Here is a 115,343-nt window from a genome sequence, read left to right as displayed (position 1 = left end):
TGAGACAATCGAAGAGGTATGGGAATACATAGAGCGGTTCCACGAAACGCGGGAAGATCTTCCTTATGAAATCGATGGGATCGTCATTAAAGTCAATGAATTTTCATTACAAGATGAACTAGGTTTCACAGTCAAAGCGCCACGCTGGGCGACAGCTTATAAGTTTCCGCCGGAAGAAGAGCAGACGAAATTGCTCGATATCGATTGGACAGTTGGACGGACTGGAGTATTGACACCTACAGCAATTATGGAACCCGTACGTTTAGCTGGCACAACTGTTAGCCGTGCAAGCCTGCATAATAGTGATTATATTGAGAAAAAAGATATTCGCTTGAATGATACGATCTTAGTTTATAAAGCGGGAGATATTATTCCTGAAGTTGCTCGGGTGATTTTAGAAAAGCGTCCAGAAGATAGTCAATCCTATCCTGTTCCAACTCATTGTCCAATTTGTGAGAGTGAACTGGTTCATCTGGATGAAGAAGTAGCGCTGCGCTGCATCAATCCAAAATGTCCAGCGCAGATCAAAGAAGGATTAAGTCACTTTGTTTCTCGCAACGCGATGAATATTGACGGATTGGGTCCGCGCGTATTGGCGCAAATGTTTGATAAGGGCTTGGTCTCAGACGTTGCTGATCTTTACAGTCTAGAAAAAGAACAATTATTGACTTTAGATAAAATCAAGGATAAATCAGCCGAAAACATTTTGAATGCTATCGATGCTAGTCGTGAAAATTCAGTGGAACGCTTGATTTTTGGTTTAGGGATCAGACATGTCGGTGCGAAAGCGGCTGGGATTTTAGCCGAACATTTTGGGGATCTAGCCACTATTAGTCAAGCGACCAAAGAAGAAATCGTCAATCTAAATACGATCGGTGAAACAATTGCGGATAGTGTGGTGACTTATTTTGAGAACGAGGAAGTCCACGAATTGATGCAAGAACTAGCAGATCGCGGAGTGAATTTAACCTATAAAGGAATTCGCGCGAGTCAATTAGCAGAAGTGGAGTCACCGTTTAAAGATAAAACAATCGTTTTGACCGGTAAATTGATCGATTATAATCGCGAAGAAGCAAAAGAAAAAATTCAAAATCTCGGCGGAAAAGTCACCGGAAGTGTTTCTAAAAAAACGGATCTAGTGATTGCTGGAGAAGATGCCGGCAGCAAGCTTACAAAAGCAGAAAGTCTGGGTATCGAAGTATGGAATGAACGGCAAATGATCGATGCAATTGAAGAAAGTTACTCAAATTAACATTTTTTTTAGAAGATGATTGACGCTAGCGTTAACGAACGGGTATTATAAAAAGCGTCGTGCTAGACAAAATTACGTTTTTCTGATTATTTTTTTGAATTGTACAATTTTTCAAAAAATTTCAAGAAAAAAACGTGAATCCTAATAAAGATATGATAGAATGATTTAAAATTGACGAAAGAAAGAGGGATATTATGGCAATCAATGAAGAACAAGTCAAACATGTAGCAAAACTTGCGAAACTTTCTTTTTCAGATGATGAATTGGCCGGCTTTACCGATCAATTAGGGAAAATAATCGATATGGTTGAACAATTAGAAGCGGTAGATACGGAAGGTGTTCCATTTACTTCTAATGTTTCAGCATTAATCAATGTTATGCGCGAAGACGTAGCTGCACCTGGCTGGTCACGTGATGAATTGATGGAAAATGTACCGGAAAGTGAAGATGGTTTCATTAAAGTTCCGGCAATCATCGACAATGGAGAGGCTGGTGCGTAATGGAAAAATTATATGATAAATCGATTGAAGAATTACACAGTCTGCTTGTTTCAAAAGAAATCACAGCAACTGATCTAACAAGCGAAACGTATGCTCGTATCAAAGAAACAGAAAAAGATATCGATGCATTTATTACTTTGAATGAAGAAAAAGCAATGGATTTAGCTAAAGCAATCGATGCTAAAGGGATCACTGAAGAAAATGCGATGGCGGGTATTCCAATCGGAATCAAAGACAATATCGTGACAAAAGGGATCTTAACTACAGCTGCTTCTAAAATCTTATCAAATTTCAATCCAATCTATGACGCGACTGTCATGGAAAAAGTGTATGGTTCAGACTTGATTCCAGTCGGTAAACTAAACATGGATGAATTTGCAATGGGTAGTTCAAGCGAAACTTCTTATTTCAAAAATACGAAAAACGCTTGGGATCAAACAAAAGTTCCCGGTGGTTCTTCAGGTGGTTCAGCTGCCGCAGTTGCAGCCGGTGAAGTTCCTGTTTCACTAGGTAGCGATACAGGTGGTAGTATCCGTCAACCAGCAGCGTTCAATGGAATCGTTGGTTTGAAACCGACTTATGGCCGAGTGTCACGTTTTGGTTTGATTGCTTTTGCATCATCTCTAGATCAAATCGGTCCATTTACTCGTACAGTTAAAGATAATGCCTTAGCATTGAATGCTATCAGTGGGTATGACCCTAAAGATGGTACTTCGGCAAATACAGCTGTCCCTGATTTTGCAGCTGGTTTAACTGGAGATATCAAAGGTATGAAGATTGCCTTGCCAAAAGAATTTATGGCTGAAGGAATTGAACCAGGCGTAAAAGCGGCTATCGTAAAAGCAGTTGAAACATTCAAAGCATTAGGTGCAACTGTTGAAGAAGTTAGTTTACCACATTCTAAATACGGAGTAGAAGTTTACTACATTATCGCGTCATCTGAAGCTAGTTCAAACTTACAACGTTTTGATGGTATTCGTTATGGCTTCCGTTCAGAAGACGTTCAAAACTTAGAAGATGTTTATGTAAATACTCGTACAGAAGGTTTTGGCGATGAAGTAAAACGTCGTATTATGTTAGGAACATTTTCATTATCAGCAGGCTACTACGATGCGTACTTCAAAAAAGCTGGACAAGTCCGTACGTTGATCAAACAGGACTTTGATAAAGTCTTTGCTGATTATGATTTGATCATTGGCCCAACTTCACCAACCGTTGCATTTGGAATCGGTGAAAATATCGATGATCCAATCACAATGTACTTAAATGATATCTTGACGATTCCAGTAAACTTAGCTGGGCTTCCAGGGATGTCTGTACCGGCTGGTTTTTCAGAAGGACTTCCTGTCGGATTACAAATCATCGGTAAACATTTCGATGAATCAACAATGTATAAAGCAGCTTATGCTTTTGAACAAGCAACTGATTTCCATAAACAAAAACCAGTGATTTTAGGGGGAGACAAATAATGAATTTAGAGACAGTTATTGGGCTTGAAGTCCATGTAGAATTAAAAACAAACTCTAAAATCTTCTCACCAGCGCCCGCTCACTTTGGTGCGGAAGCCAATACAAATACAAATATTATTGACTGGGGCTATCCAGGTGTTTTACCAGTTATGAATAAAACAGCTATCGAATTTGGAATGCGTGCAGCACTTGCGTTGAACTGTGAAATCTCTAAAGATATGCACTTTGACCGTAAAAACTATTTTTATCCAGATAATCCCAAAGCATACCAAATCTCTCAATTCGACGAACCAATCGGTCATGATGGCTGGATCGAAATCGATGTAAATGGTAAGAAGAAAAAAATCCGGATCGAACGTGTCCATCTTGAAGAAGATGCAGGTAAAAACATGCATGGAATCGGCGGCTATTCTTATGTCGATTTAAACCGTCAAGGTACGCCATTGATCGAGATCGTTTCAGAAGCAGATATGCGTTCTCCAGAAGAAGCAAATGCTTATCTTGAAGCATTACGTTCAATTATCCAATTTACAGGCGTCAGCGATGTAAAAATGGAAGAAGGTTCAATGCGTTGTGATGCCAATATTTCTTTACGTCCTTACGGTCAAGAAGAATTTGGAACAAAAACCGAATTGAAAAACTTGAACTCAATCAGCTTTGTTAAAAAAGGTTTGACCTTTGAAGTTCAACGTCAGACAAAAGTCTTACTTTCAGGCGGTACGATCCAACAAGAAACACGTCGTTACGATGAAGGAACAAACAAAACAATCTTGATGCGTGTCAAAGAAGGCTCTAGTGATTACCGTTACTTCCCAGAGCCAGATATTCCACGTTTTGAAATTGCTGATTCATGGATCGAAGAAGTCCGCGAATCATTACCCGAATTACCAGCAGCACGTCGCGAACGTTATGTGAATGATTTAGGATTACCTGAATATGATTCAATGGTCTTAACATTGAGTCGTGAAATGTCAGATTTCTTTGAAGAAACATTAAAAGAAGGAGCTGACGCAAAACAAGCTTCTAACTGGTTGATGGGTGAAGTCTCTGCCTACTTGAACAGCGAAAAACTTGAATTAGCTGAAACAAAATTAACACCGAACAATTTAGCCGGAATGATCAAATTGATCGCTGATGGAACAATCAGTTCTAAAATTGCGAAAAAAGTCTTCCGTGAATTGATCTTAAATGGTGGCGATGCGAAACAAGTCGTTGAAGCAAAAGGCTTGGTTCAATTATCAGATCCAGCACAACTTTTACCAATGATCAATGAAGTACTTGATAACAATGAACAATCTGTTGAAGACTTTAAAAATGGTAAAGACCGTGCCGTTGGTTTCTTGGTTGGTCAAATCATGAAAGCAACTAAAGGAAAAGCCAATCCAGGTGTTGTGAACAAATTGTTGCAAGAAGAATTAGCTAAACGCTAGAAAGAAATCAATAGTAGCTATTGTTATTTCCCGTCGTATTTTAGTAAAATAATCTATGACGGGAATTTCTATTGTTTTCGGTAAATGTAAATTCTATAACAGCAAGGAGTTCGATTATGAAAAAAGCACGACTGATTTATAATCCAGTATCTGGAAAAGAAATCATGCGTAACAATTTAGCAGATATTCTAATTGCTATCGAAAAAGCAGGCTATGAAGCTAGTGCCTTTGCTACGACTCCAGTGCCTGATTCAGCAAAAACAGAAGCTACTCGAGCTGCAAAGGCAGGTTTTGATTTGATCGTTGCTGCAGGCGGAGATGGTACGATCAACGAAGTAGTCAATGGCATCGCCGGATTAGAACATCGCCCTAAAATGGCGATCATCCCAGCAGGAACGACTAATGATTACGCGCGAGCTTTAAAGATCCCTCGTAATAATGTAAAAGCTGCAGCCGAAGTTATTCAAAAACAACAAACTGTTAAAATGGATATCGGTAAAGCAGCAGATACATACTTTATCAATATTGCAGCTGGCGGATCATTAACTGAGTTGACGTATGACGTACCTTCAGAACTAAAAAGTGTTTTCGGGTATTTAGCTTACTTGGTCAAAGGTGCAGAGATGCTGCCGCGGATCAAGCCTACTAAAATGCGATTGGTTTATGAGGGAGGAGAATATGAAGGTAACGCTTCGATGTTTTTCCTAGGATTAACGAATTCAATCGGGGGTTTTGAAACGATTGCCCCGGATGCAAAATTAGATGATGGGAAATTTTCTTTGATCATTGTCAAGACGGCAAACTTATTTGAAATCGTTCGTTTGATCACGTTGGTATTAAATGGCGGGAAACATGTCAATGATTCAAAAGTTTTGTATGTCAAAACAAGTTTCCTAAAGGCTAGTTTAGTAGATACGGATAAAAAAATGATGATCAATTTGGATGGAGAATATGGTGGCGATGCACCAATGCATTTTGAAAATCTTCATCAGCATATTGAATTTTATGCCAATACGGATGAAATCAAAGAATCAGCTATCATTGGCGAAAATGAAATCGAAGAACGCGAAGCAGGAATTGAACTTGTCAAAGAATTTGAAAAAATCAAAGACGAAGATTCTGAAGAGTAAAAATAAAACGTTTCTGCCCGAGGTAGAAACGTTTTTGTTTTGAAAGAGATTTATAAAAGTCTTAAATGTGAAAAGCTAGTATTATCTTGCTTTTTCAACTAGAATTCATTAGAATGTATAAATCAGCCTTGAAGGAGAATATAATGACCACAGTAGAAAAAAATAAAACCTATACCGTAACGATCGATGATTTGTCATATGAAGGAATGGGTGTCGCTCATATCGATGGTTACCCGCTTTTTGTAGAAAATGCCCTTCCTAACGAAGAAGTTTCGATCAAAGCAGTCAAAGTCGGAAAAAAATTCGGTTATGGAAAAGTCGTAGAACGATTCAATGCAAATCCAGAACGCCAAGAAGTCAAAGATCTGGACTTGTTGAGAAGTGGGATCGCGCCGTTAAGTCATATGACATATGACTATCAATTACGTTTCAAACAAGAGCAAATTGAAAAAGTTTTGAAATCAATTGCTAAATTACCTGAATTATCAGTAGCAGAAACTTTAGGAATGGAACATCCATTCGCATACCGAAATAAAGCGCAAATCCCTGTTCAAAAAGTAAACGACAAATTAACTACTGGGTTTTATCGTAAAAATTCACATGTATTGCTACCAATCGAAAATTATTTGATCCAAGATCCTAAGATTGATCAAGCAATTCTTGCAGTGCGTGATATTTTACAACGTTTCAATGTTAAGGCATATAATGAACGTGAAAATACTGGTTTTATCCGTCACATCGTCATTCGCCGTGGTCATTACAGTCATGAAATGATGGTCATCTTAGTCACTCGTGCAGAACGTTTCTTTAAGGGAATCGATATTGCTGAAGCAATCCACGCTGAATTGCCAGAAGTGGTTTCAGTGATTCAAAATATCAATCCTGAGAAGACAAATGTCATTATGGGACGCGAAGAAAAAGTATTATACGGAAAAGCCACGATCGATGATACTTTACTAGGTAAAACGTACCGAATTTCTTCAAAATCGTTCTATCAAGTAAATACCCAACAAACTGAAGTATTGTATCAAACAGCAATTGATTTTGCTGATTTGAAAGCTGATGATGTGGTCGTGGATGCCTATTGTGGAATCGGAACGATCGGATTATCTTTAGCAGATAAAGTGGAACATGTTTATGGAATGGAAATCGTTCCCCAAGCGATCGAAGATGCGAAAGCAAATGCTGAAACAAATGGGATCAAAAACGCCAATTATGAAATTGGTAAAGCTGAAAAAATCATGTCTCGTTGGGCTCGTGAGGGTATCAAACCGACAGTCGTTTTTGTGGATCCACCACGTAAAGGTTTGGATGAAAAATTCATCGAAGCATCAGCTGCGGTTAATCCAGACAAAATCATTTATATCTCATGCAATCCGGCAACATTAGCTCGCGATCTTAGAAGATATGAAGATTTAGGTTACCATGCGGTAAAAGTTCAGCCAGTCGATCTATTCCCGCAAACTCACCATGTAGAATCAGTGACTCTACTTGTAAAGGCGGTGTAAAAAATGAATCAAAAAGAAAAAATGTTAGAACTAATCAAAAAGAAACAAGGCGGCGGACGTTCAGAAAAAATGGAGACGCCTAAAAATGACCGTAAAAATATGCGTAAAGGTCCAAAAATTTATAATAAGTAATAAAGGAGCGATCTTCGATTGGGAAATATCTGGATGCAACGAATGATGAAATATTATCAAAAGTATGCGGAATTGATGCGCGGTCGCTACGGCCGATTTGACCAAATCAATAAAGCGTTGGTGATTTTTTGGGTAGTGATGCTGATTGTTGATCGCTGGATTCCTTTCTATATTGGTAATATTTTAGCTATCATAGCTTTTGGTTTGATCCTGTATCGTTTTTGTTCAAAACGAATCTATCCGCGGAGTAATGAAAATCAGAAATTTATTCGACTGATTGAACGAACAAAAGATTTTCTAAAGGGCAAAAAAGGAACGTATCGTTACTTCAAATGTCCAGAATGTAAACAAAAAATGCGTGCACCAAAAGGTAGAGGGAAAATAAAAGTTACTTGTAAAAATTGCCAGACGCAGTTTGTCAAAAAAGTCTAGTTTTTAAAACTAGGCTTTTTCTGCTATTCTTACTATGAGAAGGTGAAATGATGGAACTAATTATTGTTAGACATGGCGAAAGTGAAGCAAATTTTGAAAATTATTGGACTGGTTGGCTAGATGTCGATTTAACTGAAAAAGGAATCGAACAAGCTCGTTTGGCTGGTAGAAAAATAAAGAATAGCGGATTAACCATCGATATTGCTTTTGAATCTGTCTTGAAACGATCGATTAAAACGGCTGAAACTATTTTATATGAAGCAGATGCAGCTTTTGTTCCTGAATACAAGACGTGGCGTTTGAATGAGCGACATTATGGAGCTCTAGTCGGAAAAAATAAAGACCAAATGGCAAAAGAATTTGGCGCTGCTCAAGTAAAAAAATGGCGCCGCGATTTTGATGAAGTTCCGCCATTAACAGTGGACAATCATTTTGATCGTCGGTACGATCAATTAGATCCGCGATTGATTTCAAAAGGGGAGAGCTTACATATGACCTCACAAAGAGTAATTCCCTTATGGCAAGATCAAATTGCGCCGAATCTGTTGGATCATAAAACGGTTTTAGTATGCGGGCACGGAAATAGTTTACGAGCATTGGTTCAATTTTTAGAGATGATCCCGACTGACCAAGTCGATCAAATCGACATTCCCAATGCAGCGCCAGTGATCTATACGTTCAATGAACGGTTAGAAATTATCAAAAAAGAAATTTTATAAAATTATTATGTTAACTTAGAAGGGTAGACAATGAATTTTATTTGGGATTTTGATGGCACATTGTATGATACATATCCGATCATGATGCAGTCATTGATGAAAACATTCAAAGATTTTAAGATCGAAAAAGACGAAAAAATGGTGTATCGCAAGATCAAAGAAGAATCGATCCGCCAAATGATCATCGATTGGCAATTACCAGTGCCGGATTTTGATCGTGAATACCATGATTATGAAGCGAAACAAAATAAAGACTCTTTTCCATTTGCTGAAACGAGAAAAATGTTGGAAGAATTACAAGCGATGGGTGGTCGACATTTTATTTTGACACATCGGACAGTCGAATCAACTTGGAATTTATTGAAAAGAGATGGGCTAGAAGATTTGATCGTTGATATTATTGGAAGTGATTCGAATTTTCCGAGAAAACCTGATCCAACGGCATTAAATTATTTGATTGAAACCTATCAAATGGACCGAGATCAAACCGTGATGATCGGAGATCGCGAACTGGATATTGATGCGGGAAATAATGCACATGTGGCTACGTGTTTCATTGATTTAGATCATTTTGATCAAGCCATCAACGCGACATATTTCATCAATAATTTAAAAGAAATGGTACAAATTTTTTCATCAGAAAGCTATAATTAGTCTAAGGAGGTGCGAAATGGAATTACAACGTGATCAAGAAGTCGTGGAATCATTTAATTATGGATTGCCACCAAAAGATCAAGAAGTAAAACAAAAGTTGCAGATTAATTTCAGTCCATTAGATGCTGTAGATCCAGGGTATCCAGCTGAAAATAGTATTATGGGTGTAAGGATTGAATTCGTCCTTCCGTTTGAAAATTTTATTATCGGCGGCGTGTTTTCTCAAGTCGTTCATGTGATCAACCGTCAAGTAAGACGGCAAAACGATTTGACAGAAGCTGAAGCCAACGAAATGATTGCGCCATTATTACGTTTGATCGAACGGATGGTTTATGAAGTAACCGAGATTGCTTTGGATCAACCAGGTATTAAAATTAATTTTTCATCAAATACGATTTAAATAATAACTAGTTTGATTGCTGCTTATGTGATTTAGGCACAATTCAAACTGGTTTTTTTATTGTTTAACAGAAAATTTTTATGAAAGTAAACAAAAATTAAGACAAATTAAATAATCTACGTTATACTTTTTGAGTCACTAAAATTGAGAAATCGCGCAACTGGATTTTAGGGTGGTTCACTGAAGAGTGTTCACCGGGAACCTTTACTTCCTTTGACAGACTTGTCATTATTAGGAATTATTTTTAGGAGGAATACTATGACAACTCTGTTCACTGTATTGGTGATTTTAGTATTCGTTGCATTGCTAGTTGCTTTTTATCAAATGCAAAAGAAACATGTAAAATTTTCTACTCGTGTTTTTGCGGGGTTAGGTGCCGGAATTATTTTTGGCGGGATTTTACAATTGCTTTTAGGGAACGATAACAAAGTAATTACTCAAGCGATGGAATGGATCGGGATCGTCGGTAATGGTTATATTTCATTATTACAAATGTTGGTTATGCCTTTAGTCTTTATTTCTATTGTTGGTGCATTCACTAAGATGAAAACAAGTAATAAACTTGGGAAAATCAGTGCCAATGTCTTAGGTACATTATTAGCTACTACAGCAATCGCTGCTTTGATTGGGATTGCAATGGTAATGATTTTCAATCTTGATGGCGCAACCTTCACTAAAGGAGCTGCAGAAACTGCTCGGATTAAAGAATTAGCGGATCGCCAAGAAATGGTCCAAAATTTCTCGATTCCGCAACAAATTTTGTCGTTCATCCCAACGAACGTATTCGCTGACTTTGCAGGAACGCGCTCGACAAGTACGATCGGAGTGGTGATTTTTGCTGCGTTTGTCGGAATTGCCTTTCTTGGTGTACGACGTAAAGCGCCGAAAGAAGCGACGTTTTTTGCGGATTTGATCGAAAGTCTTTATAAAATCATTATGCGTATTGTCACACTAGTTTTACGTTTGACGCCTTATGGTGTGTTGGCATTGATGACGAATGTCTTAGCAACGAGTGATTTTGAAGCAATTGTCAATTTAGGTAAATTTATTTTAGCTTCTTATAGTGCATTGATCGTAGTACTGATCGTTCACGCATTGATTTTAGCTGGCGTCAAAGTCAATCCATTCACATTTTTCAAAAAAGCTTTCCCAGCATTGAGTTTTGCGTTTACTTCACGTTCGAGTGCAGGGACATTGCCGATGAATATCGAAACACAAACGAAAGCGTTAGGTGTCGATGAAGCGACAGCAAACTTTGCTGGAAGTTTTGGGATTTCAATTGGTCAAAATGGTTGTGCCGGTGTTTATCCAGCGATGTTGGCAACGATTGTTGCACCAACAGTTGGTGTAAATGTCTTTGATTTGAAATTTATCGTGATGTTAGTTGCCATCGTTACGATCAGTTCATTTGGTGTTGCGGGCGTCGGCGGCGGCGCAACGTTTGCTTCATTGATCGTACTGGGTGCTATGAACTTGCCAGTCGCTATTGTTGGGTTGGTTATCTCAGTTGAACCATTGATCGATATGGCACGTACGGCTGTCAATGTAAGTGGTAGTATGGTTGCGGGTGTAGTTACTAGCGAACGCATTCATGAATTAGATCGTGATATTTTGCAAGATGAAAATGCATCGATCGAAGCAAATTCATAATTTTTAACAGACTTGGCTAGCGCGACCAAGTCTTTTTTTATATACTGTGAGAAGAATCGAAGCCAATTGTTAGTTAATAGAAAATAAATTAGTGATGATAGCGTTTGGATTAGATTATCAGAGTGAATATTTAGGAGTGAGATCAAATGTTTAATGAACAAGTAAAAGTGATTTTATATGCAGATGATGTAAAAAAAGCGAGTGAATTTTGGCAAAGCTTAGGGTTTGTTGAAATCAGTTTTGAAGAGCTTGATGGATCACAAGTTGCGGAAGTAGCAATGAGTCAAAATAGTACGACTCATTTGGTGATTTATGATCGGGCCTTCGTAGAAAAAAATGATGATGAAGTAACTGAGCCTGCTCCCGCCTTGATTTTCGGCAGTGATGATGTATTTGCTTTATACAAAAAATTACAAACAGTCGAAGTCCAATTAGGGGATTTGGCTCAAATCGGCGAAGAATATGTATTTAACTTTGTGGATTTAGATGGCAACTATTTTGTTGTATCTGGCAATTAATTAGCACCTTTGAGCGAAAGGAGCGGGTAAGTATGGAACAAGTTTTTGTAATCGGAGATATTCATGGTGAGTATGATCTGTTTCAAACAATGTTAGAGAACTTTCAACCTGAAACGCAACAATTGATTTTGATCGGTGATTTAAATGATCGAGGGCCTAAGAGTAAGGACTGCTGGTTATTAGCAATGGAATTGGTAAAAAAATACCAAGCGATCTATTTACGAGGTAACCATGAACAATACTTTTTAGAATTTATGGCAGCTCCAGAAGATTGGTATCCAAGCTATCTTCACAATGGCGGAAAAGAAACGATCGAGAGTTTGTTGCATAAAGGAGCAACAGAGGAATATTCACCAACCGAAATCGCAATGTTGATTCGCAGTCGCTACAAAGAAATGCTTCAGTTTCTCGAAGTGTTGCCTTTTTATTGCGAATGGGGAAAATACTTATTCGTTCACGCCGGTGTAGATTTAAGTAAAGCATGGATAGAAACTGCTGAATCTGACTTCTTATGGATCCGTGAACCTTTCCACCAAGGAAAAAATAATACAGGAAAAATAATTGTCTTCGGGCATACGATCACACCAATGCTTTATGGGGATATGCAAACAACCGCTTTATGGCAATCAGATGGAAAAATCGGGATTGATGGTGGAGCGGTGTTTGGCGGAAGTCTTCATGGTGTAGTTTTTAATCAGACAGGAATCGTTGAGGATTATGAACTTTCAAATGCTGATCATCCTTGGCAGCCTGATTTTTAAGCTAAAGTGAGATTCGTTGGGATCTCACTTTTTTTACAAATGATCTTTTTAAAATAAAAGGAGGTAAGAATGTCTCAGACAGTAAAAGGGCATCTGGCAGCGAGTCTAACCGTATTGATTTGGGCCTTGACCTTTATTTCAACCAAAATCTTATTAACAAATTTTCTACCGATCGAAATTTTATTTATTCGCTTTTTGATGGGCTTTTTTGTTTTAGCACTTGTTTCCAGAAAACGCATCCGTTTCAATGGGTGGCAAGAAGAAAAATACTTTCTTTTTGCGGGTTTATTTGGCGTATTCCTATATTACTATTTAGAGAATGTGGCGTTAACCTACACACTAGCAATGAATGTCGGAATCATTGGCTCTGTCAGTCCATTCGTTACGGCTTTGATTAGTCGTTTCGTATTAAAAGAAGGAACAATTCCAAGAGTCTTTGTTTTAGGCTTTATTTGCTCGATGGCCGGTGTTGCATTAATTAGTTTTTCGGGAACTTTGAACGTTAATCCAATCGGTGATGGGTTAGCCTTATTAGCGACTGTCTGTTGGGCCGCTTATTCACTGATTTTAAATAAAATCGGTCACTTTGGTTACAATCAATTTTTTGCAACCCAAAAGATTTTTTTATACGGATTATTGTTTATGGTTCCAGTAGTGTTCTTTTCGGTTGATTCGCTGAATCTCTCGAGGCTTTGGGTTCCAGAAAATCTTTTGAACTTGATTTTTTTAGGTGTCGGAGCCTCAGCTATTTGCTTTGTGACTTGGGGGTTTTCAGTCAAGACTTTAGGAGCGGTTCGTGCAGCTGTTTATATTTATACAATCCCTATGCTCACGACACTTGCATCTGTCTTGATTTTAAAAGAACCTTTGCACGTAAAGAGTATTTTAGGAATTTTACTGACTTTGACCGGTTTATTTTTATCTGAATTGCCTAATTTTTTGCATCAAAGGAAATTTTCGCGTTGAAGCAGAAACCTTTACTTGATTGAAAGTAAAGGTTTTTTACTTTTCTAAGAGAAGCAATCTATTAGAAAATATGATAAAATAGGTAAGATTTTGGATGAAATGAGGAAATGAAATGGCAGAAAGCTTAAATCAAGAAATCATTCAACTGCTGAACAAAGAATTGTCAGCTTATCGACCACAGCAAATCAATGTGGCATTGAAATTATTATCTGAAGGCAATACTGTTCCATTTATCGCACGTTATCGTAAAGAAATGACAGGCAGTTTGGATGAAGTTCAACTTCGTGAAATCGAAGAACGTTATAACTATTTAGAGAACTTAGAAAAACGCAAACAAGAAGTGTTACGTTTAATTGATGAACAAGGAAAATTAACTGAAGACTTGGCGAAAAAGATCCAAGGAGCGTTTAAAGTTCAAAAAGTAGAGGATCTATATCGTCCATATAAACAAAAACGACGGACGAAAGCAACGATTGCCAAAGAGAACGGCTTAGAACCTCTAGCTGAGTATTTATTGAGCTTTCCTCAATCAGGTGACGTTTTTGCTAAGGCTGCTGAGTTTATCAGTGAAGAAGTAACAACAGCGGAAGCTGCTTTACAAGGCGCCCATGAGATCATTGCTGAACAAATTAGTGATAATCCTGATTATCGAACATGGATCCGCAACTACACGAAGAAAAATGGGGTTTATCAAAGCAAAGTCAAAGATGCAGCAAAAGATGAAAAAGAAGTCTATGAAATGTATTACGATTTTGCAGAACCAATCAATAAAATGGTTTCTCATCGTGTATTAGCCTCTAATCGCGGAGAAAAAGAAGAAATCTTAAAAGTTTCGATTGTTATTGAAGAAGACAGAATCGCTGATTATTTAGAGCGTCAATTAGTTACCAATAATCGTTCGATTACGGTTGAATTTATTCGCGAAGCCTATAAAGATAGCTATAAACGCTTTATTGGTCCAGCAATCGAACGTGAGATCCGAAATGAATTGACTGAAAATGCAGATGAACAAGCAATCAATATTTTTGGCGAAAATCTTCGTAATTTATTATTGCAATCACCGTTGAAGGGCAAAGTTGTTTTGGGATTTGACCCAGCCTATCGGACAGGTTGTAAATTAGCAGTGGTTGATGAGACTGGAAAAGTCTTAGCAATCGAAGTGATCTATCCGCATAAACCAGCAGCTCAAGCCAAACGCCAAGCAGCCGGCCCCGCGTTACAAGCATTGATCAAGAAACATGGAGTCCAAATGATTGCCATCGGGAATGGTACAGCCAGCCGTGAATCAGAATTATTTGTGGCTGAACAGCTGAAACAAGTTGAACAAGAAGTCTTTTACGTAATTGTCAATGAAGCGGGAGCTTCGGTTTATTCAGCCAGTGATATTGCGCGAACAGAATTTCCTGATTTACATGTCGAGGAACGCAGTGCTGTAAGTATCGCTCGGCGTCTGCAAGACCCATTAGCTGAATTGGTTAAGATCGATCCTAAAGCAGTGGGTGTCGGTCAATATCAACACGATGTCTCACAAAGACGTTTATCAGAACGTTTAGATTTCGTTGTTGAAACAGCGGTCAACCAAGTCGGTGTCAATGTGAATACTGCAAGTCCGCAGTTACTACAATATGTTTCAGGCTTAAATAAAACTACTGCTCAAAATATCGTGAACTATCGGGAAGAAAATGGTGCGTTCACTTCGCGGCCACAATTGAAAAAAGTTCCCCGCTTAGGACCAAAAGCTTACGAACAAGCCATTGGTTTCTTGCGAATTCCTGATGCAAAAAATATTTTAGATAATACAGCGATCCATCCGGAAAGTTATACTAGTGCGAAAGAAATTTTAGCGTTGGCTAATGTAGATTTAAAAGCGCTAGGTTCTGATGAAGCGACAGCGAAAATCAATGAACTGCAAGTCAGTGACTTGCAAGCGCAATTTGAAATCGGGAAAGAAACGATTAAAGATATGTTGCAAGCATTGGTACAGCCAGGACGAGACATGCGGGATGAAATGCCAGCACCATTACTTCGTCAAGATGTTTTATCGATGGAAGATTTAAAATCTGGGATGGAATTGCAAGGCACCGTTCGTAATGTGATCGATTTTGGGGCTTTCGTAGATATTGGTGTGAAACAAGATGGTTTAGTCCATATCTCTAAGTTAAGTAAAAATTATGTCAAACATCCAACCGATGTCATTTCTGTCGGTGATGTTGTGACTGTTTGGGTCGAGGCTGTCGATGTGAAAAAAGGACGTATCAGCTTAACGATGATCCAAAGTGAGAAAAATGACTAATCAAGAATTACAGGCTTTGGTTGAAAAGATTTCGCGAGAATCTTTTCACCAGCCATTTTGTCATCAAGCAAGTTTTAATTCGCGATTAAAAACGACGGGTGGTCGTTATCATCTGTCCAGCCATGATTTAGATTTTAATCAATTGGTCTATGAAAAATACGGCGAGCCAGAATTGATCAGGGTGATCAAACATGAGTTGTGTCATTACCATTTGCATATCACAGGTCGAGGCTATCAACATAAAGATAGGGAATTTAAACAGTTGCTCAAGTTAGTAGGCGGTTCTCGTTTTACACCGCCGCTTAGTACGTCACTTTATCAAGTGTATCGTTGCCAAACGTGTCAGCAAGAAATCAAACGTCGACGTAAAATCAATACCGCCCGCTATGTTTGCGGAAGTTGTCAAGGAAGACTGAAATTTTTGAAGACAATTGAAATGTAGAAGAATCCAGTCTCAGCTGGAGGATAAAAGATTGCTATTTTTGTATTTTTATATGATAATGTGAACCGCAATCAATTTTGTACATATAAGGAAGAGGATTAGATGAATAAAAAAGATATGCTTTATCATTTTGTCGGAATCAAAGGATCAGGGATGAGTTCTCTAGCATTGGTCTTACATGAAAAAGGATTCAATGTACAAGGTTCTGACGTTGAAAATTATTTCTTCACTCAACGCGATTTAGAAAAAGCCGGCATTACTATTTTGCCATTTAGTAAAGACAATATTAAAGAAGGTATGACGATCATTCAAGGAAATGCGTTTCCAGATACACATGAAGAAATCGCTCGTGCCAAAGAATTAGGCCTAGAAATCATTCGTTATCATGATTTTATCGGCAAATTTATTCAACCATATACAAGCATTGCTGTAACTGGTTCTCATGGGAAAACAAGTACGACAGGTTTATTAGCGCACGTTTTAAATGGCTTAGCTCCAACAAGTTATTTGATCGGTGATGGTACAGGCCATGGTGTTCCAGATGCCAAATTCTTTGCTTTTGAAGCCTGTGAATACCAACGTCACTTTTTAGCTTATTCACCTGATTATTCAATCATGACAAATATCGATTTTGATCATCCTGATTATTTCAAGAGTATCGACGATGTTTTCGATGCTTTCCAAACGTTGGCATCTCAAGTCAAAAAAGGTATTTTTGCCTATGGTGACGATGAATACTTGCGTAAATTAAAAGCAGATGTTCCAATCTACTACTATGGTTTGTCTGCAAATGATGATATTCAAGCCCGCAACATCGTTCGTACAACCAATGGATCTGCTTTTGATGTTTATCATAATGAAAAATTCATTGGTCGTTTTGCAGTTCCGTCATTTGGCAAACACAATATCTTAAATGCTTTGTCAGTGATTGCAGTAGCGTACTTTGAAGAGTTAGATATGGATCAAGTCCGTGAAGAAATGTTGACTTTCTCTGGTGTCAAACGTCGTTTTAGTGAAAAAACGGTCGCTGATATGACGATCGTGGATGACTATGCGCACCATCCAGCAGAAATCAAAGCGACGATTGATGCCGCTCGTCAAAAATATCCTGAAAAAGAATTGATCGCTGTCTTCCAACCACATACGTTCACTCGTACGATCGCCTTGATGGATGATTTTGCTGAAGCGTTGGATCGTGCAGATAAAGTTTATCTTTGTGATATTTTCTCATCTGCTCGCGAAACAGCTGGCGATGTAAAAATTGAAGATTTAGGCGCGAAGATCCAAAAAGGCGGCCAAGTCATCAAAGAAGAAAACATGTCTCCATTATTGGATCATGAAAATGCTGTTGTTATCTTTATGGGTGCCGGCGATGTTCAAAAATTTGAACGTGCGTATGAAGATTTATTAAGTAATACGACTCGTAACGTATTATAATTGCAGATGATACTTTTAAAAGACTCGATGAAATCATCGAGTCTTTTTTAATGAAAAATGAAGATTACTTTAGAAAAATTAAAACTTCAAAAGACCCACGCTTGTGTTTTTAACACTTTCTGCTAAAATAATCAGTAGTATAACTAATATACGGAGGGAATAAATTTGTATAACATGAAGTCTCGGAAAATTGGAAAAACGATTGATGAAATCGAGGAAGGTGACTCGTTATCGTTAACAGAATCCATTGAAGACAATCAGATTCTTTTGTATTTAGGATTAACGAATGATGCCAATCCTTTATATATCCAACACGATTACGCTAAAGACACCGAATATGAACAACCACTTGTGCCATCAGTGATGTTGATGGGGATCATTACAAGTGCGATTTCAAAACATTTACCAGGACCGGGTTCCCACGTTGTGAATTTTTCGATCAATTTTATTGATCCTGTTTTTCATTATGAAACATTGACCTTTAAATTCGAAGTGATCAAAGTTGATAAAATGAAAGATGTTGTTACCATTTCTGTTGAAGCTATCGAATCTACAGATAATGAAGAGAAACGTATCTTAGATGCAGTTGTTATGGTGAAACCACCGCAGCCCCATCCAATAGGAGATGATATAAATGAATAATCAAGAAACACAAGTATATGGTTTGAACCGTTTTTATGGAAAAATTTATGCTTTTTTAGCTTTAGGAATAGGTATCAGTGCTGTGATCTCCTATATGGCTTTAGGACCATGGATTTATCAAGTATCAAATTTTATCAATCATTTTCCTTTAGGCTTTTGGGGATTATGGATCGCTGAAATGGCTTTGGTTATTTTCTTAAGTGTAAAAGCTCAAAAAAATCCAACACTGGCTATCGGCGGATTTGTTGTTTATTCAGCGCTTAATGGTTTGACGTTAGCAGTAACGTTAGCCATGTATGATCTAGGGACAGTTACGCAAGCCTTTGTAACAGCTGCCGCAACTTTCTTAGTGATGTCATTGATCGGTTCGTTTACCAAACGTGATCTATCAGGAATCGGTCGTGCGGGTCTAAGTTGTTTATTTGGGATCATCATTGCCATGCTGTTAAATGTTTTTGTTTTACAAAGTAGTGCGGTTGATTTCTTTATTTCGATTTTGATGGTAGTCATCATGTCTGGTATCACTGCCTATGACAATCAAATGATCAGAAAAATCTATGTCAGTTCAAATGGTCAAGCTGGAAATGGTACCGCGGTATTTATGGCCTTGAAACTTTACTTAGATTTCATCAATTTGTTCATTTCATTCTTAAGAATTTTTGGTAATACTAAATAGAGGCGATCGATCGCCTCTATTTTTTTGCCTTATTTTTCAAGAATAACTGAATAGAGCAGTTTCAATCTTTTCTTTTCAAGTGATACTTTGTTAAAATAAAACGTGGAGATTTAGACAAACGAAAAGTTAAAATAGATGCCTTAAATTAGGAATGAGACTAGGAGTAGAAATTATGAATGAAAATAAATTATTACTGGTTGACGGAAATAGCGTGGCCTTCCGTGCTTTTTTTGCGTTACACAATTCTTTGGAGCGGTTCAAAAATCAAAATGGCTTACATACAAATGCCATTTATGCGTTTAATAATATGTTCGAAAATGTCATGGACCGTGAGCAGCCCTCGCACGTTTTAGTTGCTTTTGATGCAGGCAAAACAACTTTTCGAACAGAAATGTATTCAGATTATAAAGGTGGTCGTTCAAAAACACCGGGAGAATTCCGAGAACAAATGCCTTATTTACGAGAGTTATTAGTAGGTTTAGGCGTTAAACATTACGAGCTGGAAAATTATGAAGCTGATGATATTATTGGAACATTGGCTCATCGCGCAGAAGCTCAAGGTTTTGATGTGGTCGTTTTATCAGGAGATCGAGATTTAACTCAGTTAGCCACTGATAAAGTGAAAGTCGATATCACAGTCAAAGGTGTTAGTGAAATCGAATCTTATACACCAGCACATGTGGCTGAAAAGTATGATGGATTAACACCAAACCAGATCATTGACATGAAAGGTTTAGCAGGGGATACTTCGGATAATTATCCTGGTGTGACAAAAGTCGGCGAAAAAACAGCAATTAAATTATTGAAACAATTCGGAACTGTCGAAGGTGTTTACGAAAACATCGATGAACTAAAGAAAAGTAAAATGAAAGAAAACTTGATCAACGATAAAGAACAGGCATTTCTTTCCAAGGAATTGGCGACAATCGCAGTAGATGCACCAGTCGAGATCTCAATCGATGAATTAGCTTACCATGGAAAAGATTTAGATAAATTGTTTCCTTTCTATAAGGAAATGGATTTCAAAGGTTTTCTTAGCAAACTGAATGTGGAAGAAGAAGTCGAACTAGAAGATATCGTCTTTGAGGTAGTCAATGAGTTTGATACATCAATGTTTGAACCAGATGCAGCTCTATATGTAGAGATGTTAGAAGATAATTATCATCTTTCAGATATCGTAGCTGTCGCTTGGGGAACTAAAGAAAAAATTTATGTGACGGATGAATTGGCTTTATTTGAAAATGCAGCCTTTAAAAAATGGTTGGAGCAGTCTAATGGTAAAAAAGTCTATGATGCCAAACGGACATATGTGGCGCTGAATCGTTACATTGGTAAAACAGAAGGGATTAATTTTGATGTTTTACTAGCAGCCTATCTATTAGATACAAATGACAACAGCAATGATATTGCAGGAGTCTCTCAATACTATGGTTATACAGAAATCCAAACAGATGAACAAGTATACGGTAAAGGAGCTAAAAAAGGCTTACCCGAAGATCCAGAACTTTTTTATGGTCATTTAGCCCGTAAAATCAAAGCAATCCAGTTCCTGAGTGAAAAGTTGGAAAAAGAATTAGAAGAGAAACAACAAGACAAATTATTTTATCAAATGGAATTGCCGCTTTCACGGATTTTAGCTGAAATGGAGATTGCGGGGATTACAGTCGATGCTCAACGTTTACAAGGAATGCGGGGAGAATTTTCAAAACGTCTTCAAGAGATCGAACAACGAATCTATCAAGAAGCTGGAGAAGAATTCAATATCAATTCACCGAAACAATTAGGTGTGATCTTATTTGAAAAAATGAATCTTCCAGTAATCAAAAAAACAAAAACAGGTTATTCGACAGCAGTGGATGTCTTAGAGCAATTAAAAGAACAAGCACCAATTGTTGAGCATATTTTAGATTATCGTCAATTAGCAAAAATTCAATCTACTTATGTTGAAGGCTTGTTGAAAGTGATTCAAGGAGACAACAAGATCCATACGCGCTATATCCAAACTCTAACTCAAACCGGCCGTTTGAGTTCAGTAGATCCTAACTTGCAAAATATTCCGATTCGTTTAGAAGAAGGACGCAAGATCCGTCAAGCCTTTGTACCGAGAGAAAAAAATTGGTTGATTTATTCATCGGACTATTCGCAAATTGAATTGAGAGTATTGGCGCATATTTCAGGCGATGAACATTTAAAGCAAGCTTTCCGTGACGGAATAGATATCCATACAAGTACGGCGATGCGGGTCTTCAACGTTTCTGAAGCTGAGGTGACACCTAATATGCGGCGCAATGCTAAAGCGGTAAATTTCGGGATCGTTTATGGGATCTCTGATTATGGCTTGTCGCAAAATTTAGGAATCACACGTAAAGCGGCACAAGAATACATCGATACGTATTTTGAAAACTATCCGGATGTAAAACGTTATATGGAAGAAAGTGTCAGAGAAGCCAAAGATAAAGGCTATGCAGCCACACTGTATAATCGTCGTCGTTATTTACCCGATATCAATTCACGAAACTTCAATGTAAGGTCATTTGCTGAACGGACGGCTATTAACACACCAATCCAAGGTAGTGCGGCCGATATATTGAAATTGGCGATGATCGAAATGGCCAAACGACTAAAAGAATCTGATTTACAAGCAACGATGTTGTTACAAGTTCACGATGAGCTAGTATTTGAAGTTCCTGAAAGTGAATTAGAAGCATTGGATCAATTAGTAAAAGATGTCATGGAGAATACGGTACAATTAGATGTGCCATTGTTAACCGATAGTAATTGGGGCGAAACGTGGTACGAAGCGAAATAGAAAAAAGCTGGAAGAGATTCCAGCTTCTTTTATACCGTTTCAAAGCAACTAGTTTAAATAAATTTCCAGTCGGTTTTACGAATGACTATTTTTAGATAGAATGGGACGTGTAGAGAATGCCAGAATTACCTGAAGTGGAAACAGTAAGAAGAGGATTGGTTTCATTAGTAACAGGCAAAACGACCGCGAAAGTCGATGTTTATTGGCCGCGGATCATTGAATTTCCCGAAGTAGAAACTTTCAATCGTCAATTAGTTGGCGAAACGATCGAAACAGTAACGCGAAGAGGAAAATATTTGATTTTTGAATTTACTCACTATGAGATGGTCTCCCATTTGAGAATGGAAGGGAAATATGAATTTTTCAAAGAGGCAACGCCGCTAGACAAACACAGCCATGTTCGTTTTATTTTTACAGATGGGACAGAATTGATCTATCATGATGTTCGAAAATTCGGTAGAATGGCGTTATTACAAAAAGGAACTGCAAAAGAGTATAAAGGATTGTCACAGCTAGGACCTGAGCCGACTGAGGAAGACTTTGAGTTAAATCAATTCGCAAAGAACTTAGGGAAAGCGAAGACAATGATCAAACCGCTATTACTAAATCAAAAAATCGTTGCTGGGCTAGGCAATATTTATGTCGATGAAGTATTATGGCTAGCTAAAATCCACCCAGAACGTCCAGCAAATACATTGAAACCCAAGGAAGTTGCCGAATTACGCGAAGCGATTATTGAAGTCATCGCAAAAGCTAAAGAAGCTGGCGGGACAACGATTCGTACGTATTTAAACGCTTTGGGCGAAGCAGGTCATTTCCAACAGGAATTACATGTTTATGGACAAACAGGTACGCCTTGCCCCCGCTGTGGGACACCGATCATTAAAATCAAAGTAGCTCAACGCGGTACCCATCTTTGTCCGCATTGTCAAAAATTAAACGAGTCGAAAGGATAGAAAGCGATGAGTTTTGTACTAGGAATCACCGGCGGAATCGCAAGCGGAAAGTCGACTGTAGTAAAAATTTTTGCCGAAAGACAATTTCCAATCGTTGATGGTGATCTGATCGCTCGAAAAGTTGTTGAACCTAAGACACCGGGGTTAGCAGCTTTGATCGATACATTTGGTCCAGCAATTTTGCAAGCTGACGGCCGATTAGATCGAAAAAAATTAGGCGATCTCGTTTTTCACGATGAACAAAAACGCCAACAATTAAATCACGTACTGGATCCCTTTATACGTAAAGAAATCACACAACAAACAATGGCTGCTAAGTCACTCAGCAATTTAGTGATCGTAGATATTCCTTTATTGTATGAAGGCCGTTATGAAGAGTTGATGGATGCGGTAGCCGTTGTTTATGTTACTCCCGAATATCAGTTGGAACGTTTGATGAAACGCAATTTACTATCACAATCAGATGCACAAAAACGGATCGACAGTCAGATGTCATTGGAAATGAAAAAGAAAAAAGCAGAGATTATTTTTGATAATTGCGGCTCTCTCGAATATTTGAGAAAACAAGTTATCGATTGGCTGATCAAAAATCAATTTGTTTCTTAAAGAATTAAGCGTCGTAGCAGTACGACGCTTTTTTTAGTCGCTTTGTTATGGTAAACTCTTGTTATATAAACGAATAACTAGAAGTAGCAAAAGGTTATTTGTGGAATAAAAAATGAATGAACAAATCAATTTTCACAAATTAAAGTGAATTTATAAATAGTCAAGAAAGTGTGGGGGAGAATATGCGTTGTCCAAAATGCAATCATAATAATTCTCGAGTGATCGATAGCCGGCAAACGGACGATGGACGTGCGATCCGTCGTCGTAGAGAATGCGAAAATTGTGGATTTCGTTTCACAACTTTTGAACGAATCGAAGTCGTTCCTTTATTAGTAGTAAAACGCAATGGTGATCGTGAAGAGTTCAGCCGTGATAAAATTTTACGCGGACTTATTCGTTCAGCGGAAAAACGCCCAGTTGCGATGGAGCAGATGGAACAAATCGTTGATCATGTTGAAAATCGTGTACGCAGCATGGGAGAAAATGAAATGCCAACGAGTAAAATCGGAGAATTTGTTATGGAAGATTTGATGAGTGTTGATGAGATTGCCTATATCCGCTTTGCAAGTGTTTATCGACAATTCAAAGATATGTCCGTCTTTTTGAAAGAATTACAAGAAATTGTTGATAAAGCAAAATCAACAGATAATGACTAGGAGGCTTTTTTGTGGCAGAAGAATTAAAACCTAGCACCTTTTACACTGTTTATGGTGAGCCACAGCTCGATGAAAGCAAGCGTGATGCCTTAGTGTATTTATACCAACCGATTATCGGTAGTGTTGCATTAAGTGTTTATTTTACAATGAAAAGTGATATTGATGCAGAAGGGATGAGCGCTAGTTTTATGCACGCTGATCTTTTATCCGCAATCGATACTGGGTTGATGCACTTTTTAAAAGCACGAGAACACTTAGAAGGTATCGGGTTATTAGAAACGTATCAAAAGGAAGACCCGGAATTAGGGATGCAATTACTTTATGCTTTGCGTGCGCCATTAACGCCGGAAAAATTTTTCCAAGATCCTTTAATGTCTTATTTATTGATGGATAAAATCGGCAAACGTCGCTATGGGCGTTTAGTTGAACGTTTCAAACCTAAAATGATCGATAGGTCTGAAGCCCAAAATATTACTAAACGCTTTCGAGAAGTCTATCGTTTAGATGAACAAGCCTTTGCTAGCCAGAGTGAGATCCTAGAACAAACACAAGATGATTTTACAGAAAAAAGTGATTTTGACTGGTCGCTTTTCAGTCAACAATTGCGCCGGTTCAATTTGATTTTAACGATTGAAGAACGAGAAAAACTACAAACTTTTCAAACACTTTATGGTTTGAACGAACTTGACTTAGCTGAATATGTAGCTAAAGCAAGTGCGGGTGAAAAAAATGGCCTGAACTTTAATTACTTACGTCAATTGATGAACAAAGAAAAACGGCCGAATGTTGCAGCAGAAGCGACAAAGGTGAAAGAACAGTCTACTGAGAAATCAACGAGTGCTGAAAATAATTTTTCACCCCAAGAAACAGAAATTATTGCTCAAAGTAAAAAAATTGCGCCAGTTACTTTTTTAAGAGCTATCAAACGTGAAAAAGGCGGCTTTGAGACAAATACGGAAGTCCGTTTATTAGAAGAACTGATTGGTCGGAATCTATTACCGAAGAGTGTGATCAATATCATCATCAATTATATTTTAGTCATCCAAAATCAAGCAGTGATCAATGCGAACTATCTCAATGCGATTGCTAATGATTGGGCCCAAAAGAAAATCGCAACGCCGGAAGATGCGATTAATCATGTTCGAGAAAACAATCAAAAGCTTGTTCGTAAACCGCAAGCGACTCGGCCAAGTTATCAAAAAAGAGGAGCCGGACGAAAAGAGGCACTGCCTGAACATATCAAACAACCGCCAAAAGAAACAAAACTCAGCCCTGAAAAGGAAGCTGAGCTGAATCGTAAATTAGCAGCATATTTAAACAAAGAAGGTGACGATTAATGGAAGATGTAGGAAAAGAATTAAATCGCATCATTAAAAGTCGCGGTGTCGATGGTCGTTACCGACAAATGATGGAAGAAGTGTTAGCTGATCCGGACGTGAATCAATTCATCGAAGTGCATAAAGCAAAACTGACACAAGAAGACATTGAAAAGTCTTTTGCAAAACTATACGAATTCGTCCAAGAAAAGAAAAAATATTTGAATTCAGATCCGACGATGATCGCACCAGGCTATGAGCCGCAATTGAGTTTGAATTTTCACTTTATCGATGTGACGTATGTGCCGACAGATGACTTGCTTCGCCGCAAACGTGAAGAAGAGATCCGCAATCGGGTGAATTCTGTTGATATGCCAAAAGATATTCGTAAAGCTTCCATCCGTAATTTTGAAGTGACCTCGGGTCGAAGTGAAGCATTAGAAGCAACCTTAGATTTTATTAATCAATATGAAGAGAATCCTAGAAATTTTCATAAAGCACTTTATTTAGTTGGGGATTTCGGTGTAGGTAAAACGTATTTATTAGGTGCGGTTGCCCACGAATTAGCTGTTAAGGGTTTTGAAACGACCTTGATTCATTTTCCAACATTTGCGGGTGAGATGAAACAAGCGATCTCAAATGATAAAGTTGGTCCTAAATTGGATGAAGTCAAGCGAGCACCGATTTTAATGATCGATGATATCGGAGCCGATTCGATGAGCGCTTGGATTCGCGATGAAGTCTTAGGTGTCATTTTACAACATCGAATGCAAGAACAATTACCGACCTTTTTTTCATCGAATTTCAATATGAATCAATTGGAGCAACATCTATCCGTTACACAGCGCGGCGATGAAGAACCGTTAAAAGCAAAACGGATCATGGAACGCGTTCGATATTTAAGTAGAGAAGTTTGGGTGATTGGTGAAAATCGCCGAAATGGTTAAAAAAAAGAAATTTTTCTAAGAAAAAAGCTAATACCCTATTAAAAAGCGCTATCATTTTGCTCTTTTTTAGGGGGCTTTTTTTTAATGAGTGTTATAATTAAAAATGGGATGTGGATTAAATGAATGCCAAAGACTTATCAATGCGTTTACAAAAAGCTGCAGAATATGTACCTCAAGGAGCTAGACTGGCAGATATCGGCTCTGATCATGCTTATTTGCCTGTCGCTTTGATGTTACAAAATAAAATTTCATATGGAATTGCCGGTGAAGTAGTTAAAGGTCCTTTTGAATCAGCCAAACGTCAAGTAGCAAAAAATGGTTTAGTAGATAAAATCGATGTTCGCTTAGCGGATGGCCTAGAAGCAGTCACTTTAGCGGATGAGGTATCAGCAATCACTATCTGTGGTATGGGCGGTGTTTTGATTCGAGATATTTTACAACGAGGAAAAGAACAGCAACGCCTATCTGGTAATGAACGCTTGATTTTACAACCAAATGTTGGGGAACGCCAATTACGTGAATGGCTAGTTCAAGAAGGTTATACGATTATCGCTGAATCAATCCTTGAAGAAAATCAAAAAGTTTATGAAATTATCGTAGCTGAAAAAAATACTGCCGCCACCACCTATTCATTAAAAGAGTTATTTTTTGGTCCACGATTATTACAAGAAAAAAATCAGATTTTTATTGAAAAATGGCAGCACAAATTGATCAAAAGTGAAAAAATATTAGCAAGTCTAAAACGCAGCGATCAAGATGTGGCTGATAAAATCAAAGAAGTAGAACAAGAAATTACGTGGATCCAGGAGGTAATTGCCAGTGCAAGGGATTGAATTTATTCGACGTTTTAATGACTATTGTCCAGAATGGCTAGCAGAAGACGGCGACCCAGTTGGCCTGCATATCGGTACTTTGAACAAACAAGTTGAGCGAATCATGATGAGTTTAGATGTTCGTCCAGCAGTTGTTGCCGAAGCAATCGAAAAAAAGATTGATTTACTGATAGTAAAACATCCGCCGATTTTTCGGCCTATCGATCGGTTAGTCACAGATGATATCCAAACAAATATGTATGCAGAACTGATTAAACATGATATTGCGGTTTATGCCGCCCATACGAATATGGATATCATCGATAGTGGATTGAATGATTGGTTTTGTGAGCTTTTATCTGTAAAAGATACAAGCTATCTGATTCCGACACACACAGTAAAAATGAAAAAGCTTGCTGTCTATACGCCACAAACAGAAGCAAAAAAAATGCGCGAAGTATTATCAACAGCTGGGGCTGGAGAACAAGGGAATTATCATGCTACGTCTTTTACTATCAATGGAACAGGACGTTTTACGCCTGAAACGGCTGCAAATCCGACAATCGGTTCAGTAAATGTTCCGGAACAAGTCCAAGAAAGTAAAATCGAAGTGGTTTTTCCAGAAACAAAAGAAAAACAAATTATTACAGCAATGCTCGCAGCACATCCATATGAAGAACCAGCTTACGATGTTTATACTTTAGATAATCTAACGCAAACCTATGGTATCGGTCGAGTTGGTGAATTGGAACAAGCGTTGACGACCGAAGAATTTATTCAAAAAGTCAAAAAGACGTTTGATTTATCTGGTTTGCGCGTCGTTTATCCGCACAAAGAAAAAGAAACCATTAAACGAGTTGCGATTTGCGGGGGCAGTGGCGAGAAATTTTATCGCAATGCTGTAGCCGCGGAGGCCGACGTTTATATCACAGGCGATGTCTATTATCATACGGCCCATGATATGCAGGAAACGGGCATGTTAGTAATTGATCCAGGTCATTATATTGAGTCGTTATGCAAAGTAAAAATGGTGGAACTATTTGAACAATGGAAAAATGAAGAAGGTTGGAGCGTTGATTTCTTTATTTCTGAAACATCGACCAATCCATTCTCATTTAAATAAACAGCATTAAAGGAGAGAGAAAAATGTACGAAAATTTATTACCGCGTTTTTTACGCTACGTGAAGACAGAAACTCAATCAGATGCAACAAGTACGACCACACCATCAACACAAACACAGGTTGCTTTTGCACATGAGTTGATGAAAGAATTAGAAGAAATCGGCATGAGCGATATTTCTTATAATGAAAAAAATGGCTATGTCATTGCAACTTTACCAAGTAATTTAGATAAAGAAGCGCGGACGATCGGTTTTATCTCTCACATGGATACAGCTGATTTCAATGCAAAAGGAGTAAATCCTCAAATCGTTGAAAACTATGATGGCGAATCAACGATCAAATTAGACGCTGATGGAAAATACACGTTAAATACCAAAGATTTTCCTAACTTAAAAAATTATTCAGGCCAAACATTGATCACAACAGATGGATCAACGTTATTGGGTTCAGATGATAAATCCGGGATTGCTGAAATCATGACAGCGATGGAATATTTGATTAAACATCCAGAAATCAAACACGGGGAAGTACGAGTTGGTTTTGGTCCAGATGAAGAAATCGGTATCGGCGCAGATAAGTTTGATGTCAAAGAATTCAACACGGATTTTGCCTATACAATGGATGGCGGACCAATCGGTGAATTGCAATACGAAACATTTAGTGCTGCCCAAGCTGAAATCACTATGTATGGTAAGAATGTTCATCCAGGAACAGCTAAAAATACCATGATCAATGCATTGCAAATGGCAATCGATTTCCACAATCAACTACCAGAAGCAGATCGTCCTGAAAAAACTGAGGGTCGTGAAGGCTTCTTCCACTTATTAGCCTTAGACGGTAATGTGGAAGAAGCAAAAATGACTTACATTATTCGTGACCATGACCGTGATAAATTTGAAGAACGTAAACAAATCATCACCGATCTTCAAGCAAAAATGAATAGTCAATTTGATCAAGAACGTGTTGAAATCAATATGTATGATCAATATTATAATATGGGCGAAATCATTGAAAAAGATATGAGCGTGATTGAATTAGCAAAAGGTGCGATGGAAGAAGTGGGTATCACACCATTGATCGAACCAATTCGTGGTGGTACAGACGGCTCTAAGATCTCATTTATGGGAATACCTACACCAAACATTTTTGCTGGTGCAGAAAATATGCATGGACGTTTTGAATTTGTTTCATTACAAACAATGGAAAAAGCTGTCGATGTGATCGTCAAAATCGTTGAGAATAACGGGAAATAATTTTTTTGAAAAAGTGCTAAGGAAACTTAGCGCTTTTTCTTTTTTTGCGGCGGACCGTATGTTAGGCTAGAGTAATAAATGAAAAATGAGGGAAATCAATGAATTTATCAGTCAGTCGTAAACTGATTTTAAATATTGGCCTATTTATAGTCATGATTGGAATCATTATTTTTGTGATTCGTGATTCGTTAGGCGAAATATTTACTGAATTAGGAAAAACATCATTGCCGGTGTTGGTTGGAGTAACGGTATTAGGAGTAGTTAGTCAAATAATTGAAGGGTATTCGATCAAAACAATCGCTGGTGAATTTAATCCTAAATTTACTATTAGAGATGGTTTTTTTGCCTCAGCATACTCGACCTTTTATCGAGTAGTAACATTTGGAACAGGATCAATTGTTGCTGAAGTGATCTATTATCATAAAAAAGGATTGAAGTTTTCTGAAGGCACAGGGACGAGCACCTTGCGGATGATCACATATAAAATCGCATTGATCGTTTGGGCAATCTTTTTTCTGTTTATCAAGAGCAACGCTATCCAGGCTCAAATCGCTAATGGTATTGTCTGGGTGATCGCGGGAATTGCAGTAACGATTTTGATTATCTCAACCTTGCTTATTCTAAGCTTAAATATCAATGCGCAAGTCTTCTTTGTTCGTATTTGCAATCGTTTTTTGAAAAAGCAAAAATTACGAGATATCGTTGATCGTTTGAATGAACAAATTTATTCACTAAGAGAAGCGATCCAGACCTTTATCCATGATCGAAATGCGGTCATTCGTGTATTTTGTTCAAATATGGCTAAATTAGCTGTCTGGTATAGTATTCCATTTTTTATCCTAGTTCATGATCATCCTCAAATCGATTTGCTATTAACGGTAGCGTTGATCAGTTTTTCAGTCATTATCGGAGGTGTTTTACCAGCACCAGGAGGGATTGGTGGATTCGAATTTGTTTATGTATTATTGTTCCGCCATGTCATCGGTAAAGTCGATGCTGTTTCATCCTTGCTGTTGTATCGTTATGCAACTTATTTGATGCCATTTTTGATTGGAATGGTTTACGTTTTCATTACCAAGCAACGTGAAATTAAACATGAAATCAAAGCAGTAAAAAAAGAAAGCTAACGCTCGCGTTAGCTTTCTTTTTTTAATAATGAATGACTAATTTACCGATCATTTCGTTTGATTCAACGATTTGATGACCTTGATAAAAAACTTCCGGCGAAAAACCAGGAATTATTTTTGTTAAGGTACTTTGGATTTTTTTTTCTTGAAGCAACTCAACAAGAAATTCTAAAATCTTTCCTTGAGAAGCGACATTGAAATCATGATCTGTTTTTGAAAACATATATTCCCAATCGAAACTGCCGGATTTATTTTTTAATTTTGTCATATCTAAATCTTTGGTAGCACCGACGATCGAACCTAAATGACCAAAAGGTTCAAGTAAGTCGCACATTTCATCAAAATAGCGATCTGTAGAATGCAAAATCAAAATGTAAGGCAAGCTCTTGTACCCTAGTTTTGATAATTGTTTTGTCAAATCTTTATGATGATTGATAACATGATCAGCACCCATTTTTTCGGTCCAAGCTTTACTTTCTTTACGAGAAGCAGTAGTGACTACGGTTAAACCAGCCCATTTAGCTAATTGAGTCGCCACTGAACCAACGCCGCCGGCCCCATTTATAATTAAAAGTGTACCTTCATTTTGTTTTTCTTCGGGAATCAAATTCATTTTTTCAAATAGCATTTCATAAGCAGTAATAAAAGTTAACGGTAATGCTGCAGCGCTATCAGTAGAAAGGTCGCTTGGCAATTTTGCAGTAATTCGAGAATCCACTACTTGTTGTTCGCTGTAACTGCCATAACGTGTCGTTGTGCCAGCAAAAAAGATCCGATCACCGACTTGTAATTTTTCAACGTCACTACCAATTTGAGTGATAATACCGACACTATCAAAACCTAATACATGTGGTTGTGCGGTTCCTTTCCCACTTTGCCTAAGTTTAGTATCTACAGGATTGATCGATGTAGCTAAATTTTTTACGACTACATCAAATTTATTTAATTTAGGAAGCATTACTTCATATGTTTCAAAATGGTTTCCATTCGACAGTTGGAATCCTTTTTCAAAGCCGATCACACGAGAAATCATTGAATCACTCTCTTTCTAGTAATGAAAGAATTGTAGCATTATTTCGTTTTTCTTCCCAATAATAAACATTAATACTTGGTGAGTATATCTTTTGATCTTTACTGACCAATGATATATACTATGATTTGTAAATAATTAATAATGTCGGAGGTATGTTTATGAATATCGAAAAAATGACGACGACTTTACAAGAAACAATTGCTGAAGGGCAGCAGATAGCAGTAACTAGACACCACCAAGAAATCGATATCGCCCATGTATGGAAAATTTTTTTACAACCAAATCATTTTGGTAGAAATTTTTATACAGATGCTGGGCTTGATGTTGATCGTTTTGAACAGGAAGTAGATCATCTGTTGGATGAATACCCAACAGTTAGTGGTGGAAATGTTCAATATGGACAAAATTTAAGTCAAAATCTATTCAATCTGTTAAATGAAGCAGATTCATTAAGAGAAAAATTTCAAGACGACTTTTTGTCAACCGAAATCGTCATCTTAGCGTTAATGAAACTAAAAAATTATCCTTTAACGAAGTATTTGAATCAACAAGGAATCAATGAAAAAGAGATTCAAAAAAATATTGAAGAGATGCGGGGAGGAGATCGTGTGACTTCGCAAAACCAAGAAGAAACATACAAAGCCTTAGAAAAATATGGAGTTGATTTAGTTCAACAAGTTAAAAATGGAAAACAAGATCCGATTATCGGTCGTGATGAAGAAATCCGCGACGTTATTCGGATCCTTTCTCGGAAAACTAAAAATAATCCGGTATTGATCGGCGAACCCGGTGTGGGCAAAACGGCGATCGTGGAAGGGCTAGCGCAACGGATCGTTCGTAAAGATGTTCCGGAAAATTTAAAAGACAAAACAGTCTTTTCATTAGATATGGGTTCGTTGATCGCTGGAGCAAAATTCCGGGGCGAATTTGAAGAACGATTGAAAGCCGTTTTAAAAGAAGTAAAAAAATCAGATGGACGAATTTTATTGTTTATCGATGAAATTCATAATATCGTCGGAGCCGGTAAAACAGAAGGTAGCATGGATGCCGGAAACTTATTGAAACCAATGTTAGCTCGTGGAGAATTACATTTGATCGGAGCAACAACATTAGATGAATACCGTCAATATATGGAAAAAGACAAAGCTTTAGAACGTCGTTTCCAAAAAGTACTAGTCAAGGAACCGACCGTTGAAGATACGATCAGTATTTTACGGGGACTAAAAGAACGCTTTGAGATCCACCATGGAGTAAATATTCATGATAATGCCTTAGTAGCGGCGGCTACATTATCAGATCGCTATATTACGGATCGTTTCTTACCTGACAAAGCAATTGATTTGATCGATGAGGCCAGTGCTAGTATTCGTGTCGAAATGAACTCTATGCCGACAGAGCTTGATCAAGTCACTCGTCGTTTGATGCAATTAGAAATCGAAGAAGCAGCCTTGAAAAAAGAGAGCGATGATGCCAGCAAGAAACGTTTAGAAAACTTACAAGAGGAATTAGCTAACCTTCGTGAAGAAGCAAATGCGATGAAACTTCAATGGGAAACCGAAAAAGAAGAAGTCAATGAAGTTTCCAATAAACGAGCTGAGATTGATCAAGCCAAACATGAATTGGAATATGCAGAAAACAACTATGATTTAGAACGAGCAGCCGTTCTTCGACATGGAACGATACCAAAATTGGAACAAGAATTAACTGAACTGGAAGAAAAAAATAAACAAAATGATATCAGAATGGTCCAAGAATCTGTAACCGAAAATGAAATTGCACAAGTCGTGGGCCGTTTAACCGGTATTCCAGTAACTAAATTAGTTGAAGGCGAACGTGAAAAACTCCTAAGTTTGAACGGTACGCTGCATAAACGTGTAATTGGACAAGACGAAGCCGTCGACGCTGTTAGTGACGCTGTTCTTCGTTCTCGTGCGGGTTTGCAAGATCCAAATCGACCGTTAGGATCATTTTTATTCTTAGGACCAACTGGAGTCGGTAAAACAGAATTAGCTAAAGCTTTAGCTGAAAATTTATTTGATTCAGAAGACCACATGGTACGAATCGATATGAGTGAATACATGGAAAAACATTCTGTTTCTCGCTTGGTCGGGGCACCTCCAGGTTACGTTGGCTATGAAGAAGGCGGTCAATTAACAGAAGCAGTTCGTCGTAATCCGTATACGATTATTTTGCTCGACGAAATTGAAAAAGCACATCCAGATGTCTTTAATATTTTGTTGCAAGTCTTAGATGATGGTCGTTTGACAGATTCTAAAGGTCGCTTAGTCGATTTTAAAAATACTGTTTTGATTATGACTAGTAACATCGGTTCTCAAGTATTGTTAGATGGTGTGACTGAAGAAGGGACGATCCCTGAAGCGACCAAAGAACAAGTTTTGAATTTATTGAGAGGTCACTTCAAGCCAGAATTTTTAAACCGAATCGATGATACGATTTTATTTACACCATTGAGTTTAGAAAACGTTAAAGGAATTGTTGAAAAAATTATTCAAGGCCTTTCTAAACGCTTAGAAGAACAAGAAATACAATTAGCAATTACTGAAGATGCGAAGAGTTGGATCGCAGAACAAGCATATGAACCACAATACGGAGCTCGGCCACTAAAAAGATTCATTACGCGAGAGGTAGAGACACCATTAGCAAAAGAAATCATTGCAGGTCGAGTTTTGCCGAAAACCAAAGTAGCTATTGAATTACTAGATGATCAACTTGTTTTCCAAAATGAAACAGCAGATATATAATTTAATTATGTAAACAAAAAAGCGATAACTTCAATTAAATGGAGTTATCGCTTTTTTTATAATAATCGAAAATTTCATTAATTTTATAAAAAGCAAGCTATTGAAAAAAATAAATAACAACATTCTCATTACGTATATTACGAATTAATGACAAATTAGTGAATTTACAGTGATTAAATTGTTTGCATCGCATTCTTAGCTTATACTTTAAAAGGAAGCAAATAAGAGCTTAGTCGAGGATTCCTGGAGGTATACTATATAATGAACCAATTCAAATCACGAATAGAAAAATATAACTATATGAAGCAGCAACAAAAAGCTAAGCGCGTGAAAGCTGCGAAAAGAACGGTACCATTATTAGGTACAGCTATGATTCTTTCGCCAGCAGCAATCAGTCTGAATGCTGTAAAAGTAAGTGCTGCTGAAACAGCTCAAACACAAAATCAATCAGCATTTATCGAGCAATTGGGAGCATCTGCAATGCAAGTGTCTTCATCAAATGATCTATATGCATCAATCATGGTTGCACAGGCATTAGTTGAAACTGGATTCGGATCATCACAATTATCGAGTGCGCCATATTATAATTTATTTGGAGTAAAAGAATATAGCGGTGGCCCGTCTGTTACGATGAGCACGCAAGAATATTTAAATGGACAATGGGTAACTATGAATGAACCGTTTGCTGTATATAATAGTTATGCGGAATCTTTTCAAGCACATGCGACTTTATTAACTGGTAATTATTACGCAGGTGCACGAAAAAGCCATACAAATAGTTATCAAGATGCGGCAGTTTATTTAACAGGACGCTATGCGACAGATCCAAGTTATGCTAGCAAATTGATCTCATTGATCCAAACGTATAATTTAACACGTTTCGATACACCGGGAGCTGGAACAGCAGTTCAAACCACCTCAACACAAACAACGACAACAACTACTACAACGACGACATCGACGTCACAATCAAGTGGTCAAATGTATACAGTCCAATCTGGAGATTCTGTTTGGGGAATCGCTGAACAGTTTGGTATCAGTGTTGATCAATTGATAGCTGACAACGGCTGGTCTTCGGAGTCGGTAACAATTATGCCTGGAGATACTATTTCAATTTAAAAAAAGACGAGAATTTATTTCTCGTCTTTTTTTTACGCGGAAATTTATTAATAAATAGATTTTGATTTTTCTAAAAACAAAAATTAAATTAAGATGAGATGATATCGATTCCAAAAAGACTAAATTCTCGTAAAAATCTCATTTATTCGTTACTATGTACTTACATATGGTAAGGGATGGAGCGAATAATTATGACAAAAATTTATAATTCTATTTTAGATACAATCGGAGAAACACCTATCATCAAATTGAAAAATTTAGGACTTGATGAAGGTGCAAAAATTTACGTAAAACTAGAATCATTTAATCCTGGTGGTAGCGTAAAAGATCGAATCGCTTTGAGTATGATCGAAGATGCAGAAAAAACTGGTAAATTAAAACCAGGGATGGCAATCGTTGAGCCTACTTCAGGAAATACAGGCATCGGTTTGGCGATGGTCGGAGCGGCTAAAGGATACCCTGTAACTTTAGTTATGCCAGAAACAATGAGTGTAGAACGACGTAAATTGATGCAGGCTTATGGTGCAGAGCTTGTTTTGACTCCAGGGCCAGATGGTATGAAGGGGGCGATCGCTAAAGCGAAAGAACTCGCAGAAGAAAATGATTGGTTCGTACCGGCACAGTTTGATAACCCTGCGAATCCTAAGGTTCATGAACGAACAACTGCAAGAGAAATTGCTAATGCTTTTGAAAAGAATGGATTGGATGCGTTTATTGCTGGTGTTGGTACCGGCGGAACAATCACAGGTATTGGAAATGAGCTAAAAAGAATGTATTCAGATGTAAAAATTTATGCCGTGGAACCTGAAGAATCGCCAGTATTAGAAGGTGGTCAGCCGGGTCCTCATAAAATCCAAGGAATCGGTGCTGGTTTTGTACCCAGTATTTTAAATAGTGAAATCTATGATGAAGTATTACCAGTAAATGCAAGCGATGCAATGGAAACAGCGAGAGAAATTGCTAAAAAAGAAGGCATTCTGGTCGGTATTTCTTCGGGAGCGGCATTGTTTGCTGGAATTGAAATTGCTAAAAAGATGTCTTCGAATCAAAAAGTATTAGTGTTATTGCCAGATAATGGAGAACGCTACTTATCAACTGAATTGTTCCAATTCAACCAATAAGTTTATGAAAGTTATTAATTTTTGAATCTGCCTAGTATTTCCCCCTGAATAATAGTATCATTTTAAAAGATAATATAAACAGGAGGGGCTTGTATGGTAAATGAGGCAGTTGACCAAGCCGTCAAAGAATTAAAGGCCGGAGGAATTCGGATAACGCCGCAGAGATATGCCATTTTAGAATATCTAATCGATTATCGCAGCCATCCAACAGCCGATGAGATTTTCCGTTCATTAGAAAGCCGCTTTCCTAATATGAGTGTAGCGACTGTCTATAATAATTTGAGAAAATTTGTCGAAATCGGGATTGTACAAGAAATGAATTATGGTGATGCCGCTAGTCGTTTTGATTTCACGAATCGGCGTCATTATCATGCGATATGTACAGAATGTGGAAAGATTGTTGATTTCTTTTATCCAGGATTAGAAGATGTAGAGATGGCTTCTAGTAAGCTAACAGGTTACGAAGTTAATAATCATCGTCTAGAAGTTTATGGACTTTGTCCGGATTGTCAAAAAAAAGCTGAGGAATAATTCCTCGGCTTTTTTTTATGCTCTTTCTTTTATGAGCGCTAGCAAAAATTTGATTAGAAAATCCACAAAGCGCAAAAAGCTGATAGATCAACGAAAAAGCGGAGCGTTTTCATTTGTTATCAGAAATATTAGACACCCACTTATGAGAGATATCACAAAAAAATCTGATAACGATTGCAATTTTATTCACCGTCAAAACATTTTAAAGAGAAATTTATAAATTAAAATGATAAAATTTTAATTTATAAATCCTTATAATAAGGTGTTTTTTGTTTATTGTCTTTAAAATAAATGAATAATAAACAATCTTCTATGAGAGATTAATAACACTTATAGACCAATTATTGCTTAAAAAAGTGATTGTGATATATTAAACATGTTCCCAAGAGAACTTCATAATAATATAAAATATATTAGGAGTGATTTACCGTGAAAATTGGCGTAATTAAAGATCCAAAACAAGGTGAGGCACGCGTAGGCATGACACCTGAAAATGTAAAAATTTTAGTTGAAGCAGGAAATGAAGTACTAGTTGACGATAATGCTGGTGCAGGTTCTGGCTTTACTAATGAACAATATGTTGAAGCTGGCGGTAAAATCGTAGATACAGATACAGCGTGGACTGCTGATTTAATCGTAAAAGTTAAAGAACCTATGGAAAGTGAATATCACTATTTCAAAAAAGGTCAAATTATTTGGGGCTTCTTACACTTAGCTGCAAACAAAGCATGTGTGGAAAAAATGATGGAAGTAGGCGTAACTGCTTTATCAGGAGAAAATATTTCAGTCAATGGTGTACTTGAATTGTTAAAACCAATGAGTGCGATCGCTGGTCGTCGTGCCGTTAACTTAGGTCAATACTACATTGAAAAACAACACGGCGGTGAAGGAATCTTACTTCCAGGTATCGAAGGCGTTGAAGCTGGAACAGTTGTCATCTTAGGCGGCGGTAACGCAGCAGAAAATGCAGCGGATATGGCTGTAGGAATTGGTTGCCACGTTATCATTCTTGAAGTAAACGAAAATCGTATCAAACAATTACAAGATCGTTACAAAGATCATAACGTTGATGTAATTGTTTCAAATACTGAAAACTTAGAAGATAAAATCAAAGAAGCAGATGTATTTATCTCAACTGTTTTGATTCCAGGAGCTAAACCACCAAAATTAGTTAAAGAATATATGGTTGAATCAATGAAACCAGGTTCAGTTATTGTTGATATTGCAATCGACCAAGGTGGTACTGTGGAAACAATCGACAAACCAACAAACCATGCTGATCCAGTATTTACTAAACATGGCGTTATCCACTACGCTGTTCCAAATATGCCAGGTGCAACTCCAAGAACAGCAACAATTGCTTTGGCAAAAGGAAATATCTCATTCCTTAAAGATGTGAGTGTCAAAGGATTGGATGAAGCGTTGAAATCAGACGAATCATTAGTATCAGGTTTAAGTGTTTACAATGGTAAAGTAGTTTCTAAAGCATTAGCAGATTCAATTGATGTTCCTTATACTGAAGTGGGAGATGTTCTGTAATGACAGATGTATTTACAAAATTACCTGTAACAATTGAAGATATCCATGAAGCGAAAAATGTTGTAAAACAATACGGACGTGTAACACCATTGATTCAATCAATGTTCTTGACTGCTCAAACTGGTGGACAAGTTTTCTTGAAATTAGAAAATATGCAATTGACAGGATCGTTTAAATTCCGTGGTGCGTTTAATAAAATCGCTCATTTAACACAAGCAGAAAAAGATAAAGGCGTTATCGCTGTTTCTGCTGGTAACCATGCTCAAGGTGTTGCTTTGACTTCTAGATTATTAGGAATCGAAAGCACGATTGTAATGCCGGAAACTGCTCCGAAAGCAAAAGTTGAAGCAACTGAAGGATACGGCTCAAAAGTTATTCTTCATGGTTCAGGTTTTGATGAAGCTAAAGCTTATTGCGAAAAAATCGTTGAAGAAACAGGCGTAACATATATTCCTCCTTACGATGATGAATACGTAATGGCTGGACAAGGAACAATCGGTCTTGAAATCTTAGATTCTATCTGGGATGTCGATACAGTTGTTGTTCCTGTCGGCGGTGGCGGATTAATCGCGGGTATCGCAGTAGCGTTGAAAACATTCAACCCAAATATCAATATCATTGGTGTTCAAGCAGATAACATTCATGGGATGACTGCTTCATTCCGTGAAGGCAAAAAAGTCGGACACAAAGAATCAGCTACGATCGCTGATGGATGTGCAGTAGAATTCCCAGGCAATCTAACTTTCGAAGTTGTTGAAGGTTTAGTCGATGATACGGTTACTGTATCGGAAGAAGAAATCGAATTAGCGATGAAAGACTTAATCCAACGTACTAAAATCGTCGTTGAAGGTGCGGGCGCTTTGGCGACTGCAGCAATTCTTTCTGGAAAAGTTGATCAATACGTAAATGGTAAAAAAGTAGTTGCTGTCGTATCTGGCGGGAACGTAGACTTAAAACGTATCACAGATGTTATTGGACACTTCTCTGTAGCAAACGAATTAAAATAAGACTGCAAAAAAGAAGTAGCGGGATTTCCGTTACTTCTTTTTTATGCATCATAATCTTTTTTGAATAGATAGATACCGCTAACAATCGAGACTAATAGAGCTAATAGTACGACTGCAATCGAACCAATTTCTGAATGTCGCCACCAGAGTCCGCCAGTATTGATGCCCCAAAGGCTAAAAATCAAAGTCGGCATAGCTAATAGTAATGAGGCAGTATTTAAAAATTTCATTAATTGATTCAATCGATTATCCATCATACTGTCAATCAATCCGCTGATCGATCCCAACATCTCTCGATAAATCTGAACAGAAACAGTTGCTTGTTTCGTTTGTAATTCAATTTGAATCGCTAAGTCACGATCAGAGGCCACTAACTGGGAATCTAATAAGCGATTGATTGTTTTAGATTGTTCGTTTAGCAGATTGTCGATATAGACAAGTTTCTTTTCTGTGTGTGTCGTTTTTTCTAAAATATCCCGGTTGGATCTTTTAGAAGCTACATCACTGATACTTTCGATGATTTCACGTTGTTGTCGCAGGAAGATCAGGTAATGTTCATTGATTGTTTCTAACATGTATAAAATAAGCGCCGCCTTAGTGAAAATTTCTGTTTGATATTTTTGCAAAACTTCTTCGATTAGTGGTTGGTCAGCTACAGTGATCAAAACGTCAGGAGTCAAAAAAACCGTAATCGTTGAAGGTGTTAGCTCGGGATCATCCATAGATTGGATATTTACAAACATCATCAAAGAATACACTTTTTTATTTTCAGCCTGATATTTTTTAAAATAGGACACATTGAAATATTTTTCTCCTAAAATAAAAAAATCTCGTGGTAAATCATAAGTTTGATGGAGTTGGTCTTTTTTCCGATCGTTCGGCTCCGTCACGACCAGCCAATTGCCTGTTCGGTCACTTTTTTGAACACCTTCAGTTGAGATTGTATAGTAATCAAGCAAAAAATCCCTCCTTAAATTTATAGAGTAAATTTCATTAGATAGCTTTAAAGCAAGTAGTTGAAGTTACCTTGAAATTATAAAATAACAGTAATTCTATCATCTCAGATAATGTTCGTGACCGTTACAAAGGATGTTGAAATAAGGAAAACGCTTAAAAAAGTGAGAAAAAGAACTTTTTGCTTAGAATTCTTCTCATTTAAAATGATTCTAGTTTACAGAAGAAAAGTATCTGCTATAATAAAGTTCATATTTCGAAACTTCAATGAAATTTTCATTGAAACTAAACTTATATATCGTCATGATATGGATGACAGTTTCTACCTTGTGCCGTAAACGCAAGACTATAAGTAAAAATCGTACGGTTACGTATCTTTTTTGCTTTGCAGATGAGGTGCGTTTTTTGTATTTTCAAAAAACGACAAGAGAAGGAGAACGAAAGAAATGAAAGAATTAACAGATCGCATCAAAGAAAATGGACGGGTTTTAGGCGAAGGTGTTTTAAAAGTCGATGAATTTATCACTCACCAAGTTGATCCTGAATTGATGGATGCAATGGGTAAACGTTTAGCTGAAGTATTTGCAGAAAAGAAAATCACGAAAGTTGTGACGATCGAAGCGTCAGGAATCGCTCCGGCGGTCTATGCTGCGCAAGCTTTGAAAGTTCCGATGATTTTTGCTCGTAAATCAAAAAGTTTAACGATGGATGAAGAATTATTATCTGCCTCTGTTTACTCTTTTACGAAACAAGTAACGAGCACGATCTCTATTTCTCGTAAATTTTTATCTGCAGATGATAACGTCTTGCTAGTCGATGACTTTTTGGCAAATGGCCAAGCAGCTAAAGGATTGATTGAATTGTGCCAACAAGCTGGTGCGAATGTTGCCGGAATCGGAATTTTGATTGAAAAATCATTCCAAGACGGCCGTCAGTTGATCGAAGATATGGACATTCCAGTTGTTTCTTTAGCAAGAATCGCTTCCTTGAGTGACGGTCAAGTAACTTTCTTAGAGGAGGACGCATAGCGTGACAAGCAAAACGGGAAACGGAAAATCAGCAGTATTAGGGTTGCAGCATCTTTTAGCGATGTATGCAGGAGCAGTGGCAGTACCACTTTTGATCGGTACTGGTTTAGGATTTAATGAAGCGCAAATGACGTACTTGATTTCAATCGATATTTTTATGTGCGGGATTGCGACATTGCTGCAATTAACTGTCAATAAATTTTTTGGAATCGGCTTACCCGTTGTTTTAGGTTGTGCAATTCAAGCAGTAGCACCACTGATTTTGATTGGCCAAACGCATGGAATCGGAACGGTTTATGGATCAATTATCGCTGCGGGAATCTTTGTGGTATTGATATCTGGTTTCTTCTCGAAAGTAGAAAAATTATTTCCATCAATCGTTACTGGAACAGTGATCACAACGATTGGTTTGACATTGATCCCAGTAGCTGTAACAAAAATGGGCGGTGGAGACGCATCGAGCAAATCCTTCGGTGATCCCAGTGATCTATTATTAGCGTTTGTAACGATTGGTTTAATTTTGGCAATCCAAGTTTTTGGACGAGGTTTTGTTCGGTCGATTGCGGTACTTGTTGGTTTAGTTGGTGGAACGATTTTAGCAGCTCTTTTAGGGAAAGTCGATTTATCTGCAATCGGACATGCGCCAATGTTCCATGTGCCTCAACCTTTTTATTTTGGAACACCTAAGTTTGAACCATTCTCTATTTTATTAATGATCATTATTTCAATTGTCAGCATGGTGGAATCAACTGGAGTTTATTTTGCTTTAGGTGATATCGTTGGAAAAGAAGTAAAAGAAGATGATTTGAAACGTGGCTATCGTGCGGAAGGCTTAGCAGTTATTTTGGGTGGTTTGTTCAATACCTTTCCTTATACAGGATTCTCACAAAATGTCGGCTTAGTTCAATTGTCAGGAATCAAAACCAGACGCCCAATTTATTTCTCGGCAATTTTTCTGGTCATTTTAGGATTGTTTCCTAAAATTGGTGCTCTAGCACAAGTAATTCCGGAAGCTGTTTTAGGTGGCGGAATGTTAGTGATGTTTGGCATGGTCGCTGTACAGGGAATGAAGATGTTATCAAAAGTTGATTTTAATGATGAAAGAAATTTATTGATCATTGCTATTTCAATCGGCTTTGGCTTAGGATTTAATTCAGTGCCGACGTTGTTCGCTAAATTGCCAGAAACAGTTCAAATGTTTACAGGTAATGGAATCGTGATGAGTAGTTTATCAGCAATCATTTTGAATTTAATTTTTCATGGTTATAATAGAAACACAAAATAAAAGGATGCGGGGAACCGCATTCTTCTTTTTTTACCAATAAAGCGAACATTAAAATAATTTTATAGTTTATTATTCGAATATTTTTTGACTTGTAAACTTCAGGTTGATAGAATAAAAATGAGAAATGAAAGGAGCTGCTTATGAAGCCTGAAGTTGCAGTAATTATGGGAAGTACATCTGATTGGGAAACAATGAAATATGCTTGTCAAAGTCTTGATGAACTAGAAATAATTTATGAAAAGAAAGTAGTTTCAGCACATCGGACACCGGACTTAATGTTCGACTTTTCCGAAAAAGCACGAGATCGTGGGATAAAAGTCATTATTGCTGGTGCAGGCGGTGCCGCACACTTACCAGGAATGGTAGCAGCGAAAACGACATTACCTGTTATTGGTGTTCCTGTTCAATCAAAAGCATTAAATGGATTGGATTCATTATTATCAATTGTACAAATGCCTGGCGGTGTACCGGTCGCAGCAACGGCAATCGGAAAAGCTGGTGCAACTAACGCTGGACTACTTGCGGCGCAGATGCTTTCAATGTATGATAAAAATATAGCTTTACGTTTAGAAAAAAAACGTCAGCAAATGACAGAAACTGTATTAGAAAGTAGTGAACAACTTGGCTAAATCTTTACAACCCGGCTCTACGATCGGAATCGTGGGCGGAGGACAACTAGGCCGTATGATGGCTATTAGCGCAAAACAAATGGGTTTTCGCACCGGTGTATTAGACCCAACAGAAGATTGTCCGGCTGCACAAGTCTCAGATTGGCATATTGTTGCCGATTATGATGATCAAATGGCGTTAGAAGAAATGGCTCGTCGATCACAAGTCATTACGTATGAATTTGAAAATGTTGATGTTGATACGATCAATCAAATCCAACATTTTGCCAACGTACCTCAAGGCACCGATTTATTGGCAATCAGTCAAGATCGTTTACTGGAAAAATCATTCTTAGAAAATAATAATATCGTAATCGCGCCTTATGCTACGATCATTAGCCCAACAGATATTCAAGATGCCATTGAAGGCATCGGCTATCCTTGTGTTTTGAAAACAACTCGCGGCGGTTATGACGGACATGGCCAATATGTATTGAAAAGTACAGCTGATTTAGCGCCAGCGATGAATCTTTTGCGCCAAGGAACATGTGTGCTTGAAGCCTGGATTCCGTTTGAGAAAGAATTATCTGTTCAAGTAGCAGGAAATAATATTGGCGATTATGTGACCTTTCCTGTAGTGGAAAATGTTCACCGCAATAATATTTTACACGAAACAATCGTTCCAGCAGGAGTAAATCCAGAAGTTGCAAAAGAAGCAAGCCGGATTGCTAGAGTTATCGCCGAAGGTGTGGAACTAATAGGTACTCTGTGTGTGGAATTCTTTTTGACTAAATCAGGTGCATTATATGTGAATGAAATTGCGCCACGCCCACATAATTCGGGACACTATACGATTGAAGCTTGCTCGATGAGCCAATTTGAAGCGCATATTCGAGGTATTTGCGCCTGGCCGCTAAGTGAACCTAAATTATTATCAAATGCTGTGATGATCAATATATTAGGGGAAAATCTTTTGAAAACCTATGAATTGATTGATTTATGGCCCGAGTGGCATTTTCATTATTATGGAAAAGCGATGCCTAAAAAAGGACGCAAGATGGGACATATTACTGTATTGACTGAGAGCATTCAACGAACGTTGGATGATATCAAAAAAACAGAAACTTGGAATTAATAGTTGGTATCATTAAGTATTTAAATTGTTTAAAGGATTAAAAAGTAAGTTGTGAAAATAAAGGGTCTGATCGATTCTTTTATCTTTTATAAAAAAAGGGGATTGTCATGTTAACGCGATATACAAGAGCAGAAATGGGAAATATTTGGAGCGACGAAAATCGTTACAAAGCTTGGTTAGAAGTCGAGATTTTAGCAGATGAAGCTTGGGCAGAATTAGGCGAAATACCTAAAGAAGATGTCGAGAAGATTCGCGCAAATGCAGGCTTTGATATTGATCGGATCTTAGAAATCGAGCAAGCAACAAGACATGATGTCGTAGCATTTACACGTGCTGTTTCTGAAACACTTGGTGAGGAACGCAAGTGGGTTCACTATGGGTTGACCAGTACAGATGTAGTGGACACTGCTTATGGATATCTTTATAAACAAGCAAATGATATCTTACGTCAAGATCTGCAAGAATTTTTAACAATCATTGGTGAGAAAGCTCTTGAACATAAATACACAGTAATGATGGGGCGGACGCATGGTGTTCATGCCGAACCAACAACATTTGGATTGAAATTAGCAACTTGGTACTCAGAAATGAAGCGTAACATCGAACGTTTTGAACATGCTGCAAAGGGAGTAGAAGCGGGTAAAATCTCAGGAGCAGTTGGTACATTTGCTAATATTCCGCCATTTGTTGAAGAATATGTCTGCGGAAAATTAGGGATTCGACCACAAGAAATTTCTACACAAGTATTACCGCGTGATTTACATGCTGAATATTTCTCAAGCTTAGCTTTAATCGCGACATCTATTGAACGTTTTGCGACTGAAATCCGCGGCTTGCAAAAATCTGAAACAAGAGAAGTTGAAGAATTTTTCGCAAAAGGTCAAAAAGGTTCATCAGCCATGCCACATAAACGTAATCCTATCGGTTCAGAAAATATGACCGGTTTAGCTCGAGTCGTTCGTGGCCATTTAATTACAGCCTTTGAAGACGTTGCTTTATGGCATGAACGTGATATTTCCCACTCATCAGCCGAACGAATCATCACTCCAGATACTACGATATTAATTGATTACATGTTGCATCGTTTTGGAAATATTGTTAAAAATTTGACTGTTTTTCCTGAAAATATGAAGCGCAACATGCAAGCGACTTACGGCTTGATCTATAGCCAACGTGTAATGTTGAAATTAATTGATAAAGGAATGACGCGTGAAGAAGCATATGATTTAGTTCAACCAAAGACTGCGTATGCGTGGGATCATCAAAAACAATTCCGTCCGCTGCTAGAAGAAGACGAAAAAATCACGGCTATTTTATCTGAATCAGATTTAGATGATGCGTTTGATTACAACTATCACTTGAAAAACGTAGATGCAATTTTTGATCGTATCGGAATTAAATAAAAAAAACTCTTGCCATTGGCAAGAGTTTTTTTTAGGCATATGAATAGATGTCTTCGCAAAACTGTTGGGTTAACAAGTTAAGAAACTCGTCAATCAAATGATAATCATAAATTTTGTTGTTAATTAAGACTTCAATTCGATAAGAGTTTTTCAGGAAAGTAAAATCTTTAAATTGTTTGATTACTAGTTTTTCATTGCGATCATTAACAAAAGTTAGTGATTGCATTTCTTGTGATTTTTTTGAGCGGAAAATTTTTTTTAAGTTTCGATAAGAATAAAAACTAGTATTGCAGTTGACACAATGTGTGGCATCTAAACCTATTAAGGCATTGAATAACTGTTGTTTCTCGCATTCGCTCATTGAATTAAGAAAACGATGAGCTGTTGAAGATGCATCTGGCATAAGCAATTCCCCCGTTAAATTCTTTCGAGATAAATATAACACCGATTCAAATAATTGTAAACGTTATCTTTTATAAGAAAAGATAAAATTTTTAATCTTATTTTTAAACACGAACATTAAATGTGTTTATAGCTAAAAATATACGATTTTTGTTGAAAAGCTTTTTTGAGGTTGTTACACTAAAAATGAAAAGAGCAAATGGAATATTTTGACTTTAGATGGTTCATTATTGATTAAAAGGGGCGATAAATCTTGGAAAAAGGCACTTTACTCTATGAAGGCAAGGCTAAAAAACTTTTTAAAACAACTGATCCAGCAGTTGTATGGGCAGAATATTTGAATCAGGCAACAGCTTTAAATGGACTGAAAAAAGATCAAATAAATGGAAAAGGCGAACTTAACAATCAGATTACAGCTTACATTTTTGATTTTTTAAACACAAAAGAAATAAACAATCATTTTATCAAAAAAATATCATCCACTGAACAATTGATCCAACCTTTAGAAATTATTCCATTAGAAGTAGTTGTGCGGAACGTAGCTGCAGGAAGTTTTTCAAAACGTTTAGGAATTACTGAAGGTGAGGTACTTGATCAACCAATTGTTGAATTCTATTACAAAGAGGATCAATTAGATGATCCGATGGTGATTGATGCGCATATCAATTATTTAGGATTGGCTTCTGATCAAGAATTAGCGCAATTACGCCAATTGGCATTAAAAATCAATCAGGCCTTAAATGAATTATTCAATTCTATCGAGATTGCATTGATTGATTTTAAAGTAGAATTTGGTCGTCAAAAGGATGGCTCTATTTTATTAGCCGATGAAATTTCTCCTGATACATGTCGCTTATGGGATAAAAAGACGAACGAACATTTAGATAAAGATATTTATCGTCGTAACTTAGGTGACATCGTACCTGTTTATCAAGAAGTACTAAACCGATTAGAAAAGCGAGGGAAATAACCATGTATTTTGTAAAAATTTATGTGACATACAAGAATTCTGTTTTAGATCCTCAAGGAGAAGCAGTCAAAGGCGCTGTTCATCGCTTGGGTTTTGAGGAAATCGAAGAAATCCGGATTGGAAAATATTTTGAGCTTAAAGTAGAGAAAAGGGACCGTTCTATCGAAGAGACAATCGAAGAAGTGTGTGATAAATTGTTGGCCAACGTCAATATGGAAACGTATCGCTATGAAATAGTTACAGCGGAGGAAGTTTAAGATGAAATTTGCTGTGATTGTTTTTCCAGGATCAAACTGTGATCTAGATTTACATTGGGCGATGAAAGAAGTTATGGGTGTTGAGTGTGAGTATGTGCGATACGATGAAAATAGTTTAGCAGGTTTTGATGGTGTATTGTTGCCGGGTGGCTTTTCATACGGTGATTACTTGCGTTGTGGTGCAATCGCACGTTTTGCTTCGATCATGGAAGAAGTTATCCGCTTTGCCAATGAAGGTAAACCGGTTTTTGGTACATGCAATGGATTTCAAATTTTGACTGAAGCGGGACTTTTACCAGGTGTATTACGGAAAAATGATTCGTTAAAATTTATCAGTAAGGTAGTACCGATCCGGGTTTTGAACGATCAAACGAAATTTACTTCTGAATATGAGAAGAATGAAATTATCCATCTTCCTGTTGCCCATGGAGAAGGCAATTATTATTGCGATCAAGAGACTCTTGCTGAACTAAAAGAAAATAATCAAATTGTTCTTACCTATGAAGGCGAAAATATTAACGGTAGTGTTGAAGCTATCGCAGGAATCACGAATAAAGCTGGAAATGTATTAGGAATGATGCCGCATCCGGAACGAGCGATGGAGGAACTTTTGGGCTCTGAAGATGGCAAGAAATTTTTTGCTTCGATAATAAATAATTTTGGAAAGGTGATCGCAAATCAATGATGAAAGTAGAACCGACTGCTGAAGAAATCAAAGAGCAACGAATATACGCTGGCTGGGGATTATCTGATACCGAATATCAAATGATCTCAGAAAAAATTTTGGGACGTTTGCCAAATTATACAGAAACAGGACTTTTTTCAGTAATGTGGAGTGAACACTGCTCCTATAAAAATTCAAAACCCGTTCTACGGAAGTTTCCAACCTCCGGAACTCAAGTTTTGCAAGGGCCAGGTGAAGGTGCTGGTATCGTTGATATCGGTGATGGACAAGCAGTTGTTTTTAAAGCCGAAAGCCACAATCATCCCTCAGCAGTAGAGCCGTATGAAGGGGCAGCCACAGGTGTCGGTGGGATCATTCGTGATATTTTTAGCATGGGGGCACGGCCAATTGCTTTATTGGATTCGCTGCGCTTTGGAGAATTAAATACTTCTCGAACAAAATATTTATTAGAAGAAATTGTTGCCGGAATCAGTGGCTATGGAAATTGTATTGGCATTCCGACTGTTGGCGGAGAAGTAGCCTTTGATACTTGTTATGAAGGCAATCCACTAGTCAATCCGATGTGTGTTGGTTTGATTGATCATAAAGATATTCAAAAAGGTCAGGCTAAAGGTGTAGGCAATTCGATCATGTATGTCGGAGCGAAAACAGGACGCGACGGGATTCATGGAGCCGCATTCGCTTCGGAAGAATTTACCGCAGGTGAAGAACAACAACGTTCAGCAGTCCAAGTAGGGGATCCATTTATGGAGAAGTTATTATTGGAAGCCTGCTTAGAATTGATCTTGGAACATTCGGATATCTTAGTGGGAATTCAAGACATGGGCGCAGCAGGTCTAGTTTCTTCTAGTTCAGAAATGGCTTCGAAAGCGGGTTCTGGTTTGAAGCTTTATTTGGATGACGTCCCGCAGCGTGAGACAGGTGTGACGCCTTATGAAATGATGCTTTCTGAATCACAAGAGCGGATGTTGCTTTGTGTAGAAAAAGGCCACGAAGCAGAAGTCATAGAATTATTTGACCGTTACGAATTAGATGCCGTAACCATTGGGAAAGTAACAAATGACGGATTATATCGTTTGTATCATCACGGTGTAGAGGTCGCTAATCTGCCAGTGGATGCATTAGCAGAGGACGCACCTGTTTATGAAAATGCTAAACAAATTCCTATGCGAATAAAAGAATTTTCAGAAATGGAAAAATTTGTTCCGGTGGTTGAAAATGCAACAGAAACATTATTAGCATTACTAAAACAGCCGACGATCGCGTCAAAAAAAATGATTTATGAAACTTATGATTCACAAGTACGAACAAATACCGTTGTTCGTCCAGGAAGTGACGCTGCAGTCTTGAGGGTTCGAGGAACCAAAAAAGCCCTAGCAATGACGACAGATTGTAATGCTCGGTATTTGTATTTGAATCCTGAGATCGGCGGTCAAATAGCAGTAGCTGAAGCAGCGCGTAATATCGTTGCCTCTGGCGGCAAACCTTTAGCAATCACAGATTGTTTAAATTACGGATCACCAGAAAAACCAGAAGGCTTTTGGGAATTATGGACATCTGCTGATGGTATCGCTGAAGCCTGTCGTACATTTGATACCCCCGTGATTTCAGGAAATGTGTCAATGTATAACGAAACGAATGGTAAAGCTATTTATCCTACACCAATGATTGGGATGGTCGGTCTGATTGAGGATATAGCTCATATCACAACACAAGCGTTCAAACAAGTGGACGACTTGATTTATGTAATCGGGAAAACCGAGGCGGATTTTCATGGTAGTGAAATTCAAAAAATGCAAAAAAATAAAATTGAAGGTACCTTGATGGATTTTGATCTTGAAACAGAAAAAAAACATCAAGATTTAGTTCTTTCTGCCATCAAAGCTGGTTTAGTCGCAAGTGCTCATGATTGTTCAGAAGGCGGGCTGGCAATCGCTTTAGCCGAAGCTGCTTTTGACAATGAACTGGGAATCGAAGTCTCGTTAGCGATGCCGCCTGAAAATCTTTTTGCAGAGACTCAGTCACGCTTTGTCGTATCTATTAAGTCAGAAAATCAGCAACATTTTGAACAATTAATGGGTAAGACTGCTCAACATGTAGGAAAAGTAACAGATTCCAAACTATTGAGAATCATAGCTGAAGGTCAAACGATTGAAGTAGAAACGATGCAAGCGAAAGCAGTTTGGGAGGAAGCCATTCCATGTTTAATGAAGCAAAAAGTTTAAATGAAGAATGTGGCATTTTTGGAATTTGCGGCCATCAAGATGCTGCGACTGTCACTTATTTCGGCTTACACAGTTTACAACATCGCGGTCAAGAAGGGGCCGGTATCGTCAGCAATGATCATGGAAAATTAAAAGGAACTCGCGGATTAGGATTGTTATCTGAAGTATTCAAAGATGAACGTCAATTAAGCTTTTTAACAGGAAATGCAGCGATTGGCCATGTTCGTTACGCAACTGCCGGCAGCGGAAGTGTTGATAATATCCAGCCATTTCTTTTTAACTTCTATGATGGAGATTTTGCATTAGCGCATAACGGCAACTTAACCAATGCAAAAAGTTTAAGGACAGAGCTAGAACAAAATGGGGCCATTTTTCATTCGAATTCCGATACAGAAATTTTGATGCACCTTATCCGTAGAAGTATGAAGACTACGTTGTGCGAACGAATGAAAGAAGCACTGAATACGGTTAAAGGCGGTTTTGCTTATTTGATGCTAACTGAAAAATCAATGGTTGCTGCTTTAGATCCTAATGGTTTTCGCCCGCTATCAATTGGTCAAATGTTCAATGGTGCTTATGTCGTTGCCTCAGAAACTTGTGCATTAGAAGTAGTAGGAGCTAAATTTATTCAAGATGTTCAGCCGGGTGAAATAGTTACAATCAATGATGAAGGGCTGACTATTGAATCGTTCACCACACAGACTCAACCAGCAATTTGCTCGATGGAATATATTTACTTTGCACGACCAGATTCAAATATCGCAGGTGTCAATGTCCATAGTGCAAGAAAAAATATGGGGAAGATTTTAGCACAAGAAGCGCCTGTTGAAGCAGATATGGTAGTAGGAGTTCCCAACTCATCTTTGTCTGCAGCAAGCGGCTATGCGGAGCAATCAAAGATTCCCTATGAAATGGGTCTAGTAAAAAATCAATATATTGCACGAACTTTTATTCAACCGACACAAGAATTGAGAGAACAAGGAGTACGAATGAAACTGTCTGCTGTCCGTGGTGTTGTTGAAGGCAAACGAGTGATTATGGTAGATGACTCGATCGTCCGCGGGACAACTAGTCGTCGAATCGTAAGTCTTTTAAAAGACGCAGGTGCAAAAGAAGTACACGTTCGCATCGCATCGCCACCATTAAAATATCCGTGCTTTTATGGAATTGATATTCAAACACGGCGAGAATTGATTGCAGCAAATCATTCGATTGATGAAATAAAATCGTTAATCGGCGCAGATTCACTATCATTTTTAAGTGAAGAAGGATTGATTGAAGCGATAGGCCTAAATTTTGATGCTCCTTATTCAGGCTTGTGTATGGCCTATTTTAACGGGGATTATCCGACACCACTTTATGATTATGAAAAACACTATCAAATGACATTGACAGAAAAAGTATCGTTCGTTTAAAAGTTATTTAAAAAACTATTAAAAGGAGTTAATTCAGTGGCAAACGCGTATTCGAAGGCTGGCGTCGATGTTGAGGCTGGTTATGAAGTAGTAGAACGAATCAAAAAACACGTGAAGAAAACAACTCGTTTAGGAATGATGGGAGCGATTGGCGGTTTCGGCGGATGTTTTGATCTCAGTCAATTCAATTTGAAAGAGCCCATATTAGTCTCTGGAACCGATGGCGTCGGAACAAAATTAATGGTAGCTATTGAAGCGGATAGGCATGACACAATTGGTATTGATTGTGTTGCGATGTGTGTCAACGACATCGTAGCACAAGGAGCTAAGCCATTGTATTTCTTAGATTATATTGCAACAGGCAAAAATATTCCTGAACGTTTAGAAAAAGTAGTAGCAGGTGTCGCTGAAGGTTGTGTTCAAGCAGGAGCCGCTTTGATCGGTGGTGAGACAGCAGAAATGCCGGGAATGTATACAGGAAATGATTATGATTTGGCGGGTTTTGCAGTTGGTTTAGCAGAAAAAGAGCAGTTGGTAACAGGAGATACGATCCAAGCGGGGGATCTTTTGATAGGATTGCCTTCATCGGGGATTCATTCAAACGGCTATTCTTTAGTACGTAAAATATTTTTTGAAAAACAAAAGTTTTCTATTACAGAAGAATTACCAGAATTAAGACGTCCATTGGGTGAAGAACTATTAGAACCTACACGGCTATACGTGAAAGCTGTTTTACCATTAGTCAAAGAACAATTGATCAATGGTATCGCTCATGTTACTGGTGGTGGATTTGTTGAGAATCTACCAAGAATGTTACCAGAAAACCTTGCGTGTGAAATTGATTTAGATACTTGGCCGACTTTACCGATCTTCAAAGCTTTAGAAAAATATGGAGAAATTCCTGAACTAGAAATGTATGAAATTTTTAATATGGGCATCGGCATGGTATTGGCGGTATCACCAGAAAAAATAGCAGAAGTTAAAGCCAATTTAGCCGAACGAGGAGAAAAATATTATACTATCGGTCGGATTGTAGATAAAAATGAATCATCGATTATGTTTAATGAGGCGACTCTATGAGATTTGCTGTACTAGCTTCAGGGAATGGTTCGAATTTTGAAGCGATTGCTCAAGCCGTCAAAACAGGCGATATTGACGCCGAGCTAGCGTTGCTTTTTTCGGATCGTAGGGACGCTTATGTTTTAGAACGAGGGAAAAAATTTTCGATTCCGACAGAAACATTTGAATTAAAGGAGTTTCCCAATAAGCAGGTCTATGAGGAAGCCTTACTTGATCTACTAAAGGCTTATGAGATCGAATTAGTAGTTTTAGCGGGTTATATGCGAATCGTAGGTGAAGGTTTACTACAAAATTTTCCTAAAAAAATTATCAATATCCATCCATCATTGCTACCATCATTTCCGGGTTTACATGGAATCAAGGATGCCTATCAAGATAGAGTTAAGGAAACGGGTGTGACCGTTCATTATATTGATCATGGTGTTGATACAGGTCCCATTATTGCTCAAGAAAAAGTAGCAGTCGATTCAAAAGATAGTTTGGAAGCATTAGAACTAAAGATCCATCACGCAGAACATCAGTTGTATCCGAAAGTTTTAGCAAAGGTGATCAAAGAATTAAAGCTGTAAAACAACTAGCAAAAAGACTAGCGCATATAAGGAGTGTCATTAATGACAAGAGCATTGATCAGTGTGTCAGATAAAACAGGGATCGTAGAATTTGCCCAAGGCCTAATCCAGGCTGGAATCGAAATTATTTCAACTGGCGGAACAAAAAAAGTTTTAGATGAAGCGGCTATTCCAACTTTAAGTATCGAGCAAGTAACTGGTTTTCCAGAAATGATGGATGGCCGTGTAAAAACATTGCATCCTAAAATCCATGGTGGATTGTTGGGAAGAAGAGACCTTACAAGTCATCAAGCAGCGATGAAAGAGCATGATATTCAAGCAATCGATTATGTTTGTGTCAATCTATATCCTTTTAAAGAAACCATTTCTAGAGTAGACGTGACTGAAGCAGCTGCGATTGAAAACATCGATATTGGTGGCCCCAGCATGTTACGTTCAGCAGCTAAAAACTTTGCAGCAGTTACTGTCGTAGTCGATCCAGCGGATTATGCGTTAGTTTTAACTGAAATAGAAAATGAGCAACAAACAACGCTCGCTACGCGTAAACGGTTGGCTGCAAAAGTTTTTCGACACACAGCGGCTTATGATGCGGTGATCGCTGAATACTTAACTAATTTAGTGGACGAAGCAGAGCCAGAGAAGCTGACGTTGACTTATGATTTGAAACAAACATTGCGCTATGGAGAAAATAGTCATCAAACTGCGTCTTTTTATCAATCTGCCTTGCCTAGTTCTTATTCAATTGCTAGCGCGCATCAATTGCATGGCAAAGAACTGTCCTATAATAATATTAAAGATGCTGATGCAGCGATCCGTATTGCCCGAGAATTCGAGGAACCAACAGTTGTTGCACTTAAACATATGAATCCTTGCGGCATCGGCAGTGGCACGACGATTTCAGAGGCGTACCAATCTGCCTATGAAGCCGATCCAATATCGATTTTTGGCGGTGTGTTAGTCGCAAATCGAGAAATTGATATGTTGACTGCTCAAGAAATGCATAAATTATTTTTAGAAATCATTATTGCACCAAGTTTTGAGAAGGAAGCCTTTGAACTATTAGCCAAAAAGAAAAATTTACGGTTGCTAACATTAGATTTTTCTGATGAGCCTAAACAAACTCCTGAGCTGGTCTCAGTATTAGGTGGTCTTTTAGTTCAAGAGCAAGATATTATTGCTGAAGTTCCGAGTGAATGGCAAGTCGTTACGGAACGAAAACCATCAGCAGAAGAAATGAATGCACTAGCGTTTGCTTGGAAGGCCGTTAAACATGTCAAATCTAATGCTATTGTTGTGGCAAATGGAAAACAAACACTTGGAATCGGTGCCGGTCAAATGAATCGCGTAGGTTCAGTAAAAATTGCTTTGGAACAAGCGAAGAATCAGATGAACGGGGCGGTCCTAGCTAGCGATGCCTATTTCCCAATGAATGATAGTGTCGAGTACGCAGCTCAGCATGGTATCAAAGCCATTGTTCAACCGGGAGGGAGTATTCGCGACCAAGAATCTATTGATATGGCAAATAAATATGGTGTAGCGATGGTCTTTACAAATGTTCGTCATTTTAGACACTGATAGATAGGAGAAATATATGAAACTATTAGTTATTGGCAGTGGTGGACGGGAACATGCAATTGCAAAAAAAATGTTAGACAGTCCGAAGGTAACAATGGTCTATTGTGCTAAGGGTAATCCAGGAATGGAAAAAGATGGGATTCAACTTGTCGATATTCCAGAAAATGATCATTCTGCGCTAATAACTTTTGCTAAAACTAATGAGATCGCTTGGACATTTGTCGGGCCAGAGATCCCATTGTTAAATGGAATCGTGGATGCTTTTCAAGCGGCAGGACTGAAGATATTTGGTCCAAACAAAGCAGCAGCTATGATTGAGGGATCAAAAGAATTCGCTAAAAAGATAATGGATCAAAACAATATTCCGACAGCAGCTTATCGTACATTTAGTGATTTTGAACAGGCAAGTAAGTATGCAAAAGAAGTTGGAGCGCCTATCGTTATTAAAGCAGATGGTCTAGCTGCAGGTAAAGGGGTCGTTGTAGCAAAGAGTGAAACCGAAGCATTGCAAGCACTAAAAGATATGTTGACAGACCATCGCTTTGGGACAAGTGGAAATAAAGTAGTGATTGAAGAATTTTTAGCAGGAGAAGAATTTTCGTTATTAGCATTTGTAAAAAATGAAAAAGTTTATCCAATGGTGATTGTGCAAGATCATAAACGGGCTTACGATGGGGATCGTGGTCCGAATACCGGCGGGATGGGGGCTTATTCCCCTGTTCCGCAAATTTCAGAAGCAATTGTTGAACAAGCAATTGAGGAAGTGTTGAAACCAGCTGCTAAAGGAATGATGGCTAATAAAACGCCATTTACAGGAATTCTTTATGCTGGGCTGATCGTCACTGATACTGGACCAAAAGTCATCGAATTCAATGCACGTTTTGGAGATCCAGAAACACAAGTTGTTTTACCAAGATTGACAAGTGATTTGGTACAGGTGATCGAAGATTTATTTAATGGGTGTGAACCAGAATTAACTTGGAGCAAAGGCGCAGCAGTTGGGGTCGTTTTAGCTGCAGATGGTTATCCAAATGAGCATAAAAAAGGAATGGTTTTACCAGACTTTACTAAAGAAACTAAACTATACTATGCAGGTGTTTCGTCAAGTAAAAACCAGTTGATTGCTTCTGGCGGACGGGTCCTTTCTGTAGTGGCCGAGGCCGATTCATTGGCTGAAGCACAATTAAAGGCGTATCAATCATTAACAGAAGTAGATACTACTGATTATTTTTATCGGGAAGATATCGGTGCTAAAGCCTCAATCTAATAATGAGAAAGGAGCAATCAGTGGTTGCTTCTTTTTTTATGGTCAAAAAAGAAGTGAGGTTATAAAAATGACAGTCATGTTTAAAAATGGTAAACTAAAGATGAAAAAATAGTTAGAAAAAAGTATAAAAGATGAAAAAAAAGGGTGGAAATTATTTATATAAGTGTATACAATAGTTAAGGCTATTTTGTAAAAAAATGGAGTGAAAGAGGTGAAAACCATGAAAAGCGACCATTCCAGAACAAACAATGAAAAACGTGAATTACAAGAGATATTTTCAGGATTACCCAACTCACAATATCTAAAAATTTTATTGGCCCAAGTAATTCGACACTATGATCCGGAAATCAAGTATATCTTTCAAAAGCAAGTAGGCTGGCAATTAGTAATTGAACAAGAAGAAGGTTTATTATGTCGAATTAAAATTCATAAAGATTATTTTTCAGTCGTTACACCTTTTCCCGATTTTGGTATTAAGTACTTAACGCCGATGGTTCAAGTTATGTCGTTAGAATTCAAAGAAAAATTTGAAGAAGTTACCGAAAATACTCAACAAATCGAAATGAAAGTAACCAACGAAGAAGAAATGGAAGATGTTATCTTTTTAATAAGCTTGCAGGCTAAAAAATTACGTAATCCGGTCGTTTAGTACATAATGTTCGTGTTTATTTTGAAATCGTATCGAATGGACTTGATTTTTATCTAAATATGTTGTAAATTACATAGGGCGATATCGCCTTATGTTTTTTTATTTTTATTTATTGGAGGCCATTATGAAAGTATTTGATTATGAAGATATTCAATTGATTCCAAATAAGTGTATCGTTGACAGTCGTTCAGAATGCGACACAACGGTGCAATTAGGAAAATTTACATTTAAGATGCCAGTAGTACCAGCTAACATGCAAACGATTATTGATGAAACAATCGCAGAATTTTTGGCAGAAAATGGTTACTTCTATATTATGCATCGTTTTTACGAAGAAGAACGAATTCCCTTCATCAAAAAAATGCAATCACGTGGTTTATTCACTTCAATCAGTGTTGGAGTGAAAGGATACGAATATGATTTCGTTAAACAATTAGCAGAAGAAAAATTAAATCCTGATTTTATTACGATTGATATCGCTCATGGACATTCAGATGCTGTGATCAATATGATCAAACATATCAAAGTCTATTTACCCGAAACATTCGTGATCGCAGGGAATGTTGGAACACCTGAGGCAGTACGAGAATTAGAAAATGCGGGTGCAGATGCAACAAAAGTTGGCATTGGACCTGGTAAAGTATGTATCACAAAAATTAAAACAGGTTTTGGTACCGGAGGTTGGCAATTGGCAGCGTTAAGTTGGTGTGCCAAAGCTGCGCGTAAACCAATTATTGCGGATGGCGGCATCCGTACACATGGCGATATTGCCAAATCAATTCGTTTCGGTGCGACCATGATCATGATTGGTTCACTATTTGCGGGTCACGAAGAATCTCCAGGTGAAACAATGGTTGAAGACGGTGTATTTTATAAAGAATACTTTGGCAGTGCTTCAGAATTTCAAAAAGGCGAAAAGAAGAATGTTGAAGGAAAGAAAATTTGGATTCCTTACAAAGGTTCATTAAAAGATACATTAGTAGAAATGCAGCAAGACTTACAATCATCGATTTCTTATGCTGGTGGAAAAGACATCGAGGCATTACAAAAAGTTGATTACGTTGTAGTTAAAAATTCTATTTTTAATGGTGATACAATTTAATATGAATTTTCGTTTTTAAAATTTTAAAGACCTCATAGTATATGAGGTCTTTTTTTTGTAGAATATTGGTCACGAATAGTTTAATAAACTTGAAATTTTTAAATACATTCTACAATTTAAAACGCTTGTTCACATAATTTCTTTTTTACAAGAGAAAAAAGAAGTATGGATAGAAATGTATTCGACTTATAAAATAAAAAAAAGAACGATTTCTAAACTTAGGAGGAACAAGAGAATGCAAAATGTATTTCCTGAAGATTTTTTATGGGGTGGCGCAGTTGCTGCTAATCAAGTAGAAGGTGCTTGGTTAGAAGGTGGAAAATTGCCAAATGTAACAGATAGTTTAATTGGTATCATGAACAAGAATCCCAGTGTTATTTGGGATGATAAACAAGGCATTTGGAAATTAAATTTGGAAAAAGACCGTGCGTATTTATCGCATGAAGCAGTTGATTTTTATCACCGTTTCGAAAAAGATATAAAAATGATGAGCGAAATGGGATTTAAGGCTTTTCGGACAAGCATTTCTTGGGGACGTATTTTTCCACGCGGAGATGAGGAAACACCAAATGAAGCAGGATTAAATTTTTATGATCGCATGATTGATACATTACTAAAATATAAAATGGAACCAGTGATTACGCTAAGTCATTACGAAACACCACTCGCATTGGTAGCAGAGTACGGTGGATGGCAAAATAGGCGATTGATTGATTTTTTTGATCGTTATGCTACCACTGTATTTAATCGTTATAAAGGAAAAGTGAAATACTGGATGACTTTTAATGAAATCAATAATGCGTTTAGAATGCCATACGCTGCAGCGGGTGTCATAAAATTTCCAGCAACAGATCCGAGTGAACCAATTACTACACTAACTAAGAAAGAAATTTATCAGGCAGTTCACCATTTATTTGTAGCAAATGCATTAGCAACTAAAAGAATGAAAACAATCGATTCAGCAGCTATGATGGGTGTCATGTGCAGCTTTTCTTCATTAGCTACTTACCCATTAGATTGCAATCCAGAAAATATATTTGGTGCGATGGAATTTAAACGTAATTCCTATTTATTTTCCGATGTCATGTGTCGTGGACACTATCCAGGCTATGTTAAAAGAATATGGCGCGAGGAAAACTGTACCCCAAATATTGAAGAAGAGGATCTTGATTTACTTTCAAATTATACTTCTGATTATATCGCATTCAGTTATTATCGTAGTACTGTTTTTAGTAAAGATGCTGAGATGAGAGTAGATACCGGTGGAGCTAAAGGATTCGATAATCCTTTTTTGACTGAAAAAGCTCCTGAACCATGGAATTGGCCGATTGATCCTTTGGGATTGCGTTATGTTATGAATGAATTAACAGATCGGTATGAATTACCACTATTTTTAGTAGAGAATGGATTAGGTATTGATGAGGTTCCGGATGAGAACGGTCATATTTTAGATATAGAAAGAGCTAATTATTTAAAAATGCACTTAGAAGAAGTCGCTGAAGCCATTAAAGATGGATGCGAAGTGATTGGTTATTTATGGTGGGGACCAATCGATATTGTATCAGCAGGAACGGGAGAAATGAAAAAAAGATATGGTTTTATCTATGTTGATCGCCATAATGATGGTAGTGGAAGTTTTAAACGCTTAAAAAAAGCAAGTTTTAATTATTATAAGCAAATCATTGAAACGAATGGTGTAGATTTAACAATTAATTTTTAAAGCATTTGCCTAAACTATTTCTAAAAATTCTTTCTTATAAGAAAGTTTTATGAATAATAGTTTAGGCTCTTTTTGTAGCATTCATCATTATTTTTACCTAAAATGACAAAGAAAGGAGAGATGACAATGGATTTAACACGGCGACAATTAGAATTGTTAGTTTACTTGGCGAATACTAATCTGTGGGTAAATAGTGAAAAATTAGCTGAGCAAATTCATGCAAATAAAAAAACAGTTCAATCGGAAATCAAAGATATGATAGATAGGTACCCAGAAGATATAGCTATAGATAGTAATAAGCGCAAAGGCTATCAATTAGTGTATCTAGCTCCAGAATTACAGACACAAATTGTTTTAGAAGTAAAAAAACATAAGATGTATTCAAGCATGAATTTTCGTGCTTCAGCAATGGTTGTTTACATGATATGTCAAGAAGATTATGTCAGTATGCAACATTTAGCTGATACTTTTTTTCTTTCAAAAACAGCAGTTTCTAATGAAATCAAAACCATTCAACGTTGGATTGCTCGTAATGCCAATTTAGAATTAGAAATATCCAATCAAAAAGGTTTGAAAATTTATGCAACAGAAAATATGCGTCGGATATTTGTTTCAATGGTGGGGACAGAGTCGGTTTTATCAGAAAGTCGATTGCCACAAGATTTTATTGAAGAAATACTTCAAATGATTCCTTCCATCCAAAATTTTTTACAAGAAATATTAGTAGCCGCTAATTATATAATATCTGGAGAAGATTTTTTACGCTATGTTCGATATATTGCTTTGACCATCGCTAGAGGAAAACGTTCTTATGAATTGGAAGAACTACCGGTAAATAATATGTTTGTTCCAGTGATAGAAAGAATTGTTAAAGCTATGAAAATAGAATTCAATTATGATGTAATAATCAATGAACATAACGCTTTAGAAAATCGTTTGTTAGAACTAAACTATCTCTTTTTAAATGACCGAGAAAATTTAGTAATTAAAAAAAAGTTATTAAAATTTGAAAAATCGATTATTGAATTTTTGAATCTTCCTACAGAAAAATTGTTTGATCGAAGTGATGTTTTAGTGATGCACATCCAGCAGATGGAATTACGAATGACGGCTGGTCACAATGTTCTAAATCACTATGCCCAAAAGACATTAGCCAATTATCCATTAGAAGCCTATTTGATTCGGCGCTTTTTTCCTATTTACTTTGGTTTACGACCCAATTTAGCAGAACTTTCTTATCTAGTTTTATATTTGGCAGAAAGTCTTGAAAAATTTAAAGGCGTTGAAACATTATTAGTTGTTAGCAATCAATCATTTAGTGTTTTAAATGCCTTAAAACGAAATTTAGAAGATACCTTACTTCATAAAGTCAAAGAAGTACGTGTTGAACCAGCCTATGTTTTTGAAGCAAGAAACGAAGAGGATCAACAGTTTAGTTTGGCGTTGACAACAGAACAGGAAATTGTTTTCAATTATCCTAACTTTCGATTTATTCCAAGTGTTTTATCTGATAATGAGTTAGATGAATTAAGCAAAAGTTTGTATTTGTTTATCAACGAAAAAAAGGAGGAATTTAAGCAAAAATTTCTTAAAAAGTACTGTAGTGAAGAATGTCAAATAATTATAAAGAAAAAAATTGCTGACTTACAATCATTAATTCCTACGAACAAAGAGACGGTTATTTTGCCGATCACCTCAAAGATGCTTTTTACATGTGAAATTAAAGATAAGGGAACAACTAAAATTCGTATTTATCAGTTACATGAGCCAATCATTTATCAGCAGCGGAAGATCCAAATCTTAATTCATGTTTCTTATGCTAAAGATCCGTTGATTCTTTTGAATTTTTCTGCAATTAGTGGGCTTTTAAATAATATCTAGTGTTCAAGCAATTTCGCTTTTACTAACGATTTATCTTGAATGGCGAAAGACTCATCAACTCCCTATACTAACAATATAGAAAGCGAATACATTTTAAAAGGAGGAATTAAAATGGGTTATGAGTCATTAGCAGCTGATATTTTACAAAATGTTGGCGGGGAGCAAAATGTCAGTAATTTGTACCATTGTGCAACAAGATTGCGGTTCACATTGAAGGATAATAAAAAAGCTAAGAAGCAGAAGATAGAAAATCTTGATGGAGTTATTACTGTCGTTGAAGCAGGAGGAATGTTTCAAGTTGTAATTGGAAACACCGTCAATGACGTCTATGAAGCAATCACCAAAATATCTGATTTAGGCATGTCTACGGAAGAGGATAATACACCAAAAGAAAAGAAAAATTTATTGAACTCATTTATTGATATGATCGCTGCAGTTTTTGCACCTACATTAGGCGTATTAGCGGGGAGTGGTCTGATTAAAGGTGTTTTGGCATTATTTACGAGTGTAGGTTGGTTATCTGTAGAAAGCGGAACTTACGTTGTTTTAAACGCTGCAGCAGATGCATTTTTCTATTTCTTGCCGATTTTCTTAGCTTATACAGCAGCTAAAAAATTTAAAACAGATATTTTTATTGCAATGGTTTTAGCGGCAGCATTAGTATATCCAACAATCACTGCTGCATATACAGATAGCACAGCCATCAACTTTTTAGGATTACCCGTTTCTTTAGCTAAATATTCCAGTACGGTAATACCAGCTATTCTAGCAGTGTATGTTTTATCTTATCTGGAACGTTTTATTCGTAAAAGATTACATGAAAGTGTTCGGAACTTATTAACGCCCTTTATTTGTTTGATTATCATGGTTCCATTGACTTTGATGGTCGTTGGACCAATTGCTAATTCAGCTAGTCAATTGATAGCTAATGGCTACTTAGCAGTTTATAATTTCAGTCCGATCTTATCTGGAGCAGTAATTGGTGGTTTTTGGCAAGTCTTAGTTATTTTTGGTTTACATTGGGGTATGGTACCGGTCATGACCAATAATATTTCTTTTTACGGTAGAGATACATTAGGTCCTGGTTGTATGACTGCAGTAGCAGCACAAGCGGGTGCTGTTTTAGGAGTATTTTTAAAAGCAAAAGACAAAAAAATAAAAAGTTTAGCATTGTCTGCGTTTATCAGTGCCTTGTTTGGAATCACGGAACCCGCTGTGTATGGGATCACTTTAAAATATAAAAAACCATTTTATATTGCTTGTATTGTCGGTGCCATCTTTGGAGGGGTCGCAGGAGCGGCAGGAGCGGGCGCGTTAGCTGTTGCAACTAGAAGTATACTGTCCTTTCCGATATATATCGGTCAAGGATTTGTCTGGTTAGTAGCTAGCTACTTTTTAGCAATGATAGCTGCTTGTATATTAACTTTCTTATTCGGTTATAAAGATGAAGTAGCAAAAGAAGAACAAAAGATGTTAAATAACGAAAAAGAATTAATATTAGAAAAACCCGCACAAGGAAAAACTATTGCGTTATCAAAAGTTGATGATCCTACTTTTTCAAGTGGAGTACTTGGTGAGGGCTTTGCCGTGATTCCTACTAGAGGGGAAGTTTATAGTCCAGTTGACGGGATGATTTCATCCATTTTCCCAAGCAAACATGCAGTTGGGATAATTACAGCTGAAGGTGCAGAGATTTTGATTCATATTGGTATTGATACGGTCAATTTAGGTGGGAAATATTTTGAAACTTTTATTGAGCAGGATTCTCAAGTACGTGCAGGACAATTATTAGTGAAATTCGATTTAGAAAAAATTAAAGAAAATGGCTACGATCCCACAATTATGGTTTTAGTGACTAATAGTTCAACTTTTGAAAAAATAGAATTTGTGGATGACAATCAAAGTGTAACGATTGATGCGAATTTTGATGAAGTTTTAGTTTAAGGAGTAGATAGAAATGACAAAATTTCCTAAAGATTTTTTATGGGGCGGCGCTACTGCTGCCCATCAAGTTGAAGGTGGATATAAAGAAGGTGGAAAAGGACTTTCAGTGTCCGATGTTTATACATTTGATAGCAGACTTCCCAGAGAACAATGGACAGATCAATGGCATTTAATGACACATCAGCAAGTGGAAGAAGCGCAAGATCCAAAGAGTAAAAAATACTATCCTAAAAGACATGGAAATGATTTTTACCATCATTATAAAGAAGATATTGCTCTATTTGCAGAAATGGGTTTCAAATGTTATCGGACCTCTATTGCTTGGACTCGTATTTTTCCTAATGGTGATGAGTTGGTGCCGAATGAAGAAGGTTTAAAGTTTTATGATAATATGTTTGACGAACTATTGAAATATGGAATAGAACCTGTTGTATCACTTTCTCATTATGAGATGCCATTGTATTTGGCCACAGAATATGGTGGCTGGGTAAATCGTAAGGTGATCGATTTTTATGTTAATTTTGCAAATACGGTATTCGAACGTTATAAAAATAAAGTAAAGTATTGGATGACATTCAATGAAATCAATTGTGTGAAACATCATCCTTATGTCAGTATTGGAGTAATCGAAGAAAATCATCCTGATATTGAACAAGCTAAATATCAAGGGGTGCACCACCAATTCGTAGCTAGTGCACTAGCCACAAAAGCCTGCCATAAAATCATTCCAAATTCTAAAGTGGGATGTATGATCAGTTATCAATTATTAGTACCTTATTCATGTGATCCTGATGATGTGCAAAAAACAGTTACAAGTCAACGGGATTCACTATTTTTTTCAGATGTTCAGGCCAGAGGTGAATATCCAGCTTATACAAATCGGATGTTTGAAGAAAAAGGTGTACAATTAGAAGTAGAAATAGGAGATGAAGAAATTTTAAGTCAGCATCCGGTAGACTATATTTCTTTTAGCTACTATATGTCTTCAGCAGTGTCCGCCCATCCAGAAAAGCTAGAACATGCTGAAGGGAATTTAATTACTGGTGGAATTAAAAATCCTCATTTGCCAAGTAGTGAATGGGGATGGCAAGTTGACCCTAAAGGCTTAAGAATTGCATTAAATCAATTATATGATCGTTATCAAAAGCCATTATTTATTGCTGAAAATGGGCTGGGTGCGGTTGATGAGATTCAAAAAGATGGTAGTATTCAAGATGATTATCGAATTGACTATCTTAAGCAACATATTGAACAAATGAAAGAAGCCATTCATGATGGCGTGGATTTATTTGGCTATACTTCATGGGGATGTATCGATATCGTTAGTGCATCTACTTCTCAAATGTCGAAACGTTATGGATTCATCTATGTCGATCAAGATGATGAAGGCAATGGTACTAAACAAAGACGTAAGAAAAAATCATTTGATTGGTATAAGAAAGTTATTGCCACAAATGGTGAAGAATTATAAGTGAAAATAACCTTGCTAATATCAGCAAGGTTATTTTTTATCTCATATTATTAAACCTGAAGAAAAAAGTCATGCTTCTCTTTTTACAAGGTCGTAAATTGTACGGGGAAAGTTCACCTTTCTTTTTTAAATAGAATAGTAAGCTTATATATTCTATAATTCGAATCTTTTGTCAAATAAATTAAAAATTCAGTGGATAAAGGGCAAATTTTATGGTTTAATTTACTTTAATGTTTTATTAAAAGGAGGTTAATTTTATATGAAAGAAAAAACAAAAATAGTGCCGAAAATTTTCATAAATAGAATTTTAGCAGGAACAGCAACGGGGGTTATCGTGGGACTAATCCCCAATGCCGTCTTAGTTGCTGTTTTAAAATATCTTAGTCAATATAGTTTAGCAACTACAATTGCTCAATCAGCAGCAATTTTTCAAATCGCTACTCCGTTGATTATTGGAGCGTTGATTGCTTTACAATTTAGTTTTAACCCGATGAATATGATGGTGGTAGCTGGATCGGCGTTTGTAGGTTCAGGTGTTATAAAATTTACACCTGACTTGGGTGAAAATGGACTTTATGTCGGAGCAGGAACAGGGGATATTATCAATACGATGATCACTGCTTCGATTGCTGTTTTACTGATTTTAGTAATTGGTGATCGATTTGGATCGGTAGCTATCGTATTAACACCCATTGTTGTAGGTATTGGGGCCGGAACGATTGGTTTTTATCTATATCCATATGTGACTGCAATCACCTCAACGATTGGAATGATCATTAATAATTTTACCACGTTGCAGCCGTTATTAATGTCGATTTTAATTGCTTGTTCTTTTGCATTTTTGATTATTTCGCCAATATCTACAGTAGCGATTGGAGCTGCGATTCAATTAAATGGTATTTCTGCAGGCGCTGCTGCTATGGGTGTCGCTGCTACAACAATTGTATTAGTCGTCAATTCATGGAAAGTAAATAGGTCAGGGATAACTATCGCAATTGCTTTAGGAGCTATGAAAATGATGATGCCTAATTTATTTAGAAAACCAATTATTTTAGTTCCCTGTTTAATGACTGCTATAGTTTGTTCAATCCCAGTGGCTTTATTATCTATTTCAGGAACGCCAGGTTCAGCCGGATTTGGTTTAGTGGGATTAGTGGGTCCGCTGGCTTCTTTAGATGCTGGTCTAAATATTGGATTAGTCGTTCTTTGCTGGATCGTAGTTCCCGTTATCGTAGCTTTGGTTTTACAATTTATTTTTGAGGAAATTTTAAACCTATATAATAGAGAGGACGTATTCAAATTTTTAGGATAAAACTCGGACGCATAAATTTTTTCGCATTTAGTTTAATTAGATAGAAAAAGAATCCTTTCAAATAGAGAACATTCGTTCTATAATGGGTCATGAACGAAAACAAGTAATTATTGGAGGGTATTATGAATCCCAAAGAGTTAAAAGAATATATTGATGAAAAAGCACCGAATGCGTATGAAACTTTTTTTGCTAGTGCAAAAGAATATCAAAATGAAAAAAATCAAAAAAGACAGCCTGCGAAGCGTTGGAATGAACGGAAAGTAGACCGTAGTGTCGAAAAAATGTGGGATGGGGTCATTAGTACGATCCATAATTCTTTATCAATGAATATAAAAGGTGAAGATCGGAAAAATTATGAAGCTTGGGTGGAATTTATCGAGAAAAGTGAATTTTTAGTTAGTTTTGAGGAACAAATCGCAGAAATAGAATTTGAATAAATTAAGCTATTTTTTTGAAATCCTATTTTTTAATTGTTATTATCGTTAGATAGTTCTAAGGCAAAGGGGATAGTATTTTGAGTGACATTAAAAAGATTGATAGTACTGATTTGAAGCAGCTTCAAACAATTAGCATTAGAACATTTACGGATACATTTGGAAAAGATAATACGGAAGAAGACTTAAACAACTATTTGGAATTAGCTTATGCAGATCAAGTGCTGACTGACGAAATCAATAATAGTGATTCTGAATTCTATTTTATCTATTTAGATGCTAGAGTAGCTGGCTATTTAAAACTAAATGTTGATTCAGCGCAAACTGAAAATTTTGCTAAAAATGGACTTGAAATTGAACGGATCTATATTGATCCAGATTTTAAACGAAATGGTTTAGGAAAAAAACTGTATGAACTAGCAGTTAAAAGAGCGGTTGAGCAATCAAAAGATTCTATTTGGCTGGGCGTTTGGGAGCACAATTTAGCTGCTATGGAATTTTACAAAAAAATGGGCTTCGAAAAAGTGGGACAACATTCATTTTTCATGGGTGAGGATGAACAAATCGATTTCATTATGCAGAAGAAAATTTAGCGATTAAGAGCGAGTATGGTTGTTGAAAAACAAGATACGCGCTTTTTTTATATGAAAATTGACAGATAATATTCTAGAGTTATTTTCCAGCTATTTTATTTAGTAAAAATGAAAAAGTAAAGCAATCGATTCGTCTATTTTAAACTTTATTTCAGCGATTCATTGACAGTCTTATTAGATTGGTTTAGCTTTAAATCATCCAATAATAAATGAGGGATTAGCATGTGGACTTTAAATGACAATAAAGCAATACCTATTTATCAGCAGATCATGGAACAAATTATCGGCTACATTCAAGACGGTACGTTACAGCCTGGAGATCAGGTGCCGGCAGAGCGAAAGTTGGCTGATTTTTATCAAGTTAATCGATCAACGGTTGTCCATGCATTAGATGAATTAGTCAGTCTCGGCTGGGTCATCAGGAGGCAAGGCAGTGGAACGATTATCAACGAAGGAAATTGGGGACGCAGTACGATACCGCGTGTCGATTGGCGGAGTTTTTTTACCCAAGATAGTTTGCGAAAAGATCCGTATGCAGAAAAAATCCAACAATTACTTCAAGATCCAACAGCAATCGATTTTTATTCAGGCGAACTGCCGTTAAGTTTGATTCCAGATTTCCGTTTTCCTTCTTATACATGGGAAGAATTATTATTAGAAGAGCGAAAACAAGGAACTTTAGGCTATCAGCCTTTGCAAAAAGTGGTTTGTGAACGAATAAAGCGAGAACAGAAAATTGAAGTTTCTTCAGACCAAGTATTGATTACTTCAGGAGCCCAGCAAGCTATGTTTTTATTACTACAGGTCATGTTACAAAGTGGGGATAGTGTAGCTATCGAAGACCCGTCATTCTTATATTCATTACCCATTTTTGCTAGTGCAGGTATTAAACTCTATGGAGTAGAATTAGATGATCAAGGGATGCGTATCGATAAATTGGAACAGTTGATTTTGACAAAAAAAATCAAATTAATCATTATTAATCCAACGTTTCAAAATCCAACTGGAACGACAATGTCTGAGCAAAGACGTTCAGAATTAATCGCACTTAGTCAAAAATATCAATTGCCAATCGTGGAAGATGAAGTGTTTAGTGAATTGAATTTTCAAACAGTTCCAGCGTCATTAAAAGAATTAGCTCCGCATCAAGTGATTCATTTAGGGTCGCTATCAAAAATATTTGGTTCTTCGATCAAAATTGGTTGGATCGTTGCTGATCAGGATTTAATTCAGCGCTTATCAGAAGCAAAACAGATAATGGATTTTTCAATCAGTGTTTTCCCACAAGTTATTGCCTATACAGCACTTAAAGATCCAAACTTTGAAGCGCACCAAAAAAAATTAGTCCAGACGTTGAAACAAAGAGCTAGTGACTTTGAAGCACAAGCAAAAAATGTTTTTGACGATTGGGAAATCTCATCGATTTGTGGTGGAATGTATGTGTACCTAAAGTGGAAACATCAAAAGTTAACACGAAAAGATTGGGATATTTTTATTAAGCACAAAGTATTAATTGCGCCGTCCTTCCTATTTAGTAGTGATACGATGGCGATGCGCATAAATTATACTCGTATGGATCAACATGGCCAACAAGTATTTTTCGAAAGGTTGCAGAAAATCTCAACTGAATTGAGGAGGAAATAATATGGATGCATTGGAAGTAATGAAGAATCACCGGTCATATCGTCAGTTCGATCAAGAATATCAATTATCAGAGGATGAACTAAAACAAATTTTACAAGCGAGCTGCCAAGCTCCGAGTTGGATGAATGGTCAAATGTACAGCATTATCGTGGTAAAAGACCGAAAAATACGAGAACAATTGGTTGAATTGAACCCAGGAAATCCGCATATGCTTCAAAGTTCTGTCTTCTTGATTTTTGTTGCTGATTTACATCGAACGGAAAAGGTAGCGCAACATTATCAAATGGATTATTTGATTGAAGAAAGTGTCGATCCTTTGATCACTGCAGTAACAGATACAGCCTTAGCTTTAGAAAATGCAGTGATTGCAGTCGAAGCGTTAGGTTTAGGTTCCGTGGTAGTAGGTTCGATCCGTAAAGATATCGAAAAAGTGAGCGCGCTACTAAACTTACCTGAAAAAGTTTTTCCGGTCGCTGGATTAAGTATCGGAAAACCAATCGTAGAGATGAATCTTAAGCCCCGCCTTCCAGAAGCCGCAGTGATTCATTATGATACGTATCAAGAATACGATTATAATTTAATTGAAGACTACGATGATACAATGGAAAAATTTGCGGAAGCTCGGGAAACGAAACGCTGGAGTAAAAAGTTTGCGGATTATTTTAGTAGTTCTCCCAATAAAAAGGTTGATGCATTTCTGAAAATAAACAAATTTTTTCATGCTAAGAATTGACAGCCCTATGTAAGTAATTTATAGTTAATTATGAAAGTTAAATAATTGTTAGGTGAGGCTCCTATATGGACACAGGCTACTGCCCAAAAATGTCGAGAGACGCCAATGGGTAGAACAGGGATCATCGTGAAGGTGATTCATAACGTAGCTGACAATTCTGTCTACGCCCTATAGTGCTAAAGCTCGACGATGAACATCGATGGATTTTTCGCGCGTGCTCATTTTCGAGTATGCGTTTTTTTGTGTGCTATTTAATGGGAATAATTGTTTAAAAGATAGAAAAAGCATATAAAGTGCTCAAAAAAGAGAGGATGTGAGGAAGATGGATCATGAGGACAGTCGACCCAAAAATGAATATAACAGGGCGGCTTTGGTTGTCCTGAAATTTAGGAGGAACCACTATGATGAACAAAAAAAACCTTCTTGCTCGCCAAGTCAACAAAGACCAAGAACTTAAAAAATTAGCACTTTTATCTGACCGGGATTTATTTTTAAATTTACGTACTTCAATGCAAGGACTTTCTGAAGAAGATGCTCAAAGCCGCTTAGAAGAATATGGTCCTAATGAAGTATCAGCACAAAAACCAACACCAGGTATTCTATTATTTTTACATGCCTTTAAAGACCCATTTGTTTATGTATTGGCATTATTAGCCATCGTTTCTTTAGCAACGAATGATATAGAAGCGTCTGTCGTCATGACAATCATGATCTTAGCGAGTGTTTTAATTACGTTTATTCAAGAATATCGTTCGCAAAAAGCAAGTATTGAATTAAAAGAAATGATCGAAAATACCGCTGCGATCACTCGTAATGGTGAAACAAAAGAAATTCCGATGGATGAAGTTGTTCCTGGTGACATTTTGACGTTAGCGACTGGCGATATGATTCCAGCAGATGCCGTTTTGATTTGGACAAAAGATTTATTCGTCAACCAATCATCGTTAACGGGAGAATCAATGCCTGTTGAAAAATATTTAAAAGAAACACGTGAAGTAACTGAAGAAACAACGGCGTTGGACTTAACAAACCTCGTGTTTATGGGTACGGATGTATTAAGTGGTCAAGGGAAAGCCATTATTTTAAAAACTGGACAGCAAACATTCTTTGGTGATATTGCGAAAAATGCCACGACGAAACGCGGTAAAACATCTTTTGATATCGGTTTGGCCAAAGTAAGCAAATTATTATTACGAATGGTCTTAGTCTTGTTCCCATTAGTTTTCTTAATCAACGGTTTAACAAAAGGGGATTGGAGTAGTGCCTTCTTCTTTGCAATTGCGGTAGCTGTCGGTTTGACGCCTGAAATGTTACCGATGATCGTAAGTTCTAATTTAGCAAAAGGTGCCTTGACGTTATCTAAGCATAAAGTAATCGTAAAAGAATTGGCCTCAATCCAAAATTTAGGAAGCATGGACGTTCTTTGCACAGATAAAACAGGAACGATCACAGAAGACCGTGTCGTTTTAGTCCAACATTTAGATCCTTTAGGAAATGAAAATGAACAAGTATTAGATTTAGCATTCATGAATTCAAGCTATCAAACAGGCTGGAAAAATTTAATGGATATTGCGGTGATCAACTTTTTTGAAGAGCAGCAACGGCATTTACCTTATCAAACGGTCAAGAAAATTGATGAGATTCCTTTTGATTTTTCACGTCGTCGGTTAACAGTAGTTATGAAGGCTGATGATCATCAATTGATGATCACAAAAGGTGCAGTCGAAGAAATGTCAGCTGTTTGCAAGTATGTTGAGATCAACGGCGAAACAATGGAATTGACACCAGAAATCCGGCAAGAGTTGCAAGCAGTCAATGAAAAAATGAACCGCCAAGGGATGCGTGCCATTACGGTTGCTGTTCGACGAGATGCACATGATGAAGCGATCTACTCTACCGAAGATGAAAAAGATATGACGTTAGTTGGCTTTATGGGCTTTTTGGATCCAGCAAAAGAATCAGCAAAACCTGCTATCGAATCATTACAACAACATGGAGTTGCTGTAAAAGTATTAACTGGTGATAATGCGATCGTTGCTCAAAAAGTTTGTCAAGATGTGGGTATTCCAGCAGAAAGTTTTATTTTAGGCAATCAAGTAGACCAAATGTCAGAAGAAGAATTGCAGCAAGCAGCAGAAACGACTAATTTATTTGCGAAACTTAATCCGATGCAAAAATCACGAATCATCGAAGCGCTCCAAACGAAAGGGCACACGGTTGGTTTTATGGGTGATGGGATCAATGATGCTCCAGCCTTGAGAAAAGCAGATGTTGGGATTTCAGTGGATACTGCTGCAGATATTACTAAAGATGCTAGTTCGATTATATTGTTAGAAAAAAGCTTAGGCGTGTTAGAAAATGGTGTCATTGAAGGCCGTCGAGTATTCAGTAATATGATGAAGTATATTAAGATCACGATTAGTTCAAACTTTGGGAATGTTTTTTCTATTCTAGTAGCCAGTGCATTTCTACCATTTCTACCCATGCTATCAATTCAATTATTATTACAAAATTTGATTTATGATATCGCTCAGTTGACGATTCCTTGGGATAACGTAGATGAAGAAGAGTTAAGTGCTCCAACAAAATGGGAAACACGTGGGTTACTAAAATTCACCGTATGTATCGGGCCAATCAGTTCAATCTTTGATCTACTAACGTTTTGGGTGATGTGGTTTGTCTTCGGTGCCAATACTGTTGGAACGCAAAACTTATTCCAAACGGGTTGGTTTATGGTAGGTTTAACAACACAATCGTTAGTCGTTTTAATGGTACGGACGAAAAAAATTCCTTTTATTCAAAGCCGGCCAGCTCCGCAAGTTTTTGCTAGTCTATTGATGGCAGTGGTAGTGGGAGCAATCGTAGTAATGAGTCCGCTAGCTCAACAATTCGATTTCGTTTCTTTACCTAATGCTTATTGGTTATGGTATGTCGGGATTGTTATTGCCTACATGCTAGCTACGCAATTAGGGAAAGTATTATATATAAAACTTGCTAAAGAATGGATTTAAATTGTAACAGAAGAAGGTACAGCCTTCTTCTGTTACTTTTTTTTGTGAAAAAATATAACAATTATTTTTGAATGTATCAAAACTCACAAAAGAAATCAATTTTTTGTTTTCATGGTTTTCAAAAGAAAGCTTTAGATAGGTAAAAAGAGTGTTTTGCAATTTTTCAATAAATATACATAGAAGTAGGACATTAAATATAATGAACTAAATTTCACAACCTTCAAAAGTGAAACGCTTCAATTACTTCATAAATGACGAGCAAGTTTGTTGTCAATTGAATATAAAAATGCTAACTTAGAGAAGAAGGGGCAATAGCAATAATACAGATTGACTTGCTGTTGCACTATGAACAAAACTTAACTTATTTAAGAGAGGAAAGTGTGACACCATGGCAGAAAAAAAGTTATCAATTGATTTTGAAGCCTTACTAAAAGATGTAAACGCGGATTTCCCCGTGTATCAAGCGTTGGATGAAGAAGGAAAAGTAGTAAATAAAAATCTTGTTCCTGATCTATCTGATGAAGAACTTGTTGAATTAATGACCTCAATGGTTTGGTCTCGTGTTTTGGATCAACGCTCAACTGCTTTGAACCGCCAAGGCCGTTTAGGTTTCTTTGCGCCGACTGCCGGTCAAGAAGCCAGCCAATTAGCTAGTCAATTTGCTTTTGATAAAGAAGATGTTTTATTACCGGGATATCGTGATGTACCACAATTGATTAAGCATGGCTTACCCTTAAAAGAAGCATTTTTATGGTCTCGCGGACACGTAGCTGGAAATAATTACCCAGAGGATTTAAATGCTTTACCACCTCAAATCATTATCGGCGCTCAATATGTGCAAGCAGCTGGTGTGGCTTTAGGCTTGAAAAAACGCAACAGTAAAAATGTTGTCTTTACTTATACTGGTGATGGCGGATCATCTCAAGGTGACTTCTATGAAGCAATCAACTTCGCAGGGGCTTATCATGCAAACGCTGTATTCTATATTCAAAATAACGGTTTCGCTATTTCAACTCCGCGTGAAAAACAAACAGCAGCTAAAACATTAGCTCAAAAAGCTGTTGCAGCAGGTATTCCTGGTATTCAAGTTGACGGAATGGATCCATTAGCTGTGTATTATGTTTCGAAAAAAGCACGTGAATGGGCAGCCGATGGCAATGGCCCAGTCTTGATTGAAACATTAACTTATCGTTATGGTCCACATACATTGTCAGGTGATGATCCAACTCGTTACCGTACAAAAGATATGGATGATGAATGGACGAAAAAAGATCCATTAGTTCGTTTCCGTAAATATTTAACTGAAAAAGGTTTATGGTCAGAAGAGCAAGAAGAAAAAGTGATCGAAGATACTAAAGAAGAAATTAAACAAGCAATTACAGAGGCTGATCGTGTACCAAAACAAAAAGTTTCTGATTTCTTGAAAAATATGTATGAAGTACAACCGCAAAATATTAAAGAACAAGTTGAATTCTATGAAGCGAAGGAGTCGAAATAATCATGGCACAAAAAACAATGATCCAAGCAATTACAGATGGCTTAGCTCTGATGCTTGAAAAAGACAAAGAAGTTTTAATTTTCGGTGAAGATGTCGGTAAAAATGGCGGTGTTTTCCGTGCGACAGAAGGTCTTCAAGAAAAATTTGGCGAAGATCAAGTTTTTGATACACCTTTAGCTGAATCAGGAATTGCCGGACTTGGTTTTGGTCTTGCGTTACAAGGCTTCCGTCCAGTCCCAGAAATCCAATTCTTCGGCTTCGTCTTTGAAGCAATGGATGAAATCGTAGGTCAAATGGCTCGTACTCGTTATCGTATGGGAAATACCCGTAATTTACCAATCACAATTCGTGCACCTTTTGGTGGCGGTGTTCATACGCCAGAACTACATTCAGATAACTTAGAAGGTTTGATGGCTCAATCTCCTGGTTTACGTGTGGTTATTCCTTCAAATCCTTATGATGCAAAAGGATTATTGATTGCTTCAATCCGTAACAATGATCCAGTTGTTTTCTTAGAACATATGAAACTTTATCGTTCATTCCGTGAAGAAGTTCCAGAAGGAATTTACGAAGTACCCTTGGATAAAGCAGCTGTTACAAAAGAAGGCAGTGATATTTCAATCATCACTTATGGCGCAATGGTTCGTGAAGCAATCAAAGCAGCCGATAATTTAGCTAAAGATAATATCAATGCTGAAATCATTGATTTACGCACTGTCGCTCCGCTAGATGTAGAAACAATTATCAAATCAGTTGAAAAAACTGGTCGTGTAGTTGTTGTTCAAGAAGCTCAAAAACAAGCTGGTGTTTCTGCACAAGTTATTTCTGAGATTTCAGAACGTGCAATTCTTTCTTTGGAAGCGCCAATCGGTCGGGTTTCTGCTCCAGATACAATTTTCCCATTTGGACAAGCTGAAGGTATTTGGTTGCCAAATGCATCCGATATCGAAGCGAAAGCAAGAGAAATCGCAACATTTTAATTTGATGTACTAATACCATTCGTCAAAATGCGGCTTGAAAGTGTTTTGATGAGTGGTACTTATAATGGAGACAAGCGGTTTATTTTTTCGAAAAATAAATACATTAGTAAAATAAGGAGCGAATATCATGGCTTATCAATTCAAATTACCAGATATTGGTGAAGGAATCGCTGAAGGCGAAATCGTAAAATGGTTCGTTAAAGCTGGCGATACAATCAATGAAGACGACACATTATTAGAAGTACAAAATGATAAATCAGTCGAAGAAATCCCATCACCTGTAACAGGAACAGTCAAAAAAATCATCGTTGACGAAGGAACAGTTGCTAATGTTGGCGACGTATTAGTCGAAATCGATGCACCAGGACATGAAGACAATGAAGGAGATTCAGGTGTTTCCGCAGAATCACAAACACCATCAAGCCCAGCAGCTACTCCAACAGAAGATACTAAAAAAAGTGAAGATACAAATGCTGAAAGTACTGGCGGCGGTGTTTTCCAATTTAAATTACCAGATATTGGTGAAGGAATCGCTGAAGGCGAAATTGTAAAATGGTTCGTTAAAGCTGGCGATACAATCAATGAAGACGACACATTATTAGAAGTACAAAATGATAAATCAGTTGAAGAAATCCCATCACCTGTAACAGGAACAGTCAAGAAAATCATTGTTGACGAAGGAACAGTTGCTAATGTCGGCGACGTATTAGTCGAAATCGATGCACCAGGGCACAATGATTCAAGTGCAGCACCGACAGAATCATCATCAACTGCTGAAGCACCAAAAGCTGAAGCAAAGGGTGATACCACAGTTGTCGAATCAAGCAATCCAGATAAGCTCGTCTTGGCTATGCCATCTGTTCGTCAATACGCACGTGAAAAAGATGTTGATATTACTCAAGTAACTGCGACAGGTAAAGGTGGAAGAATCATCAAAGATGATATCGATACGTTTATCTCTGGTGACCAACAAGCACCAGCAAAAGCAGAAAATACAGCATCTAAATCAACAGCAGGAGAATCGTCAGCACCAACCAAAGCAGATAAACCTGCGCAACCATTTGTATCTACTATGGGTGAAATGGAAACACGTGAAAAAATGACACCAACACGTAAAGCAATTGCAAAAGCAATGGTCAATAGTAAACATACTGCACCACATGTAACATTACATGATGAAGTAGAAGTGTCTAAACTTTGGGATCACCGCAAAAAATTCAAACAAGTTGCTTTGGATAATGGGACTAAATTGACGTTCTTGCCATATGTTGTTAAAGCTTTGACAGCGACAGTCAAAAAATATCCTGTCTTAAATGCATCAATCGATGATTCAGCACAAGAGATCGTTTATAAAAATTACTATAATATTGGTATTGCGACAGATACGGATCATGGATTATATGTTCCAAATGTTAAAAATGCGGACACAAAAGGCATGTTTAACATTGCTGATGAAATCAATGAAAAAGCCGCTTTGGCTCATGATGGGAAATTAGCAGCAGACGATATGCGTAATGGAACGATTACTATTTCAAATATCGGTTCAGTAGGCGGCGGTTGGTTTACACCTGTTATCAACTACCCTGAAGTAGCGATTCTTGGAGTCGGAACAATCGCACAACAACCGATCGTTAATGGCGAAGGTGAATTAGCAGTTGGACGCGTAATGAAACTTTCATTAAGCTTCGACCATCGAATCGTTGATGGCGCGACAGCGCAAAAAGCCATGAATAATATCAAACGTTTATTGGCTGATCCAGAATTATTATTAATGGAAGGATGATAAAATCATGGTAGTTGGAGATTTTGCCATTGAATTAGATACAGTTGTAATCGGTGCGGGACCTGGCGGCTATGTCGCTGCTATCCGCGCTGCAGAAATGGGACAAAAAGTAGCGATCATTGAACGTGAATACATCGGCGGCGTTTGTCTGAATGTCGGATGTGTTCCGTCTAAAGCATTGATTTCTGCGGGCCATCATTTTCAAGATTCTTTAGATTCTTCAATGTTTGGAGTCAGCAGTGAGAACGTTTCGCTCGATTTCTCTAAAACACAAGAGTGGAAAGAAAATGAAGTCGTTAATAAATTGACAAGCGGTGTTAAATTCTTATTAAAAAAACATAAAGTAGAGATTATTGAAGGAGAAGCTTTCTTTGTTGATGAACAAACACTACGTGTGATCCATCCAGAATCAGCTCAAACTTATTCTTTCAATAATGCTATTATTGCAACTGGGTCTCGCCCTATTGAGATTCCAGGATTTAAATTTGGCGGCCGTGTTTTAGATTCTACTGGCGGTTTGGCTTTAGAATCAGTGCCAGAAAAATTTGTTATCATTGGTGGCGGTGTAATCGGAGCTGAGCTAGGCGGTGCTTATGCTAACCTAGGTTCTCAAGTTACTATTCTTGAAGGAACACCTCAAATTTTGCCAACTTATGAAAAAGACATGGTTCAATTAGTTGAAAAAGATTTTGAGAAAAAAGGAATTAATATTGTTACTTCAGCGATGGCTCGTGAAGCGATTGATAATGGAGACAGCGTAACTGTCCGTTATGAAGTGGATGGAAAAGAACAAACGATCGATGCGGATTACGTTATGGTAACAGTAGGTCGTCGTCCGAACACAAATGACATGGGCTTAGAACAAGCCGGCGTTGAAATGACCGATCGTGGTATGATTACTGTAGATAAACAAGGTCGTACAAATGTATCAAGTATCTTTGCTATCGGTGATATCGTGCCGGGCGCAGCATTAGCTCATAAAGCTAGTTATGAAGCTAAAATTGCTGCAGAAGCAATTTCTGGTAAGAAAGTGGCCGTAGATTACAAAGCGATGCCTGCAGTAGCCTTTACTGATCCAGAATTAGCGACGGTCGGTATGACAATCAAAGACGCGAAAGAAGCCGGAATCGAAGCGAAAGCTTTCAAATTCCCGTTCTCTGGTAATGGTCGTGCGTTATCATTAGGAAAAACAGAAGGATTTATTCGCTTAGTGACTACTGTCGAAGACAATGTCATCATCGGTGGTCAAATTGCTGGAGTGGGTGCAAGTGATATGGTTTCAGAACTTGCATTAGCGATTGAGTCAGGTATGAACGCTGAAGATATCGCATTGACAATTCATCCCCATCCATCATTAGGTGAAATCGTAATGGATGCATCGGAATTAGCATTAGGAATGCCGATTCATATTTAAATGAATGTTGCACCGTATAACAATTGTTGTACGGTGCTTTTCTATTAGGAGGTAAAAGTATGCAAACAATAAAAATTGGAGAAAAACGGGTGCCTATTATTGGCTTAGGAAGTTGGCATATGGGCGATGACCTTCGTTTAAAAAAGCAAGAAATTAATTCGATTAAAAAGGGGATCGAAGCAGGTATTGCTGTCATTGATACAGCAGAAATGTATGGAGAAGGAAATTCTGAGTTGATGTTAGGAGAAGCGATCAACTCGCTAAATCGTGACAATTTATATTTGATCTCAAAAGTCTATCCTTGGAATGCTTCAAAAAAGCAGTTGCCCGTCAGCCTTGATCAGAGTTTAGAGCGTTTAGGAGTAGACTACCTCGATTTATATCTACTGTATTGGCGTGGGTCGATTCCTTTAGAAGAAACAGTAGAAGCGTTAGAACAAGCAAAACAAGCCGGTAAAATTCGCGCATGGGGCGTTTCAAATTTTGATGTTGCAGATTTGGAAGAACTCTATTCAGTACCTAATGGCCAATATTGTGCTGCTAATGAAGTTTTGTACAATTTAGGTAGCCGAGGTATCGAATATGATTTACTTCCTTGGATGCAAGAACATGCGCTGCCTTTGATTGCTTATTCACCGATTGCCCAAGGAGATACGCTAGGAAATGAGTTTCAGCAACAAAAAATTTTACAAGCAATCGCAGATAACCACCATGCGACTGTATTTCAAATTCTATTAGCATGGACACTTCGAAATAATAATACATTGGCTATTCCGCAATCAAGTAACAGTAAGCATGTAATTGAGAATATAAATGCTGCCGAAATAAGTTTGACTGAAAATGAATTAGCTGAAATTGATCGAATATATCCTAAACCTACTAAAAAGCAGTCTTTAGCGATGCTCTGATCAATTATTTTCCAAGTGAATAAGTTGAATAAGCTGATTACTCATAGTTGTGTAATCAGCTTTTTTAGCTGGATAGGTTTTATAGTAAAGTGGATTCCATTCTTGTGGTAAACTAGCTAATGAATGAGGTGGAAAACAAATGGCAAATTATAGTTATCCAATCGATGAGGATTGGACACATGAAGAATTAGCGAAAGTAATTACTTTTTTAAATCTTGTTGAAGAAGCCAATGAGACAAGTGTTGACAAAGAAAAATTTATGGTTGGCTATAAAGAATTTAAAACAGTTATTAAAAGTATCGGAGAAGAAAAAAGACTCGGTCGAGATTTTGAACAAATCAGTGGCTATTCTTTATATCGAACAGTTCAACAGGCAAAAATGACTGATTCTAAACGTTTTAAAATCTGAGGTGAAGATTACTAGCAGATATGGAGGGAGATTATGGAAAAACAGATTATTGATTGGATCTATGAAGCTGCTGAAAAGATAAAAGCTGGATTGGGCGAAGCACTAAAAGTTGATCAGAAGAGCGGTAGAACAGATCTTGTTACAAATGTGGATAAAGCTGTACAAGAGTTTATTGTCGATAAAATCCATGTGTTTGATCCAGATGCGAAGATATTAGGTGAAGAAAATGGTCAAGATCAAACACCCATCGATAAAGGACGGGTCTTTTTAATTGATCCAATTGATGGAACACTAAACTTCGTGATGCAACAAGAAAATTTTTGTATTATGATTGCGGTCTATGAAGAAGGTGTGGGTCAATTAGGATTCATTTATGATGTTATGCGTGATGAACTTCTCTGGGGTGGTCCAAAGGTGGGGAAAGTTTTTTATAATCATAAAGAACTAGCGAAACCTGAAAATAAATCATTAAGTCAAGGTTTAATGGGGATGAATGCCGGTTTATATCGTGAAAATCACTATCATGCCCAAACAATCGCAAAAGAATCAATGGGAATTAGAGTTTTGGGATGTGCAGGCTTAGATTTTATTGCCATCTTAAAAGGAACTCAAATTGGCTATATGAGTCTTTTGAGCCCTTGGGACTATGCTGCAGGGACGATCATGATGAAGCAGTTAGGTATGACTTTCCATGGCGCAAACGCGCAACCATTACATTTTAATACGCGTGAATTTTTTATTGGCGGGACTGCTGCAGCAATGGCGGAAATACAGGCTTTTGATCAATAAAATTCTTAAGAAATGATTTTTTCTGAAAAAGTGAAAATGTTTTACTAACACTCACTACGATTTTCTGTTATAATTGTCAATCGAGTGAGTCTCGCGTTACAAGAAAAGGAGCAATTAATTTGAAATACAGAGAAGATATTCGCAACGTAGCAATTATCGCCCACGTTGACCATGGTAAAACAACATTAGTTGATGAAATGTTAAAGCAATCTGATACCCTAGACAGTCACGTTAATTTACAAGAACGTGCAATGGATTCAAATGCATTAGAAAAAGAACGTGGTATCACGATCTTAGCCAAAAATACTGCAGTAAACTACAAAGACTTCAAAATCAACATCATGGACACACCAGGACATGCCGATTTCGGTGGTGAAGTGGAACGTATCATGAAAATGGTTGATGGTGTTCTTTTAGTTGTCGATGCGTATGAAGGTACAATGCCTCAAACACGTTTCGTTTTGAAAAAAGCCTTAGAACAACATTTAACACCAATCGTTGTTGTAAATAAAATCGACAAACCTTCAGCTCGTCCTGAAGAAGTTGTTGATGAAGTGTTAGAATTATTTATCGAATTAGGTGCGGATGATGAACAATTAGACTTCCCAGTCATCTATGCATCAGCAATCAACGGAACATCAAGCTTGTCAGATGATCCAGCTGAACAAGAAGCAACAATGGCACCAATTTTTGATACAATCGTTGAAAAAATTCCAGCGCCAGTTGACAACAGCGACGAACCTTTACAATTCCAAGTATCATTATTAGACTATAATGATTATGTTGGACGTATCGGTATCGGCCGTGTCTTCCGTGGGAAAATGAAAGTCGGCGACCAAGTATCTGTTATGAAACTTGATGGTTCGATCAAAAACTTCCGTGTAACAAAAATCTTTGGTTTCTTCGGCTTACAACGTTTAGAAGTTCAAGAAGCACAAGCAGGTGATTTGATTGCCGTTTCAGGTATGGAAGATATCTTCGTTGGTGAAACAGTGACACCTATAGACCATCAAGATGCACTACCTGTGTTACACATTGATGAACCAACATTACAAATGACATTCTTAGTTAATAACTCACCATTTGCTGGACGCGAAGGTAAATACGTTACTTCACGTAAAATTGAAGAACGTTTAATGTCAGAATTGCACACGGACGTTTCACTACGTGTAGAAAATACTGATTCTCCTGATGCATGGACAGTTTCTGGTCGTGGCGAATTACATTTATCAATCTTGATTGAAAATATGCGTCGTGAAGGCTATGAATTACAAGTATCACGTCCAGAAGTTATTGAACGCGTTATTGATGGCGTTAAATGTGAACCATTTGAACGTGTACAAATCGATACTCCTGAAGAATATATGGGTAGTGTAATCGAAGCTTTAGGACAACGTAAAGCTGAAATGCAAGATATGATTCATTCTGGAAATGGTCAAGTACGTTTGATTTTCTTAGCCCCAGCTCGTGGTTTAATTGGATTCACTACTGAATTCTTATCAATGACACGTGGTTACGGAATCATGAACCATACTTTCGATCAATATTTACCAATGATCCAAGGTGGTTTAGGTGGCCGTCGTAACGGTGCACTTGTTTCTGTCGATAATGGTAAAGCAACAATGTACTCAATCATGAGTGTAGAAGAACGTGGAACGGTCTTTGTTGCACCAACTACAGAAATCTACGAAGGTATGATCGTCGGCGAAAACAGTCGTGATAATGACCTTGGTGTTAATATTACTAAAGCTAAACAAATGACTAACGTCCGTTCAGCGAACAAAGACCAAACGTCTGTTATCAAAAAACCTCGTATCTTAACGTTAGAAGAATCATTAGAATTCTTGAACGACGATGAATACTGTGAAGTTACTCCAGAATCTATTCGTCTACGTAAACAAATTCTAAATAAATCTGAACGTGAAAAAGCTGCAAAAAAACGTAAATAGATTTTAAATATCTTTGAAAGCCACGCTAAATGAAGCGTGGCTTTTTTTAATTTTACTCAAATTAAATTGAATATATTAAATGGCAAAAAAACGTTATGTTTCATATTGGAGTTTTGTTTCACGAATACACTACGCAAAAGAATTGATTTTCTGCACTTTTGGCATAGTTTTTGGGTTTGTAACCTTATCGTAATATTTAATAGGTTGTGCAAAAGTCTAAATCCGAACGAAAGCTTTAGAAAAAGCTTAGTCTCGCGTAATTTTTTCCTTTTTGAATTTTTTCTATGTTATAATGTTGGAATCAAGATAGGAGGGGAAGCAAAATGGAAAATATTTCTTCTGATTTTGCCATTAAAGTATTACAAGAGGATGCAGATCGTATCAAATTATTGATCCGCAATCAGACCAATAGTCTTTGTATTTCTCAGTGTAAAGCTTTTGAAGAGGTCGTTGACACTCAAATGTACGGCTTCTCACGCCAAGTTTTTTTTGCAGAAAAAGTTGGTATTCTAAATCGTGGAGAAGGGCAACGAATGCTGAGTGAATTAGAAGCAGAGTTGAATCGTCTTTACACAGAATTGTACGAAACTCGTCAAGATTTGACGGATGCCGGCTGGGAGGCTTAACTCGTGCCAACGAAAATTAAGAAACGTCATTTTTTAGATTATAGTATCTTGATACCGTATTTGATTTTAACGGTTATCGGATTGATTTTTGTATACAGTTCAACTTCCTATTTATTAATATCGAACAATGTAAGCCCAACGAGCTTGGTATTGAACCAAGGTATTTTTTGGGTTTTAAGTTTAATCTTGATTAGTTTGATGTATAAAATGAAAACAGATGTATTGAAAAGTCAGCAGTTGATTATTATAGCTACTTACTTTATTTTTTTGCTGTTGATTATTGTATTTTTTGTCGGGGATGAGGTAAATGGCGCCAAAGGTTGGATCAGAATTGGCTCCTTTAGTATGCAGCCGGCCGAGTACCTTAAAATTATGGTTGTCTGGTATTTATCATATATTCTTTCTAAACGTCAAGATACCATTCAAAATAATTTTGTGACTGATATGAAACGTCCAATGATTTTAGTGATCGTCATGATTTTGTTAGTTGCAATCCAGCCTGATATGGGAAATGCAGCCATTATTACGTTGTTAGCTGTTGTATTATTATTATCGAGCGGAATCAATTGGTTTTACAGTGTGATCATCGGTGGTGGAGGAATAGTTGGGAGCTTCTTAGTGATCGAAATGTTGACCCACTTTGGAGAAAAAATATTCCCTGCCCGGTTGCAATATATTTTTAGTCGTTTTGAAAGTTTCAAAAATCCTTTCAAATATGAGCTTGACCAAGGCCACCAAATGGTAAATGGTTATTATGCCATGTATAATGGTAGTTGGTTCGGTCGAGGACTTGGAAATAGTATTGAGAAAAAAGGTTTTCTAAGTGAAGCCCATACCGACTTTATTTTTGCGATTGTTGTAGAAGAAGTTGGATTAATTGGTGCTTTGATTATTTTAGGAATCTTGATATTTATGATCGTTCGAATTTTCTTAGTAGGTATTCGATCGAAGAAATCATTCAATTCATTAATTTGTATTGGAATTGGCAGTTTGTTGTTATTACAAGTCTTTATTAATCTTGGTGGTATTTTAGGAATTATTCCTTTGACAGGGATCACTTTCCCGTTCTTAAGTCAAGGAGGAAACAGTCTACTCGTCTTGTCTGTCGGCGTTGCTTTTGCGTTGAATATCAGTGCTGATGAGAAACGAACAAAACTTGCATTCGAGTATGAATACTTAAAAAGTCAGGAGTGAAGTGTATGAAAAAGGTATTGGTAGCAAATAGAGGAGAAATCGCAACGCGGGTGTTTCGTGCGTGTAATGAATTAAATATCAAAACAGTCGCAATCTTCGCAGAGGAAGATGCTTATTCTGTTCATCGTTTTAAATCAGATGAGGCTTATTTGGTGGGTAAAGGTAAAAAACCAATTGATGCCTACTTAGATATTGAAGATATCATTCGAGTAGCAAAAGAAGCTCATGTCGATGCGATTCACCCTGGTTATGGTTTCTTATCAGAAAATCTTGAGTTCGCTAAACGTTGTAGTGAAGAGGGCTTAGTTTTCATTGGACCTAACTTGCACCATTTAGATATTTTCGGCGATAAAATCAAAGCTAAAACAGCTGCTTTAGAAGCAGGGATTCCGTCAATTCCCGGTTCTGATGGTCCAGTTGATACAATTGAAGGTGTCTTAGCTTTTGCAGAGTCACATGGCTACCCAATCATGATCAAAGCGGCATTAGGCGGTGGCGGTCGAGGAATGCGTGTTGCCCATGATGAGAAAGAAGCTCGTGAGGGATACGACCGTGCAAAAAGTGAAGCGAAAGCAGCTTTTGGTAACGACGAGATTTACGTTGAAAAATATGTTGCCAATCCTAAACATATCGAAGTCCAAATCTTAGGTGACGAACATGGAAATGTTCTGCATTTATTTGAACGTGATTGTTCGGTTCAACGTCGCCACCAAAAAGTAGTAGAAGTTGCACCATGTGTATCTTTAAATGATGAGCAGCGTGAAAAAATTTGTCAAGCAGCAGTTCAATTAATGAAACATGTTGGGTATGTTAATGCAGGAACAGTCGAATTCTTAGTTGAAGGGAACAACTTTTATTTCATCGAAGTAAATCCTCGTGTCCAAGTAGAACATACTATCACTGAATTGATTACTGGTGTAGATATCGTAACTTCACAAATTTTAATAGCTCAAGGCAAAGATTTACATGAAGAAATCGGTTTGCCCAAACAAGAAGATATAAAAATCTCAGGGGCGGCTATTCAATGTCGTGTGACGACAGAAGATCCGTTGAATGGATTTATGCCAGATACAGGGAAAATTGATACTTATCGCTCACCAGGTGGTTTTGGTGTTCGTTTAGATGTAGGGAATGCGTATGCCGGAGCAACTGTAACACCTTATTTTGATTCATTATTGGTTAAAGTATGTACCCATGCGTTAACTTTTGATCAAGCAATTGAAAAAATGCAACGTTGTTTGATTGAGTTTAGAATTCGGGGTGTTAAAACCAATATCCCATTCATGCACAATGTGATCAGTCATCCTGTTTTTCAAAGCGGAAATGCAAAAACTACCTTTATTGATAACACGCCGGAACTATTCAATTTTCCACGTGTACGTGATCGTGGGAATAAAACAATGCGTTATATCTCAGAAATCACAGTAAATGGTTTTCCTGGTATCGACAAACAAGAAAAACGTTATTTTGAAAATCCTCGGATGCCTAAAATCGAAAATAAAAAAATTATCACTGCAAAAAATATCTTAGATCAATCCGGTCCAGAAGCGGTAACTAATTGGATCAAAGAACAAGATCCAGTCCTATTGACGGATACAACATTCCGTGATGCACATCAAAGTTTATTAGCAACGCGTGTGCGGACCCATGATTTATTGACGATTGCTGAAGCAACTGGCGAAGGTATTCCGGAGTTGTTTTCTAGTGAGATGTGGGGCGGGGCAACATTCGATGTCGCTTATCGCTTTTTAACTGAGGATCCTTGGAAACGTCTTAAATTGATGCGTAAAGCAATGCCGAATACATTACTTCAAATGTTATTCCGTGGTTCAAATGCCGTGGGTTATTCTAATTATCCAGACAATGTTCTAGAAGAATTCATCAAAGAAGCCGCCCATAATGGAATTGATGTGTTCCGAATTTTTGATAGCTTAAATTGGATTCCACAAATGGAGAAAAGCATTCAATATGTCCGAGATGCTGGAAAAATTGCTGAAGGTACGATTTGTTATACCGGTGATATTTTAGATCCATCACGGACAAAATATAATGTGCAATATTATAAAAATATGGCGAAAGAACTAGAGTCTATCGGTGCACATATGATTGCTATTAAAGATATGGCTGGGTTGTTGAAACCACAAGCCGCGTATCGTTTAGTTAGCGAATTAAAAGAAACAACGGATCTACCGATTCATCTGCACACTCATGACACAGCTGGAAATGGGATCATTACCTTATCAGCAGCAGTCAAAGCAGGTGTTGATGTGGTCGATGTAGCGACTAGCGCGATGAGCGGAGCTACTAGTCAGCCAAGTATGAGCAGTTTATATTATGCGTTGCAATACGGTGACCGTGCACCAGAACTAAATCTTAAAAATGTTCGTCAAATCAATCATTATTGGGAAGATGTACGCCCATATTATTCAAGTTTTGAAAATGGTTTAGTAGCGGCTCAAACAGAAGTTTACAGTCATGAAATGCCTGGTGGTCAATATTCAAACTTACAGCAACAAGCGAAAGCAGTTGGCTTAGGTGACAAATGGGATGAAATCAAAGAGATGTATCAAACAGTAAATCTAATGTTTGGTGATATCGTAAAAGTAACCCCATCTTCAAAAGTGGTTGGTGATATGGCATTGTTCATGGTTCAAAATGACTTAACTGAAGAAGCCATTTATGAACGTGGAAATGAATTGAGTTATCCTGATTCAGTCATTAGCTTCTTCCAAGGCGAATTGGGTCAACCTGTGGGTGGATTCCCAGAAAAATTACAACAAATTATTTTACAAGGACGTCCCGCAATGCAAGAACGCCCAGGTAAATTTGCTGAACCTGTTGATTTTGACAAAGTAAAACAAGAACTACAAGAATTGATTGGTTTTGAACCAAGTAAAACAGATGTTTTAAGTTACTTGATGTATCCGCAAGTATTTTTAGATTATCAAAAATCATATGCGCAATTTGCAGATGTTACTTTATTAGATACTCCGACTTTCTTTAGCGGTATGCGTTTAGGTGAAACTGTTAATGTTCAAATTGAAAAAGGCAAAATCCTGATTATTCGTCTAGATGAAATTGGTGAGGCGGATATTGAAGGAAATCGTACGTTGTTCTTCAACTTAAATGGCCAACGTCGTGAAATCGTAGTTAAAGATGCTTCTATCAAGAGTGCCGTTCAAACAAAACGTAAAGCAGAACCTACAAATCGGGAACAAATTGGTGCCACGATGTCTGGTTCGGTCTTAAAAGTCTTAGTTAAAAATGGCGATCGCGTTGAAAAAGGGCAACCATTGATGATTACTGAAGCGATGAAGATGGAAACATCGATCGATGCTCGTTTTGCAGGTAAAGTATCTCATTTATATGTTGAAGAAGGCGAGAGCATTTCTTCTGGTGATTTATTGATTGAAGTTGTCGAAAAGTAAGGAGCGTTGTTAAGTGAAAAGAGTGATTGGTTTTATTAGTATCCTATGTACTGTATTGATTGGTTATTATTTGCAACCAGTCCTCTTTCCACCCGCTCAAAAAAAGGTTAGTGTAGAACCTGCGACAAACCAAGTGGTAAAACATAAGGCATTGCAATTTCAAAAAATAAAAACAGCTGGCTATGCACAATATATTTCTCAACCTGTAGCTGAATTTGAAAAAGTTTTTGGACAACCAACGAAAATTGAGAATAGTGGTTTCTTTTTTCAAACTAGAAAGTATCCTTTTGAAAAGGGAATCTTAGAAGTGAACATTGAAGCGGATAAGATAAGTACGATAAAGATAATGGCTAAATCAGCGGACACGCAGCCGTTTAAATTTGGAATGACGAGCAATCAATTATCGGATCAAATTAATCTATCAGCGGATTTTTCTTTGACTTATGATGAAGAACCGGTTGCAGTTGAATTAAGTGAAAGCGATATGCGCTTTCGACCGTTGATCGCGTTTGATAATAATACTTTTGCGATGCTTTTTTTCAATGGCAAAACCGAAAAAATGATTGGAGCAGTCTATGCCGACTTGGAAAGTCTACTGCGCTTGATGCCTTATCAAATCAACAGTGGCAATCCGTTGGCTAATCGTGTTCAAGAAAGCAATCTTGATTGGCCCACTTTAAATCGAGAAAAACAACAAAATTTAGCTGAAGCAATCAATCTCTATCGTTCATTACACAAAAAGACTACTAATCTGGTTTCAGAACGTGCAACAAGCGATAGTGAAAAAATGCTCTCTGAATTTTTAAATAGTCCTAAAAAAGTATTGAATAAGGAACGTTTAGAAGAGTGGCAAACAGACCAAAGCGCACATTTGAGTAATTTATCTTTCGAACTCAAAGACAGTGAATTTAGAAAATTGGCTAAAGAAAATCAAGTTGAATATAAAACTGGATTTAGCTATACACCTACAGTAGATCCTTTATTTAATCTATTTGAATGGATCAGTCATAGTCATCTAGTCGATATTTTTGACGATTCTGAGGCAGATGAGTTAGGCGTTGCAATTGATCAAGAAAGTGTGCTAATCTTGAAACAAGAACCAGAAAAAACAAAGGATAGTGAGTAAGTTGATTATTAATGAAGCGTTCTTCCAATTAGAAGACCAAAATCGCCTACTGATTCAAACTATCTTAGCCAGTCAAAATTATCAAAATTATTTACTGACTAAAAAAGAGATGGATGATTGTCCTGAAGTAGCTGAATTAAGAAAAGTTTTTCAAGCCACAAAAGATAAATTTGAACGGATTTCTTCATATGGCGAGTACGCGCCGGGATATCGTGAACAACAACGAAGTGTTCGATCAAGCAAACGTGCTTTAGACTTAAATGAAAAAGTTGCTGCCTTTCGAATTGCTGAAACAGAGTTGCAGCAGCTATTGGATGAAATTGGTCAACGTTTGGCAACAACCATTTCAAATGAAATCAAAGTAGATGCTGGAAATCCCTTTTTCGAAACGGGAAATCATGGTTGCAAGGGGAATTGTCATGGATAATACAGAATTCGTAGTACAAAAAAGACGTGGGATGATTGTCTGGGTCTATTCATTGAAACAATTAAAAACATTGAAACGTTTTGGCTTAATTCATTTTGTTTCGAGAAAAATGAAATATGTTGTATTGTATGTGAATGAAGAAGTTGCAGACGAAACGGAAGAGAAATTGCAAGCTTTGCATTTTGTTCGTCAAGTTGAACGTTCTTACCGACCAGATATCGAAATGAATTTTGCTGATCGTATCGGAACAAAAGCTGCATACCAAGTTAAAGATGACGATGAGTTGGATGTCGTAGAAGCCAATACAAAGATTCGACTAGCTGAAACAGTCTAAGTAAGGTGAAAAATGTCTGATTTATTCAAACATTTTTCATCTTTTTCTTTGATAATAGAGAAGTCAGTGAATCTATAAGAGAATCTTTTAAAAAATTAAGTTTGTTAGATGAGGAAAGAGAGGCATGACAAAACATGCGGGTAGTTTCAGGTGAATACGGTGGACGTAAATTAAAAACTTTAAGTGGAAACAATACACGACCAACAACAGATAAAGTTAAAGGTGCGATTTTTAATATGATTGGCCCTTACTTTGATGGTGGTGCAGCATTGGATCTTTTCTCTGGAAGTGGTTCTTTAGGGATTGAAGCGGTCTCTCGTGGAATGGACAAAGCGGTATTAGTAGAAAAGAATTTTCGAGCGATGGAAATTATTCGTGAGAACGTCGCAATGACTAAAAATGAGGAAACTTTTCAATTACTGAAAATGCCAGCAAACCAAGCGATTCAACGTTTAGTAGAAACAGAAACAAAATTTGATTTAGTTTTGCTGGATCCTCCGTATGCGAAGCAAGAAATTGTAAAACAAATTGAGCAGCTTTTAGATCATGATTTACTGACAACAAATGCAATCATTGTTTGCGAAACGGACAAAGCAGTTGAATTACCAGAAAAAATAGGAAACTTAAAAGAACGTAAGCGGCAAGATTATGGGATCACAGCAGTAACTATTTACGATTGGGAGGATTAAAATGAAAAAAATCGCTCTTTTTCCTGGTAGTTTTGATCCGTTAACGATGGGTCATTTAAGTACGATTGAACGTGGAGCACAACTATTTGATGAATTGGTTATTGGTGTTTTCGTAAATACTAATAAAAAAAGCTTTTTTACATCGGAAGAAAAAGTAACGATCGTTAAGGAATCGGTCAGTCATTTAGCCAACGTTCGTGTATTGGCACAAGAGAGTGATCTAACTGTAAACGTAGCTAAAACATTAGGAGCTAAATTTTTATTACGGGGGATTCGTAGTATTAAAGATTATGAATACGAGCAAGAAATCGCTCTGATGAATCAGCATTTAGCGCCAGACTTAGAAACTGTTTTCTTATTAGCTGAACCGAAATACAGTCATATTAGTTCCTCCTTATTAAAAGAAGTTTGGACTTTCAATGGAGATATAAAAGAATACTTGCCGGAACCTGTTTTTCGAGCATTGGAAAAGAAGCGTGAACAATTGTGAAAAATAATAAATTAGTTAAGCGGCTCCTGCTGATTTTCATTGCATTAGTTGCAGTTGCCTGTGTGATAGTACCTTTGCCATATTATATTGAAGCGCCGGGAGATACTATCAATTTAAAAGAATTGATCACGGTCAATGATAACAAAGATGATCAAAAAGGTTCCTTCAGTTTGACCTCAGTCGGTATTCGTCGCGCAACGGTTTTTACAATGGCCAAAGCCAAATTTGAACCGTTTTACGAAATTATTTCTGCTGAAGATCTAACTGGTGGAGCTAGCGATGAAGAATATATGCAGATTCAACAGTTCAATATGGAAACTTCTCAAAATTTTGCGATTGAGCAAGCAATGAAATTAGCAAATAAACCTTATGAAATGAAATATAAAGGGGTCTATGTTCTAGGAGTAGAAAAAAATTCTAATTTTGCTGGAAAAATCTCGATTGGAGATACGATCACAAAAGCTGATGGCAAAGAATTTGCAAGCAGTGAGGAATTTATGAAATATGTGAAGTCACAAAAAGTTGGTCAGGAAATGAAAGTGACCTACATCCATGATGGCAAAACAAAAGAAGCGACTGAAAAATTAATCAAACTTCCAACCGATAAAAAACCAGGCATCGGAATCAGTCTGACCGACCATACTGAAATTGAATCGCAGGAGAAAGTGAAAATCGATGCTGGAAGCATTGGTGGCCCTTCTGCGGGCTTGATGTTCACCTTAGAGGTTTATCAACAATTAGTTGATAAAGACTTGAGAAACGGCCAAAAAATCGCAGGTACCGGTACGATGGATTCTGCGGGAAATGTTGGACGAATCGGTGGTATTGATAAGAAAGTAGCTAGTGCTTCCGCTAGCGGCGCAAAAATCTTCTTTGCTCCAAATGATGAAATCACTAAAGAAATGAAAAAGGCACAGCCAGGAATTAAATCTAATTATGAAGAAGCTAAAGCAGCAGCTAAAAAATTAGGCACTGATATGAAAATTGTTCCTGTTAAAACAGCACAAGATGCTTTAGATTATTTAGAACAAATGAAATAGAAAATCACAACAGTAAAGTATGATGTATTTGATCCATGAACTTGAAATTTAACGATCTATTTTGAATACGCAGAGGAAGACTTCATTTAGTCATTTCCTTTGCGTATTTTTTTGTAAAGGAGGTTATGATGAAAGACTATTTAAAAAAATATCCATATTTATTACTCATTCCGGTCGCTTTATTCGGCGTCTGTTTCTTTATTTTTCAAAAAGAAGAAGAAACAATTAGTCAACCAACGCTTTTTTCAACCAGTCAATCAGTATTAGAAACAACTAGTGCCACTGTTAGTGAAGAATGGTATGTTGACGTTAAAGGAGCTGTAAATAAGACTGGCATGTATCGGATCAAAGAAGGCATGCGTTTGATGGATGTCATTGAGTTAGCTGGAGGATTTACTGCTGAGGCTGATCAAAATCAAATCAATTTTTCCAAGTTGTTAGCTGATCAAGAAATCGTCTATGTGCCTAAAGTAGGAGAAGAAATACCAACGATCAATGAAGAAACAAAATCAGCACAAAATAAGACTGAGGATACGAATAAGAAAATCAATATCAATACAGCGGATGCAAGTGAATTACAGCAATTATCTGGAATCGGCGAAAAACGTGCAGCAGATATTATTAAATTTCGTGAAGGGAATGGCGGTTTCCAAGCGATCGAAGATTTGATGAAAGTATCGGGCATCGGGGAAAAGACACTTGAAAATTTGAAGGACTCGATTACAATATAGAAAAGATCTAAATGAGAGGATGAACACCTTGAAGACAGAAAGAATTCCATGGGACCAATATTTTATGGCGCAAGCCGTATTGTTATCATTAAGAAGTACCTGTACTCGCCTTGAGGTGGGGGCTACGATCGTTAGAGATAAGCGAATCATTGCGGGAGGATATAATGGGTCCGTAAGTGGCGATGTCCATTGTGTCGATGACGGTTGCTATGTAGTTGATGGTCATTGTTTAAGGACGATCCATGCAGAGATGAATGCCTTGTTACAATGTGCAAAATTAGGTATTGCTACAGATCAAGCCGAAATTTACGTCACACATTTTCCTTGCTTGGCGTGTACAAAAGCTTTGCTGCAAGCGGGTATCAAGAAAATCCATTATTTGAAAGATTATCATAATGATCCTTATGCGATTGAATTGATCAGCCAAGTAGGCGCCAGTGTTCACCAAGTTCATTTAGAAAGTAAATATTTTACGAAATTGCAATTAGGAGAAGATGCTGCCACATCACCTGAAAAATAAGCGAATTACGTAATTATTTAATTTTGCCGATTTTTTGCGCCATATTATCGGGCGCACTCATGTATCAATTCAATTATTGGCTATTGATTTTGCTGATAATCTTGTTGATACGAATTTGCTGTATGAAAAGACCGAAACTGCTAGTTATGGTCTTTTTGTGCAGTTTTTTTATTGGAATCAGATCCTATTTATATATTAATAATTTTTCAGCAGACCAATTAGTGATAACAAATGAGCGAATAAACATTCAGGTAGATACCGTTAAAATAGATGGAAATCTTTTGAAATTTTATGGTCAGATCGATGGAAAAATGTATTTGATTTACTACACGTTGGCGTCCGAAAACGAAAAGCTGAATTGGTCGAACCAAGCGCCTCCTGACTACGCTATAATCAGCGGAAAGACCGAAAATTTTTCGCCGGCTCGTAATTTAAATGGCTTTGATGAACAAAAATACTATCATAGCATCGGCATTTCTCAATCGTTACAAGCCGATTCATTGAGACCAGTGGACTCTAGAAAGTATAGTCTCAGCCGCTTGCGACACCGATTGATTGATCGAATCGATCAGCGGTACTCCGATCATTTAGCAAGTTATATCAAAGCCTTAGTAATTGGTTACAAAGATTTGCAATTCGATGAATATATGGATGGCTATAAAGCCAATGGCTTGCTCCATCTTTTTACACTTTCGGGATTGCATATCCAATTTTATCTAGGTGGATTACACGTACTTTTAAAACGGCTGAGGTTAGTTAGAGCATCGCGTTTGGGTATTCTCTGTTTAGTTAGTTTGTTCGTGATTCCTTTGACTGGAGGGAGTTATAGTACGATTCGGGCTGTTTTTAGTTTTTTGATTGCTTTTAGTTGTCTTACGTTTGATGTTGCTCTATCTAAGCTTGATCAATGGAGTATCATGTTGTTTTTATTAGTAAGTTGTTTCCCGCTAGCGTTATGGTCTGTGGGTGCTCAATTAAGCGTATTTTTTTCTATGATCCTTTTGTATATGACAGATTTAGAATTAAAACAATGGCAGCACTCGCTCATGTTTACTTTTTTAGCGCTTCCGATTTTAATATATAGCTTTAGTGAATGGTCGATTCTGGGTGGCGTGTTAACACTATTGCTGTTTCCTTTGTTTGAATGGGTGATCCTGCCTAGTTGCTTGCTGCTATTTGCGGGTTGTTTTTTACCGGGAATACATTATTTCAGTAATTTATTTGATGAATGCTTACGACTACTAGAATGGTTCCTAATCAAATTCTCTCTTCCGAATTTGATAATTGGGAAACCTAGTATCTTTATATTTTTATGTTTATCCATCCTTGTGCTCACTTTGCTAGATCGGATTAAGTACCAACGAACGTATTATTTTTTGATTTTACTAGCAGTTGGGTTGCTTTTTTCTATTTCCTATTCTTTCAGAGGGATCGTTGCTTTTGTTGATGTAGGGCAGGGAGACTGTTTATTCATTCGTCTACCATTCAAACAAGAAACATTCTTGATTGATACGGGTGGACGTTTGCGTTTTGAACAGGAGCTATGGAAACAGCGACAGTCCAAAGCACTCTCTGATTATAATATCCTACCGTTTTTACGATCTATTGGTTGTCAAAAAATCGATCATTTGATCGTGACGCATAATGATGAAGATCATATGGGAGAATTAGAAAATATTCTAGCTAATGTACGGGTCAAAAATCTATATCTAGGCACAGGTTCACAAATGGAATTAAGAGAACTATTAGAGCCACTTAAAGGAACAGCCGTTCATTTAGTAAAACAAGGCGATCAAGTTGGTCAAAAATTGAAATTGAGCATCTTGTCACCGCAAAAAAGTACTGGTGAGAACAATGATTCGCTCGTTACCTATTTCGAAATTAATCAGCAACGTTTTTTAATTACGGGGGATCTTGAAATAACGGGAGAAGAAAAATTGATCCAGGATTATCCCAACTTGAGAGTCGATTTCTTAAAAGTTGGGCACCATGGCAGTAATACATCTACGAGTGAGCAATTTTTAGCAATGATGGATCCAAAATATGCGATCATCTCGGTTGGTCGGAATAATCGCTATGGTCATCCTACTCCTGAGACCTTTGAAAAATTAGCAAGTCGAAAAATCTACACTTTGCGAACAGATCAAAATGGCATGGTCTATTACCAATGGTCGCCGATAACAAAGCGTGGAAAACTCAAACTCCTGATAGATTTTCCACGATAATCGTGGTAGCATGGATAAGCAGCTGATTATCGTTAAGTGAAGAAGTGTCACTTAAAATTAGTCATAGTGAGACGTACAAGGAGTAAATATATGAATACACAAGAAGCCGTGCAACAAATTCGGCAAGCCCCGTTAGCACCCGTTTACTTGGTTACGGGAACGGAAGATTATTTAGTCCAAGAGATCCGTCAAGCATTTATGGATCGAATGAAAATAGATGATTTAGAAGAATTGAATTTTATGGCTTTTGATATGGATGAGACCAACTTAGGAGCAGTGATCGATGAAGCCGAAACATTGCCTTTTTTTGGAGATTATCGCTTGATTTTTGTCGAAAAGCCTAGTTTTTTAACCGGGGAAAAAAAGAGTAATAATCAAGAACAAGACATCGATAGTTTATTGGCTTATTTGAAACAGCCCGTCGAAACTTCGGTAGTTGTTTTTTGGGCGAATTATCCTAAATTAGATGCACGAAAGAAAGCAACGAAAGCATTAAAGAAAGCGACCGTCATTGATGCTGCACCGTTGCAAGAACGAGATTTGCGTAATTTTTTACAACGTTATATCAGTAATGAAAATGTAAAAATTTCACGTGAAGCTTTTGATTTATTTTTAAGATTGACTGACTTCGATTTATCAAAAGCAATGAATGAAATTGAAAAATTATTACTTTTAGCAGGTGAGGGCGGAACAATCACGCTGCAATTAGTTGAAGATTTGGTGCCAAAGACATTGGAACATAATATTTTTGAGTTGACGGAGCAAATCTTAAAAGGTGATGCAGGAAAAGCGTATCAGACCTACGAAGAGTTACATCTGCAAGGTGAAGAGACAATCAAATTGACAGCAATTTTGATTGGTCAGATCCGATTATTGTTACAAACGAAGATATTACAAAAAGTAGGTTATCAGCAAGCTAATATTGCTGAAACGTTGGGTGTCCATCCTTATCGAGTGAAATTAGCGATGCAGCAAGTAGCGAAATTTCCTTTGCAGTTATTGGTTACAATGTATGATGAATTAGTCGAAAATGATTATGAAGTCAAAACAGGACAAGCAGAAAAAGAGTTGAATTTCCAATTATTTATTTTAAAAACGACGGAGCAGATCAAGCAAAAAAGAGCCTGAGTTTAAATACAAGCTATTTATAAAAAGAGACTATTACAGAAGGTTATCCTCCTTTTGTTTTAGTCTTTTTTTGTTAAAACTTTTTTGATAAAAAATGTTTCCTTTATTCACCTATCCATATTTTTAAGGTATGATAAAACTATTCATTTAAGAAAGCGCTTAAAAATAGGATATATCAGTCATATTGGCTTATATATAGATAAATCTTACGGGAAGGATGAACAAAATGACAGTCGCAAAAATTATTTATGCTACAAATACTGGAAACACCGAAGGAATCTCAGAAATTTTAGAAGAGGCATTTGAAGCGTTAAATATTGATGTAGAGCGGATCGAAGCAGATGATGCTACAGCTGATAGTTATGAAGATGCAGATATTTGTGTTTTAGCAACGTATACAGATGGTGACGGAGAGCGACCTTTTGATTTAGAAGATTTTTATGATGAATTGCTAGGTGAAGACCTAGCAGGAAAAATTTATGGTGTAGTTGGAACCGGTGATAGTGAATTATATCCAGATTATTTCTGTCAAGCAGCGCTTGATTTTGATACTACCTTTGCCCAAACAGGGGCAAAAAAAGCAGCTGAAGTCGTAAAAATTGAAAACGAAGCGGATGACGAAGATGAAGAAGTCTTGATTGCATTTGTTAAAACATTAGTTGCAGCTGTTGGCTAAAAAAAGAGGGGATAGATATGTTTAAAGTAATTAGACGATCGAAACTAGCTCCTAATGAAGTAGAAATGGTTATCGAAGCTCCTCACATTGCCGAAAAAGCTTTAGCTGGACAATTTGTGATTTTACGGATCGATGAATTTGGTGAGCGTATTCCTTTAACGATTGTAGAGACTGAACCAGAAAAAGGTTCCATCCGGCTGATTTTTCAAGTAGTTGGTAAATCAACTGCTCAATTAGCAACGATCAGAACCGGGGAATTTATAAAAGATTTGGTGGGGCCATTAGGTAAAGCAACAGAAATAAAAAATTTTGGACATGTTTTGTTGGTGGGTGGCGGTGTAGGGATCGCAGCACTATTTCCAATCATCAAAGCTATGAAAAAAGCTGGGAATCGTGTGACGACTGTTTTAGGCGCTAAAACCGCTGACTTGGTCATTTTGGCAAGAGAATGCCAAACTTATTCTGATGAATTGCTCATTATGACTGATGATGGTTCGCTAGGAGAATCCGGTGTAGTTACTGCAGCCATGGAAAAAATCTTTCAACAACAAAGTATTGCAACAGCTTGGGCGATTGGTCCCAGCACCATGATGAAATTCTGCACATTGACGGCACAAAAATATGATGTTCCAATATATGTATCGTTGAATCCGATTATGATCGATGGTACTGGGATGTGTGGTGGTTGTCGAGTAACGATCGCTGATACGATCAAGTTTGCTTGTGTAGACGGACCAGAATTTTTAGGTTCTGAAGTCAATTGGGATGAATTTATCAACCGGATGAAACAGTATAAAGGAGAAGAGACATCAGCGTTCAAAAGTTATCAAAAGCAGGTGATGAACAATGGCTAAGCGTAGTTATACCAAAACTTTGATGAAAGAACAAGCACCAGAAATCCGCGCCCATAATTTCGCAGAAGTCACCCTAGGATACTCGTTGGAAGAAGGACAACAAGAAGCGTCGCGATGTTTACAATGTAAAAATGCACCTTGTATTACTAATTGTCCCGTGATGATCGATATTCCCAGTTTTATAAAGGCTATTGAAGAGAACGAAATGGAACAAGCTCAGAAAATTTTAAGTCAATATACGAATTTGCCTGCTATTTGTGGTCGTGTTTGTCCACAAGAAAAACAGTGTGAGATGGCCTGTCGATTAGGACGTTCAAAAAAATTTGAACCCGTAGCAATCGGAAAGTTAGAACGACTGGTCGCTGACTGGGCGTTAGAACAACCTTTTGAAGTCGCTGTAACTGCCATGGATAAAGGTCGAGTTGCTGTAATTGGATCAGGGCCGTCTGGGTTAACAACTGCCGGTGACTTAGCTAAGCTGGGCTATGAAGTAACAATTTATGAGGCATTACACGAACCAGGCGGTGTGCTAACAAATGGTATTCCTGAGTTTCGTTTGCCCAAGAAAATTGTAAAAAAAGAAATCGAACGAATTGTAGCACAAGGTGTGAAAATAAAAACGAATGTCGTTGTTGGGAAAACAATCACGATAGAGGAAATCATAGATAAATATGATGCTTGTTATCTCTCAGTCGGGGCAGGAGCACCAAGATTCCAAGGAGTCAAGGGCACAGCACTGAATGGTGTGTATTCAGCTAGTGAATATTTGACACGGGTCAATCTGATGCACGGGTATCAATTTCCAACGTACGATACACCTCTTCAAAAAGTGAAAAATGTCGTGGTGATCGGGGGAGGAAATGTGGCGATGGATGCGGCACGTTCAGCAAGACGTTTAGGTGCTGAAAATGTGTCAATTATTTATCGGCGTTCCTTAGAAGAATTACCTGCTCGAGTAGAAGAATATCATCATTCGGTTGAAGAAGGGATCAATTACCATTGGTTATCTAATCCAATCGAATATTTAGGAGATGATCAAGGGAAGTTGAAGGCAGTCAAATGCATTCGTATGGAACTTGGTGAACCTGATGATTCGGGACGCCGTCGCCCAGTCAGTATTCCAAATAGCGAATTTATTATTGAAGCAGATACAGCAATCGAAGCAATTGGTCAAGATGCGAATAGGGTGTTATTAGATACCTTTCCTCAATTAGCGCTTAATCAATGGGGATATATCGCTGCGGATGAAGAAACATGTGCAACTTCGATTCCAGGTATTTTCGCTGGTGGAGATATCGTTACTGGAGCGGCAACCGTAATTTTAGCAATGGGTGCTGGGAAAATAGCAGCTAATCAAATCGACCAGTACATCCAAACGAAAAAGTAAAAAAATGAACTTATTAGCTGCTAAGCGAAATAGAAGGTACAAAAAAACCGATCATACGATCGGTTTTTATTATTTAGCTAATTTTTTAGCAAGACGTGCTTTATCACGGTTTGCTTTGTTTTTGTGAATCAAACCTTTTGATTCAACCATATCGATTGCTCGAGATGCTTCTTTGTAAAGATCGTTTAAGTTATCTGATCCAGCAGCAGCAGCTTCTTCGAATTTTTTAACAGTAGTACGCATTGCGCTCATTTGTGATGAGTTTTTTGCGTTAGCAGCTTCGCTAGTGCGAACACGTTTGATTGCAGATTCAATGTTTGGCATGGGTTTCACCTCCGGATTTAGACTTATACGGTTATAGCCGTACAATTCAACATTACCCATTATACATAAAGCAGCATTTCAATGCAATAAAATCGTGACAAGTTTTTTTCCTTAACAGAAAATAAAATAGAAAATGTACTTTTATTAAACCTATTTATCTACTTTAATGAATATTTTGATGAAGAGGACAATCTTGACAGTTCATCTCACGAGATTGGATAGGCTCTTTTAATGGCATCAACATTCTTAAACCATTTAAGATAACTAAAATCGTACTACCTTCATGACCGATAACACCTAATGGTAGTGTCAAAAACTGTAAAAAATTACTGCTGATCAATAAAACGATAACTAATAAAGAAAATAAAATATTTTGTCGTACGATTCGTTTCATTTTTTTGGCCAAGCGATGACTGTAGACTAATTTTGTTAAATCGTTTTTCATCAGTACCATATCAGAAACTTCCATTGCAACATCCGTTCCTTCGCCCATCGCGATGCCGATATCTGCAGTAGCTAGAGCGGGGGCATCATTGATCCCATCACCGACCATCGCATTCACAGTGAATTTTTTTTGTTGCTGTTTAACTAATTCAGTCTTATCAGCAGGCAAGCACTCACCATGAAATTCTGTCAATCCTAACTGTTGAGAAACGAAACTGGCTGCACCAAGATTGTCACCGGTCAACATCGTTGTCTGAATATGCTGCTCGGAGAAATAATCAATTACTTCTTTTGTATAAGGTTTTGGCAAATCCATCAAAGCCAGCAATGCGACGAGCTTATCGTCACAAGTCAAGCTGATGACTGTTTTGCCTTCTTCATGCCACTTACTGACTAATGGCTGACTCATTGAAGCGCTTGGTTTACCTAGCTTCCAAATCTGATCCTCATAGACTGCTTCTAAGCCCGCACCGGCAATTTCATTGATTTCCACAGGAATACTTTCTTCACGATTAAAAAATTGTGTAATCGCTTTGGCGATCGGATGATTTGATTGACGCTCCATTGAAAATAATAGTTGTGGAATCAACGAATCGTCTGAAAAAGTTTGATAATCAGTTACACGTGGTTTTCCTTGGGTTAATGTTCCTGTTTTATCAAAGGAGATGGCCCGCAAATCTGCCAATTTTTCTAAAGTTTTGCCAGATTTGAAAAGAATCCCTTTTTTGGCACCATTGGAGATTGCTGCGAGTGTAGCAGGCGTAGCAGAGGCGACGAGAGCACATGGTGACGCAACAACTAATAAAACCATTCCGCGATAGAAACTTTCTGTAAAAGGCCAGCCCAAAATCAAATGAGTGAATAAAATCATCAAAGGCACAGCGATCAAAACAATTTTAACGTAAACATTTTCGATTCGCTCAATAAATGTAGCCGTGGCACTTTGCTCACTTTGTGCATTTTCTACTAAGCGTAATATTTGGGCGAATAAAGTGTCCTCGCTCGTTTTAGTCACTTTTAACGTAAAAGCTTGACCAAGATTAATCGTTCCGCCAAAGGCCTCATCGCCAATATTTTTTTCAACTGGAATCGATTCGCCAGTTATTGCTGCTTCATCAATCGAAGATCTTGATTGCATCAATCCATCGATTGGAATGGCGGCTCCTTTAGCTACGAATACGTTATCTCCGATAGTTAATTCTTTAACTGGAACAACGATATGTTGCTCACCAACAATTTTTACCGCTTCATTAGGTGCGGCATTTAACAAAGCAGTGATCTCTTTAGTGCTTTTATTCGTTGCATATTCTTCAAGAGCACCGCTCAAACAAAAAATAAAGGTCAGCATTGCACCTTCAAACCAGTTACCAATTAGACAGGCACCGATAGCAGCTAAAGCCATCAATAGATCCACATTCAATGTTTTATCGTGGATCAATTCGTTGATTCCTTCGTAGGTTTGCTTCCAACCGCCGCTAATAATGGCAGCGATAAAAAAAAGTGGGTAGATTGGTTGGTTCAAAAGCATCGATAACTTACCAATAATTAATAATCCGAGACAGAATAGGGTAGAGAGAAAAGCCGTACGTTCTTCTTTGCTCATAACTATTCCTCCTTTCGATTTTTATCCTATCACGAATAAGCATTCAATTGATAATGAAAAATTCTAAATGAGAACGAAAGTAATTATCAATTAGTGATGATAACGATTATCATTAGCAACGAGAGCTTTTAAATGGAATTGAGGAAAATATAAAAATTTTGAGAGTTCAATTTTAAATTATAATAATTATAAATAAAATAAAAAAGACCTGCATAAATGCAGATCTTACATAGCGATTAACCAATAGGCGATCAAAATAATACCTAAAATAATTCGATACCATCCAAAGACAGTAAAGTCGTTGCGCTTGATATAGTCTAATAAGAATTTGATTGCGACGATCGACACGACAAAGGCAGTGATCATACCCACTAATAGAACGATCGTTTCTGATAAGCCAAAAGTATTTCCATTCATTAAAAATTTAACGATCTTTAAGCCGCTCGCACCGAACATCACGGGAATTCCTAAGAAGAAAGAAAATTCAGTAGCGACATAACGCGAACATCCGATGATGATTGCACCAAGAATCGTTGCGCCAGAACGAGAAGTACCAGGAATCAACGAAAGTAATTGGAAAGCACCAACAAGCAAAGCAGCTTTATAAGTAAAATCATTTAATGTAGTAATTTTAGCCGGTTTATTTTTATGTTGCCGCTCAACGACAATAAAGGCGATCCCATAAACGATCAACATAATCGCTACAGGTAAAAATTTATGGAAATGTGCTTCTAGAAAATCATCAGAAGGAATTCCGATAATCGCTGCTGGAAGGCAAGCAATGATGACTTTAAACCACAATGTCCAGGTATCACGTTTTTCTCGATTATTTTTGCTGTAAGAAAAAGGATTTAGTTTATTGAAATACAAAACGACTACGGCTAAGATAGCACCTAGTTGAATCACGACATTGAACATTTCAGTAAAGGCAGAGCTCATGTTCATTTTGATAAATTCGTCTGCTAAGATCAAATGACCCGTAGATGAAATCGGTAACCATTCCGTGATTCCTTCAATGATTCCGAGAATGATTGCTTTAAAGATATTGGCAATAAGCATAGTATACGTCCTTTCAAATTAGTAACAACAATCAGTATACCGTTTTGCTAAAAAAAAAACCATTGGAAAATCGCTAAGCTTTATATAAAAAAACCTGCCAATATTAAGTGGGCAGGTTTTTTTGTAGCTATTATTCCTTTGTTTGGTCTAAAATAGTTTTTCCACGTTCCATATAACTGATATCGTTGATTGCGCGAATGGAGAATTCACCATTTTCATACTTGATGCGGTTGATACTTCCATTTAAAAGGTTGGCCCGAACAGGTTGTTTTGAATCAATCAAACTTAGTAAGAATGCAATCGTTAATCCATGAGAAACGATCAGAACATTTCCGCCACCATTTTTTTCGCGATGTTGAGCGATATCTTCAAAACCATTCCAAACGCGGTCACGTAATTGCGCATATGGTTCTGCCCAATTCGCTGTATCAGCGACTTCGATTGCATTCGCAATTTCTTCAAATGTAACATCTGTAGCGAAAAGATCGTCTTCTGTTTGGAAGTTCAACACACGCGGTAATACGCCCCACATTTCTGCATCGTAGCCGCCCTCAAGAGAACCAAAGCACCATTCACGAATACGTGGATCGACATGATAAGGAATATCTTTGCCAGCAGGATGTTCGCCTAGTAAGATACGCATCGTTTCAATTGCACGACCGGAATCACTAGAATATGCTTCTTCAAATTTTGTATCTTGTAGACCAAGTCCAACGTTTTTGATGCCAGCACGGCCGCTTTGAGTTAGTGGAGTATCACACCAACCTTGAACACGAGCTAACGTATTGAACATTGTTTTACCATGTCGCACAATATAAAGATTTGTTTCTGTCATATTTATAACCTCCAAAAAGTTGATTAGTTAAAGAACGGATTTGTATCGATTTCTTGACCAATAGTGGTCGCTTCTCCGTGACCAGGATATGCTGGCAATTCACGAGGAAGGGTAAAGAGATAGGTTTTGATACTGTATAACAATTGTTGAAGGTCGCCAGTATATAGATCTGTTCGACCGATGCTGCCTTTAAATAAAGCATCACCTACGACGGCAAAGTCATCGAAAATGAAGCTGACGCTTCCAATAGAATGACCTGGAGTAGGAACGACTTGGAAAGTCATACCGCCAATCGTATACTCCTTTAGTTCGAATTCATATTCTGCCGGCTGTACGACCAAATTTGGTAGATCATCGTGTCTGCCAAGGCCAGATAAATTCAAAATGGGATCACTCAGCCACGCTTGTTCAAGCGGACTTACATATACTGGAATCGAATATTGGTGACGTAATTGTTCTACCGCACCGATATGATCATAATGTGTATGAGTCAAAAGAATCGCTTGGGGTGTTTTACCAATTCGTTTGATTTCTTGAATCAAACGATCCCCTTCAGAACCAGGATCAACAATCAATAAATTTTGTTCATTGTAAATCAAATAGCAGTTTTCTTGGACACTGCCCGTTACAAAACCTTCAATATGAATCATTAGTTTCCTCCTATTGCAACTGTTAATCATCTAGGTCAGTTCATTCATCAACTATTTTAGTGCAAAATAGCAATGATTTCTCTTCTATTATACCTTAAAAGCTAAAAAGATAAACGATTCCAATTCACTTGCTGAACTTTCATGTAAAAAGTACCGTTAGTTAGGATAAGGAGGAGTGAAAATGAATGATTAGATTAAAATGATCGAGCAAGAGCCGCGATTATTGTTTGTGTTATCTTTGATTTGTTTAGCGATGTTATTGGATTTAGTAACAGGATTGATTGCTGCTAAACTTTCAAAGCAACTCTCATCAAAAATCGGAATCAATGGATTATTACGTAAAATTGCTAGTATTTTATTGTTATTGTTCTTTCTACCAGTTGCTAGCTTGATCCCTTTGCAAATCGGCAGTGCACTTTTGTATGCTTTTTACTTATCGTTTTTAATGATGGAGCTACATTCAATTCTTGAAAATTACGAAAAAATGGGAATCAAGACGCTGCTATTCCAAAAATTTTTGGCACATTTTATAGATAAAGAGGAAGAAGACTAAAACTTGACGATAGCGCAAAAATCTTCTATGGTTGAACAGCTGAAGAAATTACTTTTAGCAAAAATCGATCTATAAGAAGGTGAAGCGGTGGCTGTCAAAAAAATTGCGATTCGTGAACTCGTGGAATTCATTCTACGCAGTGGGAGTATTGATGAAGGAAAAAACAGTAACCATACACCGCAAGAAGGCGCACGGATTCATCGTAAACTACAAAAAGAAGCTGGAAAAGGTTATCAAAAAGAAGTTTGGTTGAAAAAGCCAGTTGAAATTGCGAATATAGCAGTTCAAGTTGAAGGACGTGCTGACGGAGTCTATATTGAGGATGAACAAGTATTTATCGATGAGATCAAGACTTCTGAAACACCTTTTGAAGAATTAGAAGAAGGTATCATCAATTTATATTTTTATCAAGCGATGGTGTATGCCTATATATATAGTGAACAAGAAGAACTTGCTCAAATCGGAACACGTCTAACTTATTATCAAACGATTGAAGAAAAGATTACGCGTCAAACTCGACTGTTCACGTTTGATGAACTAAAAAGTTTTTTTGAAGACTTAATTGAGAAGTACGAAAATTGGTTGGTCTTTCAAATGGAATGGCGTGAAACGCGGAATGAATCTTTAAAAACGCTAGCTTTTCCTTTTGATTCGTATCGTGAAGGACAACGTGAACTAGCTGCAGCAGTCTATAAGACTATCCATGCTCAACAAAAACTATATGTTGAAGCGCCGACAGGAACAGGAAAGACGATGTCAACACTTTTCCCGACATTCAAAGCGATGGGCGAGGGATTAGGCGAACGAATTTTTTATTTGACTGCCAAGACGATCACACGTCAAGTGGCGGAGGAAACCGTTGCAAAAATCACACAAAAATCAGCACGAGTAAAGAGTGTGACGTTGACTGCTAAAGACAAAATATGTTTTTTGACAGAGCGAAATTGTACCCCGGAACATTGTCCCTTTGCTAACGGTTATTACGATCGAGTCAATGATGGCTTATGGGATATGCTAAATAGTGAAGATCAATATACGCGTCCAGTCATTGAAAAGTATGCGCGCAAACATGAATTGTGTCCTTTTGAATTATCATTAGATATTAGTCGCTTTAGCGATCTTGTTGTGGGGGATTATAATTATTTGTTCGATCCGACTGTTTATCTTCGCCGCTTTTTTGAGGAAGAAAACAAGACAAATTTAGTTTTGGTGGATGAAGCGCACAATTTAGTTAATCGTTCTAAAGAAATGTATTCTGCAAGTATTTCAAGAAAGAATCTTAATTACATCAGCAATGAGTTGGACAAGGCTTTTAAAAAACTTAGAAAAGCTTTTATAAAAGTCGATAATGAATTTGAATTAATCTATCAATCATTGGACGGCAAGGCGTATCATCACCAAACGGCTGCTCCAGAAAGTTTGATCAATCATTTATTCAAATTGCAAGAATTGATCAAAGAGTGGTTAGCTGAAAATCCTGATCATCCAGTCCAACAAAAAATGTTGCCGGTCTATTTTGAGATTATTCGTTTTACTAGAATGAGCGAATTATATGATGATCATTATCAAACAACGGTTGATTTTAAGAATTATGATTTGATTGTTAAAGAGTACTGTATCGATCCTTCGTGGTTTTTAGAACAGACGATGGATAAAGTTGGCAGCAGTATTTTATTCTCAGCTAGTTTTTCACCTTTAGATTATTATCAAGAGGTTTTGGGTGGCGGCGATGAGAGTCTAACTTATCGATTGCCTAGCCCTTTTCCAAATGATAATCGTTTAGTAATGGTGGATGCGGGCATTCAAACAACATATCAAAATCGGACACAAAGTATTCCCAAAATTGCTGCTTCAATTGAAAAATTAGCCAGTACGAAAACCGGAAATTATATGGTTTTCTTTCCTTCTTTCCAATATTTAGATCAAGTAGCCGATTATTTTCATGATGTTTATCCAGAATATGCGATCCAAATACAAGGATCTAAATTCAATGAACAAGAGCGGGAAGCTTTTTTAGTTGCTTTTGTCGATCAGCCTGAAAAAACATTGATTGGTTTTTGTGTTTTGGGTGGGATATTTTCTGAAGGAATCGATTTAGTCGGGGAGCGCTTGATTGGAACGGTCGTTGTTGGTGTCGGCTTGCCGCAAGTAAATCATGAACAAGAATTGATCAAAGAGTATTATGATGAAAAAAGAGGACAAGGATTCAGTTATGCATATCAATTACCAGGAATGAATAAAGTGATTCAAGCTGCGGGACGTGTCATTCGCACGATGTCTGACCAAGGAATCATCTTACTTCTTGATCAGCGTTATACGAATCCACATTATCAAAAATTATTGCCAGTCAATTGGGCAGATCGAAAAGTAATTTATGGACCAGCGGCAGTTGAACGAACAGCTAAGCGTTTTTGGGATTCTAAAAAATAAAAGAAGCTGAAACAAAAGAAATTCACTTTTGTTTCAGCTTCTTTTTAGCGATAATTTGTAAATTGTACATCTACAGGTAAATCAAGCTCTCTCACTAAGGCGATAACTTGTTGTAAATCATCGCGATTCTTTCCAGTAATTCGGAGTTGATCTTCTTGAATCTGACTTTTTACTTTTATTTTACTGTTTTTGATGGCAGTGTTAATTTTTTTAGCGACATCTTTATCGATTCCGCTGACTAAATCCGCAGTTTGACGAGCGTTTCCGCCTAGTGCATGTTCAGAATCAGAAAATTGAATGTTTTTAAGTGGAACACCACGCTTGATCAATTTACTAAACAACACATCTTTGACTTGTTCGATCTTATAGTCGTCTTCCGCTTTGATCACTAATTGGTTTCCTTCAAGTGTAATATCAAAAACGCTCCCTTTAAAGTCGAAACGATTTTTTAATTCTTTCAACGCAATTTGAATTCCATTTTTAACTTCTTCTTTATTTAACTCAGAAACGATATCGAAACTTGCATCTTTTGCCATAAAAATCCTCCTCAATTATTTATCTTAAAATGAAAATTTTTGTTATATCAGGCCAATGCAATCACACAATATTCTGAAATTTTAGATAGTAAAAGTGTTATGCAAAGCCATTTCTTATAGTTTATCAAAAAATGATAAGAAAGCCATGATTATTCTCAAATAAGTGCTTGAGAACGATTGCTAAATATTAAAATAATCTGTTACTCTATTAGAGGTTTCTATTTAAAGGAGGATTAGCAGATGCAACGAGTTATCAACTATACAACGAAAGACATGGCGAAAAAAATTATCGTCATTTTATTTACTGGTTTGACTGGCGCAGTAGGGTTGAATTATTTTTTGATTCCAGCCAATGTTTTTTCAGCCGGTATGACCGGGATCGCCCAAATCTTGGGACACTTATTTTTAAATCTAGGCTTCTCACTTGATACCGGGATCTTGATTTTTCTTTTAAACGTTCCAGTATTTATTTTAGGTTTTATTAAATTAGGAAAATCCGCAATGATCTTAAGTTTTGCCAACGTGATCTCAATGTCGGTCTTTACAACACTAGTTCCTGTCGGCCAAGTAACTGATAACGTTTTAATGAATGCGATTACTGGTGGTGTTTTATTAGGGATTGGGGCCGGTTTTTCATTGAAATTTGGTTTTACGACTGGCGGTTTAGATATTGTTTCATTGCTGTTATCAAAAACAACTGGTCGAACAGTTGGAAATTATATGATGTTGTTGAATGGAATGATTGTTGTTGTTGCTGGCTTCTTCTTTACTTGGGAAAGTGCACTTTATACAATTATTACGATTTTTACTATGAGTAGTGTGGTTGATTTTATCCATACGAGTCACCAAAAAATGACAGCCTTCATTACGACGAGTAAAAGTAAAGAAATGTGCAGCGCCCTTAGCAATGAATTGTTAAGAGGAATGACCGTCATTCCTGGGCGAGGCGGATTTAGCTCAACAGAACGAGAAGTGATTATGATCGTTTTGACGCGCTATGAATTATATACGCTAAAACAAGTAGTTTCAGATGTGGATCCAACATCATTTACTAATATTATGGCAACAGATTCAGTGGTAGGAGCTTTCTTGACAGAAGACGAACAAAACCAAATGAAGAAGTCTAAAGCTCAATAACTAAAGATTTGTAAATGAGAATCATTGTGTATCAATTCTCATTTACAAAACCCAATAGATAGAGTAAAATACTGGTGAAACTCGAAAGGGAGTGGAACAAATGGAAGAAAATACACAAAAGTATACTGAAGCAGAAGTTGCAGAAATAAAAGAAAATATTTTGACCGCTTTAGAGTCTGTTATCGACCCTGAGTTAGGTATTGATATCGTAAATCTAGGTTTGATCTATGAAGTTGATTTTGAACAAACAGGAAATACAGTTGTTAAAATGACGTTGACTACTATGGGTTGCCCATTAGCCGATATCTTAACTGAAAATATCCAATCAGCATTAGGTGAAATCGAAGAAGTCACGAATGTTGAAGTAAAATTAGTTTGGTATCCAGCATGGACGACGGATAAAATGAGTCGCTATGCGCGAATTGCATTAGGGATTCGATAAAAGTTTCTGCAAATTAGATTAATGTAAAACTAAATTATATATTTTATAAAATGCTTATCTTACTCAATGCTGTAAGATAGGCTTTTTTTGTTCAAATTAGATGTGTTTGAGCAAAGATTCTAAATATATTTAAAAAATAAAATAAAGAAAATTTCTAGTGGCTAAAATAAAGTCACTAGTTTTTTTGTAAAAAATTACAAAAAAGCTTTGCAAATTTATTTTTTTCAGTTATAGTTGACTAGTCAATTGTTGATGAATCAAATTTAGAGAGGAGAATCTGATGGAACTTAGAGAAATTAGTAAGTTGTTTTATCGCTTGAAACTTGCGAATCAAGAGATGACCACTAAATTTGAGAAAGAAACAGGTTTTAGTCTTACTCGTTATGAGCTGATGATGTTTTTAAAAGAGCATGGACAATGCACGCAGACTATTTTACAAAATGAATTGTTGATCGATAGCGCAGCTGTTACACGTCATTTAAAGGTATTAGAAGAAAAAGACTATGTGACACGTGAAAGAAACAAGCAGAACAATCGGGAAGTATTAGTGACGATCACTGATACTGCTTTGAATGATTTAATGACGTGTGAAGAGAACCATGCCAATAAGCCGGATGCGATCGATTTACCGTTAGAATCAGAGGAAGCAGAAGTATTATTGCGTCTATTAATAAAATTAGTTAAATGAAAGAGGAATGAAACATGTCAAACAACTTAGTAAACAATGATTTTTCAGATATCACTTTTGGAAGAAAATCCGTTCGTGTCTACGACGAAACTTATAAAATTTCACATGAAGAAATGCTAGAAATGATCCAAGAATCAGCAACTGCTCCATCATCAGTCAATATGCAACCATGGCGCTTTGTAGTGGTTGAAAGTGATGAACAAAAAGCTAAATTAAAACCATTGATTCGTTTCAATACTCGTCAAAATGATTCATCTTCAGCCATGGTCTTGATTTTTGGAGATATGAATTGTCATGAATATGGTGAAGAAATCTACAACCAAGCAGTAGAAGAAGGTAAAATGCCTGCGGAAGTTAGAGATCAACAGTTAGCGGCTATCATCCCTCATTACGAAAAATTAACAAAAGAACAAATGAACGATGTTGTAAAAATCGATTCAAGTTTGATCGCAATGCAATTCATGTTGGTTGCTCGTGCCCACGGCTATGAAACAAATCCTATCGGTGGTTTTGAAGCTGACCAATTAGCTGAAGCCTTTGGTTTAGACAAAGAACGTTATGTACCCGTTATGATTCTTTCAATCGGTAAAGCGAAAGAAATGGGTTATACTTCTGTAAGATTAGCAGCTGATAAAATTACTGAATTTAAATAGGCCTGGGGAATAAATATGAAAATTATTCAAGCAACATTCTATATCAAAGAAGAAAAAAGAGACCAATTTCTAACAGAAGTGACAGCGTTGATTGCTGCTACTCGTTCTGAAGAAGGATGCTTAAGCTATAATCTTTATGAGTCTGTGGAAACAAAAAATCAATTCGCAATGATCGAACATTGGGAAGATCAAGCGGCGATCGAACGTCACAATCAAAGTCCATTACTAAAACAATTGTTTGCTAACATGGCAGATTATGCGGCGAAACCGACAGCGCTAAGTTTTTCTGAACCAATTAAATAAGCTTTCTCTATCTAAAAGACACGATCTATCGAGACCGTGTCTTTTTTGATTTAAAAACATTGATTATTTACCTTTTTACTTGTTTACTATATGATTAAAAAGGATTTATTAAATGATCCAAAGAAAGAGATCGGGGGAACGTAAGATGACTTTTTATGGCATCGACTATTTAGAACGGCAATCGAATATCAATGATTATTTAAAATACTTGATTATATTCGGCTCATTATTGATTTTGATTTTTGTCTTTTCATTGTACATGCGCCATCGAATTCAAACAAAATATCGAGATTTGAGTATTATTTTCTTTTTGATATTGATGTTTGCGTTAGGCGTTCAATATTCAGATTATCAAACCAATCAGACCAAGCATTCTCAATCATCGCAAATGGTCAATTTTGTTAAAAGTTTGGCTAAACAAGAATCCGTTGATACAACGGATATTTTTGTCAATGGGACACAGTTTTCGGATGGAATCATTGTTAAAATCGATAAGAAATTTTTCAAAGTAACATTGAGCAATGACCAAAGCTCTTATACGTTGACTGAAAGCTATTTGATCGATAAAAATGCAAATTATATGAAATAAGGAGCGCTGAAGATGCAATTATATAGTCCAATTATTATTAAACTTACTTTAGGAATCATCTGTTTGATTTTTCAAATCAACTTGATGGGCAAGGGCAATTTGGCGCCTTCATCAGCGATGGACCAAGTTCAAAATTATGTTTTAGGCGGAATCATTGGCGGAGTGATCTATAACGAATCGATCACAGTCATCCAGTTTGTGCTGGTATTGATTATTTGGACCTTGTTAGTATTGGTTTTAAAATTTGCTAAAGAGCATAATCGCTATATCAAATTTGTCGTAGATGGCAAACCAATCACTTTGATCCAGAATGGTCGGGTGAATGTAGCGGATTGTCTCAGAAATGGCATATCTGCCAATGAACTGATGTTTAAATTACGAGCAAACGGTATTTATGAAGTTGAAAAAATCAAACGAGCCGTTTTGGAACAAAATGGACAACTGACATTGATTGAATTTGGGGACGAAAATATCAAATACCCGATCATCGTGGATGGTCAAGCGAACTTAGATGTTTTAGAATTGATCAATCAAGATCCGGAATGGCTTGAACAACAAATCCTGCAACAAGGATTTGAGCGCATTAATGATGTCTATCTAGGTGAATATATATCTGGACGTCTGAATCTGTTTGGGTATGATAAATAAAAAAAGTGAGAAGATGTCAGCTGCATCTTCTCACTTTTTTTAAACTTGCTTGAATAAATTATATAATTTTTCTGTTCTTTTTCTTGTTGGTTCATTCAATTTGTCGAGTTCTTCTTTCAAGTCAGCGTTTTGTACTTCTTTTAAGACTAATATGCGATAGATCAATCGTAAATCTTGCCGGCGGACTTTCGGAAAGTGTTGGATCAAAGCTTGATTAAAATCAGCATTCATTTGATTGATACCAATTAAGGAATCTTTTTGCAGGGTGTAGTTGGTCAAAAAGCGGTCTAGATCTTGAACCGCAGCAGCGGAATTTTCCGGTACGAAGCCATTTGCCCAGGCGGCAGTCAATAAAATAAATGTATCTGCATCAGATAAGTCTTGTTGAAAAGCCGTAATCGATGTTTCTTGAACAGTTGTTTGAAGTTCAGCAAATGTTTTTGGTTCATTCTTTTTGATGCGTAAAAAATAATTTGTGAAGCTATCACTGTTCAATAAATTGAGTTCGATTGCTTTATACCAATTATAGTGATGAGAATTCAAATAGTGATAGGATTTCCCATATTTGTCTAACATAATCGCTGAGAGTTCTTTTTCGGTTTTCATTTTTCCCCTGCTTTCAATTTTTTATTATTATACTACTTTTTAAGCAAGCCAATCTTTTTGCCTCTGATTTTGATTAAGTTATACTAAGAATAAGTCATATTTTTGAAAGGAAATCACATGAATGAATTAATCAATACATTTAATGAAAGAAAAGAAGAATTATTAAGTGCGATCTTTGAACATTTGGCGATTTCATTAAGTGCGTTATTAATCGCAGTAGTGATCGCTATTCCACTGGCGATTTTATTGAGTCAGCGGAAAAAATTGGCGGAAGTCGTCTTACAATTGACGAGTATCTTACAGACTATTCCGTCATTGGCTTTACTAGGGTTATTGATTCCTTTTGTGGGTATTGGCACCGTACCGGCATTGATTGCCTTAGTCGTTTATGCCTTGTTACCGATTTTCCAAAATACATATATCGGTTTGGCAGAAATAGATCCTTCGATTGAAGAAGCTGCCGATGCTTTTGGGATGTCACGAACACGTAAATTATTGCGGGTAGAATTACCAATGGCGATGCCGGTCATTATTTCAGGAATTCGGACAGCGTTAGTCTTGATCATCGGTACAGCAACATTAGCAGCTTTGATCGGTGCTGGCGGACTCGGTACATTTATTTTATTAGGGATCGACCGAAATGATCCAAGTTTAACCTTGATCGGTGCGATCAGTTCAGCATTGTTAGCGATAATTTTCAGTGGTTTGATTCGTTTCTTACAACACCGCAGCGGAAAAGCGACTTTGATCGCATTAGGTGTGATTTGTTTGGGAATCGGCGGTATTTTCTTTGCACAACATAATCCAGCCGCAAGCGAAACGGTCACGATTGCTGGTAAGTTAGGTTCTGAACCAGATATTTTGATCAATATGTATAAAGAAGTTATCCAAGATGAAGATTCTTCGATCAACGTGGAATTGAAACCGAACTTCGGTAAAACGAGTTTCTTATTCAATGCTGTGAAAAGTGATCAAATCGATATCTATCCCGAATTTACGGGAACAGTGCTAGAAAGTTTAGTAAAAGTACCGGAAAGTACTAGTGATGATTTATCACCAGATGAAACATATAAAGAAGCTAATAAATTATTGAAAGATCAATTTGAAATGGAATTGATCAAACCGATGAAATATGAAAATACGTATGCATTGGCAATGAAGAAAAGTGAAGCTGAAAAACGTGGAATCACAAAAATTTCTGATCTAAAAGGACAACAAGATCAATTAAAAGCTGGATTCACATTGGAATTTATCGATCGTCAAGATGGCTACCGTGGCATCCAAGATAAATACGGAGTTAATTTGAGTTCTGTCCAAAGTATGGAACCTGCCTTACGCTACCAAGCAATCAATAATGGAGATGTGGATGTGATCGATGCTTATTCAACTGATAGTGAAATCAAACAATATGATCTTGTAACTTTAGAAGATGATTTGCATAATTTCCCGCCATACCAAGGTGCACCGTTAATGAAACAAGAATTTGCTGATCAACATCCTAAAGTGGTGAAAGCATTGAATCGTTTAGCTGGTAAAATCACAGAAGATCAAATGGTTGAAATGAACTACTTAGTAAACGTCAAAAAAGAACAGCCAGCAAAAGTGGCGCATGACTTCTTAGTGAAAGAAAAAATCATTGGGGAGGATCTGTAGATGGAATCAATTATTGAATTTAAAGATGTCAGTAAGGAATTTGAAGGCAACGTAGTATTAAAAGATTTGAATTTCTCCGTGAAAAAAGGAGAGATTTTTGTACTAGTTGGGCCGTCAGGGAGTGGGAAAACAACTTCCTTGAAAATGATCAACGGATTGATCGAACCAACAGATGGTAATCTGTATTTCAAAGAAAAACGAATCAAAGATTATAATATTCAAAAGTTACGTTGGCAGATCGGCTATGTGCTACAACAAATTGCTCTTTTCCCGACGATGAGTGTGAAAGAAAACATTGAAGTGATTCCCGATATGCTTGGTTGGAAAAAAGATCGGCGAAATGAACGTGTCGATGAATTGTTGCGAGAAGTGGATATGGATCCAGAACTTTTCCGCGATCGGATGCCGAGTGAATTATCCGGTGGGCAGCAACAACGGATCGGAATCGTACGAGCATTAGCAGCCGAACCAGATATTATTTTGATGGATGAACCTTTCAGCGCAC

107 protein-coding genes and 2 riboswitches (2 of these 109 only partly in view) are annotated in these 115,343 nt (G+C 37.2%); of the genes, 97 read left to right on the top strand and 10 right to left on the bottom strand.

The features are described from left to right. From ligA to ACQKTA_RS03575, 30 genes are all read left to right on the top strand, one after another. Positions 1-1,252, top strand: the 3' portion of a protein-coding gene (gene ligA / locus ACQKTA_RS03720; RefSeq protein WP_407856199.1) for an NAD-dependent DNA ligase LigA. It extends 767 nt beyond the left edge of the window; the window shows 1,252 of its 2,019 coding nt (coding positions 768-2,019); its start codon lies off the left edge, out of view; it ends in the stop codon at positions 1,250-1,252. Between the two features lie 194 nt (positions 1,253-1,446). Next, the gene (gene gatC / locus ACQKTA_RS03715; RefSeq protein ID WP_427814233.1) at positions 1,447-1,752 is read left to right on the top strand and encodes an Asp-tRNA(Asn)/Glu-tRNA(Gln) amidotransferase subunit GatC; all 306 of its coding nucleotides are present in this window, start codon (positions 1,447-1,449) and stop codon (positions 1,750-1,752) included. Continuing rightward, entirely contained in the window at positions 1,752-3,221 is a 1,470-nt protein-coding gene (gene gatA, locus ACQKTA_RS03710; protein ID WP_332580081.1) for an Asp-tRNA(Asn)/Glu-tRNA(Gln) amidotransferase subunit GatA, read from the top strand. The genes gatC and gatA overlap by 1 nt, the downstream gene beginning before the upstream one ends. Beyond that, positions 3,221-4,651: an Asp-tRNA(Asn)/Glu-tRNA(Gln) amidotransferase subunit GatB gene (gene gatB, locus ACQKTA_RS03705; RefSeq protein WP_407856193.1), complete on the top strand. Its 1,431-nt coding sequence runs from the start codon at positions 3,221-3,223 to the stop codon at positions 4,649-4,651. The genes gatA and gatB overlap by 1 nt, the downstream gene beginning before the upstream one ends. A 116-nt stretch (positions 4,652-4,767) precedes the next feature. Further along, positions 4,768-5,781, top strand: a complete 1,014-nt coding sequence (locus tag ACQKTA_RS03700) for a diacylglycerol kinase (RefSeq protein WP_332580083.1) — start codon at positions 4,768-4,770, stop codon at positions 5,779-5,781. Between the two features lie 143 nt (positions 5,782-5,924). Further along, positions 5,925-7,289, top strand: coding sequence for a 23S rRNA (uracil(1939)-C(5))-methyltransferase RlmD (rlmD, locus tag ACQKTA_RS03695; protein WP_427814232.1), 1,365 nt, complete (start codon positions 5,925-5,927; stop codon positions 7,287-7,289). 3 nt (positions 7,290-7,292) lie between these two features. Then, entirely contained in the window at positions 7,293-7,421 is a 129-nt protein-coding gene (locus tag ACQKTA_RS03690) for a hypothetical protein (RefSeq protein WP_010739029.1), read from the top strand. Positions 7,422-7,439: 18 nt separating this feature from the next. Next, positions 7,440-7,853, top strand: a complete 414-nt coding sequence (locus ACQKTA_RS03685) for a hypothetical protein (protein ID WP_332580085.1) — start codon at positions 7,440-7,442, stop codon at positions 7,851-7,853. Between the two features lie 50 nt (positions 7,854-7,903). Next, positions 7,904-8,572 carry a 2,3-bisphosphoglycerate-dependent phosphoglycerate mutase gene (locus tag ACQKTA_RS03680; RefSeq protein ID WP_427814231.1) on the top strand — a complete coding sequence of 223 codons (669 nt, stop codon included), beginning with the start codon at positions 7,904-7,906 and terminating at the stop codon, positions 8,570-8,572. 30 nt (positions 8,573-8,602) lie between these two features. Beyond that, positions 8,603-9,226, top strand: coding sequence for an HAD-IA family hydrolase (locus ACQKTA_RS03675; protein ID WP_427814230.1), 624 nt, complete (start codon positions 8,603-8,605; stop codon positions 9,224-9,226). Positions 9,227-9,242: 16 nt separating this feature from the next. After that, positions 9,243-9,626, top strand: a complete 384-nt coding sequence (locus ACQKTA_RS03670; protein ID WP_332580088.1) for a DUF1149 family protein — start codon at positions 9,243-9,245, stop codon at positions 9,624-9,626. Between the two features lie 258 nt (positions 9,627-9,884). After that, positions 9,885-11,276 (top strand): L-cystine transporter, encoded by a 1,392-nt coding sequence (locus ACQKTA_RS03665; protein ID WP_427814229.1) that lies wholly within the window; start codon positions 9,885-9,887, stop codon positions 11,274-11,276. 146 nt (positions 11,277-11,422) lie between these two features. Continuing rightward, the gene (locus tag ACQKTA_RS03660; RefSeq protein ID WP_332580090.1) at positions 11,423-11,794 is read left to right on the top strand and encodes a VOC family protein; all 372 of its coding nucleotides are present in this window, start codon (positions 11,423-11,425) and stop codon (positions 11,792-11,794) included. Positions 11,795-11,826: 32 nt separating this feature from the next. Next, on the top strand, positions 11,827-12,555 hold the full coding sequence (locus ACQKTA_RS03655) for a metallophosphoesterase family protein (RefSeq protein ID WP_427814228.1): 729 nt from the start codon (positions 11,827-11,829) through the stop codon (positions 12,553-12,555). 69 nt (positions 12,556-12,624) lie between these two features. Continuing rightward, positions 12,625-13,521, top strand: a complete 897-nt coding sequence (locus tag ACQKTA_RS03650) for a DMT family transporter (protein WP_427814227.1) — start codon at positions 12,625-12,627, stop codon at positions 13,519-13,521. Positions 13,522-13,633: 112 nt separating this feature from the next. Next, positions 13,634-15,814 carry a Tex family protein gene (locus ACQKTA_RS03645; protein ID WP_427814226.1) on the top strand — a complete coding sequence of 727 codons (2,181 nt, stop codon included), beginning with the start codon at positions 13,634-13,636 and terminating at the stop codon, positions 15,812-15,814. After that, complete coding sequence (locus ACQKTA_RS03640) at positions 15,807-16,256, top strand: SprT family protein (RefSeq protein WP_427814505.1); 450 nt, start codon at positions 15,807-15,809, stop codon at positions 16,254-16,256. The genes ACQKTA_RS03645 and ACQKTA_RS03640 overlap by 8 nt, the downstream gene beginning before the upstream one ends. 102 nt (positions 16,257-16,358) lie before the next feature. Continuing rightward, the gene (murC, locus tag ACQKTA_RS03635; RefSeq protein WP_407856184.1) at positions 16,359-17,693 is read left to right on the top strand and encodes a UDP-N-acetylmuramate--L-alanine ligase; all 1,335 of its coding nucleotides are present in this window, start codon (positions 16,359-16,361) and stop codon (positions 17,691-17,693) included. A 174-nt stretch (positions 17,694-17,867) separates the two neighbouring features. After that, a complete protein-coding gene (locus ACQKTA_RS03630) occupies positions 17,868-18,335 on the top strand; it encodes a MaoC family dehydratase (RefSeq protein ID WP_427814504.1) in 468 nt (155 codons plus the stop codon). Beyond that, positions 18,328-19,011 (top strand): Bax inhibitor-1/YccA family protein, encoded by a 684-nt coding sequence (locus tag ACQKTA_RS03625; RefSeq protein ID WP_332580095.1) that lies wholly within the window; start codon positions 18,328-18,330, stop codon positions 19,009-19,011. The genes ACQKTA_RS03630 and ACQKTA_RS03625 overlap by 8 nt, the downstream gene beginning before the upstream one ends. Before the next feature lie 172 nt (positions 19,012-19,183). Beyond that, positions 19,184-21,820, top strand: coding sequence for a DNA polymerase I (gene polA / locus ACQKTA_RS03620; protein WP_427814225.1), 2,637 nt, complete (start codon positions 19,184-19,186; stop codon positions 21,818-21,820). 116 nt (positions 21,821-21,936) lie between these two features. After that, complete coding sequence (gene mutM, locus ACQKTA_RS03615) at positions 21,937-22,776, top strand: DNA-formamidopyrimidine glycosylase (protein WP_427814224.1); 840 nt, start codon at positions 21,937-21,939, stop codon at positions 22,774-22,776. A gap of 6 nt (positions 22,777-22,782) precedes the next feature. Further along, positions 22,783-23,382: a dephospho-CoA kinase gene (coaE, locus tag ACQKTA_RS03610; protein ID WP_427814223.1), complete on the top strand. Its 600-nt coding sequence runs from the start codon at positions 22,783-22,785 to the stop codon at positions 23,380-23,382. 182 nt (positions 23,383-23,564) lie between these two features. After that, positions 23,565-24,038: a transcriptional regulator NrdR gene (gene nrdR, locus ACQKTA_RS03605; RefSeq protein WP_071858394.1), complete on the top strand. Its 474-nt coding sequence runs from the start codon at positions 23,565-23,567 to the stop codon at positions 24,036-24,038. Between the two features lie 11 nt (positions 24,039-24,049). Further along, on the top strand, positions 24,050-25,375 hold the full coding sequence (locus tag ACQKTA_RS03600; protein WP_427814222.1) for a replication initiation and membrane attachment family protein: 1,326 nt from the start codon (positions 24,050-24,052) through the stop codon (positions 25,373-25,375). Next, positions 25,375-26,301, top strand: coding sequence for a primosomal protein DnaI (dnaI, locus tag ACQKTA_RS03595; protein ID WP_332580100.1), 927 nt, complete (start codon positions 25,375-25,377; stop codon positions 26,299-26,301). The genes ACQKTA_RS03600 and dnaI overlap by 1 nt, the downstream gene beginning before the upstream one ends. 119 nt (positions 26,302-26,420) lie before the next feature. Further along, positions 26,421-27,134, top strand: coding sequence for a tRNA (adenine(22)-N(1))-methyltransferase (locus ACQKTA_RS03590; protein WP_427814221.1), 714 nt, complete (start codon positions 26,421-26,423; stop codon positions 27,132-27,134). Beyond that, positions 27,115-28,236: a Nif3-like dinuclear metal center hexameric protein gene (locus ACQKTA_RS03585; protein ID WP_427814220.1), complete on the top strand. Its 1,122-nt coding sequence runs from the start codon at positions 27,115-27,117 to the stop codon at positions 28,234-28,236. Before ACQKTA_RS03590 ends, ACQKTA_RS03585 begins: the two co-directional genes overlap by 20 nt. A gap of 23 nt (positions 28,237-28,259) precedes the next feature. Continuing rightward, entirely contained in the window at positions 28,260-29,489 is a 1,230-nt protein-coding gene (gene pepT / locus ACQKTA_RS03580; protein WP_332580103.1) for a peptidase T, read from the top strand. A 98-nt stretch (positions 29,490-29,587) separates the two neighbouring features. Beyond that, a complete protein-coding gene (locus ACQKTA_RS03575; RefSeq protein ID WP_407857285.1) occupies positions 29,588-30,616 on the top strand; it encodes a lysylphosphatidylglycerol synthase transmembrane domain-containing protein in 1,029 nt (342 codons plus the stop codon). Between the two features lie 22 nt (positions 30,617-30,638). On the opposite strand, the gene ACQKTA_RS03570 is transcribed toward ACQKTA_RS03575, so the two are convergent. After that, positions 30,639-31,649 (bottom strand): zinc-binding alcohol dehydrogenase family protein, encoded by a 1,011-nt coding sequence (locus ACQKTA_RS03570; RefSeq protein WP_427814219.1) that lies wholly within the window; start codon positions 31,647-31,649, stop codon positions 30,639-30,641. Between the two features lie 158 nt (positions 31,650-31,807). Here ACQKTA_RS03570 and clpB point away from each other — a divergent pair, with 158 nt between their 5' ends. From clpB to tdcB, 6 genes are all read left to right on the top strand, one after another. Further along, positions 31,808-34,411, top strand: coding sequence for an ATP-dependent chaperone ClpB (gene clpB, locus ACQKTA_RS03565; protein ID WP_427814218.1), 2,604 nt, complete (start codon positions 31,808-31,810; stop codon positions 34,409-34,411). A 261-nt stretch (positions 34,412-34,672) separates the two neighbouring features. After that, complete coding sequence (locus tag ACQKTA_RS03560) at positions 34,673-35,530, top strand: glucosaminidase domain-containing protein (protein WP_427814217.1); 858 nt, start codon at positions 34,673-34,675, stop codon at positions 35,528-35,530. A 191-nt stretch (positions 35,531-35,721) separates the two neighbouring features. Then, the gene (cysK, locus tag ACQKTA_RS03555; protein ID WP_427814216.1) at positions 35,722-36,651 is read left to right on the top strand and encodes a cysteine synthase A; all 930 of its coding nucleotides are present in this window, start codon (positions 35,722-35,724) and stop codon (positions 36,649-36,651) included. Positions 36,652-36,744: 93 nt separating this feature from the next. Further along, entirely contained in the window at positions 36,745-37,182 is a 438-nt protein-coding gene (locus ACQKTA_RS03550; protein ID WP_427814215.1) for a Fur family transcriptional regulator, read from the top strand. A 429-nt stretch (positions 37,183-37,611) separates the two neighbouring features. After that, positions 37,612-38,721: an alanine dehydrogenase gene (ald, locus tag ACQKTA_RS03545; RefSeq protein WP_407857280.1), complete on the top strand. Its 1,110-nt coding sequence runs from the start codon at positions 37,612-37,614 to the stop codon at positions 38,719-38,721. Beyond that, complete coding sequence (gene tdcB / locus ACQKTA_RS03540) at positions 38,721-39,728, top strand: bifunctional threonine ammonia-lyase/L-serine ammonia-lyase TdcB (protein ID WP_427814214.1); 1,008 nt, start codon at positions 38,721-38,723, stop codon at positions 39,726-39,728. The genes ald and tdcB overlap by 1 nt, the downstream gene beginning before the upstream one ends. 41 nt (positions 39,729-39,769) lie before the next feature. Here the strand turns inward: tdcB and ACQKTA_RS03535 are convergent, their stop codons facing one another. Continuing rightward, entirely contained in the window at positions 39,770-40,687 is a 918-nt protein-coding gene (locus ACQKTA_RS03535) for a CorA family divalent cation transporter (protein ID WP_427814213.1), read from the bottom strand. Positions 40,688-40,953: 266 nt separating this feature from the next. After that, positions 40,954-41,051: riboswitch (purine riboswitch) on the top strand. Positions 41,052-41,128: 77 nt separating this feature from the next. Here ACQKTA_RS03535 and ACQKTA_RS03530 point away from each other — a divergent pair. From ACQKTA_RS03530 to purB, 5 genes are all read left to right on the top strand, one after another. Next, positions 41,129-41,710, top strand: coding sequence for a xanthine phosphoribosyltransferase (locus tag ACQKTA_RS03530; RefSeq protein ID WP_332580113.1), 582 nt, complete (start codon positions 41,129-41,131; stop codon positions 41,708-41,710). 1 nt (position 41,711) lies between these two features. Beyond that, positions 41,712-42,995 carry a nucleobase:cation symporter-2 family protein gene (locus ACQKTA_RS03525; RefSeq protein ID WP_427814212.1) on the top strand — a complete coding sequence of 428 codons (1,284 nt, stop codon included), beginning with the start codon at positions 41,712-41,714 and terminating at the stop codon, positions 42,993-42,995. Between the two features lie 140 nt (positions 42,996-43,135). Next, entirely contained in the window at positions 43,136-43,624 is a 489-nt protein-coding gene (gene purE, locus ACQKTA_RS03520; protein WP_332580115.1) for a 5-(carboxyamino)imidazole ribonucleotide mutase, read from the top strand. Continuing rightward, positions 43,617-44,738, top strand: coding sequence for a 5-(carboxyamino)imidazole ribonucleotide synthase (gene purK, locus ACQKTA_RS03515; RefSeq protein WP_427814211.1), 1,122 nt, complete (start codon positions 43,617-43,619; stop codon positions 44,736-44,738). The genes purE and purK overlap by 8 nt, the downstream gene beginning before the upstream one ends. Before the next feature lie 107 nt (positions 44,739-44,845). Further along, positions 44,846-46,141, top strand: a complete 1,296-nt coding sequence (gene purB / locus ACQKTA_RS03510; RefSeq protein ID WP_427814210.1) for an adenylosuccinate lyase — start codon at positions 44,846-44,848, stop codon at positions 46,139-46,141. Between the two features lie 31 nt (positions 46,142-46,172). On the opposite strand, the gene ACQKTA_RS03505 is transcribed toward purB, so the two are convergent. Next, a complete protein-coding gene (locus ACQKTA_RS03505) occupies positions 46,173-46,544 on the bottom strand; it encodes a hypothetical protein (RefSeq protein WP_332580118.1) in 372 nt (123 codons plus the stop codon). Between the two features lie 252 nt (positions 46,545-46,796). Between ACQKTA_RS03505 and purC the strand changes: the two genes are divergently transcribed. From purC to gltA, 45 genes are all read left to right on the top strand, one after another. Further along, a complete protein-coding gene (gene purC, locus ACQKTA_RS03500) occupies positions 46,797-47,513 on the top strand; it encodes a phosphoribosylaminoimidazolesuccinocarboxamide synthase (protein WP_427814209.1) in 717 nt (238 codons plus the stop codon). A 2-nt stretch (positions 47,514-47,515) separates the two neighbouring features. Then, positions 47,516-47,770: a phosphoribosylformylglycinamidine synthase subunit PurS gene (gene purS / locus ACQKTA_RS03495; protein ID WP_427814208.1), complete on the top strand. Its 255-nt coding sequence runs from the start codon at positions 47,516-47,518 to the stop codon at positions 47,768-47,770. A gap of 1 nt (position 47,771) precedes the next feature. Further along, positions 47,772-48,455: a phosphoribosylformylglycinamidine synthase subunit PurQ gene (gene purQ / locus ACQKTA_RS03490; RefSeq protein ID WP_427814207.1), complete on the top strand. Its 684-nt coding sequence runs from the start codon at positions 47,772-47,774 to the stop codon at positions 48,453-48,455. Next, entirely contained in the window at positions 48,452-50,680 is a 2,229-nt protein-coding gene (gene purL / locus ACQKTA_RS03485; protein WP_427814206.1) for a phosphoribosylformylglycinamidine synthase subunit PurL, read from the top strand. The genes purQ and purL overlap by 4 nt, the downstream gene beginning before the upstream one ends. Then, complete coding sequence (gene purF, locus ACQKTA_RS03480; RefSeq protein WP_427814205.1) at positions 50,656-52,095, top strand: amidophosphoribosyltransferase; 1,440 nt, start codon at positions 50,656-50,658, stop codon at positions 52,093-52,095. Before purL ends, purF begins: the two co-directional genes overlap by 25 nt. A 36-nt stretch (positions 52,096-52,131) precedes the next feature. Then, the gene (gene purM, locus ACQKTA_RS03475; protein ID WP_427814204.1) at positions 52,132-53,175 is read left to right on the top strand and encodes a phosphoribosylformylglycinamidine cyclo-ligase; all 1,044 of its coding nucleotides are present in this window, start codon (positions 52,132-52,134) and stop codon (positions 53,173-53,175) included. Continuing rightward, complete coding sequence (purN, locus tag ACQKTA_RS03470; RefSeq protein WP_427814203.1) at positions 53,172-53,744, top strand: phosphoribosylglycinamide formyltransferase; 573 nt, start codon at positions 53,172-53,174, stop codon at positions 53,742-53,744. Before purM ends, purN begins: the two co-directional genes overlap by 4 nt. Positions 53,745-53,786: 42 nt before the next feature. Further along, a complete protein-coding gene (purH, locus tag ACQKTA_RS03465) occupies positions 53,787-55,319 on the top strand; it encodes a bifunctional phosphoribosylaminoimidazolecarboxamide formyltransferase/IMP cyclohydrolase (protein ID WP_427814202.1) in 1,533 nt (510 codons plus the stop codon). Between the two features lie 16 nt (positions 55,320-55,335). After that, positions 55,336-56,586: a phosphoribosylamine--glycine ligase gene (gene purD / locus ACQKTA_RS03460; protein ID WP_427814201.1), complete on the top strand. Its 1,251-nt coding sequence runs from the start codon at positions 55,336-55,338 to the stop codon at positions 56,584-56,586. A gap of 220 nt (positions 56,587-56,806) precedes the next feature. Further along, positions 56,807-57,235: a DUF3788 family protein gene (locus ACQKTA_RS03455; protein ID WP_332580153.1), complete on the top strand. Its 429-nt coding sequence runs from the start codon at positions 56,807-56,809 to the stop codon at positions 57,233-57,235. 124 nt (positions 57,236-57,359) lie between these two features. Beyond that, positions 57,360-58,337, top strand: coding sequence for a GMP reductase (gene guaC / locus ACQKTA_RS03450; protein WP_332580128.1), 978 nt, complete (start codon positions 57,360-57,362; stop codon positions 58,335-58,337). Between the two features lie 235 nt (positions 58,338-58,572). Further along, complete coding sequence (locus ACQKTA_RS03445) at positions 58,573-60,057, top strand: glycoside hydrolase family 1 protein (RefSeq protein ID WP_427814200.1); 1,485 nt, start codon at positions 58,573-58,575, stop codon at positions 60,055-60,057. A gap of 126 nt (positions 60,058-60,183) precedes the next feature. Continuing rightward, positions 60,184-61,938: a transcriptional regulator gene (locus ACQKTA_RS03440; RefSeq protein ID WP_427814199.1), complete on the top strand. Its 1,755-nt coding sequence runs from the start codon at positions 60,184-60,186 to the stop codon at positions 61,936-61,938. Positions 61,939-61,977: 39 nt separating this feature from the next. Continuing rightward, entirely contained in the window at positions 61,978-63,882 is a 1,905-nt protein-coding gene (locus tag ACQKTA_RS03435; RefSeq protein ID WP_427814198.1) for a beta-glucoside-specific PTS transporter subunit IIABC, read from the top strand. Between the two features lie 13 nt (positions 63,883-63,895). Next, the gene (locus ACQKTA_RS03430) at positions 63,896-65,353 is read left to right on the top strand and encodes a glycoside hydrolase family 1 protein (RefSeq protein ID WP_427814197.1); all 1,458 of its coding nucleotides are present in this window, start codon (positions 63,896-63,898) and stop codon (positions 65,351-65,353) included. Between the two features lie 259 nt (positions 65,354-65,612). After that, on the top strand, positions 65,613-66,665 hold the full coding sequence (locus ACQKTA_RS03425; RefSeq protein ID WP_427814196.1) for a PTS sugar transporter subunit IIC: 1,053 nt from the start codon (positions 65,613-65,615) through the stop codon (positions 66,663-66,665). 122 nt (positions 66,666-66,787) lie between these two features. Beyond that, positions 66,788-67,102 (top strand): hypothetical protein, encoded by a 315-nt coding sequence (locus ACQKTA_RS03420; protein ID WP_332580130.1) that lies wholly within the window; start codon positions 66,788-66,790, stop codon positions 67,100-67,102. Between the two features lie 77 nt (positions 67,103-67,179). Continuing rightward, a complete protein-coding gene (locus ACQKTA_RS03415; RefSeq protein WP_427814195.1) occupies positions 67,180-67,692 on the top strand; it encodes a GNAT family N-acetyltransferase in 513 nt (170 codons plus the stop codon). A 222-nt stretch (positions 67,693-67,914) separates the two neighbouring features. Next, positions 67,915-69,336 carry a PLP-dependent aminotransferase family protein gene (locus ACQKTA_RS03410; RefSeq protein WP_427814194.1) on the top strand — a complete coding sequence of 474 codons (1,422 nt, stop codon included), beginning with the start codon at positions 67,915-67,917 and terminating at the stop codon, positions 69,334-69,336. Between the two features lies 1 nt (position 69,337). Further along, a complete protein-coding gene (locus tag ACQKTA_RS03405) occupies positions 69,338-70,069 on the top strand; it encodes a nitroreductase family protein (RefSeq protein WP_427814193.1) in 732 nt (243 codons plus the stop codon). Between the two features lie 37 nt (positions 70,070-70,106). Beyond that, positions 70,107-70,270, top strand: a riboswitch (M-box (ykoK) riboswitch). A gap of 203 nt (positions 70,271-70,473) precedes the next feature. After that, positions 70,474-73,080 carry a magnesium-translocating P-type ATPase gene (gene mgtA / locus ACQKTA_RS03400; RefSeq protein WP_427814503.1) on the top strand — a complete coding sequence of 869 codons (2,607 nt, stop codon included), beginning with the start codon at positions 70,474-70,476 and terminating at the stop codon, positions 73,078-73,080. Positions 73,081-73,468: 388 nt separating this feature from the next. Next, on the top strand, positions 73,469-74,578 hold the full coding sequence (gene pdhA / locus ACQKTA_RS03395) for a pyruvate dehydrogenase (acetyl-transferring) E1 component subunit alpha (protein WP_332580134.1): 1,110 nt from the start codon (positions 73,469-73,471) through the stop codon (positions 74,576-74,578). A gap of 2 nt (positions 74,579-74,580) precedes the next feature. Continuing rightward, positions 74,581-75,558 (top strand): alpha-ketoacid dehydrogenase subunit beta, encoded by a 978-nt coding sequence (locus tag ACQKTA_RS03390; protein WP_427814192.1) that lies wholly within the window; start codon positions 74,581-74,583, stop codon positions 75,556-75,558. A gap of 127 nt (positions 75,559-75,685) precedes the next feature. Continuing rightward, positions 75,686-77,341, top strand: a complete 1,656-nt coding sequence (locus ACQKTA_RS03385) for a dihydrolipoyllysine-residue acetyltransferase (protein ID WP_427814191.1) — start codon at positions 75,686-75,688, stop codon at positions 77,339-77,341. A gap of 7 nt (positions 77,342-77,348) precedes the next feature. Then, positions 77,349-78,755, top strand: coding sequence for a dihydrolipoyl dehydrogenase (gene lpdA / locus ACQKTA_RS03380; protein WP_427814190.1), 1,407 nt, complete (start codon positions 77,349-77,351; stop codon positions 78,753-78,755). A 59-nt stretch (positions 78,756-78,814) separates the two neighbouring features. Next, positions 78,815-79,663, top strand: a complete 849-nt coding sequence (locus ACQKTA_RS03375; protein WP_427814189.1) for an aldo/keto reductase — start codon at positions 78,815-78,817, stop codon at positions 79,661-79,663. Between the two features lie 139 nt (positions 79,664-79,802). Then, the gene (locus ACQKTA_RS03370) at positions 79,803-80,072 is read left to right on the top strand and encodes a UPF0223 family protein (RefSeq protein WP_332580139.1); all 270 of its coding nucleotides are present in this window, start codon (positions 79,803-79,805) and stop codon (positions 80,070-80,072) included. Positions 80,073-80,105: 33 nt separating this feature from the next. Continuing rightward, a complete protein-coding gene (locus tag ACQKTA_RS03365) occupies positions 80,106-80,861 on the top strand; it encodes an inositol monophosphatase family protein (RefSeq protein WP_427814188.1) in 756 nt (251 codons plus the stop codon). Positions 80,862-80,980: 119 nt separating this feature from the next. Continuing rightward, positions 80,981-82,810 (top strand): translational GTPase TypA, encoded by a 1,830-nt coding sequence (gene typA, locus ACQKTA_RS03360; RefSeq protein ID WP_332580141.1) that lies wholly within the window; start codon positions 80,981-80,983, stop codon positions 82,808-82,810. A 323-nt stretch (positions 82,811-83,133) separates the two neighbouring features. Continuing rightward, entirely contained in the window at positions 83,134-83,436 is a 303-nt protein-coding gene (locus ACQKTA_RS03355; protein WP_071858771.1) for a YlaN family protein, read from the top strand. Between the two features lie 3 nt (positions 83,437-83,439). Continuing rightward, entirely contained in the window at positions 83,440-84,630 is a 1,191-nt protein-coding gene (locus tag ACQKTA_RS03350) for an FtsW/RodA/SpoVE family cell cycle protein (protein WP_332580142.1), read from the top strand. A gap of 5 nt (positions 84,631-84,635) precedes the next feature. Further along, positions 84,636-88,058, top strand: a complete 3,423-nt coding sequence (locus ACQKTA_RS03345; protein ID WP_407857266.1) for a pyruvate carboxylase — start codon at positions 84,636-84,638, stop codon at positions 88,056-88,058. Between the two features lie 13 nt (positions 88,059-88,071). Beyond that, positions 88,072-89,184, top strand: a complete 1,113-nt coding sequence (locus ACQKTA_RS03340; RefSeq protein WP_427814187.1) for a CAP-associated domain-containing protein — start codon at positions 88,072-88,074, stop codon at positions 89,182-89,184. A 1-nt stretch (position 89,185) separates the two neighbouring features. Beyond that, a complete protein-coding gene (locus ACQKTA_RS03335) occupies positions 89,186-89,611 on the top strand; it encodes a YlbF family regulator (RefSeq protein WP_332580145.1) in 426 nt (141 codons plus the stop codon). After that, positions 89,598-89,945, top strand: coding sequence for a YlbG family protein (locus tag ACQKTA_RS03330; protein WP_332580155.1), 348 nt, complete (start codon positions 89,598-89,600; stop codon positions 89,943-89,945). The genes ACQKTA_RS03335 and ACQKTA_RS03330 overlap by 14 nt, the downstream gene beginning before the upstream one ends. A 134-nt stretch (positions 89,946-90,079) precedes the next feature. Continuing rightward, positions 90,080-90,634, top strand: a complete 555-nt coding sequence (gene rsmD, locus ACQKTA_RS03325) for a 16S rRNA (guanine(966)-N(2))-methyltransferase RsmD (RefSeq protein WP_427814186.1) — start codon at positions 90,080-90,082, stop codon at positions 90,632-90,634. 1 nt (position 90,635) lies between these two features. Then, entirely contained in the window at positions 90,636-91,124 is a 489-nt protein-coding gene (coaD, locus tag ACQKTA_RS03320; RefSeq protein WP_427814185.1) for a pantetheine-phosphate adenylyltransferase, read from the top strand. Next, entirely contained in the window at positions 91,121-92,164 is a 1,044-nt protein-coding gene (locus ACQKTA_RS03315; RefSeq protein WP_427814184.1) for a SepM family pheromone-processing serine protease, read from the top strand. Before coaD ends, ACQKTA_RS03315 begins: the two co-directional genes overlap by 4 nt. Positions 92,165-92,292: 128 nt before the next feature. Then, the gene (locus ACQKTA_RS03310) at positions 92,293-92,895 is read left to right on the top strand and encodes a helix-hairpin-helix domain-containing protein (RefSeq protein WP_427814183.1); all 603 of its coding nucleotides are present in this window, start codon (positions 92,293-92,295) and stop codon (positions 92,893-92,895) included. Positions 92,896-92,923: 28 nt separating this feature from the next. Further along, the gene (locus ACQKTA_RS03305; RefSeq protein WP_143139480.1) at positions 92,924-93,415 is read left to right on the top strand and encodes a ComE operon protein 2; all 492 of its coding nucleotides are present in this window, start codon (positions 92,924-92,926) and stop codon (positions 93,413-93,415) included. A gap of 59 nt (positions 93,416-93,474) precedes the next feature. Continuing rightward, positions 93,475-95,640: a DNA internalization-related competence protein ComEC/Rec2 gene (locus ACQKTA_RS03300; RefSeq protein WP_427814182.1), complete on the top strand. Its 2,166-nt coding sequence runs from the start codon at positions 93,475-93,477 to the stop codon at positions 95,638-95,640. Between the two features lie 90 nt (positions 95,641-95,730). Further along, positions 95,731-96,768, top strand: coding sequence for a DNA polymerase III subunit delta (gene holA, locus ACQKTA_RS03295; RefSeq protein WP_332581363.1), 1,038 nt, complete (start codon positions 95,731-95,733; stop codon positions 96,766-96,768). 226 nt (positions 96,769-96,994) lie between these two features. Further along, the gene (locus tag ACQKTA_RS03290) at positions 96,995-97,444 is read left to right on the top strand and encodes a flavodoxin (RefSeq protein WP_427814181.1); all 450 of its coding nucleotides are present in this window, start codon (positions 96,995-96,997) and stop codon (positions 97,442-97,444) included. Positions 97,445-97,461: 17 nt separating this feature from the next. Next, a complete protein-coding gene (locus ACQKTA_RS03285) occupies positions 97,462-98,298 on the top strand; it encodes a sulfide/dihydroorotate dehydrogenase-like FAD/NAD-binding protein (protein ID WP_427814180.1) in 837 nt (278 codons plus the stop codon). Next, entirely contained in the window at positions 98,291-99,685 is a 1,395-nt protein-coding gene (gltA, locus tag ACQKTA_RS03280; protein WP_427814179.1) for an NADPH-dependent glutamate synthase, read from the top strand. Before ACQKTA_RS03285 ends, gltA begins: the two co-directional genes overlap by 8 nt. A gap of 69 nt (positions 99,686-99,754) precedes the next feature. On the opposite strand, the gene rpsT is transcribed toward gltA, so the two are convergent. From rpsT to ACQKTA_RS03255, 5 genes are all read right to left on the bottom strand, one after another. After that, positions 99,755-100,009 (bottom strand): 30S ribosomal protein S20, encoded by a 255-nt coding sequence (gene rpsT, locus ACQKTA_RS03275; protein ID WP_071856857.1) that lies wholly within the window; start codon positions 100,007-100,009, stop codon positions 99,755-99,757. 163 nt (positions 100,010-100,172) lie between these two features. Then, positions 100,173-102,056 carry a heavy metal translocating P-type ATPase gene (locus ACQKTA_RS03270; RefSeq protein ID WP_427814178.1) on the bottom strand — a complete coding sequence of 628 codons (1,884 nt, stop codon included), beginning with the start codon at positions 102,054-102,056 and terminating at the stop codon, positions 100,173-100,175. A gap of 225 nt (positions 102,057-102,281) precedes the next feature. Continuing rightward, complete coding sequence (locus ACQKTA_RS03265) at positions 102,282-103,115, bottom strand: undecaprenyl-diphosphate phosphatase (protein WP_332581367.1); 834 nt, start codon at positions 103,113-103,115, stop codon at positions 102,282-102,284. Between the two features lie 130 nt (positions 103,116-103,245). Continuing rightward, entirely contained in the window at positions 103,246-103,950 is a 705-nt protein-coding gene (locus ACQKTA_RS03260; RefSeq protein WP_427814177.1) for a histidine phosphatase family protein, read from the bottom strand. 23 nt (positions 103,951-103,973) lie between these two features. Then, positions 103,974-104,600, bottom strand: a complete 627-nt coding sequence (locus ACQKTA_RS03255; protein WP_427814176.1) for an MBL fold metallo-hydrolase — start codon at positions 104,598-104,600, stop codon at positions 103,974-103,976. 199 nt (positions 104,601-104,799) lie between these two features. Between ACQKTA_RS03255 and ACQKTA_RS03250 the strand changes: the two genes are divergently transcribed. After that, on the top strand, positions 104,800-105,153 hold the full coding sequence (locus tag ACQKTA_RS03250; protein ID WP_427814175.1) for a phage holin family protein: 354 nt from the start codon (positions 104,800-104,802) through the stop codon (positions 105,151-105,153). Positions 105,154-105,240: 87 nt separating this feature from the next. After that, positions 105,241-107,583: a helicase C-terminal domain-containing protein gene (locus ACQKTA_RS03245; protein WP_427814174.1), complete on the top strand. Its 2,343-nt coding sequence runs from the start codon at positions 105,241-105,243 to the stop codon at positions 107,581-107,583. A 44-nt stretch (positions 107,584-107,627) separates the two neighbouring features. On the opposite strand, the gene ACQKTA_RS03240 is transcribed toward ACQKTA_RS03245, so the two are convergent. After that, positions 107,628-108,119 (bottom strand): YajQ family cyclic di-GMP-binding protein, encoded by a 492-nt coding sequence (locus tag ACQKTA_RS03240; protein ID WP_332581372.1) that lies wholly within the window; start codon positions 108,117-108,119, stop codon positions 107,628-107,630. A 240-nt stretch (positions 108,120-108,359) separates the two neighbouring features. Between ACQKTA_RS03240 and ACQKTA_RS03235 the strand changes: the two genes are divergently transcribed. The 7 genes from ACQKTA_RS03235 to ACQKTA_RS03205 all read left to right on the top strand — a co-directional run bounded on the left by ACQKTA_RS03235 (position 108,360) and on the right by ACQKTA_RS03205 (position 112,579). Further along, positions 108,360-109,256, top strand: a complete 897-nt coding sequence (locus tag ACQKTA_RS03235; protein ID WP_427814173.1) for a YitT family protein — start codon at positions 108,360-108,362, stop codon at positions 109,254-109,256. Between the two features lie 100 nt (positions 109,257-109,356). Further along, positions 109,357-109,698: a metal-sulfur cluster assembly factor gene (locus ACQKTA_RS03230; RefSeq protein WP_332581374.1), complete on the top strand. Its 342-nt coding sequence runs from the start codon at positions 109,357-109,359 to the stop codon at positions 109,696-109,698. A gap of 280 nt (positions 109,699-109,978) precedes the next feature. Then, positions 109,979-110,386, top strand: a complete 408-nt coding sequence (locus ACQKTA_RS03225; protein WP_427814172.1) for a MarR family winged helix-turn-helix transcriptional regulator — start codon at positions 109,979-109,981, stop codon at positions 110,384-110,386. Between the two features lie 14 nt (positions 110,387-110,400). Then, positions 110,401-111,039 (top strand): nitroreductase family protein, encoded by a 639-nt coding sequence (locus ACQKTA_RS03220; protein ID WP_427814171.1) that lies wholly within the window; start codon positions 110,401-110,403, stop codon positions 111,037-111,039. A 15-nt stretch (positions 111,040-111,054) separates the two neighbouring features. Then, on the top strand, positions 111,055-111,342 hold the full coding sequence (locus ACQKTA_RS03215; protein ID WP_427814170.1) for a putative quinol monooxygenase: 288 nt from the start codon (positions 111,055-111,057) through the stop codon (positions 111,340-111,342). 145 nt (positions 111,343-111,487) lie between these two features. After that, positions 111,488-111,931, top strand: coding sequence for a DUF3290 domain-containing protein (locus ACQKTA_RS03210; protein ID WP_332581378.1), 444 nt, complete (start codon positions 111,488-111,490; stop codon positions 111,929-111,931). Positions 111,932-111,943: 12 nt separating this feature from the next. Further along, positions 111,944-112,579, top strand: coding sequence for a DUF421 domain-containing protein (locus tag ACQKTA_RS03205; protein WP_427814169.1), 636 nt, complete (start codon positions 111,944-111,946; stop codon positions 112,577-112,579). Between the two features lie 39 nt (positions 112,580-112,618). Here the strand turns inward: ACQKTA_RS03205 and ACQKTA_RS03200 are convergent, their stop codons facing one another. Then, a complete protein-coding gene (locus tag ACQKTA_RS03200) occupies positions 112,619-113,185 on the bottom strand; it encodes a hypothetical protein (protein WP_427814168.1) in 567 nt (188 codons plus the stop codon). 117 nt (positions 113,186-113,302) lie between these two features. Between ACQKTA_RS03200 and ACQKTA_RS03195 the strand changes: the two genes are divergently transcribed. Both ACQKTA_RS03195 and ACQKTA_RS03190 read left to right on the top strand, forming a co-directional pair. Further along, positions 113,303-114,838, top strand: coding sequence for an ABC transporter permease/substrate-binding protein (locus tag ACQKTA_RS03195; protein ID WP_427814167.1), 1,536 nt, complete (start codon positions 113,303-113,305; stop codon positions 114,836-114,838). Continuing rightward, positions 114,839-115,343 carry the 5' portion of an ABC transporter ATP-binding protein gene (locus ACQKTA_RS03190; RefSeq protein ID WP_427814166.1) on the top strand. The gene runs 449 nt beyond the window's last position, so only the first 505 of its 954 coding nucleotides appear in the window; the start codon lies at positions 114,839-114,841; its stop codon lies beyond the right edge, outside the window.

The sequence above is a fragment of the Enterococcus sp. 22-H-5-01 genome, from assembly GCF_050310005.1.
Taxonomy (GTDB): Bacteria; Bacillota; Bacilli; order Lactobacillales; family Enterococcaceae; genus Enterococcus_A; species Enterococcus_A hailinensis.
Note: the sequence above shows the minus strand (reverse complement) of the source record. Positions and strands in the feature narration are given on the sequence as shown.

Coding starts and splice junctions, on each gene's coding strand:
- purN (WP_427814203.1), top strand. CDS start 53,172: ATGAGATTTGCTGTACTAGCTTCAGGGAATGGTTCGAATTTTGAAGCG.
- mutM (WP_427814224.1), top strand. CDS start 21,937: ATGCCAGAATTACCTGAAGTGGAAACAGTAAGAAGAGGATTGGTTTCA.
- ACQKTA_RS03425 (WP_427814196.1), top strand. CDS start 65,613: ATGAAAGAAAAAACAAAAATAGTGCCGAAAATTTTCATAAATAGAATT.
- ACQKTA_RS03670 (WP_332580088.1), top strand. CDS start 9,243: ATGGAATTACAACGTGATCAAGAAGTCGTGGAATCATTTAATTATGGA.
- ACQKTA_RS03235 (WP_427814173.1), top strand. CDS start 108,360: ATGCAACGAGTTATCAACTATACAACGAAAGACATGGCGAAAAAAATT.
- ACQKTA_RS03435 (WP_427814198.1), top strand. CDS start 61,978: ATGGCGAAAGACTCATCAACTCCCTATACTAACAATATAGAAAGCGAA.
- ACQKTA_RS03255 (WP_427814176.1), bottom strand. CDS start 104,600: ATGATTCATATTGAAGGTTTTGTAACGGGCAGTGTCCAAGAAAACTGC.
- gatC (WP_427814233.1), top strand. CDS start 1,447: ATGGCAATCAATGAAGAACAAGTCAAACATGTAGCAAAACTTGCGAAA.
- cysK (WP_427814216.1), top strand. CDS start 35,722: ATGACAAAAATTTATAATTCTATTTTAGATACAATCGGAGAAACACCT.
- ACQKTA_RS03375 (WP_427814189.1), top strand. CDS start 78,815: ATGCAAACAATAAAAATTGGAGAAAAACGGGTGCCTATTATTGGCTTA.
- ACQKTA_RS03590 (WP_427814221.1), top strand. CDS start 26,421: ATGAATGCCAAAGACTTATCAATGCGTTTACAAAAAGCTGCAGAATAT.
- ACQKTA_RS03240 (WP_332581372.1), bottom strand. CDS start 108,119: ATGGCAAAAGATGCAAGTTTCGATATCGTTTCTGAGTTAAATAAAGAA.
- ACQKTA_RS03530 (WP_332580113.1), top strand. CDS start 41,129: ATGAAAGAATTAACAGATCGCATCAAAGAAAATGGACGGGTTTTAGGC.
- rlmD (WP_427814232.1), top strand. CDS start 5,925: ATGACCACAGTAGAAAAAAATAAAACCTATACCGTAACGATCGATGAT.
- ACQKTA_RS03300 (WP_427814182.1), top strand. CDS start 93,475: ATGTATCAATTCAATTATTGGCTATTGATTTTGCTGATAATCTTGTTG.
- ACQKTA_RS03290 (WP_427814181.1), top strand. CDS start 96,995: ATGACAGTCGCAAAAATTATTTATGCTACAAATACTGGAAACACCGAA.
- ACQKTA_RS03390 (WP_427814192.1), top strand. CDS start 74,581: ATGGCACAAAAAACAATGATCCAAGCAATTACAGATGGCTTAGCTCTG.
- ACQKTA_RS03440 (WP_427814199.1), top strand. CDS start 60,184: ATGGATTTAACACGGCGACAATTAGAATTGTTAGTTTACTTGGCGAAT.
- ACQKTA_RS03675 (WP_427814230.1), top strand. CDS start 8,603: ATGAATTTTATTTGGGATTTTGATGGCACATTGTATGATACATATCCG.
- purH (WP_427814202.1), top strand. CDS start 53,787: ATGACAAGAGCATTGATCAGTGTGTCAGATAAAACAGGGATCGTAGAA.
- ACQKTA_RS03200 (WP_427814168.1), bottom strand. CDS start 113,185: ATGAAAACCGAAAAAGAACTCTCAGCGATTATGTTAGACAAATATGGG.
- holA (WP_332581363.1), top strand. CDS start 95,731: ATGAATACACAAGAAGCCGTGCAACAAATTCGGCAAGCCCCGTTAGCA.
- clpB (WP_427814218.1), top strand. CDS start 31,808: ATGAATATCGAAAAAATGACGACGACTTTACAAGAAACAATTGCTGAA.
- ACQKTA_RS03195 (WP_427814167.1), top strand. CDS start 113,303: ATGAATGAATTAATCAATACATTTAATGAAAGAAAAGAAGAATTATTA.
- ACQKTA_RS03570 (WP_427814219.1), bottom strand. CDS start 31,649: ATGATTTCTCGTGTGATCGGCTTTGAAAAAGGATTCCAACTGTCGAAT.
- dnaI (WP_332580100.1), top strand. CDS start 25,375: ATGGAAGATGTAGGAAAAGAATTAAATCGCATCATTAAAAGTCGCGGT.
- ACQKTA_RS03645 (WP_427814226.1), top strand. CDS start 13,634: ATGGCAGAAAGCTTAAATCAAGAAATCATTCAACTGCTGAACAAAGAA.
- ACQKTA_RS03445 (WP_427814200.1), top strand. CDS start 58,573: ATGCAAAATGTATTTCCTGAAGATTTTTTATGGGGTGGCGCAGTTGCT.
- ACQKTA_RS03285 (WP_427814180.1), top strand. CDS start 97,462: ATGTTTAAAGTAATTAGACGATCGAAACTAGCTCCTAATGAAGTAGAA.
- rsmD (WP_427814186.1), top strand. CDS start 90,080: ATGCGGGTAGTTTCAGGTGAATACGGTGGACGTAAATTAAAAACTTTA.
- ACQKTA_RS03370 (WP_332580139.1), top strand. CDS start 79,803: ATGGCAAATTATAGTTATCCAATCGATGAGGATTGGACACATGAAGAA.
- purQ (WP_427814207.1), top strand. CDS start 47,772: ATGAAATTTGCTGTGATTGTTTTTCCAGGATCAAACTGTGATCTAGAT.
- ACQKTA_RS03210 (WP_332581378.1), top strand. CDS start 111,488: ATGACTTTTTATGGCATCGACTATTTAGAACGGCAATCGAATATCAAT.
- ACQKTA_RS03505 (WP_332580118.1), bottom strand. CDS start 46,544: ATGCCAGATGCATCTTCAACAGCTCATCGTTTTCTTAATTCAATGAGC.
- purB (WP_427814210.1), top strand. CDS start 44,846: ATGTTAACGCGATATACAAGAGCAGAAATGGGAAATATTTGGAGCGAC.
- guaC (WP_332580128.1), top strand. CDS start 57,360: ATGAAAGTATTTGATTATGAAGATATTCAATTGATTCCAAATAAGTGT.
- ACQKTA_RS03310 (WP_427814183.1), top strand. CDS start 92,293: ATGAAAGACTATTTAAAAAAATATCCATATTTATTACTCATTCCGGTC.
- ACQKTA_RS03230 (WP_332581374.1), top strand. CDS start 109,357: ATGGAAGAAAATACACAAAAGTATACTGAAGCAGAAGTTGCAGAAATA.
- purF (WP_427814205.1), top strand. CDS start 50,656: ATGTTTAATGAAGCAAAAAGTTTAAATGAAGAATGTGGCATTTTTGGA.
- ACQKTA_RS03405 (WP_427814193.1), top strand. CDS start 69,338: ATGGATGCATTGGAAGTAATGAAGAATCACCGGTCATATCGTCAGTTC.
- ACQKTA_RS03660 (WP_332580090.1), top strand. CDS start 11,423: ATGTTTAATGAACAAGTAAAAGTGATTTTATATGCAGATGATGTAAAA.
- ACQKTA_RS03410 (WP_427814194.1), top strand. CDS start 67,915: ATGTGGACTTTAAATGACAATAAAGCAATACCTATTTATCAGCAGATC.
- ACQKTA_RS03550 (WP_427814215.1), top strand. CDS start 36,745: ATGGTAAATGAGGCAGTTGACCAAGCCGTCAAAGAATTAAAGGCCGGA.
- ACQKTA_RS03625 (WP_332580095.1), top strand. CDS start 18,328: ATGAATAATCAAGAAACACAAGTATATGGTTTGAACCGTTTTTATGGA.
- ACQKTA_RS03270 (WP_427814178.1), bottom strand. CDS start 102,056: ATGAGCAAAGAAGAACGTACGGCTTTTCTCTCTACCCTATTCTGTCTC.
- ACQKTA_RS03665 (WP_427814229.1), top strand. CDS start 9,885: ATGACAACTCTGTTCACTGTATTGGTGATTTTAGTATTCGTTGCATTG.
- ACQKTA_RS03690 (WP_010739029.1), top strand. CDS start 7,293: ATGAATCAAAAAGAAAAAATGTTAGAACTAATCAAAAAGAAACAAGGC.
- pdhA (WP_332580134.1), top strand. CDS start 73,469: ATGGCAGAAAAAAAGTTATCAATTGATTTTGAAGCCTTACTAAAAGAT.
- ACQKTA_RS03265 (WP_332581367.1), bottom strand. CDS start 103,115: ATGCTTATTGCCAATATCTTTAAAGCAATCATTCTCGGAATCATTGAA.
- ACQKTA_RS03205 (WP_427814169.1), top strand. CDS start 111,944: ATGCAATTATATAGTCCAATTATTATTAAACTTACTTTAGGAATCATC.
- ACQKTA_RS03420 (WP_332580130.1), top strand. CDS start 66,788: ATGAATCCCAAAGAGTTAAAAGAATATATTGATGAAAAAGCACCGAAT.
- ACQKTA_RS03355 (WP_071858771.1), top strand. CDS start 83,134: ATGGAAAATATTTCTTCTGATTTTGCCATTAAAGTATTACAAGAGGAT.
- ACQKTA_RS03260 (WP_427814177.1), bottom strand. CDS start 103,950: ATGACAGAAACAAATCTTTATATTGTGCGACATGGTAAAACAATGTTC.
- ACQKTA_RS03220 (WP_427814171.1), top strand. CDS start 110,401: ATGTCAAACAACTTAGTAAACAATGATTTTTCAGATATCACTTTTGGA.
- rpsT (WP_071856857.1), bottom strand. CDS start 100,009: ATGCCAAACATTGAATCTGCAATCAAACGTGTTCGCACTAGCGAAGCT.
- ACQKTA_RS03345 (WP_407857266.1), top strand. CDS start 84,636: ATGAAAAAGGTATTGGTAGCAAATAGAGGAGAAATCGCAACGCGGGTG.
- lpdA (WP_427814190.1), top strand. CDS start 77,349: ATGGTAGTTGGAGATTTTGCCATTGAATTAGATACAGTTGTAATCGGT.
- ACQKTA_RS03680 (WP_427814231.1), top strand. CDS start 7,904: ATGGAACTAATTATTGTTAGACATGGCGAAAGTGAAGCAAATTTTGAA.
- gatB (WP_407856193.1), top strand. CDS start 3,221: ATGAATTTAGAGACAGTTATTGGGCTTGAAGTCCATGTAGAATTAAAA.
- ACQKTA_RS03455 (WP_332580153.1), top strand. CDS start 56,807: ATGAAAAGCGACCATTCCAGAACAAACAATGAAAAACGTGAATTACAA.
- gatA (WP_332580081.1), top strand. CDS start 1,752: ATGGAAAAATTATATGATAAATCGATTGAAGAATTACACAGTCTGCTT.
- ACQKTA_RS03700 (WP_332580083.1), top strand. CDS start 4,768: ATGAAAAAAGCACGACTGATTTATAATCCAGTATCTGGAAAAGAAATC.
- ACQKTA_RS03560 (WP_427814217.1), top strand. CDS start 34,673: ATGAACCAATTCAAATCACGAATAGAAAAATATAACTATATGAAGCAG.
- ACQKTA_RS03225 (WP_427814172.1), top strand. CDS start 109,979: ATGGAACTTAGAGAAATTAGTAAGTTGTTTTATCGCTTGAAACTTGCG.
- purD (WP_427814201.1), top strand. CDS start 55,336: ATGAAACTATTAGTTATTGGCAGTGGTGGACGGGAACATGCAATTGCA.
- polA (WP_427814225.1), top strand. CDS start 19,184: ATGAATGAAAATAAATTATTACTGGTTGACGGAAATAGCGTGGCCTTC.
- purL (WP_427814206.1), top strand. CDS start 48,452: ATGATGAAAGTAGAACCGACTGCTGAAGAAATCAAAGAGCAACGAATA.
- ACQKTA_RS03640 (WP_427814505.1), top strand. CDS start 15,807: ATGACTAATCAAGAATTACAGGCTTTGGTTGAAAAGATTTCGCGAGAA.
- murC (WP_407856184.1), top strand. CDS start 16,359: ATGAATAAAAAAGATATGCTTTATCATTTTGTCGGAATCAAAGGATCA.
- coaE (WP_427814223.1), top strand. CDS start 22,783: ATGAGTTTTGTACTAGGAATCACCGGCGGAATCGCAAGCGGAAAGTCG.
- pepT (WP_332580103.1), top strand. CDS start 28,260: ATGTACGAAAATTTATTACCGCGTTTTTTACGCTACGTGAAGACAGAA.
- ACQKTA_RS03430 (WP_427814197.1), top strand. CDS start 63,896: ATGACAAAATTTCCTAAAGATTTTTTATGGGGCGGCGCTACTGCTGCC.
- ACQKTA_RS03365 (WP_427814188.1), top strand. CDS start 80,106: ATGGAAAAACAGATTATTGATTGGATCTATGAAGCTGCTGAAAAGATA.
- nrdR (WP_071858394.1), top strand. CDS start 23,565: ATGCGTTGTCCAAAATGCAATCATAATAATTCTCGAGTGATCGATAGC.
- gltA (WP_427814179.1), top strand. CDS start 98,291: ATGGCTAAGCGTAGTTATACCAAAACTTTGATGAAAGAACAAGCACCA.
- mgtA (WP_427814503.1), top strand. CDS start 70,474: ATGAACAAAAAAAACCTTCTTGCTCGCCAAGTCAACAAAGACCAAGAA.
- purE (WP_332580115.1), top strand. CDS start 43,136: ATGAAGCCTGAAGTTGCAGTAATTATGGGAAGTACATCTGATTGGGAA.
- ACQKTA_RS03385 (WP_427814191.1), top strand. CDS start 75,686: ATGGCTTATCAATTCAAATTACCAGATATTGGTGAAGGAATCGCTGAA.
- tdcB (WP_427814214.1), top strand. CDS start 38,721: ATGACAGATGTATTTACAAAATTACCTGTAACAATTGAAGATATCCAT.
- ACQKTA_RS03215 (WP_427814170.1), top strand. CDS start 111,055: ATGAAAATTATTCAAGCAACATTCTATATCAAAGAAGAAAAAAGAGAC.
- ACQKTA_RS03575 (WP_407857285.1), top strand. CDS start 29,588: ATGAATTTATCAGTCAGTCGTAAACTGATTTTAAATATTGGCCTATTT.
- purS (WP_427814208.1), top strand. CDS start 47,516: ATGTATTTTGTAAAAATTTATGTGACATACAAGAATTCTGTTTTAGAT.
- ACQKTA_RS03250 (WP_427814175.1), top strand. CDS start 104,800: ATGATCGAGCAAGAGCCGCGATTATTGTTTGTGTTATCTTTGATTTGT.
- ACQKTA_RS03655 (WP_427814228.1), top strand. CDS start 11,827: ATGGAACAAGTTTTTGTAATCGGAGATATTCATGGTGAGTATGATCTG.
- ACQKTA_RS03650 (WP_427814227.1), top strand. CDS start 12,625: ATGTCTCAGACAGTAAAAGGGCATCTGGCAGCGAGTCTAACCGTATTG.
- ACQKTA_RS03630 (WP_427814504.1), top strand. CDS start 17,868: ATGAAGTCTCGGAAAATTGGAAAAACGATTGATGAAATCGAGGAAGGT.
- coaD (WP_427814185.1), top strand. CDS start 90,636: ATGAAAAAAATCGCTCTTTTTCCTGGTAGTTTTGATCCGTTAACGATG.